The organism is Microbacterium sp. GW821-FHT01D02 (assembly GCF_059422585.1).
This window is the reverse complement of sequence record NZ_JBWKXB010000002.1, coordinates 736,577-848,645: the sequence shown is the minus strand read 5'-3', so window position 1 is coordinate 848,645 and position 112,069 is coordinate 736,577. Positions and strand designations below refer to the sequence as shown.

Here is a 112,069-nt window from a genome sequence, read left to right as displayed (position 1 = left end):
TCTTCGTGCTCATCGCGATCCTCGCACCGTGGATCGCCCCGTACGGACCGACCCAGAAGGACCGCACGGCGCTCCGGCAGCCGCCCTCCTGGGAGCACTGGCTGGGCACGACGCACATGGGCGAAGACGTCCTGAGCCAGATCATCTTCGGCACCCGCGGCGTGATCGTGGTCGGCTTCCTCGCCGCGTTCATCGCCACGATCATCGCGATCACGATCGGCGTGATCGCCGGCTACGTGCGCGGCTGGAAGAGCGAGTCGCTGTCGGCACTGACGAACGTGTTCCTGGTGATCCCCGGGATCCCGCTGATCATCATCATCGCCTCGCAGTTCGAGAACCCGCCGCTCATCGTGATCGCGGCGGTGCTCGGGATCACCGGCTGGGCGTGGGGTGCGCGTGTGCTGCGCGCCCAGACCATGTCGCTGCGCAACCGCGACTTCATCCAGGCCGCGCGCGCCAACGGCGAGCCGCTGCGTCGCATCATCACCGTCGAGATGCTGCCGAACCTCATGGCGCTCATCGCGTCGAGCTTCGTCGGCACCGTGACCGCCGCCATCCTCGGACTCACCACTCTGGCGTTCATCGGCGTGATCCCGGTGAGCAACCTGAACTGGGGCACCATCCTGTTCTGGGCGCAGCAGAACGGCGCCTTCCCGCGTTTGTGGTGGTGGTACGTGCCTGCGGGCCTCTGCATCGCCATCATCGGCGTCGCCCTCTCGCTCATCAACTTCGGCATCGACGAGTACGTCAACCCGCGCCTGCGCTCGGCCGGGGAGCGGGCCAGGGCGATGAAGAAGAAGGGGCTGAACGTGAACGACGCCGTCACGGTCGTCCGCAGCGTGCCGCTGCCGAAGAAGACCCCCGATCCCGTAGCCTCGACGGCTTCCGACTCCTCGACGACCTCGACCCAGAACACGAAGTGATGACCTCTCAGACCCTGACCACGGTTCTTCCCTACCAGGACCCCGCCCTCTCGATCCCCGAGCGCGTGGCCGACCTCCTCGGACGCATGACCCTCGAGGAGAAGGTCGGGCAGATGCTTCAGCTCGACGCCCGCGACGACCTCGATGACCACATCGGACGTCGTCACGCGGGGTCGATCCTGCACACCTCGCCGGAGCGCATCATCCGCGCCAACGAGCTCACCGCCCAGACCCGCCTGCGCATCCCGCTGCTGGTCGGGGAGGACTGCATCCACGGGCACTCGTTCTGGCCGGGTGCGACGATCTACCCGACCCAGCTGGGCATGGCCGCGTCGTGGGATGCGGATCTGCTCGAGCGCGTGGCCCGCGCGACGGCGGAGGAAGTCGCCATCACCGGCATCCACTGGACCTTCTCGCCGGTGCTGTGCATCGCCCGCGACCTGCGCTGGGGCCGCATCAGCGAGACGTTCGGCGAAGACCCGTTCCTGATCGGCGAGCTCGCGTCCGCGATGGTGCGCGGCTACCAGGGCGAAGGGCTGGAAGACCCCACGGCCATCCTCGCGACGGCGAAGCACTTCGCCGGCTACTCCGAGACGCAGGGCGGACGCGACGCCAGCGAGGCCGACATCTCGCGCCGCAAGCTGCGCTCGTGGTTCCTGCCGCCGTTCGAGCGCGTCGCCCGTGAGGGATGCCGCACCTTCATGCTCGGCTACCAGACCACCGACGGTGTGCCGATCACGACGAACGACTGGCTGCTCAGCGATGTGCTGCGCGGCGAGTGGGGCTACACCGGCACGCTCATCACCGACTGGGACAACGTCGGTCGGATGGTGTGGGAGCAGCGGATCCAGCCCGACATCACGCACGCCGCCGCGGCGGCGGTGCGAGCCGGCAACGACATGATCATGACGACGCCGTCGTTCTACGAGGGCGCCCTGGATGCCGTCGCCAAGGGCATGCTCGCGGAGGACGCCTTCGACGAGGCCGCCGCCCGCATCCTGACGCTGAAGTTCGAGCTCGGACTCTTCGAGAACCCGCGCCTGCCGGGAGCGGAGCTGGATGCCGTCGTCGGCAGTGCCGCGCACGCGGAGCTGAACCTGGAGACGGCCCGCCGCTCGATCGTGCTGCTCGAGAACGACGGTGTGCTGCCGCTCGACCCCGCTGCGGCGCTGAAGGTGGCCGTGGTGGGACCGCTCGCCGATGACGCGCAGACGCAGCTCGGCGACTGGGCGGGCGGATCCGGGCAGGCCGGGTGGCTCGACGGTCAGCCGCGCGAGATGATCACGACCGTGCTCGACGGCCTGCAGGGCATCGACGGCTGGAGCGTCACGCACGCCCGCGGCGCCGACATCCTCACGCTGGAGGAAGACCCGCAGGGTCCGTTCTTCCCGGACAAGCAGCCGCGTCCGCCCGTCGTGAAGCCGTGCGCCCCGGACGCCGAGCTGATCGCCGAGGCCGTGGCCGCAGCTTCCGACTCCGACGTCGTGGTGGCCGTCGTCGGCGACCGGATCGAGCTCGTCGGCGAAGGGCGCTCGACCGCGACGCTCGAGCTCATCGGCGGGCAGAACGCTCTGATCGACGCGCTCATCGCGACCGGCAAGCCCGTCGTCGTGGTCCTGCTCGCCTCCAAGCCGCTCGTGCTCCCGGCATCCGCCTCGCAGGCCGCCGCCGTGATCTGGGCGGCGAACCCGGGCATGCAGGGTGGGCGCGCGATCGCCGAGATCGTCGCCGGTGCGGTCGAGCCCTCCGGTCGCCTGCCCATCTCGTTCGCGCGCCACGTGGGCCAGCAGCCGACGTACTACAACCAGATCCGCGGACAGCACGGCGACCGGTACGCCGACCTCACGCAGTCGCCCGCCTGGGCGTTCGGCGAGGGGCTGTCGTACACGACGATCGAGTACTCCGACCTGGAGCTGGAGTCCCTCGAGCTCGGCCGCGACGACACGATCGTCGGACACGTCACGGTCGCGAACACCGGCACGCGCCCGGCCCGCGAGACCGTGCAGGTGTACGTGCGGGACTCCGTGACGAGCGTGAGCTGGACGGACAAGGAGCTCAAGGCCTATCGCCAGGTGGACCTCGCCCCGGGGGAGTCCGCCCGTGTGCGCGTGGAGCTCCCGGTCGCGGACTGCACCATCGTCGACGCGGCGGGCGACCGCATCATCGAGGCGGGCGACTTCGAGCTGCTGGTCGGCCCGAGCTCGCGCGACGAGGTGCTGCTCTCCGCCGACTTCTCCGTCGCCTGACCGCGTCCGCTTCCGCACCGAGACCCACGTCCGTCGCCGATACCCCGCCGCCCATGTGCGGCGCGGGTCCCGGGGTGACGTGGGTCTCGGCGTCGACGGGCGGGGTCAGTCCTGCAAGCGCTGGGGGCCGGAGCCCTGGGTGCCGAGCGCGTCGTCGGGGTTGAGCAGGCCGCACGCCTTCATCGACAGGCAGCCGCAGCCGATGCATCCGGTGAGTTCGCGTTCGAGCCGCTCGATCCCTTCGCGCCGCTTCTCCAGCTCTCGCTTCCACCGGCGCGAGGCCCGCTGCCAGTCGGCATGGCTCGGGGTCTCGGTCAGCGGCACGTCCGCGAAGGCGGTCTGCACGTCGGACAGCGGGATGCCGAGGCGCTTGGCGACGGTGATGAGCGAGACCCGCCGCAGCATGTGCCGCGCGTAGCGGCGCTGATTGCCGGGCGTGCGGGTGGAGGCGATGAGCCCGAGGGTCTCGTAGAAGTGCAGGGCGGAGGCGGCGACACCGGTGCGCCGGGTCATCTCGCCGATCGTCAGAGCTTCGTCGGGTGCGTGCGGACTCATCCGGCTGCCTTTCCCTCGATTTGACTTCAAGTGTACTTGAGGTTTTACGGTGGACGAGTGGCTCAGGAATGGGCCGATCGACCGAACGAGGACAGCGTGACCCGAACGAAGACCCCGCGATGACCTATGTGATCGCCCTGCCGTGCGTCGATGTGAAGGACAAGGCCTGCATCGACGAGTGCCCCGTCGACTGCATCTACGAGGGTGAACGGTCGTTGTACATCCACCCGGACGAGTGCGTCGACTGCGGCGCCTGCGAGCCGGTGTGCCCGGTCGAGGCCATCTACTACGAGGACGACCTGCCCGACGAGTGGCAGGACTACTACAAGGCGAACGTCGAGTTCTTCGACGAGCTCGGATCCCCGGGAGGCGCAGCCAAGACGGGGATGCTCACGTTCGACCACCCGATCATCGCGGCGCTCGCACCGCAGGGGGAGCACGCATGACCGTCCACGAACCGCGCATCGCCATCGTCGGGGCGGGACCCGCCGGCATCTACGCCGCCGACATCCTCCTCGGGCTCGCGCCGACCGCATCGATCGACCTGTTCGAGAAGCTGCCGGCTCCCTACGGGCTCGTGCGCTACGGCGTCGCTCCCGACCATCCGCGCATCCGCAAGATCACGGATGCGCTGCACGACGTGCTCGTGAACCCGCGCATCCGGCTGCGCTGCAACGTCGAGATCGGCGTCGACATCGCGATCGACGAGCTCCGTGCAGCGTATGACGGCGTGATCGTCGCGACCGGTGCCGACCTCGACGTCAGCCTCGACATCCCCGGCATCGACCTGCCCGGCTCCTTCGGCGCGGCCGACTTCGTCGCCTGGTACGACGGGCATCCCGATGTGTCGCGCACCTGGCCGCTCGCGGCCGAGTCGGTCGCCGTGCTCGGGGCGGGGAACGTCGCGCTCGACGTCACGAGGATCCTCGCCAAGCACGCCTCGCAGCTGACCCACACCGACACCCCGGACGCGGTGCTCGACCAACTCGCCGCCAGCCCGCTGCGCGACGTGCACCTGTTCGCACGCCGGGGACCCGCCGATGTGCGCTTCTCCGCGCTGGAGCTGCGGGAGCTCGCCGAGCAGGACGACGTCGACGTGATCGTCGACCCGGACGAACTCGCCCTGGACGAGCACGCCGAGCGGATGATCGCGCAGTTCTCGCAGCGCCGCATCATCGTGCGCACCCTGACCGAATGGGCGGCCCTCGATCCCGCGAGCCGCACGGCCTCACGCCGCATCCACCTGCACCTGCGGCAGCGCCCGGTGCGCCTGCTGGGCACGGACCGGGTGACCGGCATCGAGATGGAGTGCACGGCCTCCGACGAGCTGGGCCGCATGGTCGGCACCGGCGAGCTGCTGCGCTACGACGTCGGAGCGGTCTACCGGGCTGTCGGATACCGTTCCACCCCGGTTCCGGGGATGCCGTTCGACGCCGATCTCGGCGTCGTCCCGCACGCGGAGGGCCGGGTCCTCGATGCTGCGGGCGCACCCATCCCGCGGCTGTACGCGACGGGCTGGATCAAGCGCGGACCGGTCGGCCTGATCGGCTCGACGAAGTCGGATGCGGCGCAGACCGTCCACCACCTCGTCGACGACCTCGAGGCCGTCGACGGCGCGGGGAGCGATGCCGATCCGTCCGCACGCCTCGCGCACGAGATCGACCTCGACGGCTGGCTGCGCATCGACGCGGCCGAGCGCGGGGCGGGGGCCGCGCGCGGGCGCGAGCGCACCAAGATCGTCGAGCGCGGAGAGATGCTCGAACACGCGAAGCAGGAGCAGATGACGGAGGCCGGCCGATGACCGCGACACCAGTACCCACCACCGTCGGCGAGGGGCTCAAGGACGCGTTCCGCACGCACCCCGCCGGCGTCGCCATCATCACGGCATCGACACCCGACGGTCCGGTCGGACTCACCGCGTCGAGCGTCGCGTCGGTGGCGGTCGACCCCGCCGCGATCGTGTTCTCGGTCACGAGGGCGACCGGTTCCGCCGGCGCGATCCTCGGGGCGGCCACGTTCGTCGTGCACCTCATCGACGACGAGCACTCCGCCCTCGCGCAGAGCTTCGCGGTCAGCGGCTCGGAGCGCTTCACGCCCGATCAGGGCTGGTCGACGCTGCCGACCGGCGAGCCGCATCTCCCGGAGGCCCGGGTCGCGCTGCGCTGCCGCACCCTCCAGACGGTGCCGGTCGGCTCGTCGACCGTGGTGATCGCCGAGGTGCTCGAGGTGCTGCCCGGTGAGCCGGGCCGTCCGCTCGTCTACCTCGACCGTCGCTTCCACGCCCTTCCGCACGACACCCACCACTGAAAGGAAGACGTCATGTCCACTCTCTACACGCTCCCCGAGCTCCCCTACGACTACTCGGCGCTGGAGCCGCACATCTCCGGCAAGATCATGGAGCTGCACCACTCCAAGCACCACCAGGCCTACGTGACGGGCGCGAACACGGCCCTCGAGCAGCTCGCGACGGCCCGCAGCGCCGGTGACCTCGCGAACGTCAACAAGCTCGAGAAGGACCTCGCGTTCAACCTCGGCGGCCACATCAACCACTCGGTGTTCTGGCAGAACCTCTCGCCCGAGGGCGGCGGGGCTCCCGAGGGCGAGCTCGAGGCCGCGCTCGTCGACGCGTTCGGTTCGATCGATGCCTTCCGCGCGCACTTCACCGCCACCGCGCTGGGCGTGCAGGGATCGGGCTGGGCCGTCCTCGCCTGGGACAGCGTGGGCGCCCGCCCCGTGATCTTCCAGCTGTTCGACCAGCAGGGCAACGCGCCCCTGGGCGTCACCCCGCTGCTGCAGCTCGACGTCTGGGAGCACGCGTACTACCTCGACTACCTCAACGTGCGCGCCGACTACGTCAAGGCGTTCTGGAACCTCGTGAACTGGCCCGACGTGCAGCGCCGCTTCGAGGCCGCCCGCACCGCGACCCAGGGCCTCATCGTCGCGAGCTGACGCTCCGGGCGATCGCCCGTCTCCGCGCTACAGGAAGCGGGCGGTCGTCCCTCGTACGTTCAGCTCGTAGGGCAGGGCCGAGGGGATGTGCACGGCATCCGGGGCGGTGAGCTTCGCCAGCACCGCATCCGCCGCGCGTTCCCCCTGCCCGAGCGGGAACTGGTCGACAGTCGTGAGGCGGAAGAACTCGCCGAGCTCGTGGCCGTCGATGCCCACGATCGACAGCTCCTCCGGCACGCTGAAGCCGAGGTCGCGTGCGGCGAGGAGAGCCCCGATCGCCATCTCGTCCGACGCGGCGAACACCGCGGTCGGCCGGGGGCCCGGTCGTCCGAGCAGCTGCTTGGCTGCCCGATAGCCGCCCTCGACCGTGAAGTCCGCCGGCTCCAGGAAGGCGTGATCGAGCGGGATGCCGGCCTTCGCCAGGGCCCTCTCGAAGCCCAGGCGGCGGTTGGTCGGGATGTGGAAGTCGATGTCGAACTCGGGGTTGGCGCCGATGTGCGCGATGTCGGTGTGGCCGAGGCTGATCAGGTGCTCGGTCGCCAGCTGCGCCACCGCCACGTCGTCGACCGTGAGGGTGTCGAGCTTCGGGTTCGGGCCGCCGATCGCGATCACGGGGAGCCCGAGGTCGAGCAGGTGCTGCGTCTCGTCCTCGTCGAGCTCGATCGACACGGCGATCACGGCGTCCACGCGCTGTCGGCGCAGGAAGGTGTCGAACACATGCCGGCGCACGTCCTTGTCGGCGGTGATGTTGTAGAGCGTGATGTCGTAGCCCGCCCGCATGAGCGCGGCCGAGACGCCGGACAGCACCGTGCTGAAGAACCACCGGTCGAGGAACGGGACGACGACCCCGATGTTGCGGGTGCGTCCGGACGCGAGGCTCGATGCGCGCGAGGAGACCACGTAGCCGAGGGACTGGGCCGCGGCCTGCACCCGCTCCCTCGCGGACTCGGACACGTGGCCGCGGCCGCTGAGCGCGCGCGAGACGGTCGCGGTGGAGACCCCGGCGAGCCGGGCGACCTCATCGATGCTGGCCATGTGTTCCTCTGAGAAGTCGTTCCGGTCGCGGTTCCCGTCGTCTCACGATGGGCGAGGGACGGGATCCGCGACCGGAACGCGGTGTTCGGCGGGTCAGACCGTGGTGTACCAGACGGCGGTGTCGACCGGGATCGACGAGCCGTCGAACGGCTGGCTCTTCAGCATCACGCTCGCGTCGGCCGGCAGCTCGATCGGCTCGGTGCCGAGGTTCGCGACCACGTGCACGTCGCCGCGGCGGAAGGCCACTGCGTCGGCTCCGGCATCCTCCCAGATGAGCGAGCCCAAGCCGAAGCCGTGCTCGCGACGGGCGGCGAGCAGGCGCTTGTACAGCGCGAGCGTCGAGCCCGGGTCGACCTCCTCGACGTCGCGGGCGTAGGTCGCCCACTCCGCCGGCTGGGGCAGCCACGACAGACCGGTCTCGTTGAAGCCGAAGGCCGGAGCCTCCGCCTCCCAGGGGAGCGGCACGCGGCATCCGTCGCGCCCGTAGCGCTCGCCGTTCGTGCGGAACCAGGTCGGGTCCTGACGGAACTCGTCCGGGATCTCCATGGCCTCGGGAAGTCCGAGCTCCTCGCCCTGGTACAGGTACGACGAGCCGGGGAGGGCCAGCATCAGCGTGGTCGCGGCGCGGGCGCGGGCCAGGCCGATCGCCGTGTCGGGCTTGTCCGGGGTGTTCGGGCCGATGCCCTCGCCCTGCGGGTTGTCGGCCGTGAGCGCCAGGCGCGAGGCGTGGCGCACCACGTCGTGGTTCGACAGCACCCACGTGCTCGGGGCGCCGACCGCGCCGAAGTCGTCGAGGGACTCGCGGATGACGTCGCCGAGTGCCTTCGCGTTCCACGGCGTGAGCAGGTACGGGAAGTTGAAGGTCTGGTGCATCTCGTCCGGACGCACCCAGAGGGCGGTCTGCTTCAGCGTCGGCATCCAGGCCTCGCCGCACAGCGCGCGGTCGCCGTCGTACTCCGCGAGGATCTTGTGCCAGTCACGGTAGATGTCGTGCACGCCATCCTGACCCCAGTACGGCACGTTCTGCTCGCCGCCGCCCATCGAGTCGGCGTCGGCCGGAGGCGTGTAGTCGGGCAGGCCGTCGGCCTTGATCATGCCGTGGGCGACGTCGACGCGGAAGCCGTCGACACCGCGGTCGAGCCAGAAGCGCAGGATGGAGCGGAACTCCTCGCGCACCTCCTCGTTGGTCCAGTCGAAGTCGGGCTGCGTGGCGTCGAAGATGTGCAGGTACCACTGGCCGGGGGTGCCGTCGGCCTCGGTGATGCGCTCCCACATGCCACCGCCGAACACGGACTGCCAGTTGTTCGGCGGGAGCTCGCCGTTCTCGCCCTTGCCGTCGCGGAAGATGTAGCGCGCACGCTCGGGGCTGCCCGGCGCGGCCTTGAGGGCCTCCTGGAACCAGACGTGCTGGTCGGACGAGTGGTTCGGGACCAGGTCGACGACCACGCGGATGTCGCGCGCGTGCGCGGCCGCGAGCATGTCGTCGAAGTCGGCCAGTGTGCCGAACAGCGGGTCGACGTCGCGGTAGTCCGCGACGTCGTAGCCGGCGTCGCGCTGCGGGCTGGTCATGAAGGGGCTCAGCCAGATCGCGTCGACGCCGAGCTCCTGGAGGGAGTCGAGTCGACTGGTGATCCCCGGCAGGTCGCCGATGCCGTCGCCCGAGGCGTCGGCGAAGGAACGGGGGTAGATCTGGTAGATGACGGCGCTGCGCCACCACTCGGAACCGGGGGCTGCGATCTGCTCAAGCTGTGCCATGCGAACAGGCTACTGCAAACGCTTACATTCTTGCCAGAGCGGCAATCGAATCGGTTCGACACGGAGGCCCGGGAGTATGGTGAGGCATCCGATGAGTGGAGGCTGTCATGGTTCCCGAGATCAACTACTGGGCGGTGCTGCTGGCGACCGCGTCGAGCATGATCGTCGGCTCGGTCTGGTACGCGCCCAAGGTGTTCGGCACGCGGTGGTCGAAGCTCGCGAACGTCGACATGGACCGCCCGGCGGCGACGGCGATGTGGCCCATCATCACCACGGTCATCGTCAGCTTCATCACGGCCTGGGTCCTGGCCGGGGCCTCGTCGATCGCCTGGCACTTCTACGGCGGATCGTACTTCTGGGGCGCGATCGTCACGGCCGTCACGCTCTGGGCCGGATTCACGGCCGCGCGCTTCATCACGCACGACGCGTTCGAGGGGCGCTCCACCCGCCTGACCACGCTGAACATCGCGCACGAGCTGGTCACGGTGGTGGTCATGGCCCTGATCATCGGGGTGTGGCCGCCGGCCCTGGGCTAGGTCGTCGCCGAACGCATCGTCGTCGCCGAACGCTGCATCGTCCTCGCCGAACGCTGCATCGTTTTCGCCGAACGGCAGGGCGATCCTAGACTTTCGCCGCTTCCCCGGGGTGTGCGCACGCGCCAGGCTTCTTCTGTGACCTCTTGGTCGCCCGCGGACCGCCTCGCCGGACCGCGGTTCCGTCCGAGGAGCCCTGATGCCCGTTTCGTCGCGCCGACCCGTGCCGTGGATGGTGGCCGCTGCGCTCGTCGCCGCCGCCGTGCTCGCCGGTGCGGCTCCCGCCGCGCTGGGCGTCGGCGCCGCGGCGGATGATCCGGCCGAGGCGGACTCCCTCGACCCGACGCGGTCGGTCGCCCTGGCCTACGAGTTCCTGGATGCGCGGGTCGACGAGTTCTGCGACGGCGCCGGGCACTGCCTTCCGCGCAGCTACGAGGGCGGGTTCTTCACGACCTCGAGCTGGGACTTCACGCCCTCCTTCGTCTATGACGACGCGCTGGTGGTCATCGCGTACACAGCCCGCGGCCTCCCGGACGACATCCGGCGCGCGCGGGCGATCGGCGACACGCTGCTCTTCGTGCAGGACAACGATCCGATCGGCGACGGCCGCACCCGCGCGTCCTACGAACCGCACGGCATCCGTCAGGGTCGGGTCGAGATCACCGGGCCGGGCACGTTCACGGGGAACCAGGCCTGGGTCGGGTTGGCCCTCGCGCGGCTCGCTCATGCGACCGGCGACTCCCGCTACCTCGACGGTGCGCTGCGCGTCGGGCAGTGGATCCAGGACAACACGGCCGACACCGTCCGGGCCCCGTACGGCTACACCGGCGGCCAGATCGAGGACGGCACCTCGCTGACCTGGAAGTCGACCGAGCACAACAGCGACGTGTCCGGGTTCTTCACGCAGTTGGCGCAGCTCACCGACGATCCGGTGTGGGCGGAGCGGGCGGCCGTCGCCGCTGGATTCGTCGCGGCGATGCAGAGTGCCGACGGGCACGTGAACACCGGTACGGGCCTCGACGGGGCGACGATCAACACCCGCCCCATCCCGCTGGACGCGCAGACGTGGAGTTACCTCGCCACCGGTGATCCGCGCTACGGGGCGGCCCTGGACTGGACCCTCGGGAACCTGATCGCGACCGATGGCCCCTACACGGGACCGTCGATCAGCGAGGTCGACGTGTCGAAGGCCTGGTTCGAGGGCAGCGGGCACCTTGCTCTCGCCCTCCGGCTGCGCGACGGGGCGGGGGGTGCCGACCGGGCCGAGTCGCTGCTCAGCAGCATCCGTCTGGCGCAGCGCGATGCCGCGAACGGTGACGGCAAGGGCATCGTCGCGACCTCGAACGACGGCCTCGACTCCGGCTTCGGAGACCTCTACTACGCGAGTCTGCACACCGGCGCCACGGCCTGGTACCTGCTCGCGGCGGCGGGGGACAACCCCTTCGACCTCCCGGCCGACTGACGCCGCGGGTTACGCGGCGACGCGGGCGACCGCGGCGATGGCGCTCGTGAAGAAATCGAGTCCGTCGACACCGCTGCGCATGGCGGACGCGGTGTCGGGGCCGAAGCCCGGCTCGGTGGCGTGCTCGGGGTGCGGCATCAGGCCGACCACGTTGCCCGCCTCGTTCGTGAGACCCGCGATGTCGCGGAGGGAGCCGTTCGGGTTCACGCCCGCGTACCGGAAGGCCACGAGGCCCTCGCCCTCGATGCGGTCGAGGGTCTGCTCGTCGGCGATGTAGCCGCCGTCGGCGTTCTTGAGCGGGATGACGATCTCCTGGCCGGTGCGGAAGGCGTTGGTCCAGGCGGTGTCGGAGTTCTCGACCGTGAGCTTCTGGTCGCGACGCACGAAGTGCTGATGGTTGTTGCGGATCAGCCCGCCGGGGAGCAGGTGCGCCTCGACCAGCATCTGGAAGCCGTTGCAGATGCCGAGCACGGGCATGCCCTTGGCCGCAGCATCCTTGACCTCGTTCATGATCGGCGAGAGCGCGGCGATCGCGCCGGCGCGCAGGTAGTCGCCGTAGCTGAAGCCACCGGGGAGGACGAGTGCGTCGACGCCCTCGAGGTCGTGCGAGCCGTGCCACAGGGCGACGGGCTCGGCGCCGGCGATGCGGACGGCGCGCTGCGCGTCGCGGTCGTCGAGCGAGCCGGGGAAGGTGATGACGCCGATGCGAGCGGTCACTCCGCGACCTCGATGCCGACGACATCCTCGATCACGGAGTTGGAGAGCACCTCGTCGGCGATGCGCTGGGCCTCGGCGAGAACCTCGTCGGTGACCTCGCCCTCGACGGTGAGCTCGAAGCGCTTGCCGATGCGGACGTCGGTGAAGCCCTCGACACCGAGACGGGCGAAGGCGCCGGAGACGGCCTTCCCCTGCGGGTCGAGCAGTTCGGGCTTGGGCATGACGTCGACGACGATGGTGGGCATGACGGCTCCAAGAGTCGCGGGCGGACGGGCGCCACCAGTCTACTGCCCCCGGCCCCGCGCTCCTCCCCGGCGTCCCGGTGCCGGCCCCGGCCGCCGAGTGCACGGCTTGCTGCCGAGCGCACGGCCGGTACGCGCGCGGATGCCGTGCACTCGTCGAGTACCCGTGCACTCGACGGAGGTGACGAAGGAGGGGGGAGAGGAAGGAGGGGGGTCAGGCGGAGTGGAAGACGGTGTGGAGGTCGCCGACGGCTTCGCGGCCGCCCAGGCCGTCGATCTCGAAGAGCACCGAGATGCCGATGACGTGGCTGCCGAGGCGCTCGACGAGTTCCCGTCCGGCGGCGAGCGTCCCGCCGGTGGCGAGCACGTCGTCGATCAGCAGCACGCGGGAGCCGGCGGGCAGGTCGTCGTGCATCTCGATCGTGGCGGTGCCGTACTCCAGGGCGTAGTCGACGGATGCCGCGGGGCGCGGCAGCTTGCCGGCCTTGCGGATCGGGATGAGCCCCACTCCTGCGGCGATGGCGGCGGCGCTGGCGAGGATGAAACCGCGGGCCTCGATGCCGGCGATCACGTCGAACTGGCCGGCGAAGGGCTCGATGATGGCCTCGGTCGTCACCCGCAGTGCCTCGGCATCGGCGAGGAGCGGCGTGATGTCGCGGAAGATGATGCCCGGCGCCGGGTAGTCCGGCACGTTGCGGATCAGGGCTTCGGCGCGGACGAGGGCAGGGGAGAGCGTGGCTTCGGGCACTGCCCAAGGGTACCTCCCGCCAGCATGGCTTGACACCGTGGGAGCGCTCCCATAGAGTGACTGCTCAGTTCGTGGGAGCGCTCCCACGACGCCCCGACGCATCACACACCGCGCGACCACCACAAAGGAGTGAACTGTGAACACACGTGCCCGCCACCGGATCCTCGTGACCGCCGCCCTGGCATCCGTCTCCGCCCTCGCCCTGGCCGGCTGCTCCGGCAGCACCGACGATTCCGCAGGAGGAAGCGCCGACGAGGATGTCACGCTGACCGTCACCACGTTCGGCACCTTCGGCTACGACGACCTCTACAAGGAGTACGAGAAGGCGCATCCGAACGTGAAGATCGAGGCGACCAACATCGACACGGGTGGCAACGCCCGCACCGATGCGTTCACCAAGATCGCCGCCGGATCCGGCCTCAGCGACGTCGTCGCGATCGAGGAGGGCTGGCTCGGGGCCATCATGGACGTCTCCGACACCTTCGTGGACCTCCGCGACTACGGCATCGAAGACCGCAAGGACGACTGGGTCGACTGGAAGTACGGCCAGGCGACCGATGCCGAGGGCCGCGTGATCGGCTACGGCACCGACATCGGCCCGAGCGGCATCTGCTACAACGGCGCCGCGTTCGAGGCGGCCGGACTCCCGAGCGACCGCGAGTCGGTGGCCGAGCTCCTCAACGGCGACTGGGAGAACTACTTCCAGGTCGGCGCCGACTACACCGCGAAGACCGGCAAGGCCTGGTACGACCACTCCGGCTTCGTCTGGAACGCCATGGTCAACCAGCTCGACGAGGGGTACTACACCGCCGACGGGAAGCTGAACGTCGAGGACAACGCCGAGCTCAAGGAGCGCTTCGAGCTGCTGGGCGCTGCGACCGAGGGCGGCCAGTCCGCCGCCCAGACCGCCTGGGACTGGAACGGCGGCAAGTCGTTCGTCGACGGCACCTTCGCGACCTTCGTGTGCCCGGGCTGGATGCTCGGCGTCGTGCAGGGGCAGGTCGAGGCCGGCGGCGGCGACGCTTCCACCGGCTGGGACTTCGCCGACGTGTTCCCCGGTGGCGCGGCCAACTGGGGCGGCGCGTTCCTGTCGATCCCGGAGTCCTCGCAGCACAAGAAGGCGGCTGCTGAGCTCGCCGACTGGCTGACGCAGCCCGAGCAGCAGGTGAAGCAGTCCGCCGCGGCGGGCAACTTCCCGTCGACGATCAAGGCGCAGGAGACGCTCGCCGCCGACGCGACGCCGAACCCGTTCTTCAACGACGCTCCGACCGGTGCGATCCTCGCCGAGCGCGCCAAGGGCGTCGTGGCGCAGTTCAAGGGCGCCGACGACTCGGTCATCCAGGAGAACGTCTTCGGGCCGGCTCTCAGTAGCCTCGACCGCGGTGAGACCGACACGCAGGGCTCCTGGGATCAGGCGATCAAGCTCCTGAACGAGCTCGTCGACTGACCCCCTGCGGGCGTCTCGTCCCGCTCGGCTCCACCGCGCTCGCCCGACGACCGGTACTCACACCGGTTGCCGGGCGGGCGCAGCGAGATGAAACGCGCACCCGCACTTCCAAAGGACACCCCATGACACTCACCGCCCCGCCCGCGGAACGCCGCGAGACGGCATCCGCGCAGAAGGATGCTCCGCCGAAGCGCTCCTGGCGCCACCGGGTCTCCCGGTTCGACCAGAACGCCTCGCCGTACTTCTACATCTCGCCGTTCTTCCTGCTGTTCGGGCTGGTCGGCCTGTTCCCGCTGCTCTACACCGTCTGGGTGGCGGTTCACGAGTGGGACCTGCTCAAGGGCGAGGGCGAGTTCGTCGGGGTCGGCAACTTCGTGGAGATCCTCGGCGACTCCATGTTCTGGAACTCGATCGGCAACACCCTGAGCATCTTCCTGCTCTCCGCGATCCCGCAGCTGGCCGTGGCCCTCGTGATCGCCTACCTCCTCGACCGCGGGCTGCGCGCACCCACCTTCTGGCGGATGAGCGTGCTGATCCCGTTCGTGGTCACCCCGGTCGCGGTCGCCATCATCTTCTCGAGCATCTTCAACGAGGCCGACGGCCTGGCCAACAACCTGCTCAACCTCATCGGCATCGCCGACCAGGAGTGGAAGCACAACACCGCACTGTCGCACATCGCGATCGCCGTCATGGTGAACTTCCGGTGGACGGGCTACAACGCCCTGATCCTGCTGGCCGCGATGCAGGCCGTGCCGCGCGACCTCTACGAATCGGCCGCGCTCGACGGGGCCGGCGCCGCACGCCGCTTCTTCTCGATCACCATCCCCACGATCCGCCCGACGCTGATCTTCGTGATCATCACCGCGACGATCGGCGGCCTGCAGATCTTCGCCGAGCCGCGCCTGTTCGACGTGTCGACCGCGGGCGGCATCGGCGGCAGCGACCGACAGTTCCAGACGACGGTGCTGTTCCTCTGGGAGCTCGCCTTCTTCCGACGGAACCTCGGGGAGGCATCCGCCGTCGCCATCCTGCTCTTCCTGCTGATCGTCGGAATCGGCGTGATCAACTTCCTGATCTCCCGGCGCATCTCCACCGGAGACGCCCCCAAGAACCGCGCGGCCCGTCGCCGCGCGCGCACGGACGCCGCGGCCGCGACGAGCGCCGCCGCCGCCGGAACGACGATCGCCACCACAACCGAGGAGAACGCGCGATGACCGCCACGCAGGCGCTGAGCGTCCCCGAGAAGATCCGTCGTCGCCGCGGTGCAGCCGGCGGAACCGCCGGCATCGGCAGCCGCCCCGGCTTCCTCACCTACGGGCTGCTCGCCGCCTTCATCATCGGCAGCGTGTATCCGCTGTGGTGGTCGGTCGTGGTCGCCAGCGGCACGAACGCGACCCGCGGCGAGACGCTGCCGCTGATCCCCGGCGGCAACTTCCTCGCCAACGCGGCCAAGGTGTTCGATGCGATCCCCTTCTGGCTCGCCCTCGGCAACTCGTTCCTGATCTCGGGCATCATCACCCTCTCGGTCGTCACGTTCTCGACGCTCGCGGGCTACGCGTTCGCGAAGCTCCGCTTCAAGGGCCGCGACGGGCTGATGATCTTCGTGATCGCGACCATGGCGATCCCGACGCAGCTGGGCATCATCCCGCTGTTCATGCTGATGCGCGAGCTCGGCTGGACCGGTTCGATCGGGGCGGTCATCGTGCCGACGCTCGTCACCGCGTTCGGCGTCTTCTTCATGCGGCAGTATCTGGTGGACGTCATCCCGGACGAGCTGATCGAGGCCGCCCGCATGGACGGTGCCAATCAGTTCCGCACGTTCCTGACCGTCGGACTCCCCGCGGCGCGGCCGGCCATGGCGATCCTCGGACTCTTCACCTTCATGACGGCGTGGACCGACTACCTGTGGCCGCTGATCGTGCTCTCCCCGCAGAACCCGACCCTGCAGACGGCGCTCAGCCAGCTGCAGTCGGGGTACTACATCGACTACTCGATCGTGCTCGCCGGTGCGGTGCTCGCGACCCTTCCGCTGCTCGTGCTCTTCGTGGTCGCGGGTCGCCAGCTGGTCAGTGGCATCATGGCGGGCGCGGTGAAAGGATGACCCCTATGACCCGCTCCTTCCCCGAGAACTTCCTCTTCGGCGCCGCGACCGCGGCGTACCAGATCGAGGGGGCGGCCTTCGAGGACGGGCGCACCGCATCCATCTGGGACGCGTTCGCCCGCGTGCCCGGCGCGGTGATCAACGGCGACAACGGCGATGTGGCGTGTGATCACTATCACCGTCACAGCGAGGACGTCGCGCTGATGACCGAGCTCGGCCTGCAGACGTACCGCTTCTCGACCTCGTGGTCGCGCGTGCGTCCCGACGGCGGAGCCGTGAACCCCGCCGGGGTCGACTTCTACGAGCGACTGGTCGACGAGCTGCTCGCCGCCGACATCCTGCCCTGGCTGACGCTGTACCACTGGGACATGCCGCAGGCGCTGCAGGAAGTCGGGGGCTGGACGAACCGCGACACGGTGGACCGCTTCCTGGAGTACGCGGGCACCATGCACGACGCCCTGGGCGACCGGGTGAACGTGTGGACCACGCTGAACGAGCCGTGGTGCTCGTCGTTCCTCTCCTACACGGCCGGGGAGCACGCACCCGGTCACACCAGCATCGCGGAGGGGCTGCTCGCCTCGCACCACCTGCTGCTCGCGCACGGGAAGACGGTGCAGGAGCTGCGCGGGCGTGACGCCTCGCTCAACCTCGGCATCACCCTGAACCACACCGTCGCCGACCCGGCCGACCCGCAGAACGCGGCCGACGTCGACGCCGCCCGTCGGGTGGACGGACAGTTCAACCGCTGGTTCCTCGACCCGATCTACCGCGGCAGCTACCCCGCCGACATCGTGGAGGACATCCGCGCGGTCGATGCGGACGCGGTGGCGCAGTTCGAGGCCGCGGTCCGCGACGGCGACCTCGACACGATCGCGCAGCGCATCGACACGCAGGGCGTGAACTACTACCACGGCGACTTCGTCTCGGGCACGGCACCGGCCGAGCCCCCGGTCTCCGGCGGCCCCGCGACTCAGCGTCAGGGTCGCAGCCCGTACCCGTCGAGCGACGGCATCCATTCGGTCGAGCGCGGCCTGCCCCGCACCGCGCAGAACTGGGAGGTGCAGCCCGAGGGTCTCACCCGGGTGCTGCAGCGGGTCTGGACCGAGTACGCCGAGCCGGCGGGCACCGTCCTCTCCATGACCGAGAACGGTGCCGCGTATGACGACGTGGCGGTGGTCGAAGACGGCGAGACCCGCGTGCACGACGCCGACCGCACCGAGTTCCTCCGACGGCACCTGGATGCGGTGCTCGACGCCGCGGAGTCGGGGGTGGACGTCCGCGGCTACTTCTACTGGTCGATGTTCGACAACTACGAGTGGGCCTGGGGCTACGACAAGCGCTTCGGCATCGTCCGTGTCGATTACGACACCCAGGAGCGCACGCTGAAGGACTCGGGCCGGGAGTACGCCCGCATCATCGCCGCCCGCGAGCTCTGATCGGGCCCTCGCAGGTCGGGGTTAGTCTGGCCGGATGACGCGTGTGTGGCTCACCCCGTGGGAGTGGGCATGCTGCGGGGATCCGTTCGAGATCGGCGATCGGGTCGACTTCGGCATCCGGTCGCGTGATCCGGAGGTCCTGGTCGACGAGCTGGGGGCGGAGCTGACCGGCACCGTCGATGCGCTGGAGTCGCACCACGACGAGGAGTACGTGGATCGGGTGCGCGGCAGGGTCGTGGCCGTGCACGAGATCACGCACGAGGTGGTCGAGCGCAGGTTCGAATACTTCGTCGATCCGTTCGCCCGGGCCCGGCCGTCCGACGACCGGCGGCGTCCGGACGGGGTGCCTGCGGGAGCACGGGTCCCGCGACAGGGAGTCCGCATCGAACGGGTACCCGATTCGACCCGACGGGCATCTGTCCGGGGAGTGCCGCTCCCGGTCGTCGAGGACCACGGACCATCTGTGCCGTCCGACGGTGTCGAGGAGCGGCACCGTCGACGGACCGGATGGCTCGTCGACGTCGAGGAGACCCCACCCGGCACCGGAATCGCGTGACGGGTCGCAGGGAAGGCCGGATGCGATCATTTGCGCGACTCGGAGCGAGACGGTCGGTGCTGACCGCCGCGACCAGTGAGAATAGGGCGATGGAAGAGTGCGAACGATGATGTCGCCCCGAGCGACCATCGAAGAGGTGGCGTCCGCTGCGGGCGTCTCCCGATCGACGGTGTCGCGGGTCGTGAACGGGTCGACGGCCGTGAGCCCGGAGGCGCTCGCCGCCGTCCGCACCGCGATCGACGAGCTGAACTACGTGCCCAACCGGGCGGCCCGATCGCTGGCTTCACGGCAGACGCACGCCATCGCCCTCATCATCCCCGAGGACACCACGCGCTTCTTCGGCGATCCGTTCTTCGCGGCCATCGTCGCCGGCATCACGGGCGCGCTCGGCGGCTCGGACTACCTCCTCAACCTGCTCATCGCCAGCGACGACCCCGGCGACAAGATGACCAGCTTCGTGCGCAACGGCGGCGTCGACGGTGCGCTGATCGTGTCGCACCACACCAGCGACGCGTTCATCGACCGCATCGCGGATGCCGTGCCCGTCGTCTACGGCGGACGTCCGGTGCGCCGCCGCGAAGGGGACTACGTGGTCGACGTCGACAACGTCGCGGGAGCGAAGACCGCGACACGTCGGCTGGTCGACATCGGTCGGACGCGCATCGCGACGATCTCCGGTCCCCTGACCATGGTCGCCTCGGACGACCGCGTGTGGGGGTTCCGGGCTGCGTTGGCGGATGCCGGCCTCACCCCGTACGCGGAGGAGGAGGGCGACTACAGCGAGGCGAGCGGAGCGGACGCCGCACGACGACTCCTCGACGGCGGGCGTCCGGATGCGATCTTCGTGGCCAGCGACCTGATGGCGCGCGGCGCCCTGACGGCGCTGCGCGCGGCGGGCGTCCGGGTGCCGGAGGACATCGCCCTGGTCGGCTTCGACGACTCCTCCGTGGCCCTGACCACCGACCCGCCGCTGACCACGATGCGGCAGCCGATGTACGCGCAGGGCGAGGCGATGGCCGGTGTCCTGCTCGCGCGTCTGGCGGGCGAGGACCCTGCGCGCACGACCATCCTTCCGACCGAGCTCGTGGTGCGCGCCTCCGCGTGAGCGATACCTCCGCGTGAGCGGGGGAGGAACACGGATGCGGCCCTGGCGCCCCCTCCGGGCCAGGGACGCACCCGTGCGTCTGGATCGCACGGCAACCGAGTCCGATGGACCCGGGCTGTGCGCGGCTGAGCGGGTCAGCCGAAGATCGATGCGAGCAGATCACCGCCGAACAGGGAGAACGCGGTGAGCCCCGCCGACAGCAGCAGCACTGCGGCCGTCCCGGCGACGGCGAAGACCGAGATCCCGCGACCGCCGAGGCGCTGGCCGCGCAGCCCCACGGCCACGCCCGCGCGGCCGGCGAGCTCGCCGGCGTCGTCGTCGCGGTACAGCTCCGTGCGCGCGGCGAAGCGGCGGTGGAACTCCTCGGCGAGGGTGAGGGCTGCCGCCATGGTGTCCGCACGGTCGAAACGGGTGCCGGACGGCAGGTACACGTAGAGGCGGTCGGAGACGAGTTCGATCTCCGCCCCGGAGCCGAGGTCGAGCACGCGGGCCGTCAGGTCGGGCGTGAAGATGTAGAGCGCGTCCTGCTGATACCCCTCGGGGACGAGGAGCCGGAAGGTCTTCGCGAAGTCCCCCTCCAGTTCCAGGCGTGCGGCTCCGCGACCGAGGCCGAGCGTGGGGATGATGCTGTGCTTCCGGTTCGCGAGAACGATGTGCGGCACGGCCGACGGCAGCGGCAGCTCGATGAAGGCGAAGGGGCGCTGGATGGTGGCGCGCTGCTCCCCGCGCGACACCGAGTGGTGCACGCCGAGCTCGAACGGCATCCGCTCGTCGTCGCAGGCGACGACCGCCCGCTCGCGCCCGCGCACGACCCGGGCGAACGCGGCTCCGGGGCGACGGGTCTGCTCGAGCGTGTCGGCGTACGCCCATCCGTTCTGCCAGGCGAAGGCCGCGACCTTGACCCGTCTGCTCAACCCGACCGCCCACCAGACGAAACCCACGGCGGCGAGCAGTGTGTATCCGATCACGAACGCCCCGAGGATCGGCGCGACCGTCAGGATGTCGCCGCGTCCGAGGAACCACAGTCCGGCCAGCATCGCCGCCGCGAACAGCAGGACCGCCACCAGGACCACGAGGAACCGGCGATGCGGCGGCATCCCGCAGATGCGCTCGTAGGTGAGGATGTCGCGCAGTCCCGCGCTGCGCCGCAGCGGTTCCAGGTCGACGGTTACAGGCTCCACGGCAGCGATGCCCACGGGCCGTTGCGCTTCTCGGTCGCCGCGGCCTTGAAGTCGGACCACCCGTCGCCGAACTTCTCGAAGGACTTCTCGTCGACGTTCCCGTCGGACCAGTGCATGACCCGACCCACGATGTAGCTCAGCCCGAAGTCGGCCCACGAGGTGAAGGCCGGGCGGGCTTCGACGTTGATCCGATGGATGATCTCGCGTGCCTCGGCGACGTCGGCGTGTCCGAGTGCGACGCCCCAGGTCGTCATGGCCACGGCCTGCCCGAGCGCATAGCCGTCGAGTGTGCGCACGAAGAGGCCGGGGGTGACGATGTCCTTGCCGACGCGCTTGCGCACCTCCGACTCGGAGTACTCGATCGAGGTGACGAAGGTGCGTGCGTCGCGCTTGTCGCCGCCCTCCTGCACGATCGCGGCGAGCCACTCCTTCGCCTTGGGGGTGCGTCCGAGGCGGTCGGCGAGGTCGGCGCGCACGGCGAGGTAGAGCACCCACACCTCGCGACGACGGCGAACGGTCGTCAGACGCTCGATGTTGTCGAGCCACTCCTGCCGGGTGTGCACGCCCCACTGGTCGACGAGCACCTTCTTCTCGCGGTCGCCGAGGAGCGAGGCGGTCGGGTCGTTCCAGTGGCCGGAGGGGAGGTTCACGATCTGCAGGAAGCCGAGGGCGATCTCATCGGCCTCGACGCCGGTCGTGGCGTGCTCCGGGGAGGCCTTGACCTTGGCGGCCGGGAGGATCCAGATCACGAGGAAGAACAGCACCACGGCACCGACGATCGCCCACGCCCACCACTGGCTGATGAGCCACTCGAGGATCGAGGTGATGCTGTTGAAGTCGACGCTCGCGAAAGAGTGCATGGGTGCTCCAGGGAGGGGGTGAATCCGTGTCCGTTCATAGATTGAACGACTATTCAGTGAGTAATCTATACGGCAGGGGGGCGATTCGAAAAGCACGCGGGGTGAACTCAGGAGGTGGATGCCGCATGGCTCGCTCCGACGAGCAGAACCGTCTCGCCCGTGAACGCGCGCGAGAGAATCTCCTGCAGGCGGCGATCGCGACCTTCGCCGAGCGCGGGGTCGCCGGAGCCAGCATCGCCGAGATCACGAAGCGCGCCGGGGTCGCCCAGGGGCTCGTGAACTATCACTTCGGCGGCAAGGATCAGCTCGTCGCCGCCGTCATCGATCGCTGGTTCGAGACCGTGCTGGGCTTCGCCCGCGTGGAGGGGACCCCGGACGAGATGCTCGCGGCGGTGATCGACGGGGCCCTCACGGCGACCGCCTACGCGATCCCGCTGCAGCGGGCCGTGCTGGCCATGCAGCAGCAGCCCGCCACGCATCGACTGTTCGCCGAGTCCGAAGCGCGGCACGAAGCAGGAGCGACCGCCGCGGAGGATGCCGTGCGCGACCTGTTCCGCGCGCGGGGCGCCGACGATCCCGCCCTCGAAGAGGTCATGCTCCGCAGCACGCTCGAGGGCGTCTTCGTGAAGTTCGCCGTGTTCGGCGACACGTACCCGCTCGAGGAGGCGCGGCGCTGGATGCACCGCCGCTACGGGCTGCCCGAACCCGCGTCCCCGATCGCCCCGCCGGCTCCGCTCCGCGAGGGAGAGCCGCGCCCGCGGGCGACGGCCGCGCTGAACCCGGAGCAGTAGTCCCCGGCGTCGGCTCCGTCAGGCGTGGCCCATGCGCGCGAACGCGCCCAGCACGCTGCGCTCGGATGCCGTGAGGTAGCGCTCGAGCTCCTCGGCGGCCGCCTCCGGTCCCCGTTCGAGCAGAGCGGTGAGCACCGCCCGGTTCCGGCGGACGAAGGGCTCGTGCAGCGATCGCGGCTCGTCGATCTCGAGGAACACCAGCCGCAGCTCGGCCGCGACGTCGCGGTAGGTGCGGGCGAGGCGTGCGCTGTCGGCGAGAGCGACGATCGCATCGTGGAAGGCCATGTTCGCGCTGCCGATCCGTCGCCAGTCCTCGTGCGGCAGCTGCTCCTCCGCCTCGGCGAGGGCATCGCGCATCAGCTGCACGGCGGGGTGCTCGGGTTCCGACTGGCGCAGCGCCGCGCACTCGATCACGCGGCGCGCGCGGTAGATGTCGATCACGTCGGCGATGGTCGGCGAGGCGACCGAGACTCCGCGGTGCGGGATGTGCTCGACGAGACCCTGCTCGGCGAGCACGCGGAAGGCTTCGCGGAGGGTGTTGCGCGACACGTCGAACTGCTCGGCGAGTGCCGACTCCGACAGGCGCGACCCGGGCGCGAAGTCGCCGTCGATGATGCGCTGACGGAGCACATCGGCGAGCGGGCCCTGCTGGTTCATGCCTTCATCGTAGGGCGCGGCATGCGTGGATCGTGGGCAGTCGGGCCGCAGGAATCACACGAAGGCAACGTCGCTGTAGCACGACGGAAACATGATTGTTGAACAATCGAGCGCAATCCGTTCTACACTGGGCGTCTATCGACACCCACCAACGACGATGGGAATCCCCCCGCATGTCAGAGCAGACCACCGCCTCCCTCTCTCCGGAAGACGAAGCCCGCCTCGCGAGCGTCAAGAAGCGCGCCGGGCGCAGTGCCGTCATCGGTGCGATCTTCCTCATGGCCACCAGCGCCATCGGCCCCGGCTTCATCACCCAGACCGCGACCTTCACCGCGGCGATGGGGGCGGCCTTCGCGTTCGCGATCCTCATCTCGATCCTCGTCGACATCGCGGTGCAGCTGAACATCTGGCGCATGATCACGTCGTCCGGCAAGCGTGCCGGCGAACTCGCCAACAGCGCCATCCCCTTCTCGGGGCACCTGATCGCCGTGCTCGTCGTCATCGGCGGCCTGGCCTTCAACATCGGCAACATCGCCGGTGGCGGTCTGGGCCTCAACGCCCTGCTCGGCATCGACGCGAAGCTCGGCGGCATCGTCACCGCGGTCCTCGCGATCATCATCTTCCTGGTGAAGAAGGCCGGCCCCGTGATGGACATCGTGCTCGTCGTGCTCGGCATCGGCATGATCGTGATGACCGTGGTCGTGGCCGTCATCGCGCAGCCGCCGATCGGCGAAGCCCTGCGGCAGACCTTCGTGCCCGACGAGCTGAACTTCGCCACCATCACCACGATCGTCGGCGGAACGGTCGGCGGATACATCACCTACTCCGGCGCCCACCGCTACCTCGATTCCGGCCACGTCGGTCCGGAGCACGCCGGTCCCGTGATGCGCGCGGCCACCAACGGCATCCTCGTCACCGGGGTCATGCGCTACGTGCTGTTCCTCGCGATCCTCGGCGTCGTGGCCTCGGGCGTCACGCTCGACCTGTCGGGCCAGGGTGCGAACCCGGCCGGTCAGGCGTTCGGCGCGGTGCTCGGCGACGCCGGACTCCGCATCTTCGGCGCGATCTTCTGGGCCGCCGCGATCAGCTCGGTCATCGGTGCGGCGTACACCTCGGCCACGTTCCTCTCCACCTTCACCAAGAAGCTCAAGGGCGGATGGCCGCTGCAGCTCGCAACCGTCGCCTTCATCGTCGTGTCGCTGATCGTGTACCTGTCGATCGGCACGGCTCCGGCCGCGATCCTCGTCTTCGTCGGCGGCTTCAACGGCCTGATCCTGCCGATCGGCCTCACGGTGTTCATGTACATCGGCTGGTTCCGCCGCGACCTGCTCGGCTCGAAGAAGTACCCGATGTGGCTGCTCGTCGCCGGTACGCTCGTGACGCTGCTCACCTGGTACATGGGGATCGTCTCGGTCGGTCCCATCTTCGCCTTCCTCGGAATCGGAGCGTGATCGCATGACATCGATCGACCTGAACTCGGACCTCGGCGAGAACGTCGCCGACCGGATCGTCAGCGACGACGAGAGCATGCTCCGCCTCGTCACCAGTGCGAACGTGTCGTGCGGCTTCCACGCCGGCAGCCCGGAGGGCATCCGCGAGACCCTCGCGGCCGCCGTCCAGGGCGGTGTCGTGATCGGCGCGCACCCCGGCTACCGCGACTACGAGAACTTCGGACGCACGAAGGTCGACATCGACTCGGCCACGCTGCAGGCGCACGTCGAGTACCAGCTCGGTGCGCTGATGGGCCTCGCGGCCGCGGTCGGCGGACGGGTCGCGTACGTCAAGCCGCACGGGGCGCTGTACAACACGATCGCGCGGGATGAACGGCAGTCGAAGGACGTGGTGGCGGCGATCCGCGCGATCGACCCGAGCCTGGTGCTGCTGGGACTGTCCGGCGGTGTCGTGCTCGACGTCGCCGAGCGTGCCGGTCTCACGGTCGCCGCGGAGGCCTTCGCCGACCGGGCGTACCAGCCCGACGGACAGCTCGTGTCGCGCACCGAGGAGGGGGCCGTGCTGCACGACCCGGCCGCGGTGGCCGAGCGCATGGTGCGCCTCGCCTCCGACGGTGTGATCCGTGCCATCGACGGCACCGACGTGCCCGTGGTCGCGCAGTCGATCTGCGTGCACGGCGACAGCCCGGGGTCGGTGGCCATGGCCGCGGAGACCAAGCGGATGCTGCAGGACGCGGGCATCACGATCGCTCCGTTCGCGGGTTCGCGATGACGGATCCGGAGCGCCTGGTCTGATGCGCATCCTCACGGCATCCGATCGTGCTCTCCTCGTGGAGGCATCCGACCTCGATGAGGCGATGCGTTTGAACCTCGCGTGGGAGGGCGTGCCCGGCATCGTCGAGCGCATCCCGGGTGCCCGCACCGTGCTGGTGCGTTTCGATCCGCTCCGCGTCTCGGCCGTCGATCTCGCCGCCGTGCTGGCCTCGACCGAGATCGACGCCGCGCACCTGCCCGGCAGCGGTGAGGTCACCGTGCCCGTGCGGTACGACGGCGAAGACCTCGACGAGGCGGCATCCTTGCTCGGCGTCTCGGCGGAGGAGCTGGTGAATCGGCACCTCGCCGCGGACTGGCGGGTCGCGTTCTCCGGATTCGCCCCGGGCTTCGGGTACGTCGTGAGCAGCGACCCCCTCTTCGATGTGCCGCGCCGCTCATCGCCGCGCACCCGCGTGCCCGCCGGATCGGTCGCGCTCGCCGGGCAGTTCACCGGGGTGTACCCGCGCGAGAGCCCCGGCGGGTGGCAGCTCATCGGGAGGACGGATGCGGTGATGTGGGACATCGACCGCGATCCGCCCGCGCTGTTGTCTCCGGGGACCGCGGTGCGGTTCGAGCGCGTGCGCGAGGCGGCTCGGCTCGATGCGGGAGGCTTCGTCCGAAACGGAGACGATCCGCCGCACGCCCGGCCTGTCGAGGAGCAACCCGCCGCAGCCGGCACGGATGGTCTAGGTTCCGGCACGGATGCCGCCGTCGAGGTCGTCCGTTCGTCGCTGCAGCTGCTGGTGCAGGATGCCGGGCGGCCGGGCTATGCGGCGCTCGGGGTCTCCGCGTCCGGAGTGGCCGACCGTCGGGCGATGCGTGATGCGAACCGCGCGGTCGGCAACGCGGCCACCGCCGCGGTGCTGGAGAGCGTCGGGGGAGCCGTGCTCCGATTCCGGGGCGCTGGAGTGGCCGCGGTCACGGGCGCATCCGGCTCGCTCGCCCTGACCGAGGTCGACGGCAGCGTCCGCCCCGTCCCGCACGGCGAGCCCTTCGCGACGGTCGACGGCGACGAGCTGACACTGGGTCACCCGGAGCGGGGACTGCGATACGTCGTCGCCGTGCGCGGGGGGCTGGACGCGGTGCCCGCGCTGGGCAGCCGTGCGGCGGACACCCTCGCCGGACTCGGCCCCGAGAAGCTCGTGGCAGGTGCCGTCATCCCGGTCGGCGGGATGGCTGTGCGTTCTGTCGAGCCGGATGCCGTGCCGCGTGAGCTGCCGGCCCCCGGAGATGTCGTGGACCTCGAGATCACCCTCGGTCCGCGTGACGACTGGTTCACGGCGGCCGCGCTCGACACCCTGACCGCTCAGGAGTGGACGGTCACACCGCGGTCCGATCGCGTCGGCATCCGTCTGCAGGGCGATGTCCCGCTGGAGCGCGCCCTCCGGGGCGAACTGCCGAGCGAGGGTGCGGTCACCGGGGCGATCCAGGTGCCGCCGGACGGGCAGCCGGTCCTGTTCCTGCCCGACCATCCGCTCACCGGGGGATACCCCATCATCGGTGCGCTCACGGATCGCAGCCTCGACCTCGCAGGTCAGCTGGCGCCGGGTGTGCGTCTTCGTCTCATCGTCAAGGAGTCCTCATGACCACCGTGCTGATCGCGAATCGCGGGGAGATCGCGGTGCGCGTCATCCGCGCCTGCACCGAAGCCGGGTATACGTCGGTCGCGGTCTACGCGGACCAGGATGCGGATGCCCTGCACGTGCGTCTGGCCGACGAAGCCGTGGGGCTCGGGGGATCGACCGCGGCGGAGACGTACCTCTCCGTCGAGGCGCTGCTGGATGCCGCGCGCCGGTCGGGCGCGGATGCGGTGCACCCCGGCTACGGTTTCCTGTCGGAGAGCGCCGCCTTCGCGCGGGCCGTGGAGGGGGCGGGACTGGTCTGGATCGGTCCGACGCCCGAGAGCATCGACGCCCTCGGCGACAAGATGACCGCACGCCGGATCGCCCAGCGCGTGGGCGCACCGCTCGCCGCCGGCACCGATGAGCCGTTGGCCGGGCCGGAGGAGGCGGTGGCGTTCGCGGAGCAGCACGGACTGCCGATCGCGATCAAGGCGGCTTTCGGCGGTGGCGGACGCGGGCTCAAGGTCGTGCGGGAGCTGTCCGACGTGGCCGAGGCCTTCGACGCGGCCACCCGGGAGGCGATCGCCGCCTTCGGTCGGGGCGAGTGCTTCGTGGAGCGCTTCCTGGAGAGCCCGCGGCACATCGAGGTGCAGGTGCTCGGCGACGGTCGTGGCGGTGTCGTGGTGGTCGGCGACCGCGACTGCTCGATGCAGCGGCGCAATCAGAAGCTCATCGAGGAGGCTCCGGCGCCGGGGCTCTCCGCCGAGCAGCGGACGCGGTTCCACGAGGCGGCGCGGTCTATCTGCGCCGAGGTGGACTACCGCGGGGCCGGAACGGTCGAGTTCCTCCTCGCGGCCGACGGCACCATCTCCTTCCTCGAGGTGAACACGCGGCTCCAGGTGGAGCACCCCGTCACGGAGGAGGTCACCGGGACCGACCTGGTGCGCGAGCAGTTCCGGATCGCGTTCGGCGAGGGGCCGTCGATCGCGGAGACGCCGACGCCGGTGGGGCACGCCTTCGAGTTCCGGATCAATGCCGAGGACCCCGGTCGCGGCTTCCTGCCCAGCCCCGGACGCGTCGAGCGGTTGCGGATCCCCGGCGGCCCGGGCGTGCGGTGGGACAGCGGCATCGACGAGGGGGACGTCGTGCAGCCGGCCTTCGACTCGATGATCGCCAAGCTGATCGTGCATGCCGATTCCCGGGATGCGGCTCTCGTCCGCGCTCGCCGGGCGCTGCGGGAGCTCGCGGTCGAGGGGCCGGCGACGGTCATCCCGTTCGATCTGCTCGCGCTCGACGACGAGGCGTTCGCGACGGAGACCTTCGCGGTGCACACGCAGTGGATCGAGAGCGCGCTGCTGCCGAAGCTCGAATCGCAGTCGCGGCCCGCGGCGGTGCCGGATGCCGCGCTGCAGCGCTTCCCCGTGGAGATCGACGGACGTCGCGTCGTGCTCGGCCTGCCGGCCGGTCTGCTGGCGGGACTCGGACGGCCGGTGGATGCTGCGCCGACCTCGCCCGCGTCCGATCCGACCGCGCTGCGCTCGCCGGTGCCGGGCACGCTCGTGCGCTGGCTGGTCGACGACGGCGCCGAGGTCGCGGAGGGAGACCCGGTCGCGGTCCTCGATGCGATGAAGATGGAGACCACCGTGACGGCGCATCGCCCCGGCGCCCTTTCGCAGCGGGCCGAGCTCTCCGCGACGGTCGCGGCCGACGGGGTGCTCGCGGTCATCGACTGAGCGCTGCGGTGCGGAGACGCACCGCGGGAGACGGAGAGACCCCGGACGCCTCGAGTGAGGCATCCGGGGTCTTCGTCGTCGTGCGGCGCGACTTACTCGGGGTCGCCGCCGAGCGGGCCGACCGCCTCGAGCGGCCGCGGGTCGTCGGCGCCCGTCTTGCGGGCGCGGGCGATGAGGTTGCCCAGGTGGTAGATGAGCAGGGCCGCGACCGTGCCGAGCACGATGCCGCCGAAGGCGAAGTCGCCGAGCTGCATCGAGAAGCCGGCGATGCCGATCACGAGCGAGACGGCGGCCGTGTACTGGTTGACCGGACGCGAGAAGTCGACGCGGCTGTCGACCCAGATCTTGATGCCGATGATGCCGATGAGGCCGTACAGCGCGGTGGTGGCGCCACCGAGGACGCCGGCGGGGATCGAGTTGAACACCTCGCCGACCTTCGGGGAGAACGCCAGGAGGATCGCGAACAGGCCGGCGACCCAGTAGACGGCGGTCGAGTAGACGCGGGTGGCGGCCATGACGCCGATGTTCTCGCCGTACGTCGTGGTTCCCGATCCGCCGAAGCCACCGGCGATGGTCGTCGCAACGCCGTCCGCGATCAGGGCGCGGCCGGTGTGCTTGTTGATCGAGGGGTCCTCGGTCATGGTCGCGACACCGCGCACGTGGCCGACGTTCTCGGCGATCAGCACGAGCACGACGGGGAGGAACATCGCGATGGTCGACCAGGTGCCCGGTTCGATGAAGTCCGGGAGCTGGAAGTGCGGCAGGCCGATCCACGGCGCCTCGGAGATCAGCTCGGCCGGGGTCTTGCCGCCGCGCAGCGCGTTGGGGACATCGAACGACCCGGTGAAGGCGGCGTAGATGAAGCCGACCGCGACGCCGAGGAAGATCGAGATGCGCCCCAGGAAGCCGCGGAACAGCACGGCGAACAGGATGATCGCGACCAGCGTGATGGTAGCGGTGACCGGGTCGAGGGAGAAGTTGCTCCATGCCGTCGGCGCGAGGTTGAAGCCGATGAGGGCGACGATCGCGCCGGCGACCACCGGGGGCATCAGGGCGTCGACCCAGCGGAGGCCGGCGAATTGCACCACGAGGCCCACGACCACCAGGAGGAGGCCGACTGCGACGACGCCGGCGAGTGCCGATCCGGTGCCGCCCGCCGCGACCGCGGCCGTGATCGGGGCGATGAAGGCGAACGACGAGCCGAGGTAGCTGGGCAGCTGGTTCTTCGTGATGAGCAGGAAGATCAGCGTGCCCAGGCCGCTGAAGAGCAGCGTGGTCGAGACGGGGAAGCCCGTCAGGGTCGGCACGAGGAACGTGGCACCGAACATCGCGACGACGTGCTGTGCACCGATCGCGATCGTGGCGGGCCAGCTCAGTCGCTCTTCGGGGGTGACGACGGCGCCGGGCTCGACCGTGCGGCCGTTTCCGTGCAGCTTCCACAGGGCCATGCGGGCTCCTCAGGGTTCGGGGGGGGATGTCGGGAGTGCTGGAGCAACACTACCGATTCCTGTATGTTCCCTGAGCGCCTGATCGGCGCGAGAGGAGGTGTCAGGCGCCGAGGCGGTCGATCAGCTCGCGGTAGCGGTCGGCGGTGCGCGCGACGATGTCGTCGGGAAGCAGTGGCGGCTCGCCCTGCTTGTCCCAGTTCGCGGCCATCCAGTCGCGCACGATCTGCTTGTCGAAGCTCGCCATCCGCTCGCTCGGGGTGGTGCCGGTGCGCCAGGCCTCGGCGTCCCAGTAGCGCGAGGAGTCGCTCGTGAGCACTTCGTCGGCCAGGCGCAGGGTGCCCTCGGCATCCGTCCCGAACTCGAACTTGGTGTCGGCGAGGATCAGGCCCTTCTCCTCGGCGATCGCTGCCGCACGCGCATAGATCGCGAGCGAGGTGTCGCGCAGCTCGGCCGCACGATCGGCACCGACCAGCTCGACGGCGCGCTCGAACGTGATGTTCTCGTCGTGCTCGCCCATCGGCGCCTTGTAGGCGGGGGTGAACAGCGGTTCCGGGAGGCGGTCGCCGTTCTGGAGGCCTTCGGGGAGCGGGATGCCGCATACCGTGCCGCTCTCCTGGTACTCGACCCAGCCGGAGCCCGTGATGTAGCCGCGCACGACGCACTCGATCGGCAGCATCTCCAGAGACTGCGCCAGCATGGCGCGGTCGGCGACCGCATCCGGCAGCTCGCCCTCGGCGATGTGGTTGGGGAAGTCGGAGAGCTGCGCGAACCACCAGCGGCTCAGGCGCGTGAGCAGGGCCCCCTTGTCGGTGATGCCGGGGGAGAGCACGAAGTCGAAGGCGCTCACGCGGTCGGATGCCACGACGAGGATGCGCGTGTCCACCGGATCCTCCGAGGCGTACAGGTCGCGGACCTTGCCCGAGTAGATGTGTCGCCAGCCGGGGATGCTCAGTGCCGTGCCTTCAGAAGGTGTGCTCACCCGCCCATTATCCCGGTTCCCTCGGCCCCAGATGTCTACGGCCGTGGGTCGCGCCACCGGTGTCGGGGCGGGTGTCTAGCGTGGAGGCGTGACTGCTGACATCTTCACCGACCGGCTCCGGCTTTCGCGGGCGACCCCGTCCGACCTCGACGCGGTCTTCGCTATCCAGAACGATCCGCGGGTGTGGACGCACTTCCCGAGTCTTCGACACACCGACCCTGCGACGACTCTCGACATGATGGAGCGCTGGGAGCGCAGCTGGGAGCAGGCGGGGCTCGGATCCTGGGTCGCGCGTCTGCGTGACACGGGGGAGATCATCGGCAACGGCGGATGCACGCTGCTGCGCGGTGAGGTGTGGAACGTCGGATACCGGATCGCGTCCGACCATCACGGACACGGGTATGCGACCGAGCTGGCGCGCGCCGGAATCGAGCAGGCACGGATCGTCGCCCCCGATCGACCGGTCATCGCGTACCTCGTGGAGCACAACCGGGCGTCGGCGCACGTCGCGGAGAAGGTGGGCCTCGAACTCGTGCATCGGGCGCCGGACGTCGGCAACCCCGATCCCGCGGTGATGAGGCTCGTGTACGCGGATCGACCGCTCACCACGACGCAACTCGCGGCCGCTCTCGGTTGACGCCTGAGCGACCGCTCGGGGTCGGTCTTGTCGCTGTCCGCCGTCAGGCGTATAGTCCACATGGACTATTTGAGGTGGGACATGAAGAAAGACGCCGTCGACCGGCTCACTCCGATGGGGGTGATGGTGCTCGCGCTGCTGCGCGAGGGGGACATGCACCCCTATGAGATGGTCCGTCTCATGCGCGCCCGACACGACGATCGGCTGCTCACGATCACCAACGGCACGCTCTACCACACGGTCTCCCGGCTGCATCGGGCGGGCCTGATCGACGAGCTCGGCATCGATCGTGAGGGCAACCGTCCGGAGCGGACGACCTACGCCCTGACCGAAGCCGGCCGGGATGCGGTCGTGACCTGGGTGCAGCGCGAGCTGCCTCGCATCGATCGCCCGGCCGACTTCCGCATCGCGCTCGCCGAGGCGCACAACCTCGAGCGCGAGGAGGCCATCGACCTCCTGCGCGCGCGGCGCGGTGCCCTCGTCGATGACCACGCACGACATCGGGACGGCCTGCTCGGAGCCAGGAAGAAGGGCGTCCCCGAGCAGGTGCTCGTCGAGATCGAACGCCAGGAGGCCCTGTTGGAGGCCGAGCTGCTCTGGCTCGACTCCCTGCTCGACCGCCTCGACACCGAATCCCTGCCGTGGGGTCCCACGGCATTCCAGAACTCAGATCGCTACCGCGCTCAGCGAAAGGCCGCACAGCAATGACAGATTCCACCCGCGACGGAGACCGCCCGCCGGTGTCCGCGCCCGCCACGTCCGGTCCGTCGACCGGCACCTACTCCGTCGGCCACAAGCCGAAGAGCCCCTGGCCCGCTCTCTGGGCACTCGTCATCGGCTTCTTCATGATCCTCGTCGACACCACGATCGTCTCGGTCGCGAACCCGGCCATCAAGGCCGCGCTCGACCCGAACACGAACAACCTCGACAACGTCGTGTGGGTCACGAGCGCCTATCTGCTCGCCTACGCCGTGCCGCTGCTGATCACCGGGCGCCTCGGTGACCGCTTCGGGCCGAAGAACATCTACCTCATCGGTCTCGCCATCTTCACGCTCGCCTCGCTCTGGTGCGGACTGTCGAACTCGCTCGAGGGCCTGATCGTCGCGCGAGCCGTGCAGGGTCTCGGTGCGGCATTCATGACCCCGCAGACCATGGCCGTGATCACCCGCACCTTCCCGCCCGAGCGCCGTGGCGCCGCGATGGGACTCTGGGGTGCGACCGCCGGTGTCGCGACCCTCGTCGGTCCGCTCGTCGGCGGACTGCTCGTGGACGGCTTCGGCTGGGAGTGGATCTTCTTCGTGAACATCCCGGTCGGCATCGTCGCCTTCGTGCTCGCGTGGCGCCTGGTCCCCCGGCTCGCCACGCACCCGCACCGGTTCGACATCGTGGGCGTGGTGCTGAGCGCCGTGGCCCTGTTCCTCATCGTGTTCGGGCTCCAGGAGGGCGAGAAGTACGACTGGGGTGTGATCTGGGGCCCCATCTCCGTGTGGAGCCTGATCATCGTCGGCCTCGTGGTCCTCGGGCTGTTCATCCTGCAGCAGGCGAAGACGCGCAGCGAGCCGCTGGTGCCGCTCGAGCTGTTCCGCGACCGCAACTTCTCGGGAGCGAACGTGGCGATCGCCGCGGTCGGCTTCACCGTGACGAGCATGTCGCTGCCGATGATGTTCTTCCTGCAGACCGCGCGTGGCCTCACACCCACCGAGGCGGCGCTGCTGCTGATCCCGATGGCGGTGCTCTCGGGCGTGCTCGCTCCGGCCGCCGGGAAGCTGCTCGACCGGGTGGACCCCCGCATCATCCTCATCCCGGGTCTCCTCTGCGTGGCCGGCGCGCTCGTCTGGTACTCGGCGCTGATCAACATGGACACCCCGATCTGGATGTTCCTGCTGCCGTCCGCGCTGATGGGCATCGGCAACGCCGGCATGTGGGGGCCGCTCGCCACCACCGCCACGCGCAAGCTCCCGCCGCGTCAGGCAGGCGCCGGCGCCGGCATCTACAACACCACTCGCACCATCGGCTCCGTCATCGGCTCGGCATCCATCGCCGCGTTCATGCAGTCGCGCCTCGAGGCGAACCTGCCCGGGCTCGCGGATGCGCCGGCGGGGATCTCGACCGGTGGATCGCTGCCGCCGCAGGTGGCCGACGGCTTCGCCGCCGGCATGGCGCAGTCGATCCTGCTGCCCGCGTGCGTCATGGTGATCGCGCTGATCGCGTCGCTGTTCCTCGGGCGTTACGACAAGACGGAGGCGCCGGCGGCCCCGGTGGCCGCGACCACGGAGTAGCAGCGACTCATCCTCCACGACGGGTCCGGGAGGTGCGCATTCCGCACCTCCCGGACCCGTCGGCTTTTCCCGCGCCGAGGTGGGCGCATCGGCTGCCAGCGTCGCCCCGTGCCGACGGTCATGCGGATTCGTGGATACCGCTACTTCTTCTACAGCGACGAAGGATCGGAGCCCCCGCATGTGCACGTCGAACGCGCGTATTTGCCTCTGAGCATGGGTCGTGATCTCATCGAGCGATGACGATCGCACTCGCTCGACCGACCATCGACCTCTTCGACTCCTGGGCCGCCGCCGTGGCCGAGTTCGAGGGCGGACACATCGACGGCGGCGGCTACGAGCAGGGATTCGTCCCCGACCGTGCGGCGGGCGAGGCCTTCGTCGAGAAGGCGGAGCTGTACGCGACGCCCGGCGCGGTGCTGCCGGACGGGCACGTCGCCTGCGACCACTACTGGATCACCGAGGGTGACCAGGTCGTCGGCTTCCTCTCCTTCCGCCGCGAGCTCAACGACTACCTGCGCCGCTTCGGCGGCCACATCGGCTACTCCGTGATCCCGTCGCGACGCCGGGAGGGCATCGTGCGTGAGGCGCTCCGCCTCATGCTGCGCTCCGCGCGGGCCGAGGGCTATGAGCGCGTCATGCTCACCTGCGACGACGACAACTTCGGATCGATCCGCACGATCGAGGGCGCCGGCGGTGAGCTGGAAGACGTGATCGATGCCCCGGAGGCAGGGCAGCCGCGCGTCCGCCAGTACTGGATCGAGCTCTCGCCGGCCTGACGCCCCGACCTCGACGCGGGGGGCCTCCGATCGCCCGCGCGCACCCCCTTCCTGCGGCCGCTGAGCCCGGCCCCGGGCGTGGGGGCGCGCGGCGTGGCGACTAGGGTGGATGCTCGGCGATCGTCCGGTCGCTGCTGTCGACCCGAGGAGCACACGTCGTGATCCGATATCCATCCGCCGCGGCGGGCCGCCTGCGCCGATCGGTGCGCACCGCCGGCGCCGCCGCGCTCGTCGCCTTCGTCGCCGTCGGCGCACTGCTCGCCGGAGCCGCTCCCGCGACCGCCGCGAACGACGGTGAGAAGTACGTCATCGGCACCGACACCACGTTCGCGCCGTTCGAGTTCACCGACGCGAAGGGCGACCTCGTCGGCATCGACATGGATCTGCTCCGTGCGATCGCGAAGGACCAGGGGTTCGAGGTCGAGATCCGCCAGCTCGGATTCGACGCCGCCGTGCAGGCGCTGCAGTCGAACCAGGTCGACGCGGTCATGGCGGGCATGTCCATCACCGAGGAGCGCGAGAAGACCTTCGACTTCAGCGAGCCCTACTTCACCAGCGGCATCCAGCTGGGCGTGCTCGAGTCGAGCGACATCCAGTCTCTCGACGACCTCGACGGCAAGGCCGTCGCCGTCAAGACCGGCACGCAGGGCCAGACCTTCGCTGACGAGAACAAGGACGAGTACGGCTTCAAGGTCACTCCGTACCAGGACACGACCGATATGGTCGACGCCGTGAAGGCCGGCCAGGCGGTCGGCTACTTCGAGGACTTCCCGGTGCTGGCCTACGGCATCCAGCAGGGCTCCGGTTTCCGCCTCATCGGCGAGCCCGAGCTGGGCGGCGAGTACGGCTTCGCGGTCAACAAGGGGAAGAACCCCGAGCTGATCGAGATGTTCAACGCGGGACTCGAGAACCTGAAGGCCTCGGGCGAGTACGACAAGATCGTCGACACCTATCTCTCCGGCGGCGAGAAGTCCGCGCAGCCGACCGACATCTTCTCGGTCGCGGTGCAGTACTGGCCGGCGCTGATGGAGGGTCTGTGGCTCACGATCCTCGCGACGATCGTCGCGATCGTGGCCGCGTTCATCCTGGGCCTCGTCTTCGGGTTCGGTCGGGTGTCGAAGTTCGCACCGTTCCGCTGGATCGCCACCGCGTACGTCTACGTCTTCCGCGGCACCCCGATCCTCATCCAGGCGTTCTTCGTGTTCTTCGCGATCCCGCAGCTGTTCCCCGGCCTGACGTTCAACCCGTTCGTCGCCGGCGCGATCACGCTCTCGCTCAACACGGGCGCGTACATGACCGAGATCATCCGCGGAGGCATCCAGGCGGTCGATCCCGGCCAGGCCGAGGCCTCGCGCTCGCTGGGTCTCGGGCACTGGAAGACGATGCAGAAGGTCGTGCTCCCGCAGGCGTTCCGCATCATGATCCCGTCGTTCGTGAACCAGGGCATCATCACCCTCAAGGACACGTCGCTCATCAGCGTCATCGGCCTGGCGGAGCTGACGTTCGTCTCGCGCCAGATCATCGCCTCGACGTACCTGTCGGCGCAGGTGCTGACGATCGTCGCCATCATCTACTTCGTCGTGATCACGCTGCTGACGCTGCTCGCGAACCGCCTGGAGAGGACGTTCAACGCATGAGCAAGATCGTGGTGCAGGACCTGCACAAGTCGTTCGGCGACAACGAGGTGCTCAAGGGCATCAACCTGGCCGTGGAGGACGGCGAGGTCGTCGCGGTCATCGGTCCCTCAGGGTCGGGCAAGTCGACCCTGCTGCGCTGCCTCAACAAGCTCGAGGAGCCGACGTCGGGGCACGTCATCATCGACGGCGTCGACCTCACCGACAAGAGCGTCAAGCTCGACGAGGTGCGTCAGCGCATCGGCATGGTGTTCCAGCACTTCAACCTGTTCCCGCACATGACCGTGCTCGAGAACATCACCCTCGCTCCGGTCGAGCTCGGCAAGCTGTCGAAGGCCGAGGCCCGCGAGCGAGCGCTGGCGCTGCTGGAGCGCGTCGGTCTCTCGGAGAAGGCGGATGCGAAGCCGGCATCCCTCTCCGGTGGTCAGAAGCAGCGCGTGGCGATCGCCCGTGCGCTCGCGATGGACCCCGAGATCATGCTGTTCGACGAGGCGACCAGTGCGCTCGACCCCGAGATGGTCGGCGAGGTGCTGCAGGTCATCCGTGACCTGGCCTCGGGCGGTATGACGATGGTGCTGGTGACGCACGAGATGGGCTTCGCCCGCGAGGTCTCCGGTCGCACGGTGTTCATGGACGGCGGCGTCGTGGTCGAGGAGGCCCCGCCCGCCGAGCTCTTCGGCAACCCCAAGAACGAGCGCCTGAAGGACTTCCTCTCCAAGGTGCTCTGAGGTCGCGCTTCGCGCTGCTTGCCTCCGCGTCGACTTCCCGTGTACTCGCCGAGTGCACGGGAAGTTTGCGTTGAGAGGCCGTGCATTCGACAGCTTCCGGTTCACTCGGCGCCGACGCGGCTACTCGCGGACGGGGACGGGGGCGGGGGCGAGGTGGCGACGGATGGTCGCGCTCACCAGGGCCGCCACGGCGCACAGCCCGGCGGCGGCGAACCACGCGAACGTGTACTGGCCGGTGTGGTCGCGGACGATCCCGGCCAGGACCGAGGCGATGCCGGCGCCGATCTGGTGCGCGGCGAACACCCAGCCGAACACGAGCGGACCCTTGTCGCCGAAGACCTCGCGGCACAGCGCGATCGTCGGCGGCACGGTCGCGACCCAATCGAGCCCGTAGATCACGATGAAGACGATGATGCTCGGCTGCACCTCGGCCGAGAGCAGGCTCGGCAGGAACAGCAGACTCACCCCGCGCAGCGCGTAGTAGGCGGCGAGCAGGATGCGCGGGTTCACGCGGTCGGTCAGCCATCCCGAGAACACGGTCCCGACGATGTCGAAGATGCCGACGACGGCGAGGAGCCCGGCGGCGGTCGTGGTCGCCATCCCGTGGTCGTGCGCGCTCGGGATGAAATGCGTGCCGATGAGTCCGTTGGTGGTCGCCCCGCAGATCGCGAATCCGATCGCCAGCGCCCAGAAGGTCTTGGTGCGCGCGGCCTCGCGCAGTGTGGTCAGCGCGAGCTTCGCAGCTCCCCAGGCGGTGCCCCTCGGAGCGGGGGCCGCGGCCACGACGGGAGCGGTCTCGCCGTAGCGGGCGACGCCGAGGTCGCTCGGCCGGTTGCGCAGGAAGATCCAGACGAGTGGCGCGACAGCGAGCGCGCCGCCAGCGATGATGAGCGAGGCCCCGCGCCATCCGATGTCCTCCGCGGCGGCCGCGATCACCGGGAGGAAGATCAGCTGGCCGGTCGCGCTGCCCGCGGTGAGCACGCCCGAGACCAGACCACGCCGGGTGGCGAACCAGGTGTCGGTGATGGTCGCGGCGAACACCAGCGCCATCGATCCGGTGCCGAGTCCGATCAGGACTCCCCAGGTCAGGATGAGCTGGCCGGGAGTCGCCACGAACACGCTCAGCGCCGCGCCCGCCCCGATCACGAAGAGCGCGACCACCGTGACCGCGCGGATGCCGAAGCGCTGCATGAGGGCGGCGGCGAACGGGGCGATGAGGCCGTAGAGCAGGAGGTTGATCGAGACCGCGAGCGAGAGCTCTGCCGTGCTCCAGCCGAACTCCTGCTCGAGCGGGACCATGAGCACGCCGGGTGCTGCACGGAAACCCGCGGCGCCGATGAGCGCGATGAGGGCCACGAGGGCCACCGTCCAGGCGGGGTGGAAGCGGCGCTGCCGCGTGGCCACGGGTTCCTCGAGCGGTCCGTCGAGTGATTCGGCGGTCATGCCGCGCCCCCGGTGAGAAGGGCGAAGGGCTCCCCGCCCATGCTGCGTCGCGCCCAGCGGGTGCTGTCGGCGTCGAGCGGTGCCGCGCAGGTCGTGCACCAGTCGACCGAGCCCGAGACCTTGCCGCACCGGCCGCAGCTCACCGTCAGCCCCCAGGGCCCATCGGGGTCGGTGAGGCGGGCGAACTGCGCGTAGGCGTGCAGGATCGGGAGAGTCTGGCGTCCGGCATCCGTCAGTCGGTATCCGCTGCGCGCATCGTCGGGGTCTTCGCGGGCGATGAGGTCGGCCTCTCCCATCGCGGTCAGGCGCCGGGAGAGCACCGAGTCGGCCGCGCCGGTGGCGTCGCGCAACTGATCGAAGTGCGAGCGACCGGAGAAGAGCTCACGCAGGATGAGCAGCACCCACGGGTCGGCGAGCACGTCGGCGGTGCGGGCGATCGGGCAGGTCGTAGAGGACCAGTCGGAGCGAAGCGGCATCCGCCAACTTTCTTGAAGAAAGTCGCCCGTGTCAATCGCGGATCCGCACGTTGGCAGGATTCCTGTCCGCATTCGGCCGAATTCGCGCGTTCGTGTTCTTGCCCCGGGCGCCGCTGTCGAGTGCACGTGATGTCGCCGGGTGCACGGGGTATCCGCGTCGAGAAGCCGTGCACTCGTCGAGAAGCCGTGCTCTCGGCGCGGTGGCGCGCGTGCACTCGGCGAGGACGCGCGGCGGCGCGGGCGGGGCGGGCGGGGTTACTCGGCGACGCGGGCGGCGATGTCGGTGCGGTAGTGGGAGCCGTCGAGGCGGATGCGGCCGATCGCCTCATACGCACGGTCGCGGGCGGTGCGGAAGTCGGAGGCGACGGCGACCACGTTCAGCACCCGGCCGCCCGTGGCGATGGGCGATCCGCCGGGAGCATCGGGACTCGCGGTCGCGGCGTGCACGAGGCGGACGCCCTCGACGGCGGCGGCATCCGCGAGGCCCTCGATCGGGCGACCGGTCTGCGGCGCCTCGGGGTAGCCCTCGCTGGCCAGGACGACCGTGATGGCCACGTCGTCGCTGAACACGGGCTCGGGCTGGTCCTCGAGCGTGCCGGATGCCGCGGCGAACAACAGCTCGGACAGCGGGGTGACCAGTCGCGGCAGCACGATCTGCGTCTCGGGGTCTCCGAAGCGTGCGTTGAACTCGATCACGCGCACGCCGGCCGGGGTGAGGATCAGGCCGGCGTAGAGGAGTCCGATGAACGGGGTGCCCTCGGTGTCGAGCTGGCGCACCACGGGAAGTGCCACGTCACGGGTGACCTCTTCGACGAAGGCCTGCTCGCTGCCGAACTGCTCGGCGAGCCACGGCAGCGGCGAGTACGCGCCCATGCCACCCGTGTTGGGTCCGGCGTCGCCGTCGAGCGCGCGCTTGAAGTCCTGTGCGGGGCTGAGCGCGCGCACGGTGTCGCCGTCGCTCAGGAAGAACAGTGAGACCTCGGGGCCGGAGAGGAACTCCTCGATCAGCACGGCGCCGACCGGCAGGTACTGCTCGGCGTGGGCGAGAGCCTCGGAGCGGTCGGACGTGACGATGACGCCCTTGCCCGCCGCGAGGCCGTCGGCCTTGACCACGTACGGGGCGCCGAGGTCGTCGAACGCGGCCTCGACCTCCGCGGTGCTCGCGGCGCGGACGGCGCGACCGGTCGGCACGCCGGCGGCGTCCATGACCCGCTTCGCGAACGACTTCGAGCCCTCCAGCTGTGCCGCAGCCTTGCCCGGTCCGAACACCGGGATGCCGCGGACGCGGAGCGCGTCGGCGACCCCGGCGACGAGCGGGGCCTCGGGCCCGATGACGACCAGGTCGATCGCGTGCTCGTGGGCGAACGTCGTCACGGCGCCGCCGTCGAGCGGGTCGACCGAGACGGGGGTCGCATCCTGTGCGATGCCGGCGTTGCCGGGAGCGACGAAGATCTCGTGCTCCGTCTGCTCGGCCCGCAGGGCGAGGATGATCGCGTGCTCACGGGCACCGGAACCGAGGACGAGAATCTTCACCCGTCCAGACTACCGAGGACCGCGGCTCGGGTTTCGGCGGGATGACATGCGGGCACACGCGGGTGTCAGAGGGTGACCGGGCGCTCCACGGTCGCATCCCACGGCACGGTCCACCCGGCGGCGTCGAAGAGGGCGTCGAGGACCATCGCGGTGAAGCCCCAGACGATGGTGCCGTCGACGTCGAACGCCGGCCCGCGGAAGGTGTGGCCCATCCGGGTGATCGTCGAGGTGAACCGGGTGTCCGGGTCGAGCAGCTGCGCGACGGGTACGCGGAAGACCTCGACCGTCTCGGCGTGGTCGACCGCGACGACCCGCGAGGGCGACCGCCACCAGGCGAGCACCGGGGTGACCAGGTGGTTGCTCGCGGCCAGGGGGATCACGGGCAGTGTGGCCAGCACCTCGACGCCGCTCGGGTCGAGACCCGTCTCCTCCTCGGCTTCGCGCAGGGCCGTGTCGACGACGTCGACGTCCTCCGGCTCGACCCGGCCTCCGGGGAACGACACCTGTCCCGGATGCGAGGAGAGTGTGGGAGCGCGTCGCTGCAGCAGCACGTCGAGATCGCGCGCGACGGCGGCGTCCGCCGTCGGGGCGGGGGTGTGATCCAGCACCCCGAACAGGATGAGCACGGCGGCATCGTGGGCGTTCTGCGGATCCGCGAGGGGAGGGATCCGGACGCCCCAGGAGTGGTCGGCCACGGCGGCGAGCAGATCGGCGCGGGCGCCCTGGGGATGCATGCTCATGGGTCTGAGCATAGGACTCGTCCCCGGTGGACGGGCCGGAGGCCGGACCCGTCCCGGAGGTAGGCTCGCGGCATGAGGAGATGGCGAGGCCTGGTGCTCGGCGCGGTGCTGCTGACGGTGCTGAGCGGATGCAGCGCGACGCCCGAGGTCGACCCCGACGCCGTGCAGGAGTGGATGGCGACGCAGGATTCCACCGCGGTTCCCGGTTCTCTCGCGGGGATGACGGGACTCGCCTCCGCCCTCTCGGACTCCGTCGGCGAGGGTGGCGTCGCCGTGTCGTTCGCCGAGCCACACCCCGTCTCGACCGTGCTGTTCGCGTGCTTCGGCCCGGAGACGATGAGCGCCGACGTCACGCTGGCTCGCGTCGATGCCGACGATGCGACGACGACCCAGACGATCCGCACCGATGACCTGATCTGCGACGGCGAGCCGCAGGGGATCGAGATGACGAGCGACGCGGCGACCACGGTCACCACGAAAGGTCTGAGCACGGATGCGGTGGGTGCCTGGTCGGCTGTCGTCATGGGTGAGGGCTGAGCTGTGGCCAGGAAGATCGACATCGTCGACGGGCGGTCGGCCCTCGACGCCGTGCGCGCGGCGAACGGCGCGGGGGACAAGCCGGCGCGCACCGATCTCGCCACCGCGGTGCGCTACCTGCTGCAGCTCCTCGACGAGAAGGCTCCGGGCAACAGCGTCGAGGTGCGGGTGCCGCCGTTCGGTGCCGTGCAGGTGATCCAGGGGCCGCGGCACACCCGCGGCACTCCGCCGAACGTCGTCGAGATGGATGCCGCGACCTGGATCGCCGTCGCCACCGGGGTCGAGCCGTGGGCGGAGGCGGCCGCGTCGGGACGCATCCACGCGTCGGGCACCCGCGCCGACCTCGCCGACGTCCTGCCCCTGCGTCCGTAACCCCGCCCGCCGGAGGTCCGCCGCCGGGCGTCCGTCGTCAGACGCGGTCGTGGAGGGTGACGTGGTAGCCGTCGGGGTCGGCGAACGTGAAGGTCCGGCCGAAGGGTCCGTCGATCGGGTCTGTGATGATCGGGTGCCCGTCCGCGAGCAGGGCATCGTGAATGTTCTGCGGATCCGTGGCGTGCAGCCAGATGGCGGCACCGATCCCGGGCTGGGCGACCGAGCTGAGATCGGTGCCGGGGGCGATGTCGCGGATCGCGAAGGCGATCGGCGTGGTCTCGAAGACGACGGCGTGCGGCGGTCCGGCCGGCGAACGCACGAGGCCGAGGTATCGCTCGTAGAATGCCTGGGAGACCGAGAGATCGCGGACCTGGAGGGACAGGAAGTCGGGGCCGGTGACGGGCATGATGCGCTCCTTCGTTGTGTGTCAGTTTTCTGACACGCTCGACCTTATGTCAGAATGCTGACATGAGTCAAGACGGAGGCGGCATCCACCTGGAAACTTCGCTGGGCTACCTGCTGAAGGAGGCGTCGAGCGCTCTCCGCACGGCGATGGAGGAGGTGCTGCGCCCGCTCGGGATGACGGTGACGCACTATTCGTGCCTCGAGCTGCTCGCGCAGCGGCCCGGGCTGTCGAACTCGGAACTCGCACGCGGAGCGTTCGTCACTCGGCAGTCGATGAATGTGCTGCTCCAGACGCTGGAGCGGGACGGGTTCGTGACCAGGCCGGCGGAGGCGCCGGTCGGGAAGGCCCTTCCCGCGCGCCTCACCCCCCGCGGACGGCAGAGTCTGGCGACCGCCAGTGCGGCCGTGCGCGCTGTCGAGGTCCGGATGCTCTCGGGCATGACCGAGAGCGAGCAGGCGGGCGCGCTGCGGAGCCTGAGGAGCATGATCCACTCCCTGCGCGACGGCGGCCGCGAGGACTAGCCCGGATCGCGGCCGCGTCAGCGCCGAGCGACCACCAGCGGGACCCCGGTCGTCGGGTGCGGGAACACGTCGACGGCCTGCCCGTAGACCTGCTCGATCCGCTCGGCCGTGAGCACCTCCGCCGCCGTGCCCGTCGCCGACACCCGGCCGTCGGCGAGCAGCGTGACCCGGTCGGCGTGCGCGAGCGCGGCGTTGAGGTCGTGCAGCACGATCGCCACCGCGATCCCGGCATCCGCACGACCGCGGATCAGTCGCATGACGTCTTCGTGATGCTTGAGGTCGAGCGCCGCAGTGGGTTCGTCGAGGAGCAGGATGCCGGTGCTCTGGGCGATCACCCGGGCGAGGGCGACGCGTGCGCGCTCGCCGCCGGAGAGGGACGGGACCGCGCGAGCTCCGAGTGCGGTGACCTCGGTCTGCGCCATCGCGGACGCCACCAGGTCGTCGTCCTCCTCGGCGGCGGGGGTCCGGGCCCACGGCGTGCGCCCCATGCGCACGACCTGCTCGGCGCTGAAGGGGAACGTGACGGTGTTCTCCTGCAGGAGCACGGCGCGCTGCTGGGCGAGGGTGCGCGGCTTGACCCGGTCGATCGATCCGCCGTCGATCTCGACGGCTCCCGCCTGCGCGGTCACGTCGCCGGCGAGCACGCCGAACAGGGTGGACTTGCCGGCGCCGTTGGGGCCGACGAGCGCGTGGATCTCTCCGGCGTGGATCTCGATGGACGCGTCGTCGAGGATCGTCCGTCCTTCGCCGACGCGCACGGTGAGCCCCGCCCCGCGGAGCCGGACGCTCATGCCCATCCTCCCGAGCGGCGACGTGTGCGCACGAGCAGCCAGAGGAAGAAGGGCCCGCCCACGAGAGAGGTGATCATGCCGATCGGCAGGTCGGCGAGCGGGACGGCCGTGCGCGCCACGAGGTCGGCGACGGCGATGAGCAGCGCGCCGCCCAGGGCCGAGGCGATCACGAGCGGCAGATGCGCCGGGCCGATCATCATGCGCATGAGGTGCGGCACGACGAGCCCCGCGAATCCGATGATCCCGGCGAAGGCGACGGCCGCGCACACCAGGAGGGCGACCGTCACGATGACGACGATCCGCAGCAGCTCGACGTTGACGCCCAGGTGTCGGGCGGTGCGCTCGCCGAGGGCGAAGAGATCGAGACCGGGAGCCACGATCAGCGCGACGACGACGCCGATGAGGACCAGGGGCGCGACGAGCTGGATGTTCGACCACAGGGCGCCGTTCAGCGAGCCCAACTGCCAGAACACGATCTGCTCGCGGGTCGACGTGGTGCCGAGGAACGTGAAGAAGGCCATGCCGGCGCCGGCGATCGCATTGATCGCGATGCCCGTGAGCAGCAGGGTCACGACCTCGGTGCGTCCGCCGGATCGGCTGATGAAGTACACCGAGAACACCGCGACGAGTCCGCCGAGGAAGGCGAAGGCGGGCGTGGTCCACATCCCGAAGGTCGCGAGTCCGAACGTGATGCTCGCCGCGGCGCCGAGAGCGGCACCCGAGGAGACGCCGACGACACCGGCATCCGCCAGCGGGTTGCCGAAGATCGCCTGCATGAGGACGCCCGAGACGGCCAGGGCGGCGCCGACGAGCAGCCCGAGCACGATGCGCGGCATCCGCAGGTTGAAGATCACGCCGTAGTCGGTGGCGGCCGTCGGCGCCCATGCGGTGTCGACGCCGATGCCTCGCAGCAGCACGCCGACGAGCGCCGTGGGGGAGAGGTCGTACTGCCCGCTCGTGATGGAGATGACGCAGGTGACCATCAGGGCGATGACCAGGCCGACCGTCACGAGCGCGAACCGCAGCCCCCGGTGCCTCGTCGGTGTCGGGGTGACGACCTCGCCGGTCACTTCGCCGGCTCGGGGGCGTACAGGGCGCGGGCGAGAGCGCCGATGACGTCGGCCGTGCGCGGGCCGAAGCTCAGGATCTCGGCGTCGGCCATGTCGATCACACGACGGTTGGCCCCGGCCGGGGTCTCGGCGACGGCCGGGATCCGTTCGATGAGCCCGTCGATGCCGCCGACCGACTCGAGTCCGTCGGTCATCATCACGAGCACGTCCGGGCGCGCGGCGACGAGGGCCTCCGCGGTCATCGGCTTCATGCCCTCCCAGCCGATCTCGGCCGCGACGTCCACGCCGCCGACCGCGTCGATGAGCGAGTCCGCCCCCGAGTCCTCGCCGAAGATGTAGTACACGTTGGCGCTGCCTCGCACGTAGAGGAAGAGCATCCGTGCCCGGTCGGCCTCATCCGCGGGCACGACCTCGGCGATCTCCGCGAGCGTCTCGTCGACCGAGGCGTCGAGACGCTCGATGAGCGCCTTCCCGCGGCTGGGCACGCCGAGCGCGGTCGCGATCTCGGTCACCAGCTCGTCCGTGGTGTCGAGCCGGCGGTCGCCGGAGATCACGACGACCGCGATGCCGGCGTCGCGGAGCTGCTGCCGCACCTCCTTCGGGCCGATGGTCGTGTCCGTCAGGACCACGGTCGGGGCGAGCTCGAGGATGGCTTCGGCGTTGAGCGTGTGGCCGGTCTTCGTGACGACGGGAAGATCCTCGGTCCCGGCGAACACGGTGGAGGAGTCGCGGCCGACGACCTGGTCGCCCAGGCCGAGCGCGAAGACCGTCGAGGCGATCGTGCCGGAGATGTCGATGGGGAGGATGCGGTCGACATCGGTGATCTCGATCTCGCGGCCCTCGCTGTCGGTCACGTCCACCGGCAGCTGCGGAGCGGTGTCGTCGTCGACGGGCACGATCGCGTGGCTCGACAGGCAGGCGGTGGAGGGGCCCTGGTATCCGCGCACGTCGTCGATGAGGTCCAGCGACGCGAGCGGGGTGGTGGCCTGCGGGCAGGTGTCCTCCGCGGCGGCGGGAGGTGCGGCGGTGGCTCCCGGCTCTGCGCAGGCGGTGAGGCCGACGGCGAGAGCGGCGACGAAGACGAGGGCGAGAACGCGACGCATTAGGCAAGGCTATCCTAAAACTTGACGTGCGCCGATCCGCACCTCTACGCTCTGGATTGGTGGCTTGCTTAGCTAAGCCTAACCAAAACCCTACCTTCGCCCGACTGCATTGCGGCACCGCCGGCACGCGTGCTCTTCAGCGTGCCCGGAGCCGTGGAGAATCGTGAACGCCACAGCCACAGCATCCACAGGGGGCGCACGCATACGCGTGCTGCTCGCCGCCTTCGTCTCCTTCCTCCTCATCGCCGCCGGTGCGGTGATCGTCCCGCCCGCGCACGCCGCGGGCGCCTCGATCGCGACCACCGTCGCCTCCGCCGGGGCATCCGGCGTGAGCGTGCAGGTGCAGGCGAACGGGCTGCCCGATGTCGAGGGCGCGTACGCGGCTCTCATCGTGAAGGGCACCGAGTCCGGACTCAGCGGCAACGGCGGCTACGCGGCATTCGTGATGCCGACGGTCGCCGGAGGGGCGAGCACGTTCACCCTCGACGCGCAGGCCGGCTCGCTGGACAGGACGAAGGCGTACGAGGTTCTGGTCTGGCAGAAGCACTCGAACCCGAGCGAGACCACGATCTACGGCCGCGGCGACGTCGCCGTGTCGGCCGGTCAGTGGGATGCCGTGTTCGGACCGCTCCCGACCGAACCGGGCGAGACGGACCCCGGCACCGACCCCGGCGAGACCGACCCCGGCACGGACCCGGGCGAGACCGATCCCGGAACCGACCCGGGTGAGACCGATCCCGGAACCGACCCGGGTGAGACCGATCCCGGCACGGACCCGGGTGAGACCACCCCGACCACCCCGTCGATCGCGGTGTTCCTGGCCGACGGCACCACGCCCGCGGCTGGCTCCGCTCTCAAGGCCGGCGACAAGGTCGTCGTGAAGGGCTCGGGTTACGACCCGGCGGCGAACCTCGGGACCGAGGGCCGCGGCGTGCCGATCCCGAAGCATCTGCCGCAGGGCACGTATGTCGTGTTCGGCAACTTCGCCTCGGCGTGGCAGCCGTCCACCGGTGCCGCATCGGCGACCCGCTCCGTCGGATCGCAGGTCTGGGCGCTCTCCGAGGGCGTGCTGAACCAGGTTCCCGCGCAGTACCAGGGCGCGATCCGCTCGCAGTGGGTCGACATCGCCGCGGACGGCACGTTCCAGGCGACCCTCACCCTGAAGGATGCCGCCGCGGCCCCGGGCGCGTACGGCGTCTACACGTACGCGGCCGGCGGTGTGGTCAACGCCGCCCAGGAGCGCAGCGTCGCCCTGAACTACACCGAGACCGCTGTCGCCTCCGCGGCCGTGAAGTCCGCGACCGCGAAGGACGGGCTCACCGTCACCGCTTCCGGTTCGAAGCTGGGTGCCATCACGGGCGCGTACGTCGCGGTGATCGAGAAGGGCACCGAGGCGGACGTGACCGGCAGCGGCGGGTTCCTCGCGATGCAGTACGTGCGACCGATCTCCGGGGGCGCGTTCAGCGTCGACCTGACGGCTGCGGCCGACAAGCTCGACCGCACGAAGGCCTACGAGGTCATCGTGTGGAAGCAGCACACGAACCCCGACGCGAGCACGATCTACGCCCGTTCGACGATCACCATCACCGACGCGCAGTGGGAGACCCTGCAGCCCGCGCCGCTCACCCCGTCGATCGACGTGTTCCTGGCCGACGGCACGACCCCGGCCGGAGCGACGGCTCTCAAGGCCGGCGACAAGGTCGTCGTGAAGGGCTCGGGCTACGACCCCACGGCCAATGTCGGCGGACGCGGGGTTCCGATCCCGAAGGACCTCCCGCAGGGCACGTATGTCGTCTTCGGCAACTTCGCCTCGGCATGGCAGCCGTCCACCGGTGCCGCGTCGTCGACCCGGTCGGTGGCGGCGCAGGTGTGGGCGCTCTCCGAGGGCGTGCTGAACCAGGTTCCCGCGCAGTATCAGGGTGCGATCCGCTCGCAGTGGGTCGACATCGCCGCGGACGGCACGTTCCAGGCGACTCTCACCCTGAAGGACGCGGCCGCGGCCCCGGGTGCCTACGGCGTCTACACCTACGCGGCCGGCGGTGTGGTCAACGCCGCGCAGGAGCGCAGCGTCACCCTGAACTACGGCAACGCCGCGGGCCTCACGGCCACGGTGAAGGCGGCGACGGCGAAGGACGGTCTGACCGTCACGGCGGAGGCGTCGAAGCTCGGCGCGATCACCGGTGCGTACGCCGCCCTGATCGAGAAGGGCACCGAGGCGGACGTGACCGCCGGCGGCGGCTTCCTCGCGATGCAGTACGTGCAGAAGATCACCGACGGCGCGTTCAGCGTCGACCTGACGGCTGCGGCCGACAAGCTCGACCGCACGAAGTCGTACGAGGTGATCGTGTGGAAGCAGCACACGATGCCCGCCGCGGACACCATCTACGCCCGTTCGACCGTGCCGGTCAGCGAAGAGCAGTGGAACGCGATCCTCCCGGAGGGTCCGGCGCTCGGGGCGACCGTGAAGACGGCGACGGCGAAGGACGGTCTGACCGTCACGGCGGCGGCCTCGAAGCTCGGTGACATCCCCGGCGCGTACGTCGCGCTGATCGAGAAGGGCACCGAGGGGGAGGTGACCGCCGGTGGCGGGTTCCTCGCGATGCAGTACGTGCAGAAGGTCACCTTCGGCGCCTTCGCGGTCGACCTCACGGCGGCGGCGAAGAACCTCGACCGCACGAAGTCGTACGAGGTGATCGTGTGGAAGCAGCACACGACGCCGGACGCCGACACCATCTACGCCCGTGGCGACGTGACGATCACGGACGCCCAGTGGCGCGCGCTGTTCGGCGAGAAGCCCACGGACCCGAAGCCGCCGACGAAGCCGACGACCCCGCCGGCGAGCGTTCCCGGTGGCTCCCTCCGCTGGGCGATCTCCTCCTCGTTCGTGAACTACGTCACGGGCGGCATCGCGCAGGGATCGATCGCGGTCTCCGACGGGGCGACCCGATCGGGCGGACAGTTCCAGTTCGGACAGACGGTCGGCGGCGACTACGACCGGGCGACCGGCCTGGGCAGCGTCGTGTACCGCGGGTCGGTGCGGTTCACCGGACACCACGGTGTGCTCGACGTCACGGTCTCGAACCCGCAGATCCGCATCAACTCGACGGGCGCCGCGACCCTGTACGTGACGAGCGGCGGCGCCCAGGTGCCGTTCGCGACGCTCGACCTCTCGCGGTCCGCGCGCATCACGGCCAACGGCGCGGTGACGTACACCGCCGCTCCCGCGTCGCTGACGGCCGCCGGACGCGACAGGGTCCTGGCGGGCTACTCGACCGATCTCAACCCGGTCACGTTCACGATCGGCTCCGTCGCGGCGGCACCGGCCGGGACGACGGGCACGGTGGCTGCGGCCGTCGTGAAGCCCAAGACGACCCTGCCGGCCACCCCGCCGGCATCCGAGGGCATCGACATCGACGCGGACAACCTCGCGGCGCTCGAGTCCGGGCAGTCGGCGACGATCTCCGCCCCGGGCTTCCAGGCCGGCGAGGAGGGCATCAAGGTCGTCGTGTACTCGACGCCCGTGCTGCTCGGAACCGTGACCGCGGACTCCGCGGGTGTCGCGACCTGGTCGGGAACGCTCCCCGCGGGCCTCGAGGACGGCGCGCACACGCTGACCCTGCAGGGATCGGTCGACCGCGGTCTGACGTTCACGCTGAACCGCGCGCAGACTCTGATCGGGGCCTGCACGGTGGAGGGCGCCACGCTCAAGTGGGGCTATAAGGAGTCGTTCCGCACCTACATCGAGGGCATCGCGAAGGGCGGCTGGACGCTGACCGACGTGGCCTACGAGTACCCGGACTACGTGTGGGAGAACGGCACCGGATCGTTCGACGACAAGGCCCTCACCGGCCTCGTCTCCTTCGGCGGGAGCATCACGTTCACGGGCCATGACGGTGCGCTGAACACGACCCTCGCGAATGCCGGCGTCGAGCTCGCCGGCGACAAGGGCTACCTCGTGTTCGACGTGACCGGCACCACGCAGGGCGGCGAGAGCATCGACCAGAAGGGTGTCCGCCTCGCGGAGTTCGCCCTCGGAGACGCCGCGGTCGTCGACGGGAAGCTCACGCTCGACGCGATCCCGGCCACGTTGACCGACGCGGGAGCGGCCGCGTTCGGCACCTACGCCGCCGGCGAGGCGCTCGACCCGGTCACGGCGGTCATCCCGGTGAACGCCGACTGCGGCGTCGCCGAGGAGAAGCCGGATGCCGAGCCGGAGGTCGCCGCGGCGGTCACCGCCGAGACCGAGCCGGCGGAGTCCGAGGGTGCGCCGGTGTGGCCGTGGATCGTGGGCGGGCTGGTGGTCGTGGCGCTCGTGGCGACCGGCGGCGTGCTGATCGCGCGTCGCAACCGGAAGGACGAGACGGCCGAGACGACGACCGAGGTCTGAGTCGAGGCACATGACGAACGGCCCTTCCCGCGGCGGACGCGGGAAGGGCCGTTCCTCGTCCGCCGTCCGGACCCCGGTGCACGGCACCGCCCGGCGGTGGGACAATGGAGGCATGGCCCCCACCGATTCCCACCAGACCGTCGAAGCGACCGTGCGCCGTGTGCCGCGGTACGGCGTGCTCATGGGCATCGGCGTCGTGGTCGGCGTCATCGCGGCCGGCATCCTCACCTGGATCGGCAGCTACGAGGAGTCCCAGGCGCTCGACGTCGTCTACCCTCCCGGACAGGTCTTCGGCTTCCTGCTGCTGTGGACCGTGCCGATCGGCCTCGCCCTCGGCGGCGTCGTCGGGCTCATCCTCGAGCGGATCGCGCGCCGGCACGACCGCGTCGTGCGGGTCGACCGCGAGACCGTCGTCGACGACGAGGACTGACCGCTACGCCAGCTCGGCGATCACCGGACGGATCGCGGCGTCGAACGCCACGACATCGCGGCGGAGGCCGTCGGTCACCGCGACCGTGAGCGCCCCGATCCACCAGATGCCGCGCTGCGAGAACGGCAGCACCTGCACGTTCAGCTCGAACGAATGCGCGCGGCGGCCGACCTCCCGCTCGAACTCGGCGATCGCGCTGGCGTAGGCGCGATACGCGTCGCCGCCGGTGTGACTCTTCATCGAGCTCACGTAGCGGTCGTGCGCGGCGTGGGCGTAGAGCAGGGCGGATGTCGCCTGCGGGGCGATGGCCGCGGCGAGCTCTTCCGCCCCGGTCGCCGGCAGGGCCACGAGCGTGTCGAACCCGTCGATGAGCTCCAGCGGGACGTCGGAGGGATGCGCCCGCGGCTCGACCGTCATGTCCCAGTACTCGCGCCACTGCGCCTCGACAGCGGGGGAGGCGTCCGTCGCATCCGGCGCTCGCACGGCCAGCTCCCGCAGCGAGGGGAGATCCTCCGGAGCGCGGATCCCGAGACGCTGCCGCAGCGCGAGCGCGACGAGCACCGGAACGCTCGCGTCTTCGCGGATGAGCCACTGGGGCTTGTCGGCCATGGCCCCATCGTAGGCGGCTCGGGGCCCCGGATCCGAGGACCGTCTTCGCGGAGAGTCGGGGCGACTCTGGGCGGTAGGCTGGAGGCGTGGCTGCCTCCCCCACCAATCCCTATTCCGAAGCCGGCGTCGACACCGCTGCAGGTGATCTCGCCGTCGAGCTGATGAAGTCTTCCGTGCGCGCGACGCACGGACCCGAAGTGCTCGGAGGTGTCGGCGGCTTCGCCGGCCTCTTCGACGCCAGCGCGCTGCGCGACTTCCGTCGTCCGCTGCTCGCGACCAGCACCGACGGCGTCGGCACCAAGGTCGCGATCGCGCAGGCGATCGACAAGCACGACACGATCGGCCAGGATCTGGTCGGCATGGTCGTCGACGACATCGTCGTGGTGGGCGCGAAGCCGCTCTTCATGACCGACTACATCGCGTGCGGCAAGGTCGTCCCCGAGCGCATCGCCGACATCGTGCGCGGCATCGCCCAGGCGTGCTCGGCCACCGGCACCGCGCTGGTCGGGGGCGAGACCGCGGAGCACCCGGGTCTGCTCGGCCCGCGCGACTACGACGTGGCCGGTGCCGCGACCGGTGTGGTCGAGGCCGACGCCATCCTCGGTGCAGAGCTCGTGCAGGACGGTGACGCGGTGATCGCGGTCTCCTCCAGCGGGCTGCACTCCAACGGCTACTCCCTCGTGCGTCACATCGTGACCCGCGCCGGCATCGGGTACGGCGACAACGCCGCCGACTTCGGCACGACCTGGGGCGAGGCCCTCCTCGAGCCGACGCGCCTCTACACGCTTCCGCTGCTGCGTCTGATCGACCAGCTCGGCGGCGGTGTGCACTCGCTCAGCCACGTCACCGGCGGAGGCATCGCGGCGAACCTCGCCCGCGTGCTCCCGCAGGGCAGCTGGGTCGACGTCGACCGCAGCACCTGGTCGCCCAGTCCGGTCTTCCGCGTGCTCAGCGACATCGCCGGTTCCACGCTGGAGTCCGCCGAGGGCACCTGGAACCTCGGCATCGGCTTCCTCGCCGTGGTCGCCGCGGAGAAGAAGGATGCCGCGATCGCGGCACTGAACGCCGAGGGCATGCCCTCGTGGCAGGTCGGGACCGTCGGCTTCGGGCCGCGTCCGGCCGGCGAATTCGAGCAGGGCGCCAAGGGCGTCGACGGTGGAGCGGTGCGCCTGGTCGGCGCCTACGCGGACGGAGCGAAGTAAGAGCCCATGTGCGGCATCGTCGGAATGGTGGGCTCTGCCCCGGTCAATCAGGACATCTACGACGCACTCCTGCTGCTGCAGCATCGCGGCCAGGATGCGACGGGCATCGCCACCGCTGAGGCGAACGGCGTCATGCACAACGCCAAGGCGCAGGGCATGGTGCGCGAGGCGTTCCGGACTCGCGACATGCGGGCGCTGCTCGGCAACGTGGGTCTCGGTCACGTGCGGTACGCCACGAAGGGCACCGCTTCGAACGAGGAGGAGATGCAGCCGTTCTACGTGAACGCGCCCTACGGCATCATCCTCATCCACAACGGCAACCTCACCAACACGCGTGAGCTCACGGCCGACATGGCCAAGCGCGACCGTCGCCATCTCAACTCCTCGAGCGACACCGAGCTGCTGCTCAACGTGCTCGCCGGCGAGCTGCAGAACACGACCTCGACCGTCGACCTCGACCCCGAGCGGGTCTTCGAGGCCGTGGCCCGCACGCATGAGCGCATCGAGGGCGCCTACGCCGTGATCGCGGTCATCGCCGGCTACGGACTGCTCGCCTTCCGCGACCCGTTCGGCATCCGCCCGCTGATCCTCGGTCGTCGCCCGTCCACGGTGCCCGGAGCCGAGGGTCGCGACGAGTGGGTCGTCGCGAGCGAGTCGCTCGTGCTCGAGAACGGCGACTACGAGGTCGTGCGCGAGGTCGAGCCCGGCGAGGCCATCTTCATCACCAACGACGGAGAGCTGCACTCCAAGCAGTGCGCCACGGCGGCGACGCTCGCGCCCTGCGCGTTCGAGTACGTCTACCTCGCCCGCCCCGACTCGGTCATGAACGGCATCTCGGTGTACGAGTCGCGCCTGCGCATGGGCGACCGTCTCGCCGACACGATCGCCAAGCACGTGCCGATGGACAAGATCGACGTGGTCATGCCGATCCCGGACTCGTCGCGCCCCGCCGCGATGGAGGTCGCCCGCAAGCTCGGCATCGAGTACCGCGAGGGCTTCTACAAGAACCGCTACGTCGGCCGCACCTTCATCATGCCGGGGCAGGCCGTGCGCAAGAAGAGCGTTCGTCAGAAGCTCAACGCCATGTCGACCGAGTTCCAGGGCAAGAACGTGCTCCTGATCGACGACTCGATCGTGCGCGGCACGACCTCCAAGGAGATCATCCAGATGGCGCGGGATGCCGGCGCCGCCTCGGTGACCTTCGCCTCCGCGGCCCCGCCCGTGCGGCACCCGCACGTCTACGGCATCAACATGCCGTCGCGCCACGAGCTGATCGCCCACGGCCGGACGATCCCCGAGATCGCCGAGGAGCTCGGCTGCGACCACCTGGTCTACCAGGAGGTCGAAGACCTCAAGGCCGCGATCATCGAGGGATCGGTGCTCACCGATCTCGACATGAGCTGCTTCGACGGCCGGTACGTGACCGGCACCGTCTCGGATGAGTACCTCGCCTGGGTGGAGGGGTCGCAGACCTCATGACGATGCCGAGCGCACGACCGCTGTGGCACGGTCGGGCTCTCGCACTCGTCGGGATCGTCCTGGTGGCGTTCTCGCTGCGGTCGGCGGTCGCCTCCCTGTCGCCGGTCATCGACCACGTCGCCGAGGACTTCCCGGTGTCGCCGGTCGTGGTCGGTCTGATCGGTGCCGCACCGCCCATCTGCTTCGCGCTGTTCGGCCTGCTCACCCCGCTGTTCGAGCGCCGCTTCGGGCTGGAGCGGATGGCGGTCGCCGCGATCACATTGATGGCCCTCGGCCTGCTGCTGCGCGGCTTCGCGGTGGATTCGACCAGTCTGCTGGCCGCGACCGTGGTCGTGTTCGCGGGCGTCGGATCGGGCAACGTGCTGCTCCCGCCGCTCGTGAAGAAGTACTTCCCCGATCGGCTCGGGGTCATGATGACCATCTACTCGACGACGATGGCGGTCTCGACCTTCCTCCCGCCGCTCGTCGCCGTGCCGGTGGCCGACTCGCTCGGCTGGCGCGTGTCGCTCGGGATGTGGGGCATCGTCGCGGGCATCGCGCTGGTCCCGTGGGTGGCGATGCTGCTGAAGAACGGCTCGCGAGCGGGCGAGCCGATGAAGACCGAGCTCCTCGTCCCCGATCCGACCGACGGCGTCAACGACATGCAGGACGCGGTGGCCGTCGCGACCGGCCCCATCTCGACCACGCCGGCGAACCGCCGGTACTTCGCCCGGCTGTGGCGGCTGCCTCTCGCCTGGGCGCTCGCCGTCGTCTTCGGGGCGTCGTCGACCATGGCCTACGTCTCCTTCGCCTGGATGCCGACCATGCTCGTCGACATCGGCGGCGTGACCCCGGCGACGGCGGGCTTCCTGCTCTCGCTGTTCGCGCTGATCGGTCTGCCGTGCTCGCTGCTCGTGCCGATCCTCGTCGTGCGCTTCCAGGCGACCCGTCCGCTCTTCTTCGTGGCGGTCGGTGGCGGACTGGTCGGTCTCGCCGGGCTGCTGCTCGCGCCGACCGTCGCGCTGCCCCTGTGGGTGAGCATCTTCGGTCTCACGGCCATCATGTTCCCGCTGAGCCTGGTGCTGCTCAGCATCCGGGCCCGCACACCCGAGAGCGCCGTCGCGCTGAGCGGATTCGTGCAGAGCATCGGCTATGCCATCGCCGCGACCTTCCCCCTGCTGATCGGACTCCTGCACGAGACGACCGCGGGGTGGCAGGTGCCGCTCCTCGTCATCGCGGGTGTGCTGATTGTCGCGATCCCCGCCGGCATCGTCGCTGGTCGGCGCCGCACGGTCGAGGACGAGTGGGAGCACCGGCACGGTCGCTGGTGAGTCCGCGAGGCGAGCCCGCGATCGCATGACCCCGCCGGTGCCCCGTCGTCTCAGTCGGCCATGCGTTCCCCGGCAGGGGAGAGCACCCACCAGATGCCGCCGACACCCTGCCCGTTGACGTCGCCGGCCGCGGCGTCGCCCGCGAAGTAGTAGAGCGGCCAGCCGTTGAGGGTGACCTGCTGGGAGCCGTCCGCCGTGGTGATGGTGCCGACCTCGCCGGTCACGCCCTGCGCCGCGGGCGCGTCGCCCTCGGTGGTCAGCGGCGGCCAGTTGGTGAGGCACTCGCCGGTGCAGGAGCTCTCGCCCGAGCCCTGCGTGTCGGTGTCGAACATGTAGAGCGTCTTCCCGTCGGCGTCGACGACGATCTTGCCGAGCGTCGAGTCGGCGACCATCAGCGTGGTGGCGCCGGATGCCGCGCTCTCACTGGGCGCGCTGGACTCGGACGACTGTCCGTAGGCCCCGCCCGAGCCGCCGGAGCCTCCGCCGGGCGATGAGCATCCGGCGACGGCGAACGTCAGGAGCAGGGCGGCGACCGCCGCGGTCTTCGAGACTCTCGAGAGCATGGTGAAACCTCCTGTGCAGGACCGCGGGTGCGGTCAGGGGGTACACGACAGGCGGCGGTGAAAGGTTCAGGGCGCGTCGACGGATGACCGCATGAGCACCTCGCCGGAGTCGACCGAGCGGATCTCGACCGTGGAGATGTCCGACGCCGGGAGCTCGGTACCGGCGCTCAGGCGCGCGGTGGTGCCCGGATGCGCCCGCCACGTCGACAGCACGCTCTCGGTGCCGTCCTGCGCCACCACGACCAGCGCGTACGCCCAGCCGTCCGCCGGAGCATGACCTCCGGCGCCGTATGCGCACGTCATGTCGATCCGGGTGCCCCAGGCGACGTCGGTGAGGCCGACGGTGGCGGTGAGCGGGGCGTCGATCAGCTGTTCCAGGGCGACCGTCGTCGTCGGCGGACGGAGCTGGGCCGACACGAGCGGCACGGCCACGACGGCGACGACGATCGCCGCAGCGGCCGCGGTACCGGCGACCCACGCCCGACGGCGGCGGCGGGCGCGCTCGGCGGCGAGGGAGAGCACGTGCGCGCGGTGCTCGGGTGCCGGAGCCTCGGCATCCGTCGCCCGCAGGAGCGATTCCGCCCGCTCGGGTGCCACCCGGGAGAGGAGGCCCGGCATCGGCGCCACCTCCGCGATGGCGGCACGGCACTCGGCGCACTGCGAGAGGTGCGCTTCGAACTCGGCGCGGTCGGCGGCGCTGAGGGCTCCGAGGACGTACGCGGCATCCCACTCGGCGTATCGCGTGTGGTCGGCGTTCATCGCGTCACTCCCTTCTCCTGCAGTCCGAGTCGCAGCGCGCGGAGGCCGTAGTGCAGCCTCGACTTGACGGTCCCCTCGGGGACCGTCAGCTCCGCGGAGATCTCGGCGACCGTGAGGCCCCGGTAGTACGCGCGGATGACGACGTCTCGGTGGGCTTCGGAGAGCGCCGCGAGCGCCTCCTCGATCAGGATCGCGTCGAAGATCGCGTCGGTGGCGTCGCGCACGGCGGACTCCGGCGGCTCGTCCATCGCGACCTCCCGGCGATGGTGGGCGCTCCGCGCCTCGTCGACGACCAGATGCCGGGCGACCGTGTACATCCAGGAACGCGTGGACTCCGGATCGTCGGCGAGGATGCGCGGGGTCCGCCAGGCACGCAGCAGGGTCTCCTGGACGACGTCATCCGCTCCCGCCCGATCTCCGGTGAGGTGCACGACGTAGCGCCAGATCGGCGCCGCATGCGCGTCGTAGAGCGCGCCGAGACGTGCCGCGTCATCCCTCGGCATCCGCCACCTCCTTCGGTTCCTCTCCGGAGACACGAGACAGGCGGGCGGAAGGTTCATCTGAACCCTCGACGCGTCGATCCCGTGTCCTGAGTATGGACCTCTTCGAGATCGCCGGGCTCCCCCTGCATCCGCTCATCGTGCACGCGGTGGTCATCCTCGTGCCGCTCACGGCGCTGGCGTTGATCCTGGGCGCGTTCCTCCCCGCGGCGCGGAAGAGGCTCGGCATCGTGACGCCGCTCGCCGCCCTCGTGGTGCTCGTGCTCGTGCCCATCACCATGCTCGCGGGTGAGGCCCTGGCGGAGCGGGTCGGTCCGGTGCCGGCGGTGGTCCATCACGCCGACCTCGGTCGACTGCTGTGGCCGTGGACGCTCGCGATGTTCCTGGTCGCGGCGGCGCAGTGGTGCTGGTACCGATTCGGCGAGGGGCCGCGCCGGGCGGCGCGGTGGATCGTCGCCGTGCTCGCGGTCGTCAGCGGCGTGGGCAGCACGGTGATGGTCGTGCTGATCGGCGAGGCCGGTGCCCGGGCGGTCTGGGGCGGATGAGGGCTAGCGCGCCGAGCGCGGCGGTGCGGTGGACGAGCGCACGATGAGCTGCGGATCGGTCGACGGCACCTCCCCGACGGCCTCCTGTCCCTCGATCTGGGCGATGAGACGGAGTGCGGCCGCACGGCCCATGGCCTCGAACGGCTGCCGGACGGTCGTGAGTGCGGGGGAGGCGTAGGCGGCGAGAGCGATGTCGTCGACGCTCACCACGGAGACGTCCTCGGGAACACTGCGCCCGGCCTCGTGCAGCGCGCGGATCAGTCCGAACGCCATCTCGTCGCTGCTGACGAACACGGCCGTCGCCTCGGGGATCGCCGCGATGGTGCGACCGGCGCGGTAGCCGGACTCGGGGGTCCAGTCGGCGGGGATCACCGGCGGGGGGACGATGCCCCGGTCGCGGAGCGTCTGCTCCCACGCCTCGCTGCGCTGCTGCGTCTCGGTCCAGTACTCGTCGCCCGAGACGTGCCACACGGTCGGGTGCCCGAGGTCGAGGAGGTGCTCGACGGCGAGACGGGCGATCGCGCGCTGATCCACGGCGAGCGGCGCGTCCTCGTCGAGGGAGGTGCGCTCGCTGCGGGTCGCAGGCGTGCGCTCGGTGCGCGCGCGCATCGCCGGGCTCTCGAGCTCGACCGGGACGCCGAGGATGATGCCCTCCGCCCCCTGACGTTCGAGTCGGTCGAAGGCCTCCAGGAAGGCCTCGACGGACGCGTGGTCGGCGACCGCGGCCGTCGACACGGTGTAGCCGTTCGCAGCGGCCGCCTGCTGGATGCCGACGCCGAGGGCCGCCGACGAGTACCGGTCGGTGGAGACGACGATCACGCCCAGCACCCGGGTGCGCCCGGAGGCGAGCGACGCGGCGGCGGCGTGCACGCGGTAGCCGAGCTCCTCCACGGCCGCGAGGACGCGCCGGGCGGTGTCGGGGCGCACGTTGTCCTGCCCGGACATGACGCGGGAGACGGTCTGCGTGGAGACACCGGCTAGCTGGGCGACGTCGACCTGGCTGGGGGCGCGGTCGTCTCTCGGGCGGCGAGGTGACATGTGGTCAATGGTAGCGATCAATCGGCGGAAAACCAGGAGGCGGCGAGAAGTGTGATGCGATAATGTGAACGCAAACACTCGTGCTTGGAGCGCTATGCCTGACCTTCTCGCCTCGGCTCTCGACGGCTCTTCCGCCGCTACCGGAGCCCCGGCCGCCGCGTCGTCGATCGGCGCGCCCACCCTGATCTGGCGCGACGGAGAGATCCTTCGCGACGGCGTCTCCCACCGCATCCTCGCGGGGTCGATCCACTACTTCCGGGTGCATCCCGACCAGTGGGAGGATCGCCTCCGTCGACTCGCCGCGATGGGCGCGAACACGGTCGACACATATGTCGCGTGGAACTTCCACGAGCGCGTCGAGGGCGACGTGCGCTTCGACGGATGGCGCGACATCGAGCGCTTCGTCCGTCTCGCCGGCGACATCGGTCTGGACGTGTTCCTCCGACCCAGCCCCTACATCTGCGCCGAGTGGTCCAACGGCGGCCTCCCGTCCTGGCTCTCCGGCCGGGTCGCGGCGCTGCGCACCAGCGACCCCGACTTCCTCGCGGCGGTCGACGCCTGGTACGACGAGCTGATCCCCCGACTCGTCCCGCTGCAGGCCTCCCACGGCGGACCGATCGTCGCGATCCAGATCGAGAACGAGTACGGCTCCTTCGGGAGTGACGCCGCCTACCTCGCGCACCTGCGGGAGGGTCTCCGTCGCCGCGGGATGGTCGAGATGCTCACGACCGCCGACGGCATCACCGGCGACATGATCGAGCACGGCAGCGTTCCCGGCGCGATGGCCACCTTCACCTTCGGGACCGGGGTCGCGAGGGCCGTGGAGCTGCGCCGCGAGGGCGACGCGCTGATGTGCAGCGAACTCTGGGGCGGCTGGTTCGACCACTGGGGTGAGCGCCACCACGTGCGCTCCGCCGCGAGCACCGGGGGCACGATCGCGGAACTGCTGGCGGCGGGCGGGTCGGTGAGCCTCTACATGGCGCACGGAGGGACGAACTTCGGTCTCTGGAACGGCGCGAACCACGACCAGGTGCTGCAGCCGACGGTCACCAGCTACGACTCGGATGCACCGATCGGCGAGGACGGAACGCTCAACGAGAAGTTCCACGCGCTCCGCGCCCTGTTCGCGCCCTTCCATGCCGCCGAGCTTCCGGCTGTTCCCGCTGCTCCGCGGCGGCAGGGTGCGGCGACCGCGCCTCTCGAGCCTCGGGCCGCTCTGCTGGAGCTGATCGCGACCCTTCCCGTGACCGGCGACGTCTCGCCGAGGCCGCGCACGTTCGAGGCGCTCGGCGCCGAAGACGGCCTGGTCGCCTACGAGGCGGACGTGTCGTTCCCCGCCGACGCGATGCTCACGATCGACGGACTGCACGACCGCGCCGTCGTGTTCCTCGACCGGCAGAAGCTCGGGGTCCTGGAGCGGGACGGCGAGACGTCGCTGGCGCTGCCGGTCGACGGTGGAGCGGGTCGACTCACGATCGTCGTCGAGAGCCTCGGGCGCATCAACTACGGCCCGTACACCGGCGAGGGCAAGGGCATCATGCGCGGCGTGATGATCGGACGTCGACTGGTCAACGGATGGACGCATCGCCTCGTGCCGCAGGATGCTCCCGTGCCGGTTCCGGGTGGGTCCGCGGATGCCTCCGACGGCGTCGCCGTCGCCTCCTTCGGCATCGCGGAACCGCTCGACGCCTGGCTCGCCTTCCCCGGCGGGTCGAAGGGGATGGTCTGGCTGAACGGCTTCCTCCTCGGCCGGTACTGGAAGGTCGGGCCGCAGGAGACGCTCTACGCGCCGGCGCCGCTGTGGAGGGTCGGCCGCAACGAGATCGTGGTCCTCGACACCGATCGCCTCGGGTCGACCGTCGAGATCCGCGAGGAGCCGTCCTTCGGCGACACCGAGGAGTTCATCGGCTCCTGATCCGGAGCGTACAGAGAGCCGTCCCGCATGTGTGTGCGGGGCGGCTCTCGTCGTCTGTGCGTGGGCGACTTTCGGCCAATGTTTGCGCTCGCGCGCCGATAGTGCTTGATATATCGTCCTCGTTCCTCATATTGTGATAGCGCAAACATCGCCGGAGATCGTCGATGATCACCTGCGACGCATCGGGGCGTCAGTGCTCCCGGGCGTCGCTCCGACCGAGAGGCAAGACGTGTCGAAACCCTCCCGACCGCCCCGCGCTGCCGTCGCCCTCAGCTCCGTGCTGGCGACGGCGCTCGCATTCGGCGGCATGCTCGCCCAGGTGCCATCCGCCCAGGCCGCGGATCTGATCCCGGTGCCCAAGACCGACTACCGCCTGCACGCGGTGTCGAGCGAGTCGGACCCCTATCCGGCTCCTCCGTCTCTCGACGGCACGGCCCTCGGGGCGTTCGACGGCGACTTCGCGACCCAGTGGACGTCGCGGTACGCGGCCAGCGCCCCGTTCCCGCACTGGATCGTCGTGGATCTGCAGCGGTCGCTTTCGGTGAAGGCCCTCGACTACTCGGTGAAGAGAGGGCAGGGAGTCGCCGCCAAGACCGTCGAGGTGTATGTGACGGACGACGCCGATGTCGCGCGGAACTCTCCCGCTGACGGCGGGTGGGGTGCGGCCGCGGGAACGGCGACGTTGCACGCGCCGACCGCGAACGACGAGAAGCAGCGCATCACGCTCGACACCGCGAAGGATGGTCGCTACGTGGCCCTGCTCGTGATCGACGCGCAGGGGACCACCGGCGGCGGGGCCGGCGAGATCGAGGTCCTCTCCGACGAGCAGCTGCCTCCCATCGTCACCGAGCCCGAGGTTCCCGACACCGACGAGACCGTCGAGATCGCCGACGGCGGCACGACCGCCGTCGTCTCGACGGAGTTCCCCCGCATCGCGGCGTATCGCCTCGGGAGCGAGAGCATCGGCGGTCAGCGCACCTCGGCGAAGACCTGGTCGGTGAACGGGGCCACCTACGCGTCGGAGACCACGTCGACGGCTTCGGCCACCGGCGTGGACTACGTGTCGAAGCTGACCGGGATCGACGTCACCGTGCGCAGCAGCATCCGCGTCGCGAAAGACGGAACCATCGGGTTCGAGGTCACGGCCGTCGACGGAACCGCGACCGTGACCACGCTCGGTCTCCCGGACAACGCCTTCCTCTCGGCGAGCGCCGCGGATGCCGGGTCGGCACTCGACCGCACCGTGATCAGCCCCGACAGCACGAAGAACGCCGACGAGCACATCGCCGTGAACGCGTCGACGGCGACCGGACAGAAGGGGGCGGCCTTCGCCTTCCTCGGCAACGGCGCGCTCGTCGGCAGCGTGATCACCAACGCGACGACCCAGGCATCCGGGGGCACCGCCTCCTGGAACACGCGCCTGACCACGCGGGTGACCGAGGCGGCGGGACGCACGGCGGAGATCGGTTCCAGCGCGTGGCTGATCCATCCGACCACCGCCGTGGACAGCCGGGTGACCACGTACGCCCTGCCGAAGGTCACGGTTCTCCTCGCCGCCGATCGGAACGGCGACGACTCGGTCGACTGGCAGGACGCGGCGATCCGGTACCGCGAAGTCGACACCCCGCGTCTCGGCGCCGATCGGGTGGCCGAGCGCGTGGTCAGCCGTATCCCCTTCAACTTCGCCTCCAGCGCCACGAACTACTTCGACCTGGTGCTCGACAACACCAAGCGGATCGCGAACCAGACCGACGGTCTCGGACAGTGGGTGCTCAACAAGGGCTACGGCAGCGAGGGCCACGACTCGGCGAACACCGACTACGGCGGGAACTACAACGAGCGCGCCGGCGGCCTCTCCGACCTCAACAACCTCGTCGACGAGGGCGCGAAGCTCAACGCCGACATGAGCGTGCACGTCAACGCCACGGAGATGTACCCGCAGGCGAACGCGTTCGACTCCGCGATCATCGACGGTGCCGCCCCCTACAAGCCGGGGTGGAACTGGCTCGACCAGTCGTACTACATCAACCAGCAGGCCGACCTCGGCACCGGGCGGGTGCTCGATCGCTTCCAGCAGCTGCGCGACGAGGTGCCCGGCCTCAGCGGCGTCTACATCGACGTGTACTACTCCAACGGCTGGGTCGCCGAGGAGCTCGCGGACGAGCTGAACGGCATGGACCTCGAGGTCGCGACCGAGTGGGGCGACAAGTTCGTCGACAGCACGGTCTGGTCGCACTGGCCGAACGACCTGGCGTACGGCGGCAAGGACAACAAGGGCATCAACTCCACCATGGTGCGCTTCATCCAGAACGGGCAGGCCGATGTCTGGAACGACGACGCCCTGCTCGGACAGCAGCGGCTGATCGACGCCGAGGGCTGGGTCGGCAACCGCAACTGGGACGGCTTCGTCGACAACATCTGGAAGCAGAGCCTGCCCACCAAGTTCCTCCAGCACTTCGACCTGCTCACGTACCGGGCAGGCGCCGAAGCGACGCTGACGGATGACGTGGCGGTGCGCATGGACGGGAGCACCAGAGTCGTCACGATGGACGGGGCGACGGTGCTGCGCGGCGACTCGTACCTGCTGCCGTGGCAGTCGCTGGAATCGAATGAGGACTCCGGCTCGCCGGTCGACGCCGACAAGATGTACTTCTACTCCGCAACGGGAGGCGAGAAGACGTTCGGTCTCACCGACGCCTTCCGCGGCAACACCGCCTTCGACGTCTTCGAGCTCGGTGACCAGGGGCGCGTCAAGGTCGGCACGGCCGACGCGACCGGCGGCGACCTCACGCTCAGCGGCGACAAGGGCACGGCCTATGTCGTGGTGCCGCAGGGCGGCGCCCAGCGCGCAGCCGTCGAGTACCACGACGCCGGCCTCGACGACCCGGGGTTCAACTCCGGTTCGCTCGATGTGTGGAACCCCCGGGGCGATGTGACGATCGAGCGCACCGACCTCGGCAGCGCGAAGAACGAATCGCGCGGCGACAACATCGCCGTGTTCGGTGCAGCCGCGTCGTCGATCTCCCAGCGGGTGACCGGGCTGGAGCCGGGCGAGCGATACGCCTTCTCCGCACAGGTGCAGATCGATCCGACCGCGACCCGCGACGTGAGCGTCTCGGTCGACACCGGCTCAGGTGCCGCCACCCGCACGTGGAACCTCTCCCCGACGTACAACTACATGCGCGCCGATTCCAAGGCGGGCCAGTACTACCAGCGCGGTTCGACCTCGTTCCTGGCTCCGGCATCGGGCGAGGTCACCGTGTCGATCGGTGCGGTCGCGGGGGAGGCGAAGGTCCGCATCGACAACGCCCGTGTCATGGCCGACACCACGACGCCGTCCGCGGCCGGCACGGTGTACTCGAACGACTTCGAGGGCGACGAGGCGGGCTGGGGGCCGTTCGTGAAGGGTGACGCCAACGGCATCGACGACCCGCGCACGAGCATCTCCCGTCGTCACGACCCGTACGCGAGCAGTAACTGGCGCAACACCGCCAAGCCGTTCGATGCGGGGCCGCTGGCCGGGCTCGCGGTGGACACGACGCTGACCGGCGACCACTCGCTCATGTCGCACTCCGAGAACAACGGGGTCGTCTACCGCACCGATCCGACGCTCGTCCCGCTGCAGGCCGGGCACTCCTACCGCATCGGCTTCGACTACCAGGTCGGCGCGAGCGGGGCGTACCGCTGGCTCACCGGGACGGATGCCGTTGCGGGTGGCAAGGTCACCTCGACCACGCTCAGCCGCACCGGGATCACGCAGGCGCTGGAGACGGCCGAGTTCTCGCAGGACGTGATCGTCGGTTGCGGCGACTACACCTGGGTCGGACTCGAGCGGGTCGGCGGACCGGACGTGGACTTCGTGTTGGACGACTTCACCGTCACCGACCTCGGCCCCACGACCGGCGGCACGCCCTGCGCGACCGTCTCCGGCGAAGCAGGCGTCCTGAGCCCGGGTGCGCAGACCGCGTTCACGACCACCTTCACCAACAGCGAGTCCCTCGCCGTCGAGAACATCGGCGTGCAGCTCGAGGTGCCGGAGGGGTATGTGGTCGAGGTCGCCGACGGCTCGTCGAACCTGTTCGCTGAGGTCGCGGCCGGTGACAGCGTGAAGACCACCTGGCTGGTCACCGCGCCCGCGGCGGCCGCCGGCTCGACCGTCGGGATCGGGATCGCCGCGACGTACCTCGCGGACTGCGATGTGCGCACGGTCACCACGACGCAGGAGGTGTCGGTGTCGAAGCGAGCCCGCATCCCCAACGCGCAGATCTCCGCAGCGGCGAGCTCCGAGGAGACGTCGGGCGAAGACGGCGCGGCCGCGAACATGCTCGACGGCAACGCCGGCACGTTCTGGCACAGCCGGTGGAGTTCGGCCGCCACGTCGTATCCGCACGTGCTGACGTTCGACCTCGGTGCGGCCGAGCAGGTCGACGGCATCTCGTACCTGCGCCGCGGCGCCAACCAGAACGGGCCGATCAAGGGATACGAGGTCGCGGTGTCGACCGACGGACAGGCGTACACACCCGTCGCCTCGGGCGAGTGGAAGAACGTCGCCGAGTGGCAGGACGTGGACTTCGCGGAGACCACGGCTCGCTACATCCGGGTCACCGCCACGTCGTCGATCTCGGGCACGCAGTTCGCCGCCGTCGCCGAGATGGCCGTGTACGGCTCGTCGGCAGCGCGGGGCGGGCATGCCGCCGAGAAGCGTCCGGCCGATGACCTGAGCGCATGCAACCCGGAGATCGACCCGAAGCTCGGGCTCGATGCCGACTCGGTGCGCGCCGGGGAGACGGTGGGCATGGCGCTCACCGGCTTCGCGCCGCGATCGACCGTCTCGGTGTGGCTCGACGACGTCAAGCTGACGGATGCCGCGGTCGACGCGAAGGGTGCCTTGACCACACGTCTGCTGATCCCGGCGAACGCCTCGGTGGGGAAGCATCGCGTGATCGTGCAGGATGCGTCGAACGCCGAACTCGCCAGCGCACCGTTGAAGGTCAAGAAGGCGAAGCCGGGGAAGAAGGCGACCGTCACGGCATCCATCGGCTCGGTCGCCGCCGGGTCGAGCGTGACCGTGCAGCTGAGCGGATTCGAGCCTGACGCGCTGGTGCAGCTGTGGCTGCACTCCGAGCCGGTGCGCCTCGGTGAGGTGACCGTCTCGGCCGACGGCGATGCCGTGGCGACCGTCACGATCCCGGCGGCGACGCCGGCGGGTGCGCATGCGCTCGTCGCGACGGACGCCCTGGGCGTCGAGCTGGCGAGGGGCGACCTCGCGGTCACGGCGGCGCCCGGGACCGGGAGCGGGGGAGACCTCGCGACGACCGGCGTCGACGGAGCCGTCTGGGCAGGGGCGGCGCTCGCGGCCCTGGCCGCGATGGGCCTCGGCCTGACCCTGTGGATGCGGAGACGCCGCCACAGCTGACCCGCTGACGCAGAACGGCCCGGAGGATCCTCCTCCGGGCCGTTCCGCGTCCCCCGCCCCACCCGCGTCCCCCGCGCTGCTGTCGAGTGCACGGGACCTCGCCGAGTGCACGGGTTGTCTCCGTGTGCGTGCCGTGCACTCGTCGACACCCCGTGCACTCGCGGAGCTTCGTGCCCGGAGCTTCGTGCGCCCGGGCTCCGGTGGCGCGGGGTATGCCCGTGAGGCTGCCGGGCGTCTTCACTGTCGTCGAGAGCACGACACCTCGGCGAACGCACGGCTGGTCCCCGTGATTGTCCCGTGCACTCGCGGACACCCCGTGCACTCGCGGAGCCTCGGGCCCAGAGCCCCGTGCGCTCATGCCCAGAGCCCCGTGCGCTCGCGGACACCCCGTGCACTCGCGGACGCCCCGCACGCAGACGTCCGCCCTCGGCGGAGTGCCGAGGGCGGACGCGGGGCCGGCGGGGGCCGGCGGGTGTGGGGTGGGAGGAGGAGCGGGTCAGCCCTTCACGGCGCCGGCGGCGAGGCCGGAGCGCCAGTACTTCTGCAGGGCGAAGAACAGCAGAACGAGCGGGATAACCCCGAGCAGGGCACCGAGCATCACCGCGCCCTTGTCCGGGGCGAAGTAGCTCACCATGCCGTAGAGCCCGAGGGTCACGGGCTTCAGATCCTGACTCGAGATCATCATGAGCGGGAGCAGGAAGTTGTTCCACGTCGCCACGAAGATGAACAGGAAGATGGTCACCATCGCGGGACCCAGCAGGCGCATCACGATCGTGAAGAAGATGCGGGCCTCGCCGGCTCCGTCGATGCGGGCGGCCTCGAGCAGCTCGGTCGGGACGGATGACTGCGCGTAGACCATGCCGAGGAAGACGCCGAACGGCGATACCGCCGAGGGGATGATGATCGCCCAGACGGTGTTCGTCAGTCCGAGGGCCTGGAACTCGATGTACAGCGGGACGGTCAGCAGTGCCACGGGGAGCAGGAGGCCGGCCATGATGACGCCCACCGCGATGCGCTTGCCGGGGAAGGCGAATTTCGCGATCGCGTAGCCCGCCATCACGGCGAACAGGGTGCCGATGACGCCGGCGCTCACGGAGTACAGCATCGAGTTGCCGACCCACCGCCAGAACAGCCCCTGGGTCCAGTTCATCAGGCTGTCGTAGTTGGTGTCGAGGTTCCAGCCGGCGAACCAGAAGCCGAAGGTCGAGGTGAGATCGGTGTTGTTCTTCGTCGAGGCGACGATGAGCCAGTACACCGGCACCAGGAAGTACAGCGTCGCGACGACGAGCGCGATGATGCCGAACGCACGCGTGACCGGGGTCGGGGCGATCGAGGGCGGCGGAGCATCCGCGTCGGGCGTCCGGCGGGGGCGTCGACGTGTCGATGCCTCGGTGGTGATGAGGCGCGTGGTGGTCATGCGTCGCCCTTCCGGCGCTGCAGCAGCGCGTACACGATCGCGAGCACACCCGCGATCAGAGCCATGAGCAGGGAGTAGGCGGATGCCGGGCCGCTGCCGGACGGCGAGATCTCGCCCATCATCGTGTTGTAGGTGAGCATCATGGGCGTGAAGTCCTTGCCCATCCACGAGTTCGCTGCCTGCAGCACCACCGGCTCGTTGAAGAGCTGGATCGTGCCGATGATCGACAGCAGCACCGCGAGGAGAGCGGCGCCCCGCACCAGCGGCACCTTGATCCGCATCGAGATCTGGAAGCCGGATGCTCCGTCGAGGCGCGCCGCCTCGTAGAGGTCGCGCGGAACCGCCTGCAGCGCCGACAGGAAGATGAGCATGTTGTAGCCCGTGTAGGTCCACGTGGTCATGTTCGCCATCGAGAAGAGGATCGTGCCCGGTGCCATGAAGTCGGTGCCCTCGGGGAGGAACGGGAGGAAGGGCGAGACCTCCGGCGTGTAGAGGTAGAGCCACATCATCGCCGCGATGATGCCGGGGACGGCATACGGCAGGAAGAAGGAGAGTCGGAACAGCGTGGGGCGGCGCACGATGAACGAGTCGAGAAGCAGGGCGAGTCCGAGGGCGACGAGGATCATCACGGGGATCTGCAGGGCGGCATAGAGGACGACGCGTCCCATGCCGGTCCAGAAGGCGCCGTTCGTCGCGGCGGTGACGAAGTTCTCAAGCCCGACGAACGTGTCGACGAGTTCTCCGCCGCCGTACAGTCCGTCGCCGGAGGGGACCTGAGCGAAGAACGACGATCGGATCGACACGATGATCGGCACCAGGAAGACCAGGACGAAGAGCACGGCGAACGGCGTCATGAACAGCCAGCCGGTGAGGCCCTCGCGTCGGGTGCCGAACCGGCGTCTGCGGGTCGGATCCGCGGGGATGCGCGGGGCCGGCGCCGGTGCCGTGCCTCGCGTCTCGGTCACTGTGACCATGGTGTCGCCTCTCGCTGTCAAGACGACGGCGGAGTGCACGATTGCGCGTGCACTCCGCCGTCGATCATCTGATGATGTCCGCTCGTCGACTCACTTCGCGACCGGCAGGCCGAGGTCCTTCAGGGAGGCGACGGCCGTGTCCTGGGCGGTGGTGAAGATGTCGGCGACCTTCGCGGTGCCGGCGACCGCCGCGGCGGCGGTCTCGTTCATCTTCGACAGCGTCGAGAAGCCGGGAGCGTACGGGAAGTCCGGGTTGAGGTTCTCCGTCGCCGTCCCGAGCTCCGCGAGCACGTCCTGGCCGCCGAACTGGCGGAGCATCTTCTCGGGGGTCTTCACGTCGCCCTTGGCGGCGACGACGAGGCCCTGCGACGCGAGGTCGTCGACCTGGGTGTTGAACCAGTCGTTGAACTCCATGGCTTCGGCGGGGTGCTCGCAGCCCTTCATCACCGAGACACCCGAGCCGCCGTCGGGACCGCTCATGGCGCCGGCGCCGAAGTCGGCGAGCTGGGCGACGCGCCACTGGCCCTCGGCCGGAGTGCCGTCGAGCGAGTCGAGGAGGAATCCGGCCTCCCATGCCGCGCCGACATGGCCGATGAGGCTGCCGTCGTTGAGCGCGGCCGTGAAGCCCTCGCCCCAGCGCTCGGTCGCGAGGGTCTGCTTGCCGTCGAGGAGGCCCTGCCAGAATGCGGCGACGCGCTCGGAGCCTGCGCCCTCCGCGTCGACCTTCCACTCGTCGCCCGCCGTGCTGAACCAGGTGTCGCCGGCCGCAGCGGACTGAGCGGAGAGCCAGTTCTGCGCCTCGTCGGGCGTGAAGGCCGTCACGTACTTGCCGGCGGCGGCCGCCGTGGCGGAGTCGGCGGTCAGGTCGTCGAGGGTCTTCGGGGCGTCGAGGCCCAGCGCCGTGAACTCGGCCTCGTTGTAGAAGTAGACGAGGGGGCCGGTATCCTGCGGGAGGCCCACGATCGCGTCGCCCACCTTCATGCCGCTGAACGCTCCGGCCGAGAAGTCGTCCTCGTACTTCTTGGCCTCGTCCGCGACGTCCTGCAGCAGTCCCTTGACGAACAGCTGCGGCACCTCCGAGTAGCCGGTCTGTGCGAGGCAGGGTCCGTTGCCGGCCTTCACGTCGGTCTCGAGCTTGAGGATCATGTCGCTCGACTTGCCGTCGAACTTCGTCGCCTTCACCTGGATGTCGGGGTGGTCGGCGTTCCAGCGGTCGACGATCTCGGACGCGGGCGTCATCCCCTCGCCGTCGGGGAGACGGTGCAGGTACTCGATCGTGATGGGTTCGCCGTCGGTTCCGCTGGCACCGCTGCCACCGGAATCGTCGGATGAGCAGGCCGCGAGGCCGAAGGCCGACACCGCTCCCACCGCGACGATCGCGGCGGTGCGGGTGAAGCGAGGGGTGATTGCCATGCTGTTCTCCTCTTTGAGGTCATGTTCTGCGGATCGTCCAGCGGGGTCTGGTGCCGAGGCGCCGTCGATCACATGCACATCAAATCACAGAATGTTTGCGCTCACAACTGGGAAATGAGGTTCAAAACACTTCAATTCAACACCATTGAGGGAGCGCTGACATAGTCTGTTCCCCACGCGTCGACCACGGATCCGTGGCCGTGCCGCGATCGCCCGGAGAGGACCACCCGCCGATGCCGCTCCGTCCGCTCGTCCTGATGAACGACTGGGTCTCCCCGATGCTGCCGGGGGCGCTGATCGATGCCGCGCTCCGCGACGGATACGACGGTGTCGAGCTCTGGTGGCCGTCGGATGAGCCTGCCCGGCGTGAGCTCGGGGCGGCCGTCCGGGAGACGGGTGCGGCCGTCTCCGTGCTCGTCGGGAGTGCCGCAGTCGATCCGACCGGGCATCGCCGGGAGCTCGAGCTGCAGCTGGAGGGAGTCCGGGCCGCGGGCATCGACCCCCTGCACGTCACCCTGCATGCCGGACGGGATCACTGGAGCGGGCGAGAGCTCGACGCGCTCGCGGAATGGGTGGTGGGCGAGCGCGAGCGGACGAGGCTGGACATCCTCGTCGAGACGCATCGCGCGCGGATGCTGCCCACGGCGCATTCCTCGGCTCGACTGCTCGCGCGGCATCCGGGACTCCGTCTGACGCTCGATGCCTCGCACTGGGTCGTCTCCGCCGAGTCGCTGCTGCAGGATCAGACCGAGGCGGTCGCGCTGGCGATCAGCCGCACCGACCACATCCACGCGCGCTTCGGCCATCCGCAGTCTCCGCAGATCGACGAGCCGCGCGATCCTCGGTGGGCGCCGGCGGTCGAGGCGCACCTCGCGTGGTGGGACCGAGTCGTGGACCGGCAGCGGGAGGAGGGGCGACGACCCACGTTCCTCGCCGAGTTCGGACCGGCCGATTACGCGACGATCGATCCCCGGACAGGACGGTCCCTCGTCGATCCCGCCGAGCTCAACCGGTGGATCAAAGACCTGATCCGAGAGCGGTACGCCGACCGAGGATGACCACCCGACGCACCCGAACGGCTCTTCTCGACCTCCGTCCGGGCGCGACGAAACACCCGCACGTCGTGCGGGTGTGACGAACCGATCAGGCGGTCAGGCCTTTTCTAGTTCGTCCTCGTCTTCGTCGGCATAGTCATCGGCCCACTTGTCGACGTATGCGTCTTCGTCGGTCGGGTGACCTAGCTCGCGCTCGAGAGCGGAGTAGTTCACCGACGGACTGTACGCCTTGAGTTCGCGGGCGATCTTGGTGTGTTTCGCCTTCTGACGGCCACGGCCCATGCGCGAGACCCCCTCACGAGTTAAGCTGCGGGCGGTGAGGCCCGAGGCATTTCACGACACCGGCCTGAAGCCGGTAAGAGTAGCATTCAGAATAGCACGCGGGTAAGACCCTCTGGCTGAGGCCAGGCTGGTGAAGGGAACGATCTTCATGACCGACAGCACCTCCACTCCGTCCGATGAAGCCGCACAGAACGCGGCGCTGCAGAAGGCCGTCATCGTCGGCATGCAGTTGGACCAGGATCGACACGTGATCGACGAGGCCGTCCGCTACGCGCGACTGCTCGGCGCGCCGCTCGTGGTCGCCCATGTCGACGTCACGCGATTCGTGACCTACGAGGATCCGGACGGCTACGTGCACTCCGCTCCGATCGACATCAACTTCGATGCCGGCGCGGCGGAGTTCGAGGCCGTCGAGGCGGCGGCCGCAAAGCTGCTCGAGGGGACCGACGTCACGTGGACCGCTCGCCAGCTCGTCGGCGACCCCGCCCTGGCGATCAAGCAGCTCGCCACCAAGCTCGACGCGCAGCTGATCGTCGTCGGCACGCGCAAGCGCGGTATCGGCGAATCGATCAGGGAGTTCTTCACCGGCTCGGTGGCGGCGCGGTTGGCGCACCGTCAGCATCGCTCGGTCCTCGTGGTCCCGCTCGGCGAGTCCGTGCCGGACGAGCAGAAGGAGATCTGGCCGGAGTAGCGGCAACCGCTCTCAGGCACGAGAAGAGGCCCCGTCGACTGTTCGCCGACGGGGCCTCTTCTCGTGCGCTCACCGCATCTGGATGATGATGCCGTGTCTCCGCGCGGCGGGTGCGGGGAGCGGAGTGGCCGGTCCCGCGCCCCTGTCCTGTGCCGCCGATGGGCTGACGTGCGCGGAACCGGATGGGGCTTCGCCCTCCCGCCGCGGAGGTGCCGCGGCGGGAGTCGGGGTGGTCATGACCCGGCGTTGCTCAGGGCGACCGTCACTCCGCGAGCCGCGGTGTCGAGCGCCGTCTCGAGTTCGGTGACCACGGACGGCGACAGCGTGCCGCCCTTCGCGAGGTGGGTGCGCAGGTCGGTGCGCACGCGGGCACGGAATGCGTTGATGACGGCATCCGCCCGGTGCATCTCCTCGCGGCTGACGAGGCGCGAGTCGTCGGTCGCCGAGCGCGGCCGGTTCTTCGCCGCCGTGCGCTCGCCCTTCTCGGCCGCGGCGAGATCGGCCCGCAGACTCTTCATCGCGTCCTGGACGCTCTGTCGGACCTCGCTCGCGATCAGTCGCACGGAATCCGTGAGCCCCGCCTCGATGCCGGCGAGGTCGCCCTCACGCGATGCGAGTTCGGCGCGTCCGGCCTCGGTGATCGCGTAGATCGTGGTGCGGCCGTCGACGGTCTTGCTGACCAGGCCCTCCTCCTCGAGCTTCGCGAGCCGCGGGTAGATGGTGCCGGCGCTCGGGGTGTAGGTGCCGCCCGTGCGATCGGTCAGGGACTGGATGATCCCGTAGCCGTGCTGCGGCGCCTCGGCGAGCAGGGACAGCAGGTAGAGGCGGAGGTCGCCGTGGGAGAAGACTGCCGGGCTCATGCTTCCCACTCCGCGTCTTCGGTGATCGATGCCGGCGTGCGGCGGAGAACCGTGACCCCACCCGAGACGGAGTTGGCGCGCAGGTCGACGAACCGACCCGCGAGCTCGCCGGTCGTGCCGGTGTAGTTGCTGGGACCAGACGTGCTGCGCTCGACACCGTCGATGAGCAGACGTCCGCTCAGCGACCGGATGACGTAGTTCGCCGCGAGGGACTCGTCGAGGCGCACCGTGGTGCCGCCCGAGACCGAGTTGATGTTGATCGTGTTCACGTCGCCCGCGGCGTCCACCAGGGTGGAGCCGGAGACGATGTCGACGGTCGCTCGGCGCACCGCGCCCGTGACGGCCACGTCGCCCGAGACGCTGTTCGCGCTGATCGAGCCGGTGAGGCCGCGCACCTGCACGTCGCCCGAGACGGAGTTGACCGTGAGGTCGCCGATCAGCGTGTCGACGATGATGTCGCCGGACACGGTGTTGAGGCGGGCGTCGTTGCGGAGGCCCGAGACCAGCGCGCCGGCGCTGACGACGCCGAGGTTCAGAGCGATCGAGCGGGGGACCGCGACGCTCACCTCGGCACGGGGGCCGCCGGAGCCGAAGTTGCGGAACACCTCGAGGAAGTTGTCCCAGCCCAGCTGCGGGTGGTCGATCTCGACCTCGCCGTCGCGGGACTCGATGCGGAGGTCCTTGGTGGTGACGCCGTGCACCTCGATGCGGATGCCCGGTTCGTCGTGGGCGATGATGTCCACCTGTCCGCCGACCAGGCCCACCTTGAGGCGGCTGACGGACTCGATGTCGATGACGCGTTCCTCGCCCGGGGCGATGAGCCACTTCTCGGTCATGTGTGCTTCTCCTGTGTCGATGGTCACGATATATCGTGTGTCGCAAGCGTAACACGATATATCTCGATGTTGTCAAGAGGTGCGGTCGAGATACGCGAAGAGGCGCCCCGGCTGTAGGCGGGACGCCTCTTCTCGTATCTCGGACTCCGATTCAGATCGGGACCACCGGCGAGTACTCCGCGGCCACGGTGACCGTGTTGTTCCCGGTGTCCGGGTCGGGCGAACCCGCCGGTGCCACGAGCGTGACCGTGTAGGGCTGTGCGTCTGTGACCCACACGCCGTTGTTGATCGTGGCGAACGTGATGAGAAGGGGTTCCGTCGTGCCGTTCGCGGGGATCCCGAGCGGGAGGGTGAACGTCGCCGTCGCCACGTTTCCGTCGATGGTCACCGGGGTGCGGGGAGCGTTGATTCCGTCCATGGTCGCGCTCGGGTCGCCGAGCAGGCGGGAGTCGAACGTCACGATCAGGGTCGCCCCCGCGGGTGTGCGCTCGGTGCCGATGGTGGTCACGTCGAATCCCGGCGGGATCGTCAGGACGTAGGCCTCCGTCGCGCCGGGGTCATTGGCGCCGATGGTGGTCCCGCCGGTCCGGGCGGTGAGCAGCAGGTCGCCCGTCGTGCTGGCGGCCGCGAGTGGCGTGGCGGCGGCGACCGCGACGACCGGCAGGGACCACGCGGTGGCCTTCAGCACGGTGCGGCGGCTCGGCCCGTTCGAGGATGGGCGGACTGTGTCGGACATGTTTTCGCTCCTCCGGTGGGGGTGCCCCGATTCCCCCCGGGGCGTGTGTCTACAGGCTAGACGAGCGATGACGGATGCGCAGGAAAATCCGCGCGCTTGACCTTGACGCGACGTCAACTTCTAGAGTCGACAACACGACAGCACGACAACAGAGAGGAGGACGCGGTGGCGAATCGTGACTGGTCCATCCAGGAGATCGCGCGCCTCGCGGGCACGACGAGCCGGACGCTGCGTCACTACGACGACATCGGACTGCTGCCGCCCTCGCGCATCGCGCACAACGGGTACCGCCACTACGACGAGGCCGCACTCGTACGGCTGCAGCGGATCCTCCTCCTGCGGGAGCTCGGACTCGGACTGCCGCAGATCGCGGAGGTCCTCGACCGGGAGCGCGGTGAGGCATCCGCCCTCGAGACCCACCTCGCGCTGCTGCGCGAGGAGCAGACCAGGCTGGCGCGGCAGATCGCGTCGGTCGAATCGACCATCACCGCATTGAGAGGAGGTGAGAATCTCATGGCAGAGAACATGTTCGACGGCTTCGACCACACCCGGTACAGGGAGGAGGTCGAGGACCGTTGGGGCAAGAAGGCCTACGCCGACAGCGACCGCTGGTGGCGGGGGATGACGGATGCGGAGCGCGCCGATTGGCAGCAGCGCGTGTCCGACCTCGGACGCGACTGGATCGCTGCGGCGGAGAGCGGCATCGACCCGGCATCCGCCGCGGCTCAGGATGTCGCGCGACGCCACGTCGAGTGGCTGACCGGCATCCCGGGCACACCGGCGGCCGTCCCCGGTGGCGACGTCAAGGCGTACGTGATCGGGCTCGGTGAGATGTACGTCGCGGATCCGCGCTTCGGCGCGAACTACGCGACGTCGTCCGGCGGCACCCACGGCGCGGAGTTCGTCCGCGACGCGCTCCGCGTGTATGCGGAGGGGAACCTGTAGTCGCGGGGGCGTTTCGTCTCGTCGCTGCGCTCCTCGCTCAACGACCGGGCAGCTCTCGGTCGTTGAGCGAGCGGAGCGAGACGAAACGCGCCTCCGGTCGCACGCGCGGGCGTAGTGTCGTGCCATGGCCCACCGTCGGGAGCGCAGGAACGCCGCGCCGCTGTTCGCCGCCGCGGCCACGGCCTACGCCGTGAACTGTGGGCTCGGCACCGCCGTCGCCGCGCGCCTGATCGACACGAGCTCCTTCCGGTGGTTGCATCACGCGCTGTACATCGCGACGTGTGCGACCACCGCCGCCGCTGTCATCGGGGGCTGGACGCGCGGCGCAGGAACCTCCGGCCGCCGTGCCGCGCTCGCCCTGCTGCCGGCCGCCGCGCCCCTCGCCGCGATTCCGTACCTCGGCAGCCACGGCCGCCGGCATCCGCTCACGGCGCTCGCCGCCGCCCCCTTCATCGTCGCGGGGGCCATCCTCGCACGCCGTCCCGCCGACCGGAAGTGACCGCATGGAACTGCTCGATGCCATCCGCCGCCGCAAGACCACGAACGGGCCGTTCCTGCCCGACCCGGTGTCGGAGGAGCACCAGCGCATCCTCCTCGAGGCCGCGGGCCGCGCACCCTCGCAGCTGAACAGTCAGCCCTGGCGGTTCGTCGTGATCGAGAGTCGCGACACCATCGAGACGATCGCGCGCATCTCCGGCGAGAGCATGACCGAGGCGATGTCGAACGGCACGTTCTTCGAGCGGTACAAGCCCTACTTCCGTTTCAGTCAGGCCGAGATGGACGAGAAGCGCAGCGGGATGCTGTTCGACAAGCTGCCCGCAGCCCTCCGGCCGTTCACGAGCCAGGTGTTCACCAAGCGCGGCCAGACGCTGATGAACACGTTCGGGGTGCCGAAGACCCTCGGTGCCGAGAACCGGAAGCTCGTCGCCGGGTCACCGCTGCTGCTCGGCGTCATGCTCGACCGCAGCGAGTACCGACCCGGGCAGCTCTCGTCGTTCTACTCGGTGTTCAGTATGGGTGCGGCGATGGAGAACGTCTGGCTGACGACCGTCGAGCTCGGCATGGGCATCCAGTTCATCTCGTTCCCGATGGAGGTGCCGGGGCGCTGGGACGAGATCGTGCAGCTCCTGCGGGTGCCGGACGACCTCGAGCTCATGGCCGTGTACCGCCTGGGCTACCTGCCGCCCGAGCAGCGCCGCCCGGCGATCGACTGGTCGAGCAGTCAGCGCCGTCTCGCCTCGCAGTACGTCTTCCGCGAGAACGGCGACACCCCTCAGCAGGGGTGGGACGCCCCGCTCGGCGGCTAGTCCGGGCGCCCGTCGCGGGGCAGCGGGCGGAGATCGCGCAGTGCCGGGCCCTCCAGGCGCGTGCCGTCGGGGGCGAAGCGCGACGCGTGCAGCGGGCAGTCCCACGTGCACTCGGCGTCGTTCCAATCCAGCACGCCGCCGAGGTGCGTGCACACCGCGCTGACCGCACGGGTGACACCGTCGACGGTCGAGACGCCGACCGGGCGGCCGGCACGGTTGGCCACCACGCCGGCGCCCTCCTCGGGACGGGGAACCGGGACCGCCCGGGACTCCGCCTCGGTCCACCCCGAAGCGAGCGCCGCGGCGACCTTGCCCCCTTCCACGGCGCCGCGGCCGAGGTCGGCGGGCACGGTCAGGCGCGTGCCGATCGTCGTCATCCATCTGGGGCGTTCACGTCGCGGCGTGCTGAGGATCTCGGCGGTCAGGCGCAGGGCGGCCGCCGGGGCGTTGGAGAGCCCCCACTTGGCGTAGCCGGTGGCGAAGCGGATGCGGCCGAGACCCCGCGGCATCGCCCCGACGAACGGGATGAGGTTGTGCGACTCATAGTCCTGCGCCGACCAGCGGTGCGTCTCCTCGGCGTCGGGGAACCAGCGTCTGGTCCAGGAGACGAGGTCGTCGACCGCGGCCGCCTCGCTCTCCGAGCGTCCGACCGGATGGCCGTTGCCCCCGACGATGAGCTGCGCGGTGCCGCCGGGGCCATCCGCCTCCGACACCGGACGGATCGACCTCGTCGGTCCGTCGACGGAGAGGAAGGTGCCTTCGATCGCGTCGCCGGGCACCCGGAACGAGACGCAGTACGAGCGCTGCCCGTGGGTCTTCGTGAAGTAGAGGCCGCGGTCGGTGATCGGCGTTCCGGTGGCCAGCACGATGTGCGGGGCGAACAGCGGGCCGTCCGCGGTCTCCACACGCGCCTCGGGGAGCGCGTGCACCCCCGTGACGCGGATTCCGGTGTGCAGCGTTCCGCCCGACGTCAGCAGCTCGCCGGCCAGGGCCCGCGTGACGCGCACCGGGTCGATCGCGACCTGGTCGTCGAGCACCACCGCGCCGGCGTTCGGGAACGGCGACTCCTCGACCTCTCTCGATGAGAGGATGCGCGTCGGCAGCCCCGCCTCCCGTGCCGCGTCGTGCTGCGCCCGCACGGCGTCGAGTCCGTCGGCGGTCTGCGCGTAGGAGTGGTCGGCATGCCGCGTGTAGGGCACGCCCGCCGTGTCGGCGAACCCCGTCAGCCAGTCCATGCCCTCGCGGTTCGCGTCGACGTACGCCCGCACGAGCGAGGCGGGGTGGTGTCGGCGGATCACGGCGAGACGCTGCCCCTGCAGGAGTGACAGCTTGCCGGTGTTGCCGCCCGTCGCGAGCTCGGCGACCTCCCCCGCATCGATCACCGCGACGTCGAGGCCCGCGCGGGTGAGCATGACCGCCGTGCTCAGGCCGGTGATGCCGGCCCCGACGACGATGACGTCATGCCGGGCACCGGGCTCGAAGGGCGCGCCGACCGGCTCGTCCTGGGGGATCTTCCACAGGGGTCTCATGACGGCAGTCAACGCCCCGCTCGATCGCGCGCCCACCGCCTTGACATTCGCGTGCCGCGCTGGCACGGACGGATACAGTGGCAGGCGTGAAGCTGCGCCGCGTCCTCCTCGTCGCCCTCGGCGGCACGATCGGCACGGCGGCACGGCTCGGACTGGGGCTCCTGCTGCCCGACGCGGGCGGCATCCCGGTCGCGGTGCTCGTCGCGAACATCGTCGGCGCTCTGCTGATCGGCATCCTCGCCGCGCGTCTGCCCGCATCGACCGACCTCCGACTGCTGCTCGGCACCGGCGTGCTCGGAGGTTTCACCACCTACAGCGCCTTCATGACCGGGACCGTCGCGCTCTGGACGGACGCCCCGCTGCTCGCCGTCGCCTATGCGGTGGGCAGCCTGGTGCTCGGTCTCGCCGCCGCGGCGCTGGGTCTTCGTCTCGGTCGGCCGCGCGCCGGAGCGGCCGCGTGAACCCGCTCCTGTTCCTCGGCGCGGCGCTCGCCGGGGGAGTGGGCGCCGTCCTGCGGTACCTCGTGGACCTCGGAGTGGCGCGCCTGGCCGGACGCCGCTTCCCCTGGGGCATCCTGCTCGTGAACCTCACCGGCTCGTTCGCCCTCGGCGTCGTCACCACCGCGCTGCCGGATGAGGCGTTCCTCCTGGGCGCGGGACTCCTCGGCGGGTACACGACGTTCAGCACCGCCATGCTCGACACGGTCGCCCTGTGGCGTGACGGCGAGCGTCCCGCGGCAGCGTTCAACGCGATCGGGATGCTGCTGCTCGGGCTGCTGGCGGCGGTCCTCGGGCTCGCGCTGGGCGCCGCGCTCTGAGCCGCTCCCAGCGTCCTCACAATCCGGAAATGTACAAACGTACATGTACAGATGTCCCGGGGGTGCTCGATGGTGGATGGATCGCGTCGACGACGTGACCCTGAGGCGCGCCGTCGGGAGATCGTGACCGCCGCCGCCGAGCTCATCGTCGAAGTGGGCGCCGAGGCCGTCACCCACCGCATGGTCGCCGCTCGCGCGGGAGTCCCTCTCGGCGCGACCACCCAGTACTTCGACACGCTCGACGACCTCCGCACCGCGGCTTTCCGAGCGCTCGCGGAGGAGGTCGACACGCGCCTCGACGGCGTCCGTCAGATCATCACCGAACGCGGTGACACCCCCGACGTGATCGCCGCCCTCGTGTTCGAGAGCCTGCACGACGCGCATGCGGTCCAGGCCGACCGCGCCGTGGTCACCGCAGCCGTGCACGACCCGCGTCTGCGCGAGCTCGCCCGCCACCTGTCGGATCGTCTCGTCGAACTGCTCGAGCCGACCTATGGCGAAGACCGTGCCCGAGCGGCGATGATCTTCATCGACGGCGTCATGTGGAACGTGCACATCCGCGACGACCGTCTTGCACGGTCCTTCATCGAGTCCGCACTGGCGCGGATCCTCGGAGACTCCGTCTCCACTCCCTCCGCAGCGACAGCCACACCCTGACACCGAGGAAACCGCCTTGTCGAAACTCGCCATCCTGAGCCTGAAGAACCGTGCGCTCATCGCCCTGATCACCATCGTCGCGGCGGTGTTCGGCGGGCTCGCGCTCACGAACCTCAAGCAGGAGCTCATCCCCTCGCTCGAGCTGCCCGCCCTCGTCGTCATGACGACCTACCCCGGCGCATCGCCCGAGGTGGTCGAGAACGACGTGTCGACACCCGTCGAGGCGGCGATCCAGGGCGTGCCCGGGCTCGAGTCGACCACCGCGACCAGCACCACCAACGCGTCGATCGTGCAGGCGATGTTCGCCTACGGCACCAACCTCGCCACCGCCGAGCAGAAGATCCAGCAGGCGATCAACCGCATCTCCTCCCAGCTGCCCGAGGATGTGAGTCCGCAGGTGCTCTCGGTGTCGATCGACGACTTCCCGGTGATCCAGGTCGCGGTGACCGGATTCGAGGACGCCGACAACGCGCAGGCCGAGCTGGAGTCCGTCGCGATTCCCGAGCTCGAAGACGTCGACGGCGTCAACGCCGCAGAGATCGTCGGCGGCGTGGGCCAGCGCATCAGCATCACGCCCGACACCGCGAAGCTCGCGGCGGCAGGGCAGAGCTCGCAGGCGATCAGCACGGCCCTGCAGCAGAACGGCACCCTGTTCCCCGGTGGCGACATCACCGCGGACGGCCAGACGCTCACGGTGCAGACCGGTGCGAAGATCACCTCGGTCAAGGAGATCGCGGCGCTCCCGCTGGTCGGAACCGACGTCACCATCGGCGATGTCGCCACGGTCGTGCAGGAGTCCGATCCCGTCACGTCGATCTCCCGGGTCGACGGCAAGGACGCGCTCTCGATCTCGATCACGAAGCTCCCTGCCGCGAACACGGTCGAGGTGTCGAACGGCGTCATCGCCGCGCTCGACGAGATCGGCAAGGCGTTCCCCGACGCCGAGTTCACGGTGATCTTCGACCAGGCGCCGTTCATCGTGCAGTCGATCGAGACGCTCGCGACCGAGGGCCTGCTCGGCCTGGTGTTCGCGGTGATCATCATCCTGATCTTCCTGATGTCGATCCGATCGACCCTCGTCACGGCGATCTCGATCCCGACCAGCGTGCTCATCACGTTCATCGGGTTGCAGGCGTTCGGATACTCCCTCAACGTGCTCACACTCGGCGCGCTCACGATCGCGATCGGTCGAGTCGTCGACGACTCGATCGTCGTGATCGAGAACATCAAGCGTCACTACGTCGGCGATGCCGACAAGGGCGATGCGATCCGCCTCGCCGTGCGCGAGGTCGCCATGGCCATCACGGCATCCACGATCACGACGGTCGCGGTGTTCCTGCCGATCGTCTTCGTCGGCGACATGGTCGGTGAACTGTTCCGGCCGTTCGCCATGACCGTGACCATCGCGATGGTCGCCTCGCTCCTGGTCGCCCTCACCATCGTCCCGGTGCTCGCCTACTGGTTCCTCAAGCCGGGCAAGGAGCTCGTCGACGAGCACGGCAACGTCATCGACCCGGAGCACCCGGATGCGCCGCCGACGCAGCTGCAGCGCGTCTACCGGCCGATCCTCGGATGGACGCTGAAGCACTCCGGCCTCACCGTGATCCTCGCCGTCGTCGTGCTCGGCGCCACGCTGGCCGCTGCCCCGCTCATGAAGATCAACTTCCTCAGCGACTCCGGTCAGAACACCATGACCGTCACGCAGGACCTCGGTCCCACCGCGAGCCTCCAGGCGAAGTCGGATGCCGCGGTCTCCGTGGAGGACGCGCTGCTGGACATCGACGGCATCGAGCACGTGCAGGCCTCGATCGGATCGAGCGGCTCCGCGCTGCGCGATGCGTTCTCGGGCGGTGCCGGTATCACCTACTCCGTTCTCACGGACGGCGACGCCGACCAGGAGAAGCTCCGTGCCGACGTGCAGGACGCGATCGACGGCCTCGGCGACGACGTGGGCGAGGTGTCGGTCGCGGCCTCCGCGGGCTTCGGCTCCAGCGACATCGAGATCACGGTCACGGCCTCGAACGCCGACGACCTGCAGACCGCGACGAGCAGCCTCGTCAAGGAGCTGGACGGTCGTGCGGGCGTCGGTCAGGTCACGGACAACCTCGCCGCCGCGCTGCCGTACATCGCCGTCGTGGTCGACCGTGAGGCGGCCGCGCAGCGCGGTCTCTCCGAGGTCGCGGTCGGCTCGATCGTCTCGAACACCATGCGCCCGCAGCAGGCCGGATCCGTCGAGATCGACGACACCGCGCTGACCGTCTACATCGTGTCGCCGAACCCGCCGACCACGGTCGACGCGCTGAAGCAGCTCGCGATCCCGACGCCGACCGGCATCGTGCAGCTGCAGGACATCGCGACCGTCGAGCAGCAGAACGGCCCGACCTCGATCACCACCGAGCAGGGTCGCCGCACCTCGACGATCACGGTGCCCCCGGCATCCGACAACCTTGCCACCGCCACGCAGTCGGTGAACGAGGCGCTCGCCGCGGTGGATCTGCCCGACGGTGCGTCCGCCGAGGTCGGCGGCGTCGCGTCGCAGCAGGCGGACTCGTTCTCCCAGCTCGGCCTCGCGATGCTCGCGGCGATCCTGATCGTCTACGTGGTGATGGTGGCGACGTTCAAGTCGCTGCGTCAGCCGCTGCTGCTGCTCGTGTCGGTGCCGTTCGCGGCGACCGGGGCGATCCTCCTGCAGATCGTCACGGGTGTGCCGCTGGGCGTCGCCTCGCTGATCGGTGTGCTGATGCTCATCGGCATCGTGGTGACGAACGCGATCGTGCTCGTCGACCTCGTGAACCAGTATCGGGAGAAGGGTCTGTCGACCATCGAGGCGGTGAAGGCCGGTGGGGAGAAGCGTCTGCGACCGATCCTCATGACCGCGCTGGCGACGATCTTCGCGCTGACCCCGATGGCGCTCGGCATCACCGGGCACGGCGGGTTCATCTCGCAGCCGCTCGCGATCGTCGTGATCGGCGGTCTGATCTCCTCGACCGTGCTGACGCTCATCGTGCTGCCGACGCTCTACAACCTCGTCGAGGGTGCCAAGGAGCGGCGACGTGCCCGCAAGGCGGGTGGCTCGGACGCCGAGGGGGCTCCGAAGCCGGATGCGCCGGTCGGACCGGACGTCTCCGGTGCTGCCGTCGCCTCCGCTCAGCCCGTGCTGGTGGACGCGTCGGGCCTGCCGCACGCCCCGCAGCTGACGCGGCGCGAGATGCGCGAGCGCGGGGAGTAGCCGCACAGGCGGACAGCTCCTGCGCTCGGTCGTCGAGCGAGCGGAGCGAGACGAAACGTGGTGCCCGTGTTCGCGGGGGCGCCACGTTTCGTCTCGTCGCTGCGGTCCTCGCTCAACGAGCGGGGATGAACGTGATGCCCCAGTGCAGGGTCCAGGTCTCGTCGGGGGCGAGGCGGCGGATGCCGAGGCCGCTGTTGAAGGCATCGGCGGGCGCGGTCATCGGCTCGATCGCGACCGCGAGGGGCTGCCCGGGGTACGCGGGCGTGGTGTACACCTGCACGTAGTCGAAGCCCTCGCCCTGCCACAGGGTCACGCGCCGACCGTCGGGCGCGGTGAGCGAGTGGCGCACGCGCCCGTCGGTGTCGCGGGCGAGGTCCGTGAAGCCGGTGTCGAGGGTCACGTCTCCGAGGCGGACCCCGTCGCGCAGCGCCGCCTCGACCGGGCGGGTGCCGGTCGGCAGCATCCGCTCATCTGTGACGAACGCCGTCTCGGCGGGAACCCGCAGCACGAGGTCGTGCGGATCGACGTCGCCGATCGTCACGAACGGGTGGGTGCCGAGGGCGACGGGGGCCGGAGCGGTCGAACGGTTGGTGAGCTCGTGCGTCACCTCGATGCCGTCGGCGGTGAGCGCGTAGGTCACGCTCGTCTCGATCAGGTACGGGTAGCCGGTCTGCGGCACGATCGTCGCGCGCAGCACCGCCTCCGTGTCGGTGTGCGACACCTCGTATGCCGTGAACCGCAGCAGGCCGTGGCTGGCGTTGTTCAGCTTCGGCTCGGTGATCGCGAGCGTGCGCGAGGTGCCGTCGTCGTCCCAGCGCCCGTCCCGCACCCGGTTCGGCCACGGGGCGAGGATCACGCCGGAGCAGGCCGGAGTCGGCTGGTCGAGGGGGTAGGGCGGCACGAGGTCGACACCGCCGACGCGCAGCGACCGCAGGGATGCGCCGACCTGGGCGATCTGCGCGGTGGCATCGCCGAGCTGGAGGTGGATCTGGGCGCCGGTGGGGGAAGCGGTACTCACCTCGTCATCGTACGGCCACCCCTGCGTCGGCACTCTCTCAGGTGTCTCGGGTAGTATCGGACGGTCGGCTTCGGACACCCGCGCATTGGCGTGGACGTTTTCTGTGTATGAAGTGTGAGTCCAGGGGCCGATGGTGAGCGTCGCTCGACGCTAATCAACCATCACATGAATGGCCCCGGCCGCTGACAGTCCGGAACCCCGCTGGTCGAGTCCGACCACGCGCAGGGTGCTCGCGCGTGCGCGCGGCGCTGTTCTCGTGCGAGAACACAGGAAGAAAACGCAATGCCGAAGAACAAGAAGCCCCGCGGCGGACGCCCCTCCGCGAATTTCGAGCCGCGCTACGGCGCGAAGAAGACCTCCTTCCACGACCGTCACAACGGTGCTCCGGCCCGTGACGGCGCGCGCGACGAGCGCGGTGGACGCGCGGATGCCGGCGACCGCCGCACCGCGTCCGCCGGCGGCTACGACCGTCGTCCCGGTAGCCGCAGCGCCGGCCACCGCGGCTACCGCCCGGCCGAGGCCGAGTCCGGTGCGCCCAAGCAGCGCTGGGGTGCGTCGGAGCGCGCCGGCCGCGACGAGGCCCGGGGCATCCGCAACCGCGCGGAGTCCGGACGTCGCGAGGCCCCGCACCACCGCAACGACGAGCGCTCCGAGCGTCCCCGGTACAACGACCGGCCCAGCGGCGGCGGCCGCTTCGACGACCGTCCCCGCCGGGATGACCGTGGCGGACAGCGCCCGACCGGTCCCGGCACCTACCGCGACGAGCGCGGCGGCGACCGCCCCCGGTACAACAACGATCGCGGCGCCGGCACCCAGCGCCAGGGCTTCCGCGACAACGACCACCGCGACGGTGGACGTCCGGTTCGTGACGATCGGCGTGGTGCCGAGCGTCCCCGGTACAACAGCGACCGTGGCGCCGAGCGCCCTCGGTACAACAGCGACCGTGGCGCCGAGCGTCCCCGGTTCGACCGCGACGAGCGTCCGCGTCGTGACGACCGCGGCGGCGACCGCACCCGGTCGAACGATCGCGGGACCGAGCGCCCCGAGCGCTCCTACGACGCCGACCGCGCACGCCGGGCTTTCGACCGCGACCGCACGCAGCGTTCGTATGAGGGCGGCCGCGACGAGCGTTCGCGTCCGTCGACCGGTGGCGCGTACCGCACCGAGCGTCCGCGCCCGCTGACCTCCGACACCCGCGGGCGTCCGGCGCGCAACGAGCGCCCGAGCCGCAATGACTGGAACGCCACCAGCCGTCCTGAGTCGACCGGTGCGAAGTTCACCCCGGGCGACGACGTCGTGCACGAGCGCCTCGAGGCGAAGTCCGTCGCGGCTGTCGAGGTCGACGGTGTGACCTTCGGCGACCTGGGCCTCGGCTCGAACATCGTCGAGACCCTCGTCGGCATGGGCGCGGCCACGCCGTTCCCGATCCAGGCCGCCAGCATCCCCGCCGTCCTCGCCGGACGTGACGTCCTCGCCCGCGGCCGCACCGGCTCGGGCAAGACCATCGCCTTCGGCGCTCCGCTCGTCGAGCGCGTGCTGCAGTCGCAGGCCGGCAAGCGCCGTGAGTTCGGACGGTCGCCGCGCGCGATCATCCTCGCTCCGACGCGTGAGCTCGCGCTGCAGATCGACCGCACGATCCAGCCGATCGCCCGCAGCGTCGGCCTGTTCACCACGCAGATCTACGGTGGTGTGCCGCAGGGCCGCCAGGTGGGCGCGCTCAAGAAGGGCGTCGACATCGTGATCGGTACGCCCGGTCGCGTCGAGGACCTCATCAACCAGGGCAAGCTCGACCTCTCCGACTGCCGCATCGCGGTGCTCGACGAGGCCGACCACATGTGCGAGCTCGGGTTCGTCGAGCCGGTGCAGCGCATCCTGCGTCACACCGCCGACGGCAGCCAGAAGCTGCTGTTCTCGGCCACGCTCGACCGTGAGGTCGCGGCTCTCGTCGACGAGTTCCTCGTCGACCCGGCCGTCTACGAGGTCGCCGGTGAGGACCAGGAGTCCAGCACGATCGAGCACCGCGTGCTCGTGATCGAGCACCGTGACAAGGCCGACATCCTCACGTCGCTCGTCGACCGTGCCGGCAAGACGCTGGTCTTCGCCCGCACCCGTGCCTACGCCGACATGCTGGCCGAGCAGTTCGACGACGCGGGCATCCCCGCCGTCTCGCTGCACGGTGACCTGAACCAGGCCAAGCGAACGCGCAACCTGGAGCGTCTGACCTCTGGTCGCGTGAACGTGCTCGTCGCCACGGATGTCGCCGCCCGCGGCATCCACGTCGACGACATCGACCTGGTCGTCCAGGCCGACGCTCCCGACGAGTACAAGACGTACCTGCACCGTTCGGGCCGTACCGGCCGCGCCGGTCGCTCGGGTCGTGTCGTCACGCTGATCACGCGTCAGCGTCAGCGTCGCATGACCGAGCTGCTCGACCGCGCCGAGATCGACGCGCCGTTCGAGAACGCGCGCCTCGACGACGACATCATCGAGGAGATCGCCGGTCGCGTGCCGACCGCCGCCGACCTCACGGCCTGATCCTCTCCGACGCAAAGGCCCCGTCCCGCATCCGCGGGGCGGGGCCTTTGCGTCCCCGCCCCGCGCCTCCCCACCTTGCCGGCCTCCACCTTCCGCTCCGGCGTCGCCGAGTGCACGGGATGCTCGCGAGTGCACGGCTTATGCGCGCGAAGAAGTCGTGCGTTCGGCGAGACCCCGTGCACTCGACGACACGGGAGTGAGGGGTCGCGTGACGGGGGCGCGGCCGTGGGCCGAGTGCACGGGACGCCCGCGAGCGGAGCTCCTCCTGCTTCGCCGAGTGCACCGGATGCTCGCGAGTGCACGGGTCATGCGCGCGAAGAAGTCGCGCGTTCGGCGAGAACCCGTGCACTCGACGGGCCGGGAGGGGAAGGAGGGCGCGGAGGGGGACGCGGACGCGAGTGCGAGTGGGGGTCAGGCCAGCTCGTGTGTGTGCACGGCGGAGGTGAGGTTCGTGCCGTTGAGGTCGAGGTAGATCACGCTCTCGGTCACGGTGAGGGTCATGGTGTTGCGGCGTTCGATCAGGGCCGCCGCGGAGTCGATGAACCCGGGGTCGAAGCTGTACACGCGGATGTCCTCGCGGCGATGGATGCGCTTGTCCGTCCACGGCGCCATCACCTTGGCGGGATCGCGGTGGGTGTACACGACCGTGCGCTCGGCGAGCCTGCTGCCGTAGTGGAGCCGCTCGGCGTCGGGCGCTCCGATCTCGACCCACGCGGTGATCAGTCCGGTGAGGTCGCGCACGAGCACCGCCGGCTCCTCGGTCGACGAGATGCTGCCGCCGAATGCGATGCCCTCGGCGAACTCGAGCCCGTACGCCAGCACGCGGGTGAGCATGTAGGCGTCGGTCTCGGACGGATGCCGGGCGACGCGCAGCGAGTAGTCCTCGTAAACGCCGCGATCGGTGTCAGCGAGCTGCACCTCGAAAGTGTGGATGGTGGAACCGATCGCCATGCTCCCGAGCCTACGCGGCCGGGGGAGTCGGTCCGACCGGAGGCTGCCTCGCGGGTTCAGAACAGCATCGGCTGCGGCGCGGGCGTGGCGGTCGCCGTCACGGGCGACGGGGTGAACGCCGGTCGGTCGCGCCGCGGGTAGTCGTCTTCGTGGCGGCCGTCGAGTCCGTGCATGCGGATGAGTGGGCGCGCGCGCTTCGCCAGCCACTGCCGGTACGCCTTCGGCGCTTCGGCGGAGACGCCGGGGTAGAGCCCGCGGTACGAGGAGACGAGGTCGGGCCGGTGCGCTTCGAGCCATTGGAAGAACCACGGTTTGACGCCGGCGCGGAGGTGCAGCGCTCCGTAGATGACACTGCGGGCCCCGGCCTCCTTGATGCGCAGGAGGGCGCTGTCGATCGCCTCGAGCGAGTCGGTCATGTGCGGCATGATCGGCATGAGGAAGACCGTGACGCGGAATCCCGCATCGGACAGCGCGCGCACGGTGTCGAGGCGGGCCTGCGTCGTCGGGGCTCCCGGTTCGATGGTCTTCTGCAGGTCGTCGTCGTACATCGCGATCGACATCTGCACGTCGACGGGGACCCGCTGCGCGGCCTTCACGAGCAGCGGGATGTCGCGGCGGATCAGCGTGCCCTTGGTGAGGATCGACATCGGCGTGCCGGATGCGGCGAGTGTCTGGATGATGCCGGGCATGAGCTTGTACCGACCCTCGGCCCGCTGGTACGGGTCGGTGTTGGTGCCGAGTGCGACGGTCTCGTGCTGCCAGCTCCCCTTCCGCAGCTCCCGCTCCAGCACCTCGACCACGTTCACCTTGACGACGATCTGCGAGTCGAAGTCGGCGCCTCCGTCGAGGTCGAGGTACTCGTGCGTCCCACGGGCGAAGCAGTACACGCACGCATGGCTGCATCCGCGATAGGGGTTGATCGTCCAGGCGAACGGCATCCGCGAGGCGCCGGGCACGTGGTTCAGGGCCGACCGCGACAGCACCTCGTGGAAAGTCATGCCGGCGAACTCGGGCGTGGTGACCGAGCGCAGCACGCTCGACCGGTCTTCGAGTCCGGGCAGCGCGGCGGCATCCGTCTCGCCGAGTTTCTGTCCTTGCCACCGCATGCATCCATTCGAACAGAAGGACGAGCTTAACGCAAGCGACTGTGCGACCTATCTTCGAATGAGAAGATGGACCAATGCCCTTCACGCCGCACGCTCAGCATGCGGCTCCGCGGTCCCCGATCCGCGGGCCCGCACTGCCGATCGGCGTCGCCGTGACCGCGCTCGGGATGCTGCTCTCGATCGCATCCGTCCCGGCGACGTCGCCGGATGTCCCCGCCATGCCGGAGCCGGTCGCGGTCATGCAGGTGCCGACCGTGCAGGTGGGGGCCACGACCGCCGCCGACCCGTGTGCGGAGCCGACCGTGCAGCAGTCCCTCGCGAGCGGCGACGACGCGGCGACGATCGCGGGCTTCGGGGGCGGCGCGCGCTTCCGCGAGGCCGTGGTCGCCGGCAATGCGCCGTGCATCTCGCTCCGGGATCCGGCGCGTCTCTGGGTCGTCGTGAACAAGTCCCTGCCGCTCCGGCCGCCGGAGTTCGAGCCGTCCGATCTCGACTCGGTGCCGCTGCAGATGACGACCCCGTCCGGCCGGGTGCGGGTCGACGTGGCGGCGGCGGTGGGGGCGATGGCCGACGCGGCGGCGGACGCGGGTGTCGGGCGCATCGGTGCGAACAACGGCTACCGGTCCTACGGCTTGCAGGTGACGACGTACGACTCCCATGTGAGATCGCAGGGCCAGGAGGATGCGGATGCCGGGTCGGCGCGCCCCGGTCACAGCGAGCATCAGACCGGTCTCGCTCTCGACGTGGTCGCGTGCGGCGCGGGCTGCGGCGGGCTCGACGGGTTCGGCGGGACCTCGCAGAGCGACTGGGTCGCGGCGCACGCATGGGAGTACGGATTCATCGTGCGGTACGAGCAGGTCGGCACACCGGTCACCGGCTACGCGCCGGAGCCGTGGCATCTCCGCTACGTCGGCGTCGACCTCGCCGCGGCGTATCACGACGGCGGGTTCCACACCCTCGAGGAGTTCTTCGGTCTGCCGGCGGCACCCGACTACGTCCACTGACAGCGGTCGGTCGTCGCGTCCGTCAGTCGGCGGGTCGTCTCTCGGCGGCTCGTTCCGCGGTGGGTCGTTCCGCGGTGGCGGCGCGCTGCGGGACGGGCGACATGACCACGAGGAAGAACGCGGCGATCGGCCCGAAGGCCAGCGTCAGCACGAACCAGGCCAGAGCCGAGCGATTGCGCGTGCGGGCATATCCGCCCGCGAGGAGGGCGACGGTCGTCCACATCGCCGAGATGTACGGCCACACTTCCTGCATACGCGGAGCCTACCTGCGGCCGGTCGCGCACGCATCGGAGGAAACGTGGAACGGCTGTTCTGCGGCATCCGACAACCGCGGTACCCAGTGTCAAGACTTATGGGATGCATTCTCACAACGTCCTGTCCGGGCCGCGTTCTGCGCCGTAGAATCACCGGAGCAACGATGCACGACACGTTCAGGAGGACGGCATGGAACGCGACATCTACGACGAGGACCACGAGGCATTCCGGGACCTGGTCAAGGACTTCGTCAAGCGCCACGTGACGAACGAGGCGATCGAGAGGTGGGACGCCGACGGAGAGGTCGACCGCGCCACGATGCTCGCCGCGGGCGAGGCGGGGATCATCGGACTCTCGGTCCCCGAGGAGTTCGGCGGCGCCGGGATGCTCCAGGACTACCGCTTCCGCGCGATCGTGAACGAAGAGGTCATCGCGGCCGGTGCCGGGTCGCTTGCGGGCGCCTTCGGCATCCAGGACGATCTCGCCGTGCCGTACCTCGTGCACATGGGTACGCAGGAGCAGAAGGAGAAGTGGCTGCCCCGCATGGCCACCGGCGAGGTGGTCGGCGCTCTCGCGATGACCGAGCCCGGGGCCGGCAGCGACCTGCGCGGCATCAAGACCACCGGCAAGAAGGCCGACGGCGGCTACATCGTCAACGGCGCCAAGACGTTCATCTCATCGGGCAAGACCGCCGACCTGGTCGTCACCTTCGTCAAGACCGGTGAGGGCAACCGACCCGACGCGTTCAGCCTGGTGCTGATCGAGAACGGCATGGAGGGCTTCGATCACGGCAAGAAGCTCAACAAGATGGGCTTCCACGGGCACGACACCGCCGAGCTCTCGTTCAGCGACGTCTTCGTGCCCGAGGAGAACCTCATCGGCGGCAAGGAGGGCATGGGCTTCATCCAGCTCATGATGAACCTGCCGCTCGAGCGCCTGTCGATCGGCGTCGCCGGCGCCGCGGCTGCACAGGCCGCCCTCGACTGGACCGTGTCGTACACCAAGGACCGCGAGGCGTTCGGCGAGCGGATCATCGACTTCCAGAACACCCGCTTCAAGATCGCCGACATGGCCACCACGGTCGACGCGCTCTGGGCGTACATCGATCGCGCGCTGCTCGCCTACTCGCAGGGCAAGCTGTCGGCCGAGGAGGCCGCGAAGGTCAAGTTCTGGGCGACGGAGCGCGAGTGGGAGGTGCTCGACACCGGTGTGCAGCTGCACGGCGGCTACGGGTACATCACCGAGTACCCGATCGCCCGCGCCTTCCTCGACGCCCGCGTGCACCGCATCTACGGCGGCACGAACGAGATCATGCGCGAGATCGTCGGACGGCAGATCGCCGGCAAGCGCTGACCTCTCGTCGCGCGAAGAGGCCCCGGATGCCGCATCCGGGGCCTCTTCGCGTTTCCGGGCGAATCGTGTCGGGGCATGGACAGGGGTGCTGCCGCCGGGTTGAATCGGGGCATGACGCACTCGCTGGAGCGGATCCTGGATGACCACGTCGCTCGGGGCACCGCGCCGGGGATCGTCGGTGTGCTCGGCGCCCCGGGCGGGCGGGTCGAGATCGTCACGGCCGGTGACCTGCGGGCGGACGCGATCGTGCGCATCCAGTCGATGACGAAGCCGATCCTCGCGGTCGCCGCACTGCGCCTCGTGCGGGACGGGCGCCTCGGTCTGGACGATGCGATCGAGCGATGGCTGCCCGAGCTCGCGGACCGTCGGGTGCTGCGCTCGCCGGATGCGGCGCTAGATGACGTCGAGGTGGCGAAGACGCCGATCACGCTGCGGCATCTGCTCACCAACACCTCGGGGTACGGCGTACAGGTGGCACCGTCGCCGCTCGCGGAGGCGATGATCGCGAACCGGACGGCTGCGGGACAGGAGCCGGTGGCGATGGGAGCCCAGGAGTGGCTGGCCGCGCTCGCCGCGTTGCCGCTCGCCTTCGAACCCGGCACCGGATGGCGGTACCACCACTCCTTCGGCATCCTCGGCATCCTGCTCTCGCGGGTGGTCGACGGTTCGCTGGAGGAGCATCTCCAGCGGGACCTCTTCAGGCCTCTCGGCATGGTCGACACCGGATACACGGTGCCGGTGGCGAAGGCGCATCGCCTCCCTGCGGCGTATCGCCACGAGGAGGGGGCGCTGGTCGAGGTGGAGCCTGCGGCGGGAGGATTCTCGGTCGCCCCGGCGCCGTTCGATCTCAGCCACTCGGAGCTCGTGTCGACCGCTGCCGACTATGCGGCCTTCGCCGGGATGCTCGCCGCGGGCGGTCGGCATGACGGGCAGGTGTTCCTCGAGCCGGAGCTGCTCGAGCTGATGCGCACCGACCAGGTCCCGTCGAGCGCGAAGACCGAGGACAGCTTCTTCCCGGGGTTCTGGGAGGGGACGGGCTGGGGCTTCGGCGTCGCGATGGAGACCGAGGGTGAGAGCGCCGGGCGCTACGGGTGGTCCGGCGGGCAGGGGACGGACTTCTGGATCGATCGGGATGGCTCGTTCGGGATCGTGCTGAGTCAGGTGGAGATGGGGCCCGAGGTCATGGGGTTGTTCGCGGATACGCGGTGAGACGGGCGCCGGGGTGCCTCTCGGTGGGGGAAGTGCGCTTCGTGGATAAGTGCGAATGTTGTGTGTTTGTGCAGGAGGAGTGACGTGTTGATTTCGTGCAGAATTCCGGGATGGAATCGCGCAAAGCTTCGAAGGTAACGTGTTACTCCGGTTAGAATGAAGCATGTCCACTTTGACCGGGTTGAACGAGGCGATGAGTCGCCTCACGACCGCGTGGTCGGGTGCGGAAGATGCCGCCGATCTGTCTCGTGCGCAGTTGATCGCGGTCACGGATGCGATCGGGGTGGTGCAGCGCCGTCTCGGTGCCGTGCAGGTCGCGGTCGCCGGGAGGATCGCAGAGGAGTCCCGTCCTGCGTTGGGGGCGGAGAGTCTCGCGAAGCAGCAGGGGTTTCGCAGCCCGGCGAAGCTGATCGCCGCGACCACCGGGGTGTCGACAGGTGATGCGTCGCGATTGGTGCGCGTGGGAGAGGCCACCGCGCCCCGGGCGGATCTGCTCGGCGTGGTGTTGCCGGCGAAGTATCCCGTGGTGCGCGAGGCGTTGGACTCGGGGAGGTTGAGCGCCCAGGCGGCGGCGGTGATCATCGCGCTGTTGGAACGATGCCGGGTGGCCGCGGGAGCGGAGCGCATCGCCGAGGGGGAGCGGACGCTGGTCGAGAAGGCAGCGGGGCTGGCGCTCGATGACGTGCGCAAGCTCGTGGTGCGGGCGGAGGCCTGGCTGGACCCGGACGGGGTCGAATCGCGTGAGGAGGAGCGGCGGGGGAAGCGTGCGCTGTCACTGTTCGAGCGGGATGGGATGGTGCATCTGAATGCGGTGCTCGATGTCGAGTCCGCGGCGCCGGTGGTGACCGCGATCCGGGGGTTCGTGACCGCGGCGTTCGCGGCGCGGAAGGACGGTCCTGACGCGGATGCTCCGGATGCGGATCGGCGGACGGTGCCGATGATCCAGGCTGATGCGTTGGCGGTGTTCTGTGCGCACGTGCTGGGGTGTGAGCGGCGGGTTCCGGTTGCGGGGGCGACGGTCGTGGTGCGGGTGCGGGTGGAAGATCTGGAGGCCGGTACCGGGTCGGCGACGATCGACGGGGTCGATCAGCCGGTCAGCGTCGGGGCGGTGCGGCGGATGGCGGCCGGGGGTGGGGTCATCCCGTGTGTCCTCGGCGGGGACAGTGAGGTTCTCGATTGGGGCCGGGAGAAGCGGTTGTTCACTCGGGCGCAGCGGTTGGCGTTGGTGGAGCGTGATGGGGGGGTGCGCGATGTGCGGGTTGCCGCCGGAGATGACGAAGGCGCATCACCTCCGGTGGTGGAGACGCGACCGTGGTCCGACGGATCTGTCCAACGGGGTGCTGCTGTGCGAGACGTGCCACCATCGCATCCACGACAACGGGTGGGAGATCCGCATCGATGCCGGGGCGCCCGGTGGTCGCGGTGTTCCCGGTGTTCCCGGTGGTGCCGGCGGTCCCGCGCGGGTCTGGTTCCTCCCTCCGTCGTATGTCGACCCCGCTCGCACCCCGCGACTCGGCGGCCGCGCGCGCTTCGACATCGCCGCCTGACGGTGTGATCTGGTGGCGTGGTGCGAGCGCGTGATCTGACAATGCGGCCTGACAACGCGGCCTGGCGGTGTGGTCTGAGGGCGCGGCGTGGCGGCGTGGTCTGAGAGCGCGTCGTCTGGTGGCGTGGACTGACGGCGCGGCCGTGGTCGGCCGCGGAGCGCAGAGCGCGCAACACAGAACACAGAACACAGAGCACAGTGCACAGAGCGCCGAGCGCGGAGCGAGGGGCCTCTGCTCAGACGTCAGATCGCGGAGATCGGGGATCGGTCGCAGAACTCGGAGTTCTCGCTCATTGACGCCGAAGGGTTCGGGGCCGTGGCGCGCGTCCGCCGACACCGGCCTTCCGGAGGCGATCGGCGATGAGGATGCCGAGGGCCGTGGCACCGACACAGCTCGCCATGGTGATGACGAAGAACAACACCTGCACGGGGAGGGTGAAATCGCCGAGGTTGAACGACGCCCAGGCGAGCGCGGGATACACGACGCCGGCGACCACGGCGCCGAGGTAATGCATCCAAGTGCCCCAGTAGCGCCAGAGAACGAACAGGAATGCCAGCTCGGTGAAGGCCGCCCACCACAGATTCGTCGCCACGCTCCGGAACCCGTACCCCGAGAACGGCACGATCACCAGCCCGGCGAGCAGCCCGACCAGCAAGCCGACCAGCGGTCGCCTCAACAGACGCAGGGCGATGACCGAAGGCAACAACCAGAGTCCCGCCAGCGCGACGCTCACGAAAGGCAACCCGGGGAACAGGATCGTCGACACCCAGTTCGCCGGCGCGAGGAGCAACCCGCCCGCTACACCGAGCGCCGCGCACGTCAGCAGGATCGCCGTCGGGAAACGGAACCGTCGCCCAGCCGTCGAAGCCGGCGCGGCGGCGTCGGAATGAGGGACGTCGGGGCGAGGGACGTCGGAGCGAGGGACGTCGCCCACTGCATCCGTGCCGCTCATGCCAGCGGCTCCGCAGCAGCCTCGCGGGCGGCCTTCGAGGCGGGCGAGGCAGCGCCGATCTTCCAGTATCCGCAGAAGCTCACGTCGTTCTTGTCCACACCGCGCTCACCGACGAGGTGCTTGCGGACCCCGGAGGCGAGCGCCTGCTCGCCCGCCGCGTAGGCGTGGAACGGCGCATCGGGCAGAGCCGTACGAGCCAGCGTCTCCAGGGCGAGGGTTCCGGGGGCGGAAGCATGGGGCCGCACGATCCACACGACCTCGATGCCGGACGGATGCGGGAACTCGAGCGCATCCTCCTCACTCGGCACCTCGATGATCGCCGTGCCGACCGCACTCGCCGGCAGAGACGCGCAGATCGAGGCGATCGCCGGCAGAGCCGTCTCATCACCCACGAGCACGACACGGTCGATACCGCGCTGCGGGTTGAAGGTGAGTCCCTCATCGATGATCAGCACGTGTTCGCCCGGACGGCAGGTCTCGGCCCAGCGCGATGCCGGGCCGGCCGTGCCGTCGGCGGCAGAGCCGTGCAGCACGAAGTCCACATCGATCTCTGCGCCCGCATCCGCCGTGGCCGGACGGTGAGCCCGCACGCTGTAGTTGCGCATCACCGGGCGCTCGCCGTCGGGGATGCGCAGGAACTTCAGATAGCCGAACATCTTGTTGGCCTTCGCCGGCACCCGATCCAGCCCGGCGTCACCGCCGATCGGCAGGAACAGTCTGAACCACTGGTCGAAGCCCATCGGCCGGAACTTCTCGATCTCGCCGCCGCCCAGCGTCACGCGGATCCAGTGGGCGGACAATCGCACGGTCCGCAGCACCGTGAGCTGAATGAGCTCCGTCGTCTCGGGCTTGACCATCTTGCTGAATGCCATCGGGCGCCTTTCAGGGAAGCTGCCAGGGGAAGAACACGACGAAGATGGCGGCCGAGGCCAGCAACGTCGCCACGGTGAAGACGGTGTCCCGCGTGCGGAACGGGACCAGGTGTCGCTCGGTGCGCGTCGCGTGCGCGCCGAAAGCCCGGGAGTCCATCGCCAGCGCGACGCGTTCGGCATGACGGATGGCGCCCGCGAGCAGCGGCACGATGTAGCCCCAGCCGCGAGCGATGCGTGCGAACGGGCCGCGGCCGCCGTGGTACCCGCGCACCCGATGGGCCGCCCGGATGACCGCGAGCTCGTGACCGAACCGTGGGACGAAGCGGAACGCCGCCAGCGCGGTGTAGCCGATGCGGTAGGGCACCCGCAGCTGCTGCACGGTCGCCCGCACGAGGTCCGGGCCGCTCGTCGTGAGTCCGCCGATGAGCGCCAGGGCGACGATCGAGCCGAGTCGCAGAGCGGTCGCGAACCCGATCAGGAGCGCGCCGCCGTAGAGCGTCCAGTCGCCGATCCGCACGACAGGAGCGGTGTCGGCGACGAGTCCGGCATCCACCCACAGTGAGAAGCCGACACCGATCAGCACCATGCCGGCCGGGAGGGCGAGCAGCAGCAGGGCGAGCAGCCTGCCGGTGAGGCGGGTGCCGACCAGGATCAGGGCGTAGGCGAGCACGAGGAAGGCGGCCGGCGTCGCGAGATCCCGCACGAACACGAGCAGCACCATCGCCGGGGCGAAGCCCGCCACCTTCGCGAGCGGGTTCAGGGCGTAGAGGAACTGTCGGCGAGAGGTCGCCGTCATCCGGGCGTAGGGATCGAAGGCGACGGTGCTCACGGCGACACCCCGAGACCGGCGGAGGCGAGCACCCGCTGCAGTGCCGGCAGGCGGAGCCCCGCATCGGCGAACAGCTGCGCATCCTGGAACAGCTCGGCGGTCGGGCCGACCGCTCGCACGCGGCCGTCCGCGAGGATCACGACGTGGGAGGTGTGCTCCGCGACGAGCTGCAGGTCGTGCGTCACGATCACGATCGTCGTGCCCTCGGCGCGCAGGCCGGCGAGCAGGTCGAGGAGCTCGGCGGCCCGCGCCCTGTCCTGCCCGAACGTGGGCTCGTCGAGCGCCAGCACGCGCGGGCGGGTGATCAGCGCCGTGCCCACGGAAAGCCGCCGCTTCTCGCCACCGGACAGCAAGAACGGGTGCACGTCCTTCTTGTGCTCGAGTCCGAACCGCGCCAGCATCTCGTCGACGCGCGTCGCGATCTCGTCCTCGGGCACGCGCCGCAGCCGGAGCCCGTGCGCCAGCTCGTCGAAGACCGTGTGCGCGATGAACTGATGCTCCGGGTTCTGGAACACGAAGCCGATGCGGGCAGCGAGGTCGCGTGGGGAGGCGGTCCCGGGATCGATGCCGTCCACGACGACCTGGCCCCGCGGCGGCGGCACCACGCCGGCCAGCGCCTGGATCAGCGTCGTCTTGCCCGCACCGTTCGCGCCGACGATGGCGGTGAGGCTGCCGGGCTCGAGGTCGAGATCGATCCCGTGCAGGATCTCGGTGCGCCGCCGTCGGACGGTCAGCCCGCGTGCGCGGATGATCGGCTCGGGGCGTTTCGTCTCGCCGCTGCGCTCCTCGCTCAACGACCGGGCGTCCCTGCTCGCCCCCACCCCGGTCGTCGAGCGCGCAGAGTGGATCGTGGCGTCGGAGCGCGCAGAGTGAGACGAGACGTCGGAGGGCACGGAGGGAGACGAGACGTCCGCACGGGCGAGGGCACCCGCGAGCTCATCCGGCGTCAGCGGCAGCACGTCGAACGCATGACCCTGCTCGCGCAGCCGCAGCGCGGCGAGCGTCGCCCCGGGCAGCCAGACTCCCATCCCGAGCAGCTCGTCCGCATGGTCGCGGATGACCTCGGCGGCGGGCCCGTCGAACGCGACCCGGCCCTCGCGGTCGAGCACGATGGTGCGCGTCACGAAGGCCATGGCTGCATCGAGGTTGTGCTCCACCAGGAGGATGGCACGGTCCCCGGCGTGCACGACATCTGCGAGAGCCGCGTAGACGTCGTCGATGCCCTGCGGGTCGAGGTTCGCGGTCGGCTCGTCGAGCACGATCAGCGGCGAACCCATGGCGAGGGCGCACCCGATAGCGAGGCGCTGTCGTCCGCCGCCGGAGAGATGGTCCGGGTTGTCGTCGCGACGCTCCCAGAGCCCGACCCGGCGCAGCGCCTCCTCGACCCTGCTCTGCACCACGTCGAGGGGGAGCAGCAGGTTCTCGGGGCCGAACGCCACCTCGTCGTACACCGTTCCCGTGACGATCTGCGCATCCGGGTCCTGGAACACCATCGCGACATGGGTGCTCAGCGTCGCCGTCTGCGCGCTCGCCGTGTCGATGCCCCCGGCCTCGACCGTGCCGTCCATGCTCGCCGACAGCGCATGCGGGATCAGCCCGTTGAGGGCGAGGGTGAGCGTCGACTTGCCGGAGCCGGACGGGCCGAGCAGCAGCACGACCTCGCCGGGGTGGATGTCGAACGTGACATCGCGGGGCGAGGGGTGCGCGGCATCGGCGTGGGTGAGGGAGAGCTCACGCACGCGGAGCAGGGGCGCGGATGGGCGCACGGCGGAGTCCCGGGTCGGCGGATCGTACCCGTCTAACTTAGCTGAGCCTTACCTGAATCGCCATCGAGCCGTCATCGACCAACCGTCGCCCGGCAATCGACCCGCCGGTGACGCGCACGAGCGTCAGCGTCGAGCGACTCCGGCCTTGCGCAGAGCCGTGCCGATGGCGAGGCCGACCGCCGTCCAGGCGATGGGGCCGAGCACCGAGATCGCGAGGTAGAGGATCTGCGCCCATAGCGGCATGACGGAGAGATGCGCAGCGAAGAACACGATCACCGCGACGAAGACGCCGATCACCGCGGCGGAGATGAAGAAGCGCCACGGCCCCCAGGCGCGGTAGCGGGTGAGTGCCGCGACGCCCTCCTGGATGAGGCCGAACAGCAGCGCCGTACCGATGAACCGCAGCGCCCAGGCCGGGTTGAAGGCACTCGCGATCAGCGCGGCGAAGACGTGCGTGATCAGCGCGACGAGCGGGAGGCGCAGCACCTCCTGCGCGATGATGCCGGGCAGGACGTGCGAGCCGAGCAGGAGCCCGTAGAGGAACAGCAGTGGACTCGCCAGCAGCACCGGAGTCAGCCATCCGGCGATACCGGCGAGGATGCCGGTCGCGACTCCGATCGCCGCGCAGACGAGCAGTACTCGGGTCGACAGGACGGAGGTACGGGCCACCTCTCCAGCTTACTGTCGACCTATCGGGAGGCAGGCCGTGGATAACCCTGGCCGATCGGCGAAGCGGTACTGACCGATCGACCAGATCTCGGACCGATCGGCGAGGGCAGGACTATGTTGGCCGCGGTGTGGCAACGAGGTCGCACCGTGATCATCGGGAGCACGACATGGGTCGAACACCCCTCCGGATGGCAGCAGCCACCACCCTGGCCACGCTGTTCATCGCATCGACGGCCACCACCGGTTACGCGGCGACGGAGGAGGTGACGCATCCCGTCCCCGTCGCAGGCACCCCCGGGCACTACATCGTGGTCATGAAGGCCGACCCCCTCGCCAGCTACGAGGGCGACGTGAAGGGGCTGAAGGCGACGAAGCCGGCCGAGGGTGAGCAGCTCGAGACGCAGTCGCAGGAGTCGCAGCGGTACGTGGAGCACCTTCAGACCGAGCAGACCGACCTCGCCGGACAGATCGGCGTCACGCCGGACACCACCTACCAGGTCGTGCTGAACGGCTTCAGCGCCGACCTCACCGGCGCCCAGGTCGACACGCTGCGTGCGTCCAAGGAGGTCCTCGGCGTCTATCCCGACGAGATCCGCCACCCCGATGCGCAGACCTCGACCTCCTACCTCGGACTCGGAGACGACCGCAAGGGTCGCGGCGGCGTCTGGCAGCAGACCGGTGGAGTCGACAAGGCCGGAGAGGGCGTCGTGGTGGGCGTGATCGACACCGGCATCGCCCCCGAGCACCCGTCGTTCGAGGGCAAGAAGCTCAAGAAGCAGAAGAAGCAGCACAGCCGACACAAGGGCGGCCAGCCCTACACCGACGGCACGTACGTCTACTTCGACAAGTCCGACGGCGGCCAGTTCCGCTCCACGATGGTCGAGGGCCAGGACTGGGACAAGCGCGCCTACTCGTCCAAGCTGATCGGCGGCCAGTACTTCTTCGCGGGAGCCGCGGCCGCGGGCTTCGACTTCCAGTACGACTACCTCTCGCCGCGTGACGGCGACGGCCACGGCTCGCACACCGCGAGCACGGCGGCCGGCAACTTCAAGGTCAAGGCGGCCGTCGAGGGCGTCGACTTCGGAACGATCTCCGGCGTCGCACCGGCGTCCAAGGTCGCCGCGTACAAGGCCTGCTACGTCGGACCCGACGTGATCATCACGGAGGACGACATCTGCGCGCTGAGCGACCTCGTCGCCGCGATCGACCAGGCCGTCGCCGACGGCGTCGACGTGATCAACTACTCGATCGGCGGGGGTGCGGCGAGCACCGTGATGTCGCCGGAAGACCTGGCGTTCTTCAACGCCGCGGCCGCGGGCGTCTTCGTCGCCACCAGCGCCGGCAACGACGGTCCCGACCCGGTCACGGCCGACCACGCCTCGCCCTGGTACACGACCGTCGCGGCATCCACCATCCCGACCTGGGAAGGCACGGTGCAGTTCCCCGGCTTCGCGCAGGCCGGAGCCTCGGTGAGCGTGCCGTTCGGCAAGAAGGTCACCGGGCCGTCGATCGCGGCGGCGGATGCTGCGGCGGCGGGTGCCGCCGACGCGCAGCTCTGCCTGCCGGGGACACTCGACCCGGCGAAGGTCGCGGGACACATCGTGGTCTGCGATCGCGGCAACAACGCGCGTGCCGAGAAGTCGCAGGTCGTGAAGGACGCCGGCGGCAAGGGCATGGTCCTGGTGAACGTGCCGGGCGGGGCCGACTCGCTCGACAACGACTTCCACGCCGTCCCGACGGTGCACCTGGCCGCCGCGCACCGTGCGGCCGTGCTCGCCTACGTGCAGGGCGGCGTCGACCGTCCGATCACGCTCGTCGGTGCGAACACCACGGGCGTCACCACTCCCACGCCGCAGATCGCGGGCTTCTCGAGCCGCGGACCGATGCTGGCCGACGGCAGCGATGTGCTGAAGCCGGATGTCGCGGCGCCCGGCGTCGCGATCCTCGCGGCGACGAACAACGCCCCGGGGGAGAAGCCGACCTTCGGCATCCTCTCCGGCACGTCGATGGCCTCCCCGCACGTCGCGGGTCTGGGCGCGCTGTACCTCGGCGAGCACCCGAAGGCGACGCCCGCGGAGATCCGATCGGCGATGATGACCACCGCGTACGACACGGTGCTCCCGGACGGGTCGAAGAACACGGATCCGTTCGAGCAGGGCGCGGGGCAGGTCGATCCGAAGCGGTACCTGAACCCGGGCCTCCTCTACCTCAACGGGGTGAAGGACTGGGCGGCGTTCCTCGACGGGAAGGGCCTGTCGGACTTCCCGGGCATCGACCCCATCGACGGCAGCGACCTGAACCAGGCGTCGATCTCGATCGGCTCGCTGGCCAGCGCGCAGACCGTCACCCGTGCGGTCACCTCGACCGAGAAGGGCGTCTTCACCGCGAAGGCCGCCGTGCCCGGCGTGAACGTGAAGGTCACGCCATCGCAGCTGACGTTCGACAAGCCGGGGCAGACGAAGACCTTCACGGTCACGTTCGACAACTCCAGCGCACCCGTCGAGCAGTGGGCCACCGGTTCGCTGACCTGGAAGAGCAAGAAGAACACGGTGCGCTCCCCGATCGCGGTGTTCCCGGTGACGGCGGATGCCCCGGCCGAGGTGTCGGGCAGCGGCGTCGACGGCAGCATCCCGGTGCAGATCACCCCCGGTCTCGACGGCGATCTGGCGCTCGACCTCTCGGGTCTCACGCCGTTCGAGCTGCTCACCGACCCGGACAACCCGGTCGCGGGGCACTCGGGCGACGAGAACTCGGGCGACGCGAACAAGGACGTGGCGTGGATCGTCGACGTACCCGAGGGCACCACGCTCTCGCGGTTCGACCTCGACTCGTCGGATGACGAGGGCAGCGACCTCGACCTCACGGTGTACCGCGTCGTGAGCCCGGACGACCTGCAGTACTACCAGCGGTGGCAGTCGGCGACCGGTTCGGCGGATGAGCAGGTCACGATCCCCGCGCCGACCCCCGGGACGTACCTCGTGGTGGCGAACGTGTACTCGACGACGGGACCGATGACGTGGGACATGACCCACGCCGACGTGCAGCCCGACGGAGCGGGCGCGTTCACCGCGACGCCGAACCCGATCGCCGCGGTCCGCGGTGTGAATACGAGCTACGAGCTCAGCTGGTCCGGACTCACCGCCGGTACTCGCTACCTCGGGCTCGTGCAGTACGGCGACTCGGCGGTCCGCACCGTGGTGACGGTCGACGTCCCCGCGGCGAAGGCTCCCGCGACGAAGGCCCCGGCGACGAAGGCACCGGAGACGAAGGCGCCGGAGACCCCGGCACCGGAGACCCCGGCACCCGAGACGAAGGCACCCGAGACGAAGGCCCCGGAGACGAAGGCACCGGAGACGGGCGCTCCGGAGACGCCGGCGCCGGGAGGGGAGAAGCGGGAGTAGGCCGAACCGTTTCGTCTCGCTTCGCTCGCTCAACGACCGGGTCCTCCCTCCCGGTCGTTGAACGGGTCGGTGTCCTCCCTCCCGGCCGTTGAGCGCGTCGGCGGGTCCTCCCTCCCGGTCGTTGAGTGCGTCGGGGTGTCCTCCCTCCGGCCGTTGAGCGGGTCGGCGGGTCCTCCCTCCCGGTCGTCGAGCGGGTCGGGCTGTTCCCTCCCGGTCGTCGAGCGAGGGAGCGCAGCGAGGGAGACGAGACGTCCGTTCATCGCGCGATCGGCGCCGCTCGTCGCAGCATCCGCTCCGGCGCCGTCGTCCGGGGCACGGTTTTCCTAGCGTGGGGGAACGCAATGTCGCGTATCCCGAGGAGAACCGCCATGACTTCACCTTCGTCGCGCCGCCGCGACGGCGCCGGACTCGCCGACGACGAACCCGTCATCGTCACCGACCCGAAGCTCCCCCCTGTCGCCCTCACCGATGACCACCACGTGAAGGCGAACCGCTGGACCTGGCCGAAGATCCTGATCTGGTCGGCGATCGCCCTGCTGGGTGCCGTCGCCTGGACCATGCTCGCCATCGTCCGCGGCGAGACCGTGAACGCGATCTGGTTCGTGTTCGCCGCGGTCTGCACGTACCTGATCGGCTACCGCTTCTATTCGAAGGTGATCGAGAAGTACATCACCCGCCCCGACGACCGCCGGGCGACCCCCGCCGAGGTGAAGCAGGACGGCAAGGACTACGTCCCCACCGACAGGCGCGTGCTCTACGGCCACCACTTCGCCGCCATCGCCGGTGCCGGTCCGCTCGTCGGCCCCGTGCTCGCCGCGCAGATGGGCTACCTCCCCGGCACGATCTGGATCATCGTGGGCGTCGTGCTCGCCGGTGCCGTGCAGGACTACACGGTGCTCTTCTTCTCCATGCGCCGCGGAGGCCGCACGATCGGCCAGATGGCCCGTCAGGAACTCGGCAAGATCGGTGGCACCGCCGCGATCATCGCCTCGCTGCTGATCATGCTGATCATCGTCGCGATCCTCGCCCTCGTCGTCGTCAACGCGCTCGGCGAGAGCCCCTGGGGCGTGTTCTCGGTCGCGATGACCATCCCGATCGCCCTCTTCATGGGCGTGTACCTGCGCTACCTGCGCCCCGGCAAGGTCACCGAGGTCTCGATCATCGGCTTCGTGCTGCTGATGGCCGCGATCATCGCCGGTGGCTGGGTCGCCGGCACCGACTGGGGCCAGGCGATCTTCCACCTCGACCGCACCACGATCGCGTGGGGCATCATCATCTACGGCTTCATCGCCGCGGTGCTCCCGGTCTGGCTGCTGCTCGCTCCGCGCGACTACCTGTCGACCTTCATGAAGATCGGTGTGATCGTGATGCTCGCCGGCGCCATCGTCCTGGTGCGCCCCGAGATCACCGTTCCCGCGGTCAGCATCTTCGGCGAGAACGGCATGGGACCGGTGTTCGCCGGTCCGCTCTTCCCCTTCCTGTTCGTCACCATCGCGTGCGGGGCGCTGTCCGGGTTCCATGCTCTGATCGCCTCCGGCACGACCCCGAAGCTCATCGAGAAGGAGCGCCAGACGCGCTTCATCGGCTACGGCGGCATGCTCATGGAGTCGTTCGTCGCGATCATGGCGCTGGTCGCCGCGATCTCGATCGACCAGGGCATCTACTTCGCGATGAACGCCCCGACGGCGGCGACGGGAGGCACGGTCGAAGGGGCCGTCGCCTTCGTGAACTCGCTGGGCCTGACGGGGGTGAACCTCACGCCCGAGATGCTCACCGGCACGGCCACGCTGGTCGGTGAGGAGTCGATCGTGTCCCGCACGGGCGGGGCTCCGACCCTCGCGCTCGGCCTCGCGCACATCATGCAGCAGGCGCTCGGCGGCCAGGCGCTCATGGCGTTCTGGTACCACTTCGCGATCATGTTCGAGGCGCTGTTCATCCTCACCGCGGTGGATGCCGGCACGCGTGTCGCCCGCTTCATGCTGCAGGACTCGATCGGTGCCTGGTTCCCGAAGTTCCGCGACGTCTCGTGGCGTCCCGGCGTCTGGATCTGCACCGCGATCATGGTGGCCGGCTGGGGAGCGATCCTCATCCTCGGCGTCACCGACCCGCTCGGCGGCATCAACACCTTCTTCCCGCTGTTCGGCATCGCCAACCAGCTGCTCGCCGCGATCGCGCTCGCCGTGGTGCTGGCGATCGTCGCCAAGCGCGGCCGGAGCTACGTCAAGTGGCTGTGGATCATCGCGCTGCCGCTCGCGTTCACCGCGGTCGTCACGATCACGGCGTCGCTGTACAAGATCGCCTCCCCGGTTCCGGCCATCGGCTACTGGGCGAACCACTTCCGCTACGTCGCCGCCCGCGACAGCGGAGACACCTCGCTCGGCGAACCGGAGGTGCTCGACGCGGTCATCCGCAACACGGCCGTGCAGGGCACGCTGTCGATCATCTTCGTCACCCTCGCGATCATCGTGATGGTGATGGCCGTGATCGTCACGATCAAGGCCATCCGCAACGGCGGTGGGGAGAACACCGAGGACACGCCCGTCGCCTCGCGCCGGTTCGCTCCGGCCGGGTTCCTGCCGAGCGCCGAGGAGCGCGAGCTCGAGAAGCAGTGGGAGCCGATCCTCGCCGACGACCGCAAGGCGTCGACCCACTGAGATGGCCGACACCATGAGTCGGACGGATGCCGCGACCACCCTCCTGCGGACGCTCCTGAGCGCCGCGGGCCGGGCGGGTCGCGGCATCCGCTGGTACATCACGAATCTGATGGGCGACAGCGCCTATGCGACGTACGTCGCCCATCAGCGTCGCCAGCATCCGGAGGAGGAGCCGTTGACCGAGCGGCAGTTCTGGCGGCAGCGGATGGACGATCAGGATCGCAACCCCGGTGCCCGCTGCTGCTGAGAGCGGGTGGGGCAGTGCCTAGGCTGAGGCCATGACCGACGTCGTTCTCGCCGCAGGGCTGGGCGTGCTCGGCGGGATCGTCCTCACGGTGCTCCTGCTGCTCGCACGCCGACTCGCCCGCGGAGCCGCCGACCTCGGCAGCGAGGCGGAGCAGGGAGCGCTCACGGCGCTGCACCAGGCGAGCCTCGCGGCTCCTCACCTGCGCGCGGGGCTCGCCGGGCCGGACGTGGTCAAGGCCGCCCGACACCTGCGGGTGCTGCTCGGCAGTGCGGCGGTCGCGATCGTGAGCGCCGACGACACGGTGGCGTTCGACGGCCCCTCCGACGGGCTGGAGGCCTCCGCGCTCCGCATCGCCACGCAGGTCAGGGCATCGGGGAGACGGCAGGTGTTCCCGGCGCCGGGAAGGGACCACGGGCTGGGAGCCGTCGGGGCTCCGATCCTCGCCGACGGCCGGGTGGTCGGTGTGGTGGTCGCGTTCGCGGCCCCGGTGCGCGCCGCCCTCGTGCGCGCGGCCGAGGAGGTGGCCGACTGGTGCGCCGCCCAGGTCGAGCTCGGCGGGCTCGATGCATCGCGGACCCAGCTGGCCGAGGCCGAGCTGCGGTCGCTGCGGGCGCAGATCTCACCGCACTTCATCTACAACGCCCTCACGGCGATCGCCTCGTTCATCCTCACCGACCCCGCCCGCGCTCGGGAGCTGGTGCTCGAGTTCGCCGACTTCACGCGGTACTCGTTCCGTCGCCAGGGCGAGTTCACGACGCTCGCCGACGAGCTGGGCAGCATCCACTCCTATCTCGAGCTGGAGCGCGCCCGTTTCGGCGACCGGCTGCGCGTCACGCTGCAGATCGCCCCGGAGACCCTGGCGACCGTCATCCCCTTCCTCTCGGTGCAGCCGCTGGTGGAGAACGCGGTCCGTCACGGGCTCGAGCCGGGCGAGGGCGGCGGCGAGATCCGCATCGCCTCGCGCGACGACGGCACCCACACCGAGATCACCGTCGAGGACGACGGCGTCGGCATGGACCCCGACGGTCTGCGGGCCACGCTCACGGCCGGCGACGACGGCGTGCACGTCGGCCTCCGCAACGTCGACACCCGGCTCCGTCAGCTCTACGGCGCCGACGGCGGACTGGTCGTCGAGACGAACACCGGCGCGGGTACCCTGGTGCGCATGCGGGTCCCGAAATCCCAGCCGCAGCACGATCCGGACAACGACTGACGATCATGACGAACAGCGCGCCCCTGATCGACGTCCTCGTCGCGGATGACGAGCGTCCCGCCCTGGATGAGCTCGTGCACCTGCTGCGCACCGACGCCCGCATCGGCGAGATCCTCACCGCATCGTCGGGTGCCGATGCGCTGCGGCTGCTGTCGGAGCGGGCGGTGCGGATCGCGTTCCTCGACATCCACATGCCGGGACTCACCGGGACCGAGCTCGCGAGGGCGCTGCTGACCCTCGCCGATCCGCCGGCCGTCGTGTTCGTGACGGCCGATGAAGCCAAGGCGGTCGAGGCGTTCGAGCTGCGCGCCGTGGACTACCTGCTCAAGCCCGTGCGGACGGAGCGGCTGCGGCAGGCCGTCGACCGGGTGGTCGAGCTCGGCGACACCGCGGCCTCCGGCGACGACGAGATGCTGCCGGTCACGGTCGGATCCACCGTGCGGTTCGTGCGTCGCAGCGACGTGCGGTGGATCCAGGCGCAGGGGGACTACTCGCGGCTGCACACCGGCGACGGCACGGGGCACCTGGTGCGCATCCCGATCTCCGAGCTCGAGGCGCGATGGGCGGATGCCGGATTCCTGCGCATCCATCGCTCCTGGCTCGTGCGCACCACGGCGGTGACCGAGGCCCGGCTCTCCGGCCCCGAGCCCGCCGTCTCGATCGGCGGCGCCCCGCTCCCGGTCAGTCGTCGCCTGGTCCCGGCCGTGCGCGACGCGCTGCTGCGCGGCGAGGGCGCGGGATGACCGAGATCCCGAAGCGCGTGCGCGTGACGGCCGACCTCCCCGATCGGCGGCCGGCGACCTTCACGCGCGGTATCGCGCTGCCCGGAGCCCCCGTGGACGAGGCGGACGCCGTCTACGCGCGGGCGCTCATGCGCAGCCAGCTCCGGCTCGCACTGGGGACGGTCGCGGGGTTCGTGGTCGTGGTCATCGCGCTGACACTGGCGATCGCGCTCATCCCGGAGATCGGCCGGGTGCTGGTGTGGGGACTGCCGCTGTCCTGGCTGCTGCAGGCGTACGCGTTCTATCCGATCATCGTGGTGTTCGCGGTGCTCTACGTGCGCACGGCCGCGCGCAACGAGCGGCGGTACCGGGCGCTCCGGGATCGCGAATGAACGCGGTGCTCGACCTGATCGGGGTCGCGCTCGTCGTCGTCGCGACGCTCCTGATCGGCGTCTACGGGCTGCGCATCTCGCGCACCACGGGAGACTTCTTCGTCGCCTCGCGCACCGTGCGGCCGGTGTGGAACGCCTCCGCGATCAGCGGCGAGTACCTCTCGGCGGGGACCTTCCTCGGCCTGTCCGGGCTCGTGCTGCTCGACGGCGCCCGCGGATTCTGGTTCCCGATCGGCTATGCCGCCGGCTATCTGCTGGTCCTGGCGTTCGTGGCGGCACCGCTCCGCCGCAGCGGCGCGTACACGATCCCCGACTTCATCGAGGCCCGGCTGGAGTCGACGTCTGCCCGGCGCGTGACCAGCCTCGCGGTGCTGGTGATCGGCTGGCTGTACATCGTGCCGCAGCTGCACGGCGCCGGGATCACCCTGCTCGTCGTCGCGGGGCTCCCCGAATGGGTGGGGGCCGTGACCGTCGCGGTGCTGGTGGCTGCCGCCGTCGCCGCCGGCGGCATGCGCGCCATCACCTACGTGCAGGCGTTCCAGTACTGGCTCAAGCTCACCGCGCTCCTGGTGCCGGTGGTGTTCATCGCGTTCGCGCTCAGCGGGGGACCGCACGACTTCGACCCCGCGCTGGTGTTCCCCGCCGAGGCCGGACCCTCGGGGTTCGACGCGTACGAGACGGCATCCCTGCTGCTCGCGCTGCTGCTGGGCACCATGGGACTCCCGCACGTCCTCGTGCGGTTCTACACGAGCCCGACCGGGGTCTCGGCTCGGCGCACCACCGTGATCGTGATCGGCATGGTCAGCGCGTTCTACGCCGTGTCGAGCACCATGGGCCTGCTGGCCCGCATCGCCGCCCCCGACCTCGCCGTCCCCGGCATCGCCGACACGGTGGTCCTGCTGCTGCCCTCGCGGGTCTTCCCCGGGGCGTTCGGCGAGCTGCTGACCGCGCTGATCGTCGCCGGGGCCTTCGCCGCGTTCCTCGCGACCTCGGCCGGACTCGTGGTGTCGCTCGCGGGCGTGATCAGCCAGGACGTGTTCTCCGGCTCGGTGCGGTCGTTCCGTCTGTCGGCCGTGCTCTGCGCGCTGGTGCCCCTCGCGGTGGCGCTGCTCACGGCACCGGCCGGTCTCGGGTCGAGTGTCGGCGTGGTGTTCGTGGTGGCGGCGTCGACGCTGTCGCCGGTCGTACTGCTCGGGGTGTGGTGGCGCGGGCTCACCGCCCGCGGGGCCGTCGCCGGGATGCTGTCGGGCGGGATCGCCGCGGGACTCGCGCTGCTGGTGCATGCGGCGGTCGGGGGCGTCGGGGTCGCGGCGCCGTATCTCGCGCAGCCCGCCGCGTGGACCATCCCCCTCGCCACGGCGGTCACGGTCGTCGTCTCGATCCTCGACCCGCGGGGGCCGTCGCCGCGTACGGAGCGCTTCCTCGCCCGGGTGCACACGCCCGAGCGCGGCTGAGTCGTCTCGCCCCCGTCCCCGGCATCCCCGTTCTCGTCGCACTTTCTGTCGCTCGGAGCGCGCCTCAGCGACAGAAAGTGCGACGGGAGCAGACGCGGGTCAGCGGGTCAGGGCTGGGGGGAGCGCAGCCACCACGCCGGCCACCAGCCGTCGGGGAGACGCCCGAGGACGGCCGCGGCGTCGTCCAGCCCCGTCGCCGGGAGCGACCGGTCGGGTTCTCCGCCGCCCGACCGCCTGCCACCACCCGGAGTGCGCAGCTCGGTGTGCAGCCAGCGCCGCTGTCCGACGGGGAAGACCTCCCTCAGCCCTCCGGCGGCGATCGCGAGCAGGGTCTCCTCGAGGTGGTCGGCCACGGACTCCGCAGTCTCGTCGCACGCGTCGCAGGTGCAGCTGGGAGCGATGTCCCGGAACAGCGCTCCGGCCTCGATGCCGATGGAGTCGGCCGTCGCCGTGAGCGTGATGCTCGCTCCGGTCGCGGGGCGCAGGCGCCAGACGCGCGCGCCCGTTTCGTCGGACCGTCGGTCGACGTCGACGTCGTACCAGGTCTCGAGATGGTCGACCAGGGCAGCGACGACGGACATCACCGGGGCGAAGCGCTCCGGATGCGACACCCGCGAGTAGGCGTCATCCGGAGGCGAACCGCCGGACCAGCGGGACCCGTACTCGATCACCCGGCCGGCCTCGTCGACGAACTCGGGGACCGCGAGCGCCGGGCGCGTGAACGGCACCGGGGCGACGACGAAGTCGATCTCGACCTCCTCGCGCGCGAGGGCGTCGAGCTCTTCGGCGTCGCGGTCCGCCTGCGGCCAGGACGCGAGCGTCTCATCGAACGACTCTCGCCGCTCCGGATGCTCCACGATCGTCCGCAGCAGACCGGCGACCGGGATCGACATCATCGAGGTGCCCACTTCCGGTTCACTCGCCATGTGCCACCGCGCCGCCGGATGCGCCAGAGCGATCGCATTCCCCAGGAACCGTGCCGCGGCCTCCCTCGTCTCGGCAGCATCGAGGAGTTCGGGGTGCGCAGCGACGAAGTCCCACAGTGCGCCGAGGTCGGCGGCGAGGGCGGCGGGGTCCGCGCCGGTCTCGCGCACGAAGGCCACGAAAGGTTCGAAGCCCTCCACGAACCGCGCGGGCGGGACCGGCTCGGGACTCGGCCAGATCATCATGGCGGATGCCCTGGCATCCGGCATCGGCGCGAGCGCGCCGGGGAAGAGGCCTGACGTCGACATCGGGTTCAGAGCTTTCGGCTGCGGGGCATGAGCCGCACGTCGGGGAGCGGAGGGGCGGGGATGCGCACGTCATGCCCGGCCACGATGCCGAAGCGGTCGGACGCCGACTCCCATTCCTCGCGCGCGGCCACGATCTCGTCATGCGTGCGACCGGCGAAGTTCCACCACATCACGATGTCGTCCTCGAAGGGCTCGCCGCCGAGCAGGAACAGCAGTGCGCCCGCGTCGCTCGACACCTCGACCGCATCGCGGGAATCGCCGAGATAGAGCAGCCCGTTGCGATCGAGCGGATGCTGCGCCACCTCGGCATCGCCTTCGACGAGCATCAGCGCGTGCTCCCAGTCGGAGCGCAGCGGCAGACGCACGCGCGAACCCGGCGCGAGCACGATCTCGGCGCCGACGATCGGGGTGTGCACCGTGGCGGGTGAGCGCACGCCCGCGAACTCTCCGAGCACGATCGTGGCCTCGGCATCCGTCCCCTCGTCGGCCGGAAGGGGGAGGGTCGGCAGATCGGTGTGCCGCTCGAACCCGGGAGCACCGTGGCGGGCGGAATCCGGGAGCACGACCCAGAACTGCAGCGCGTCGAGGGGGATCGGCTCGTCGCCGATCGAATACTCCGAGTGCGAGATCCCGTCGCCCGCGGTCATCAGGTTCAGCTGCCCGCGGCGCAGATCGGCGTCGCTGCCGAGCGAGTCGCGGTGGCGGACCCCCCGACCAGCGGCCAGGTCACGGTCTGGAGCCCGATGTGCGGATGCGGCTCCACCCGCATCTTCGTGTCGGCCGGCCCGAACCGGTCGAGGAAGCACCAGGCGCCGATGGTCGGCAGGTTGCGGTGCGGGAGAGCGCGCAGCACGTTCATGCCGCGCACCCCGCCGAGCGGCACCTCGCGCGGCTCCAGGATGAGACGGTGCTGCCCGATCATTCCGCGCGGCCCGTCGGGTCTTCGCCGGCGGAACCTCCGTGGCTCGCGGCCGGCTTCGGCCAGCGGATCTCGACGCCGGGGATCTCGTGCGTCTCGAGGTACGTGGCGATGTACGGGCACAGCGGGACGATCGCCTCACCGCGGCCGACGGCATCCGTCAGCGCGGCGGACGCCAGCTTCCCGGCGAGCCCCTGCCCCTGGAACGCCGGGTCGATCTCGGTGTGGAGAAAGCGGATGGATCCGGGGCGGAGGTCGAAGGCTGCGAAGCCCGCGAGCACGTCTCCCGAGCGGATCTCGTAGCGCGAGTCTTCGTCGTCGCGGGTCACGGTGATTTCGGGCATCGGCTTCTCCTTCGGACGGGATGCCTCCAACCTACGCCCGCGTGCGGACGGCGGGGCGGCTACGGAACCGGCAGTGCGATGTGGCTCACCTGATGTGCGATCGCCGCCCCGATGAGCACGAGCGCGATCCCGCCGGCGGGGAGCCACCAGGTGCTCCGTCCGCGGCGGAGGCGGATGAGCCCGAGCACGAAGA

At 70.1% G+C, this 112,069-nt stretch carries 103 protein-coding genes and 2 pseudogenes (2 of these 105 cut by a window edge); 59 read left to right on the top strand and 46 right to left on the bottom strand.

The genetic code is table 11. The features are described 5' to 3' along the window. Together AC07VM_RS12825 and AC07VM_RS12820 are read left to right on the top strand one after the other, a co-directional pair. Positions 1-923, top strand: partial view of an ABC transporter permease gene (locus AC07VM_RS12825; protein ID WP_494911553.1) — the 3' portion only. 193 nt of this gene lie to the left of the window's left edge; only the last 923 of its 1,116 coding nucleotides appear in the window; its start codon lies beyond the left edge, outside the window; the stop codon is at positions 921-923. Next, positions 923-3,169: an exo-beta-d-1,3/1,6-glucosidase gene (locus AC07VM_RS12820; RefSeq protein ID WP_494911552.1), complete on the top strand. Its 2,247-nt coding sequence runs from the start codon at positions 923-925 to the stop codon at positions 3,167-3,169. Before AC07VM_RS12825 ends, AC07VM_RS12820 begins: the two co-directional genes overlap by 1 nt. A 105-nt stretch (positions 3,170-3,274) precedes the next feature. On the opposite strand, the gene soxR is transcribed toward AC07VM_RS12820, so the two are convergent. Then, a complete protein-coding gene (gene soxR / locus AC07VM_RS12815; RefSeq protein ID WP_267417015.1) occupies positions 3,275-3,724 on the bottom strand; it encodes a redox-sensitive transcriptional activator SoxR in 450 nt (149 codons plus the stop codon). A 119-nt stretch (positions 3,725-3,843) separates the two neighbouring features. Between soxR and fdxA the strand changes: the two genes are divergently transcribed. The 4 genes from fdxA to AC07VM_RS12795 are packed head-to-tail and all read left to right on the top strand — an operon-like array spanning position 3,844 to position 6,673. Beyond that, complete coding sequence (gene fdxA / locus AC07VM_RS12810; protein ID WP_494911550.1) at positions 3,844-4,170, top strand: ferredoxin; 327 nt, start codon at positions 3,844-3,846, stop codon at positions 4,168-4,170. Further along, on the top strand, positions 4,167-5,525 hold the full coding sequence (locus tag AC07VM_RS12805) for an FAD-dependent oxidoreductase (RefSeq protein ID WP_494911548.1): 1,359 nt from the start codon (positions 4,167-4,169) through the stop codon (positions 5,523-5,525). Before fdxA ends, AC07VM_RS12805 begins: the two co-directional genes overlap by 4 nt. Then, complete coding sequence (locus AC07VM_RS12800) at positions 5,522-6,031, top strand: flavin reductase family protein (RefSeq protein ID WP_267417018.1); 510 nt, start codon at positions 5,522-5,524, stop codon at positions 6,029-6,031. Before AC07VM_RS12805 ends, AC07VM_RS12800 begins: the two co-directional genes overlap by 4 nt. A 12-nt stretch (positions 6,032-6,043) precedes the next feature. Next, on the top strand, positions 6,044-6,673 hold the full coding sequence (locus AC07VM_RS12795) for a superoxide dismutase (RefSeq protein ID WP_267417019.1): 630 nt from the start codon (positions 6,044-6,046) through the stop codon (positions 6,671-6,673). Positions 6,674-6,700: 27 nt separating this feature from the next. Here the strand turns inward: AC07VM_RS12795 and AC07VM_RS12790 are convergent, their stop codons facing one another. Together AC07VM_RS12790 and AC07VM_RS12785 are read right to left on the bottom strand one after the other, a co-directional pair. After that, positions 6,701-7,708 (bottom strand): LacI family DNA-binding transcriptional regulator, encoded by a 1,008-nt coding sequence (locus AC07VM_RS12790; protein WP_494911545.1) that lies wholly within the window; start codon positions 7,706-7,708, stop codon positions 6,701-6,703. 93 nt (positions 7,709-7,801) lie between these two features. After that, the gene (locus tag AC07VM_RS12785) at positions 7,802-9,463 is read right to left on the bottom strand and encodes a glycoside hydrolase family 13 protein (RefSeq protein WP_494911544.1); all 1,662 of its coding nucleotides are present in this window, start codon (positions 9,461-9,463) and stop codon (positions 7,802-7,804) included. 107 nt (positions 9,464-9,570) lie between these two features. Here AC07VM_RS12785 and AC07VM_RS12780 point away from each other — a divergent pair, with 107 nt between their 5' ends. Then, a complete protein-coding gene (locus tag AC07VM_RS12780; RefSeq protein WP_267417022.1) occupies positions 9,571-9,999 on the top strand; it encodes a DUF1761 domain-containing protein in 429 nt (142 codons plus the stop codon). Positions 10,000-10,195: 196 nt separating this feature from the next. Beyond that, positions 10,196-11,458, top strand: coding sequence for a hypothetical protein (locus AC07VM_RS12775; RefSeq protein WP_494911542.1), 1,263 nt, complete (start codon positions 10,196-10,198; stop codon positions 11,456-11,458). Between the two features lie 9 nt (positions 11,459-11,467). On the opposite strand, the gene purQ is transcribed toward AC07VM_RS12775, so the two are convergent. The 3 genes from purQ to AC07VM_RS12760 all read right to left on the bottom strand — a co-directional run bounded on the left by purQ (position 11,468) and on the right by AC07VM_RS12760 (position 13,165). Further along, positions 11,468-12,175 (bottom strand): phosphoribosylformylglycinamidine synthase subunit PurQ, encoded by a 708-nt coding sequence (gene purQ / locus AC07VM_RS12770; RefSeq protein WP_267417025.1) that lies wholly within the window; start codon positions 12,173-12,175, stop codon positions 11,468-11,470. After that, positions 12,172-12,420, bottom strand: coding sequence for a phosphoribosylformylglycinamidine synthase subunit PurS (gene purS, locus AC07VM_RS12765; protein ID WP_267417027.1), 249 nt, complete (start codon positions 12,418-12,420; stop codon positions 12,172-12,174). Before purS ends, purQ begins: the two co-directional genes overlap by 4 nt. 211 nt (positions 12,421-12,631) lie before the next feature. After that, the gene (locus AC07VM_RS12760) at positions 12,632-13,165 is read right to left on the bottom strand and encodes an adenine phosphoribosyltransferase (RefSeq protein WP_267417028.1); all 534 of its coding nucleotides are present in this window, start codon (positions 13,163-13,165) and stop codon (positions 12,632-12,634) included. 136 nt (positions 13,166-13,301) lie between these two features. On the opposite strand from AC07VM_RS12760, the gene AC07VM_RS12755 reads away from it, so the two are divergent. The 6 genes from AC07VM_RS12755 (at position 13,302) to AC07VM_RS12730 (ending at position 19,810) form a co-directional block, all read left to right on the top strand. Then, on the top strand, positions 13,302-14,612 hold the full coding sequence (locus tag AC07VM_RS12755) for an ABC transporter substrate-binding protein (RefSeq protein ID WP_267417029.1): 1,311 nt from the start codon (positions 13,302-13,304) through the stop codon (positions 14,610-14,612). A gap of 122 nt (positions 14,613-14,734) precedes the next feature. Next, positions 14,735-15,826 carry a carbohydrate ABC transporter permease gene (locus tag AC07VM_RS12750; protein ID WP_494911539.1) on the top strand — a complete coding sequence of 364 codons (1,092 nt, stop codon included), beginning with the start codon at positions 14,735-14,737 and terminating at the stop codon, positions 15,824-15,826. Then, positions 15,823-16,713 (top strand): carbohydrate ABC transporter permease, encoded by an 891-nt coding sequence (locus AC07VM_RS12745; RefSeq protein WP_494911537.1) that lies wholly within the window; start codon positions 15,823-15,825, stop codon positions 16,711-16,713. Before AC07VM_RS12750 ends, AC07VM_RS12745 begins: the two co-directional genes overlap by 4 nt. A gap of 5 nt (positions 16,714-16,718) precedes the next feature. Next, positions 16,719-18,149, top strand: coding sequence for a GH1 family beta-glucosidase (locus AC07VM_RS12740; protein WP_494911536.1), 1,431 nt, complete (start codon positions 16,719-16,721; stop codon positions 18,147-18,149). A 34-nt stretch (positions 18,150-18,183) separates the two neighbouring features. Beyond that, entirely contained in the window at positions 18,184-18,705 is a 522-nt protein-coding gene (locus AC07VM_RS12735) for a DUF6578 domain-containing protein (protein ID WP_494911534.1), read from the top strand. A 109-nt stretch (positions 18,706-18,814) separates the two neighbouring features. Further along, complete coding sequence (locus AC07VM_RS12730; protein WP_494911718.1) at positions 18,815-19,810, top strand: LacI family DNA-binding transcriptional regulator; 996 nt, start codon at positions 18,815-18,817, stop codon at positions 19,808-19,810. A 134-nt stretch (positions 19,811-19,944) separates the two neighbouring features. Here the strand turns inward: AC07VM_RS12730 and AC07VM_RS12725 are convergent, their stop codons facing one another. Both AC07VM_RS12725 and AC07VM_RS12720 read right to left on the bottom strand, forming a co-directional pair. Next, positions 19,945-21,006, bottom strand: coding sequence for a hypothetical protein (locus AC07VM_RS12725; RefSeq protein ID WP_494911533.1), 1,062 nt, complete (start codon positions 21,004-21,006; stop codon positions 19,945-19,947). Next, a complete protein-coding gene (locus AC07VM_RS12720; protein WP_494911531.1) occupies positions 20,979-21,851 on the bottom strand; it encodes a DUF1266 domain-containing protein in 873 nt (290 codons plus the stop codon). Before AC07VM_RS12720 ends, AC07VM_RS12725 begins: the two co-directional genes overlap by 28 nt. 125 nt (positions 21,852-21,976) lie before the next feature. Here AC07VM_RS12720 and AC07VM_RS12715 point away from each other — a divergent pair, with 125 nt between their 5' ends. Then, on the top strand, positions 21,977-22,642 hold the full coding sequence (locus tag AC07VM_RS12715) for a TetR family transcriptional regulator (RefSeq protein WP_494911530.1): 666 nt from the start codon (positions 21,977-21,979) through the stop codon (positions 22,640-22,642). Between the two features lie 18 nt (positions 22,643-22,660). On the opposite strand, the gene AC07VM_RS12710 is transcribed toward AC07VM_RS12715, so the two are convergent. After that, entirely contained in the window at positions 22,661-23,299 is a 639-nt protein-coding gene (locus AC07VM_RS12710) for a GntR family transcriptional regulator (RefSeq protein ID WP_494911528.1), read from the bottom strand. A 173-nt stretch (positions 23,300-23,472) separates the two neighbouring features. On the opposite strand from AC07VM_RS12710, the gene AC07VM_RS12705 reads away from it, so the two are divergent. From AC07VM_RS12705 to AC07VM_RS12690, 4 genes are read left to right on the top strand one after another with little or no spacing between them, the layout of a single operon-like run. Further along, entirely contained in the window at positions 23,473-24,750 is a 1,278-nt protein-coding gene (locus AC07VM_RS12705) for an NRAMP family divalent metal transporter (RefSeq protein ID WP_494911527.1), read from the top strand. 4 nt (positions 24,751-24,754) lie between these two features. Next, a complete protein-coding gene (locus AC07VM_RS12700) occupies positions 24,755-25,522 on the top strand; it encodes a LamB/YcsF family protein (RefSeq protein WP_494911525.1) in 768 nt (255 codons plus the stop codon). Positions 25,523-25,544: 22 nt separating this feature from the next. Beyond that, positions 25,545-27,149 carry a 5-oxoprolinase subunit B/C family protein gene (locus tag AC07VM_RS12695; protein WP_494911523.1) on the top strand — a complete coding sequence of 535 codons (1,605 nt, stop codon included), beginning with the start codon at positions 25,545-25,547 and terminating at the stop codon, positions 27,147-27,149. Further along, entirely contained in the window at positions 27,146-28,858 is a 1,713-nt protein-coding gene (locus tag AC07VM_RS12690) for an acetyl/propionyl/methylcrotonyl-CoA carboxylase subunit alpha (RefSeq protein WP_494911522.1), read from the top strand. Before AC07VM_RS12695 ends, AC07VM_RS12690 begins: the two co-directional genes overlap by 4 nt. 92 nt (positions 28,859-28,950) lie before the next feature. On the opposite strand, the gene AC07VM_RS12685 is transcribed toward AC07VM_RS12690, so the two are convergent. Continuing rightward, positions 28,951-30,306 (bottom strand): uracil-xanthine permease family protein, encoded by a 1,356-nt coding sequence (locus AC07VM_RS12685; protein ID WP_267417044.1) that lies wholly within the window; start codon positions 30,304-30,306, stop codon positions 28,951-28,953. Between the two features lie 100 nt (positions 30,307-30,406). Beyond that, positions 30,407-31,285 carry a phosphoribosylaminoimidazolesuccinocarboxamide synthase gene (locus tag AC07VM_RS12680; protein ID WP_267417045.1) on the bottom strand — a complete coding sequence of 293 codons (879 nt, stop codon included), beginning with the start codon at positions 31,283-31,285 and terminating at the stop codon, positions 30,407-30,409. Positions 31,286-31,373: 88 nt separating this feature from the next. On the opposite strand from AC07VM_RS12680, the gene AC07VM_RS12675 reads away from it, so the two are divergent. From AC07VM_RS12675 to AC07VM_RS12645, 7 genes are all read left to right on the top strand, one after another. After that, the gene (locus tag AC07VM_RS12675) at positions 31,374-31,922 is read left to right on the top strand and encodes a GNAT family N-acetyltransferase (protein ID WP_494911521.1); all 549 of its coding nucleotides are present in this window, start codon (positions 31,374-31,376) and stop codon (positions 31,920-31,922) included. Between the two features lie 81 nt (positions 31,923-32,003). Beyond that, positions 32,004-32,630 (top strand): PadR family transcriptional regulator, encoded by a 627-nt coding sequence (locus AC07VM_RS12670; protein WP_494911520.1) that lies wholly within the window; start codon positions 32,004-32,006, stop codon positions 32,628-32,630. Then, positions 32,627-34,201, top strand: coding sequence for an MFS transporter (locus tag AC07VM_RS12665; protein WP_494911519.1), 1,575 nt, complete (start codon positions 32,627-32,629; stop codon positions 34,199-34,201). The genes AC07VM_RS12670 and AC07VM_RS12665 overlap by 4 nt, the downstream gene beginning before the upstream one ends. Before the next feature lie 120 nt (positions 34,202-34,321). Next, on the top strand, positions 34,322-34,441 hold the full coding sequence (locus AC07VM_RS12660) for a DUF4160 domain-containing protein (RefSeq protein WP_494911716.1): 120 nt from the start codon (positions 34,322-34,324) through the stop codon (positions 34,439-34,441). Beyond that, positions 34,438-34,977, top strand: coding sequence for a GNAT family N-acetyltransferase (locus AC07VM_RS12655; protein WP_494911518.1), 540 nt, complete (start codon positions 34,438-34,440; stop codon positions 34,975-34,977). The genes AC07VM_RS12660 and AC07VM_RS12655 overlap by 4 nt, the downstream gene beginning before the upstream one ends. A 158-nt stretch (positions 34,978-35,135) precedes the next feature. Continuing rightward, positions 35,136-36,614, top strand: a complete 1,479-nt coding sequence (locus AC07VM_RS12650) for an amino acid ABC transporter substrate-binding protein/permease (protein ID WP_494911516.1) — start codon at positions 35,136-35,138, stop codon at positions 36,612-36,614. Further along, positions 36,611-37,339, top strand: a complete 729-nt coding sequence (locus tag AC07VM_RS12645; protein ID WP_267417051.1) for an amino acid ABC transporter ATP-binding protein — start codon at positions 36,611-36,613, stop codon at positions 37,337-37,339. The genes AC07VM_RS12650 and AC07VM_RS12645 overlap by 4 nt, the downstream gene beginning before the upstream one ends. Before the next feature lie 120 nt (positions 37,340-37,459). Here AC07VM_RS12645 and AC07VM_RS12640 read toward each other — a convergent pair whose 3' ends face one another. From AC07VM_RS12640 to AC07VM_RS12625, 4 genes are all read right to left on the bottom strand, one after another. Further along, entirely contained in the window at positions 37,460-38,782 is a 1,323-nt protein-coding gene (locus AC07VM_RS12640) for an MFS transporter (protein WP_494911514.1), read from the bottom strand. Beyond that, positions 38,779-39,258, bottom strand: a complete 480-nt coding sequence (locus AC07VM_RS12635; protein ID WP_494911513.1) for a winged helix-turn-helix transcriptional regulator — start codon at positions 39,256-39,258, stop codon at positions 38,779-38,781. The genes AC07VM_RS12640 and AC07VM_RS12635 overlap by 4 nt, the downstream gene beginning before the upstream one ends. 255 nt (positions 39,259-39,513) lie before the next feature. Next, positions 39,514-40,791, bottom strand: coding sequence for a phosphoribosylamine--glycine ligase (purD, locus tag AC07VM_RS12630; RefSeq protein ID WP_494911512.1), 1,278 nt, complete (start codon positions 40,789-40,791; stop codon positions 39,514-39,516). Positions 40,792-40,856: 65 nt separating this feature from the next. Beyond that, a complete protein-coding gene (locus AC07VM_RS12625) occupies positions 40,857-41,531 on the bottom strand; it encodes an NUDIX hydrolase (RefSeq protein WP_494911511.1) in 675 nt (224 codons plus the stop codon). 72 nt (positions 41,532-41,603) lie between these two features. Between AC07VM_RS12625 and AC07VM_RS12620 the strand changes: the two genes are divergently transcribed. Both AC07VM_RS12620 and AC07VM_RS12615 read left to right on the top strand, forming a co-directional pair. Beyond that, positions 41,604-42,068: a hypothetical protein gene (locus tag AC07VM_RS12620; protein ID WP_494911510.1), complete on the top strand. Its 465-nt coding sequence runs from the start codon at positions 41,604-41,606 to the stop codon at positions 42,066-42,068. A gap of 3 nt (positions 42,069-42,071) precedes the next feature. Further along, positions 42,072-42,440, top strand: a complete 369-nt coding sequence (locus AC07VM_RS12615) for a sterol carrier family protein (protein WP_267417059.1) — start codon at positions 42,072-42,074, stop codon at positions 42,438-42,440. 37 nt (positions 42,441-42,477) lie between these two features. Here the strand turns inward: AC07VM_RS12615 and AC07VM_RS12610 are convergent, their stop codons facing one another. Further along, positions 42,478-42,846, bottom strand: a complete 369-nt coding sequence (locus AC07VM_RS12610; protein WP_494911509.1) for a VOC family protein — start codon at positions 42,844-42,846, stop codon at positions 42,478-42,480. A gap of 62 nt (positions 42,847-42,908) precedes the next feature. Between AC07VM_RS12610 and AC07VM_RS12605 the strand changes: the two genes are divergently transcribed. Continuing rightward, on the top strand, positions 42,909-43,367 hold the full coding sequence (locus AC07VM_RS12605; RefSeq protein WP_494911508.1) for a MarR family winged helix-turn-helix transcriptional regulator: 459 nt from the start codon (positions 42,909-42,911) through the stop codon (positions 43,365-43,367). A gap of 17 nt (positions 43,368-43,384) precedes the next feature. Here AC07VM_RS12605 and AC07VM_RS12600 read toward each other — a convergent pair whose 3' ends face one another. Genes AC07VM_RS12600 through AC07VM_RS12590 form a run of 3 tightly spaced genes read right to left on the bottom strand, consistent with a single transcriptional unit; the run spans position 43,385 to position 46,331 of the window. After that, complete coding sequence (locus AC07VM_RS12600) at positions 43,385-44,158, bottom strand: heme ABC transporter ATP-binding protein (RefSeq protein ID WP_267417060.1); 774 nt, start codon at positions 44,156-44,158, stop codon at positions 43,385-43,387. Next, complete coding sequence (locus AC07VM_RS12595) at positions 44,155-45,228, bottom strand: FecCD family ABC transporter permease (RefSeq protein ID WP_494911507.1); 1,074 nt, start codon at positions 45,226-45,228, stop codon at positions 44,155-44,157. Before AC07VM_RS12595 ends, AC07VM_RS12600 begins: the two co-directional genes overlap by 4 nt. Further along, the gene (locus tag AC07VM_RS12590; RefSeq protein ID WP_494911506.1) at positions 45,225-46,331 is read right to left on the bottom strand and encodes a heme/hemin ABC transporter substrate-binding protein; all 1,107 of its coding nucleotides are present in this window, start codon (positions 46,329-46,331) and stop codon (positions 45,225-45,227) included. The genes AC07VM_RS12595 and AC07VM_RS12590 overlap by 4 nt, the downstream gene beginning before the upstream one ends. Positions 46,332-46,539: 208 nt before the next feature. On the opposite strand from AC07VM_RS12590, the gene AC07VM_RS12585 reads away from it, so the two are divergent. Then, on the top strand, positions 46,540-50,718 hold the full coding sequence (locus AC07VM_RS12585) for an HtaA domain-containing protein (protein WP_494911504.1): 4,179 nt from the start codon (positions 46,540-46,542) through the stop codon (positions 50,716-50,718). Between the two features lie 112 nt (positions 50,719-50,830). Then, complete coding sequence (locus AC07VM_RS12580) at positions 50,831-51,148, top strand: potassium transporter Trk (RefSeq protein WP_494911503.1); 318 nt, start codon at positions 50,831-50,833, stop codon at positions 51,146-51,148. Positions 51,149-51,151: 3 nt separating this feature from the next. Here the strand turns inward: AC07VM_RS12580 and AC07VM_RS12575 are convergent, their stop codons facing one another. Then, a complete protein-coding gene (locus AC07VM_RS12575) occupies positions 51,152-51,757 on the bottom strand; it encodes a zinc-binding alcohol dehydrogenase (protein WP_267417065.1) in 606 nt (201 codons plus the stop codon). Between the two features lie 86 nt (positions 51,758-51,843). On the opposite strand from AC07VM_RS12575, the gene purM reads away from it, so the two are divergent. From purM to AC07VM_RS12560, 3 genes are read left to right on the top strand one after another with little or no spacing between them, the layout of a single operon-like run. Further along, positions 51,844-52,959, top strand: coding sequence for a phosphoribosylformylglycinamidine cyclo-ligase (gene purM, locus AC07VM_RS12570; RefSeq protein ID WP_267417066.1), 1,116 nt, complete (start codon positions 51,844-51,846; stop codon positions 52,957-52,959). A 6-nt stretch (positions 52,960-52,965) separates the two neighbouring features. Further along, a complete protein-coding gene (gene purF, locus AC07VM_RS12565; RefSeq protein ID WP_494911501.1) occupies positions 52,966-54,438 on the top strand; it encodes an amidophosphoribosyltransferase in 1,473 nt (490 codons plus the stop codon). Next, a complete protein-coding gene (locus AC07VM_RS12560) occupies positions 54,435-55,748 on the top strand; it encodes an MFS transporter (RefSeq protein ID WP_267417070.1) in 1,314 nt (437 codons plus the stop codon). Before purF ends, AC07VM_RS12560 begins: the two co-directional genes overlap by 4 nt. A 50-nt stretch (positions 55,749-55,798) precedes the next feature. Here the strand turns inward: AC07VM_RS12560 and AC07VM_RS12555 are convergent, their stop codons facing one another. The 3 genes from AC07VM_RS12555 to AC07VM_RS12545 form a co-directional block, all read right to left on the bottom strand. Further along, complete coding sequence (locus AC07VM_RS12555) at positions 55,799-56,311, bottom strand: COG4315 family predicted lipoprotein (RefSeq protein WP_494911499.1); 513 nt, start codon at positions 56,309-56,311, stop codon at positions 55,799-55,801. A gap of 66 nt (positions 56,312-56,377) precedes the next feature. After that, positions 56,378-57,070: a zf-HC2 domain-containing protein gene (locus tag AC07VM_RS12550; RefSeq protein WP_494911497.1), complete on the bottom strand. Its 693-nt coding sequence runs from the start codon at positions 57,068-57,070 to the stop codon at positions 56,378-56,380. Beyond that, positions 57,067-57,573, bottom strand: a complete 507-nt coding sequence (locus AC07VM_RS12545; RefSeq protein WP_494911495.1) for a sigma-70 family RNA polymerase sigma factor — start codon at positions 57,571-57,573, stop codon at positions 57,067-57,069. The genes AC07VM_RS12550 and AC07VM_RS12545 overlap by 4 nt, the downstream gene beginning before the upstream one ends. Before the next feature lie 92 nt (positions 57,574-57,665). On the opposite strand from AC07VM_RS12545, the gene AC07VM_RS12540 reads away from it, so the two are divergent. Next, the gene (locus tag AC07VM_RS12540; protein WP_494911494.1) at positions 57,666-58,115 is read left to right on the top strand and encodes a DUF2231 domain-containing protein; all 450 of its coding nucleotides are present in this window, start codon (positions 57,666-57,668) and stop codon (positions 58,113-58,115) included. 3 nt (positions 58,116-58,118) lie between these two features. Here AC07VM_RS12540 and AC07VM_RS12535 read toward each other — a convergent pair whose 3' ends face one another. Further along, positions 58,119-59,153, bottom strand: coding sequence for a LacI family DNA-binding transcriptional regulator (locus AC07VM_RS12535; protein ID WP_494911493.1), 1,035 nt, complete (start codon positions 59,151-59,153; stop codon positions 58,119-58,121). Between the two features lie 94 nt (positions 59,154-59,247). Between AC07VM_RS12535 and AC07VM_RS12530 the strand changes: the two genes are divergently transcribed. Further along, the gene (locus tag AC07VM_RS12530) at positions 59,248-61,068 is read left to right on the top strand and encodes a glycoside hydrolase family 35 protein (protein ID WP_494911492.1); all 1,821 of its coding nucleotides are present in this window, start codon (positions 59,248-59,250) and stop codon (positions 61,066-61,068) included. A gap of 229 nt (positions 61,069-61,297) precedes the next feature. Continuing rightward, complete coding sequence (locus AC07VM_RS12525) at positions 61,298-66,484, top strand: endo-alpha-N-acetylgalactosaminidase family protein (RefSeq protein WP_494911490.1); 5,187 nt, start codon at positions 61,298-61,300, stop codon at positions 66,482-66,484. Positions 66,485-66,980: 496 nt separating this feature from the next. Here the strand turns inward: AC07VM_RS12525 and AC07VM_RS12520 are convergent, their stop codons facing one another. From AC07VM_RS12520 to AC07VM_RS12510, 3 genes are all read right to left on the bottom strand, one after another. Then, positions 66,981-67,901: a carbohydrate ABC transporter permease gene (locus AC07VM_RS12520; RefSeq protein WP_267417080.1), complete on the bottom strand. Its 921-nt coding sequence runs from the start codon at positions 67,899-67,901 to the stop codon at positions 66,981-66,983. Then, positions 67,898-68,875: a carbohydrate ABC transporter permease gene (locus tag AC07VM_RS12515; protein ID WP_494911489.1), complete on the bottom strand. Its 978-nt coding sequence runs from the start codon at positions 68,873-68,875 to the stop codon at positions 67,898-67,900. Before AC07VM_RS12515 ends, AC07VM_RS12520 begins: the two co-directional genes overlap by 4 nt. A 90-nt stretch (positions 68,876-68,965) precedes the next feature. Next, positions 68,966-70,288 (bottom strand): ABC transporter substrate-binding protein, encoded by a 1,323-nt coding sequence (locus tag AC07VM_RS12510; protein WP_494911488.1) that lies wholly within the window; start codon positions 70,286-70,288, stop codon positions 68,966-68,968. A 233-nt stretch (positions 70,289-70,521) separates the two neighbouring features. Between AC07VM_RS12510 and AC07VM_RS12505 the strand changes: the two genes are divergently transcribed. Continuing rightward, positions 70,522-71,346 carry a sugar phosphate isomerase/epimerase family protein gene (locus AC07VM_RS12505; RefSeq protein WP_494911486.1) on the top strand — a complete coding sequence of 275 codons (825 nt, stop codon included), beginning with the start codon at positions 70,522-70,524 and terminating at the stop codon, positions 71,344-71,346. A gap of 93 nt (positions 71,347-71,439) precedes the next feature. Here the strand turns inward: AC07VM_RS12505 and AC07VM_RS12500 are convergent, their stop codons facing one another. Then, positions 71,440-71,625 carry a DUF3073 domain-containing protein gene (locus tag AC07VM_RS12500; protein WP_029259537.1) on the bottom strand — a complete coding sequence of 62 codons (186 nt, stop codon included), beginning with the start codon at positions 71,623-71,625 and terminating at the stop codon, positions 71,440-71,442. Between the two features lie 148 nt (positions 71,626-71,773). Between AC07VM_RS12500 and AC07VM_RS12495 the strand changes: the two genes are divergently transcribed. Further along, entirely contained in the window at positions 71,774-72,316 is a 543-nt protein-coding gene (locus AC07VM_RS12495; protein WP_267417084.1) for a universal stress protein, read from the top strand. 233 nt (positions 72,317-72,549) lie between these two features. Here AC07VM_RS12495 and AC07VM_RS12490 read toward each other — a convergent pair whose 3' ends face one another. The 3 genes from AC07VM_RS12490 to AC07VM_RS12480 all read right to left on the bottom strand — a co-directional run bounded on the left by AC07VM_RS12490 (position 72,550) and on the right by AC07VM_RS12480 (position 74,748). Next, the gene (locus AC07VM_RS12490; protein ID WP_494911484.1) at positions 72,550-73,176 is read right to left on the bottom strand and encodes a PadR family transcriptional regulator; all 627 of its coding nucleotides are present in this window, start codon (positions 73,174-73,176) and stop codon (positions 72,550-72,552) included. After that, a complete protein-coding gene (locus AC07VM_RS12485; protein WP_494911482.1) occupies positions 73,173-74,012 on the bottom strand; it encodes a DUF4097 family beta strand repeat-containing protein in 840 nt (279 codons plus the stop codon). The genes AC07VM_RS12490 and AC07VM_RS12485 overlap by 4 nt, the downstream gene beginning before the upstream one ends. 151 nt (positions 74,013-74,163) lie before the next feature. Continuing rightward, positions 74,164-74,748: a hypothetical protein gene (locus tag AC07VM_RS12480; RefSeq protein WP_494911480.1), complete on the bottom strand. Its 585-nt coding sequence runs from the start codon at positions 74,746-74,748 to the stop codon at positions 74,164-74,166. Positions 74,749-74,913: 165 nt separating this feature from the next. Between AC07VM_RS12480 and AC07VM_RS12475 the strand changes: the two genes are divergently transcribed. From AC07VM_RS12475 to AC07VM_RS12465, 3 genes are all read left to right on the top strand, one after another. Continuing rightward, on the top strand, positions 74,914-75,693 hold the full coding sequence (locus tag AC07VM_RS12475) for a MerR family transcriptional regulator (protein ID WP_494911479.1): 780 nt from the start codon (positions 74,914-74,916) through the stop codon (positions 75,691-75,693). Between the two features lie 124 nt (positions 75,694-75,817). Next, positions 75,818-76,192, top strand: a complete 375-nt coding sequence (locus AC07VM_RS12470; RefSeq protein WP_494911478.1) for a hypothetical protein — start codon at positions 75,818-75,820, stop codon at positions 76,190-76,192. A 4-nt stretch (positions 76,193-76,196) separates the two neighbouring features. After that, entirely contained in the window at positions 76,197-77,000 is an 804-nt protein-coding gene (locus tag AC07VM_RS12465; RefSeq protein WP_494911477.1) for a nitroreductase family protein, read from the top strand. On the opposite strand, the gene AC07VM_RS12460 is transcribed toward AC07VM_RS12465, so the two are convergent. After that, positions 76,997-78,529: an FAD-dependent oxidoreductase gene (locus AC07VM_RS12460; RefSeq protein WP_494911476.1), complete on the bottom strand. Its 1,533-nt coding sequence runs from the start codon at positions 78,527-78,529 to the stop codon at positions 76,997-76,999. The genes AC07VM_RS12465 and AC07VM_RS12460 overlap by 4 nt on opposite strands. 86 nt (positions 78,530-78,615) lie before the next feature. On the opposite strand from AC07VM_RS12460, the gene AC07VM_RS12455 reads away from it, so the two are divergent. The 4 genes from AC07VM_RS12455 (at position 78,616) to AC07VM_RS12440 (ending at position 83,232) form a co-directional block, all read left to right on the top strand. Further along, a complete protein-coding gene (locus AC07VM_RS12455) occupies positions 78,616-78,990 on the top strand; it encodes a fluoride efflux transporter FluC (RefSeq protein WP_494911475.1) in 375 nt (124 codons plus the stop codon). Then, positions 78,987-79,346, top strand: a complete 360-nt coding sequence (locus tag AC07VM_RS12450) for a fluoride efflux transporter FluC (RefSeq protein WP_267417095.1) — start codon at positions 78,987-78,989, stop codon at positions 79,344-79,346. Before AC07VM_RS12455 ends, AC07VM_RS12450 begins: the two co-directional genes overlap by 4 nt. Positions 79,347-79,469: 123 nt before the next feature. Next, positions 79,470-80,003: a TetR/AcrR family transcriptional regulator gene (locus AC07VM_RS12445; RefSeq protein WP_494911474.1), complete on the top strand. Its 534-nt coding sequence runs from the start codon at positions 79,470-79,472 to the stop codon at positions 80,001-80,003. 16 nt (positions 80,004-80,019) lie between these two features. Next, a complete protein-coding gene (locus AC07VM_RS12440) occupies positions 80,020-83,232 on the top strand; it encodes an efflux RND transporter permease subunit (RefSeq protein ID WP_494911473.1) in 3,213 nt (1,070 codons plus the stop codon). Positions 83,233-83,344: 112 nt separating this feature from the next. Here the strand turns inward: AC07VM_RS12440 and AC07VM_RS12435 are convergent, their stop codons facing one another. Further along, entirely contained in the window at positions 83,345-84,250 is a 906-nt protein-coding gene (locus tag AC07VM_RS12435) for an aldose 1-epimerase family protein (RefSeq protein ID WP_494911472.1), read from the bottom strand. A gap of 282 nt (positions 84,251-84,532) precedes the next feature. Between AC07VM_RS12435 and AC07VM_RS12430 the strand changes: the two genes are divergently transcribed. Next, positions 84,533-86,785 carry a DEAD/DEAH box helicase gene (locus AC07VM_RS12430; RefSeq protein WP_494911471.1) on the top strand — a complete coding sequence of 751 codons (2,253 nt, stop codon included), beginning with the start codon at positions 84,533-84,535 and terminating at the stop codon, positions 86,783-86,785. 411 nt (positions 86,786-87,196) lie between these two features. Here the strand turns inward: AC07VM_RS12430 and AC07VM_RS12425 are convergent, their stop codons facing one another. Both AC07VM_RS12425 and AC07VM_RS12420 read right to left on the bottom strand, forming a co-directional pair. Further along, complete coding sequence (locus tag AC07VM_RS12425; protein WP_494911469.1) at positions 87,197-87,736, bottom strand: YaeQ family protein; 540 nt, start codon at positions 87,734-87,736, stop codon at positions 87,197-87,199. 56 nt (positions 87,737-87,792) lie between these two features. Continuing rightward, positions 87,793-88,842, bottom strand: coding sequence for an Rv2578c family radical SAM protein (locus AC07VM_RS12420; RefSeq protein ID WP_494911468.1), 1,050 nt, complete (start codon positions 88,840-88,842; stop codon positions 87,793-87,795). 74 nt (positions 88,843-88,916) lie between these two features. On the opposite strand from AC07VM_RS12420, the gene AC07VM_RS12415 reads away from it, so the two are divergent. Beyond that, a complete protein-coding gene (locus AC07VM_RS12415; RefSeq protein ID WP_494911466.1) occupies positions 88,917-89,846 on the top strand; it encodes a M15 family metallopeptidase in 930 nt (309 codons plus the stop codon). A gap of 22 nt (positions 89,847-89,868) precedes the next feature. Here AC07VM_RS12415 and AC07VM_RS12410 read toward each other — a convergent pair whose 3' ends face one another. Further along, positions 89,869-90,099 carry a hypothetical protein gene (locus AC07VM_RS12410; RefSeq protein ID WP_494911465.1) on the bottom strand — a complete coding sequence of 77 codons (231 nt, stop codon included), beginning with the start codon at positions 90,097-90,099 and terminating at the stop codon, positions 89,869-89,871. A 191-nt stretch (positions 90,100-90,290) separates the two neighbouring features. Between AC07VM_RS12410 and AC07VM_RS12405 the strand changes: the two genes are divergently transcribed. The 4 genes and pseudogenes from AC07VM_RS12405 to AC07VM_RS12390 all read left to right on the top strand — a co-directional run bounded on the left by AC07VM_RS12405 (position 90,291) and on the right by AC07VM_RS12390 (position 94,210). Next, entirely contained in the window at positions 90,291-91,454 is a 1,164-nt protein-coding gene (locus AC07VM_RS12405; protein ID WP_494911463.1) for an acyl-CoA dehydrogenase family protein, read from the top strand. Positions 91,455-91,565: 111 nt separating this feature from the next. Then, positions 91,566-92,663 (top strand): serine hydrolase domain-containing protein, encoded by a 1,098-nt coding sequence (locus AC07VM_RS12400; protein WP_494911461.1) that lies wholly within the window; start codon positions 91,566-91,568, stop codon positions 92,661-92,663. A 163-nt stretch (positions 92,664-92,826) separates the two neighbouring features. Beyond that, positions 92,827-93,840: pseudogene (locus tag AC07VM_RS12395) on the top strand (DUF222 domain-containing protein); the annotation flags it as partial. Positions 93,841-93,898: 58 nt separating this feature from the next. Beyond that, positions 93,899-94,210 (top strand): HNH endonuclease, encoded by a 312-nt coding sequence (locus AC07VM_RS12390; protein ID WP_494911715.1) that lies wholly within the window; start codon positions 93,899-93,901, stop codon positions 94,208-94,210. Positions 94,211-94,499: 289 nt separating this feature from the next. Here the strand turns inward: AC07VM_RS12390 and AC07VM_RS12385 are convergent, their stop codons facing one another. From AC07VM_RS12385 to AC07VM_RS12365, 5 genes are all read right to left on the bottom strand, one after another. Next, the gene (locus AC07VM_RS12385) at positions 94,500-95,033 is read right to left on the bottom strand and encodes an ECF transporter S component (RefSeq protein WP_494911714.1); all 534 of its coding nucleotides are present in this window, start codon (positions 95,031-95,033) and stop codon (positions 94,500-94,502) included. Positions 95,034-95,158: 125 nt separating this feature from the next. Further along, a complete protein-coding gene (locus AC07VM_RS12380) occupies positions 95,159-96,034 on the bottom strand; it encodes a siderophore-interacting protein (protein WP_494911459.1) in 876 nt (291 codons plus the stop codon). 10 nt (positions 96,035-96,044) lie between these two features. Further along, positions 96,045-96,863, bottom strand: a complete 819-nt coding sequence (locus AC07VM_RS12375) for an energy-coupling factor transporter transmembrane component T (RefSeq protein ID WP_494911458.1) — start codon at positions 96,861-96,863, stop codon at positions 96,045-96,047. Continuing rightward, positions 96,860-98,629: an ABC transporter ATP-binding protein gene (locus tag AC07VM_RS12370; protein ID WP_494911456.1), complete on the bottom strand. Its 1,770-nt coding sequence runs from the start codon at positions 98,627-98,629 to the stop codon at positions 96,860-96,862. Before AC07VM_RS12370 ends, AC07VM_RS12375 begins: the two co-directional genes overlap by 4 nt. Before the next feature lie 123 nt (positions 98,630-98,752). Beyond that, on the bottom strand, positions 98,753-99,298 hold the full coding sequence (locus tag AC07VM_RS12365) for an ECF transporter S component (RefSeq protein ID WP_267417111.1): 546 nt from the start codon (positions 99,296-99,298) through the stop codon (positions 98,753-98,755). A gap of 188 nt (positions 99,299-99,486) precedes the next feature. Here AC07VM_RS12365 and AC07VM_RS12360 point away from each other — a divergent pair, with 188 nt between their 5' ends. After that, on the top strand, positions 99,487-102,699 hold the full coding sequence (locus AC07VM_RS12360; protein WP_494911454.1) for a S8 family serine peptidase: 3,213 nt from the start codon (positions 99,487-99,489) through the stop codon (positions 102,697-102,699). A 29-nt stretch (positions 102,700-102,728) separates the two neighbouring features. On the opposite strand, the gene AC07VM_RS12355 is transcribed toward AC07VM_RS12360, so the two are convergent. Further along, the gene (locus AC07VM_RS12355; protein WP_494911453.1) at positions 102,729-102,959 is read right to left on the bottom strand and encodes a hypothetical protein; all 231 of its coding nucleotides are present in this window, start codon (positions 102,957-102,959) and stop codon (positions 102,729-102,731) included. Positions 102,960-103,067: 108 nt separating this feature from the next. Between AC07VM_RS12355 and AC07VM_RS12350 the strand changes: the two genes are divergently transcribed. Genes AC07VM_RS12350 through AC07VM_RS12325 form a run of 6 tightly spaced genes read left to right on the top strand, consistent with a single transcriptional unit; the run spans position 103,068 to position 109,381 of the window. Further along, positions 103,068-105,353 (top strand): carbon starvation CstA family protein, encoded by a 2,286-nt coding sequence (locus AC07VM_RS12350; protein WP_494911452.1) that lies wholly within the window; start codon positions 103,068-103,070, stop codon positions 105,351-105,353. A 1-nt stretch (position 105,354) separates the two neighbouring features. Then, positions 105,355-105,600: a YbdD/YjiX family protein gene (locus tag AC07VM_RS12345; protein WP_267417114.1), complete on the top strand. Its 246-nt coding sequence runs from the start codon at positions 105,355-105,357 to the stop codon at positions 105,598-105,600. 31 nt (positions 105,601-105,631) lie between these two features. Then, complete coding sequence (locus AC07VM_RS12340; RefSeq protein ID WP_494911451.1) at positions 105,632-106,813, top strand: sensor histidine kinase; 1,182 nt, start codon at positions 105,632-105,634, stop codon at positions 106,811-106,813. Positions 106,814-106,818: 5 nt separating this feature from the next. After that, positions 106,819-107,556 (top strand): LytR/AlgR family response regulator transcription factor, encoded by a 738-nt coding sequence (locus AC07VM_RS12335; protein WP_494911449.1) that lies wholly within the window; start codon positions 106,819-106,821, stop codon positions 107,554-107,556. Further along, positions 107,553-107,927 carry a heavy metal transporter gene (locus AC07VM_RS12330; RefSeq protein WP_267417118.1) on the top strand — a complete coding sequence of 125 codons (375 nt, stop codon included), beginning with the start codon at positions 107,553-107,555 and terminating at the stop codon, positions 107,925-107,927. The genes AC07VM_RS12335 and AC07VM_RS12330 overlap by 4 nt, the downstream gene beginning before the upstream one ends. Then, positions 107,924-109,381 carry a sodium/solute symporter gene (locus tag AC07VM_RS12325; protein ID WP_494911447.1) on the top strand — a complete coding sequence of 486 codons (1,458 nt, stop codon included), beginning with the start codon at positions 107,924-107,926 and terminating at the stop codon, positions 109,379-109,381. Before AC07VM_RS12330 ends, AC07VM_RS12325 begins: the two co-directional genes overlap by 4 nt. Before the next feature lie 107 nt (positions 109,382-109,488). Here AC07VM_RS12325 and AC07VM_RS12320 read toward each other — a convergent pair whose 3' ends face one another. The 4 genes and pseudogenes from AC07VM_RS12320 to AC07VM_RS12305 all read right to left on the bottom strand — a co-directional run. Then, a complete protein-coding gene (locus AC07VM_RS12320) occupies positions 109,489-110,613 on the bottom strand; it encodes a DUF6226 family protein (RefSeq protein WP_494911446.1) in 1,125 nt (374 codons plus the stop codon). Positions 110,614-110,618: 5 nt separating this feature from the next. Then, a pseudogene (locus AC07VM_RS12315) lies at positions 110,619-111,535 on the bottom strand (pirin family protein). Beyond that, entirely contained in the window at positions 111,532-111,876 is a 345-nt protein-coding gene (locus AC07VM_RS12310; RefSeq protein WP_494911445.1) for a GNAT family N-acetyltransferase, read from the bottom strand. The pseudogene AC07VM_RS12315 and the gene AC07VM_RS12310 overlap by 4 nt, the downstream one beginning before the upstream one ends. 59 nt (positions 111,877-111,935) lie before the next feature. After that, positions 111,936-112,069 carry the final stretch of a hypothetical protein gene (locus tag AC07VM_RS12305; protein ID WP_494911443.1) on the bottom strand. It continues 208 nt past the right edge of the window, so only the last 134 of its 342 coding nucleotides appear in the window; its start codon lies off the right edge, out of view; its stop codon occupies positions 111,936-111,938.

What these genes read in the sequence shown, in the direction of transcription:
- AC07VM_RS12820 (WP_494911552.1), top strand. Translation starts at nt 923, where the DNA reads ATGACCTCTCAGACCCTGACCACGGTTCTTCCCTACCAGGACCCCGCC.
- soxR (WP_267417015.1), bottom strand. Translation starts at nt 3,724, where the DNA reads ATGAGTCCGCACGCACCCGACGAAGCTCTGACGATCGGCGAGATGACC.
- fdxA (WP_494911550.1), top strand. Translation starts at nt 3,844, where the DNA reads ATGACCTATGTGATCGCCCTGCCGTGCGTCGATGTGAAGGACAAGGCC.
- AC07VM_RS12805 (WP_494911548.1), top strand. Translation starts at nt 4,167, where the DNA reads ATGACCGTCCACGAACCGCGCATCGCCATCGTCGGGGCGGGACCCGCC.
- AC07VM_RS12800 (WP_267417018.1), top strand. Translation starts at nt 5,522, where the DNA reads ATGACCGCGACACCAGTACCCACCACCGTCGGCGAGGGGCTCAAGGAC.
- AC07VM_RS12795 (WP_267417019.1), top strand. Translation starts at nt 6,044, where the DNA reads ATGTCCACTCTCTACACGCTCCCCGAGCTCCCCTACGACTACTCGGCG.
- AC07VM_RS12790 (WP_494911545.1), bottom strand. Translation starts at nt 7,708, where the DNA reads ATGGCCAGCATCGATGAGGTCGCCCGGCTCGCCGGGGTCTCCACCGCG.
- AC07VM_RS12785 (WP_494911544.1), bottom strand. Translation starts at nt 9,463, where the DNA reads ATGGCACAGCTTGAGCAGATCGCAGCCCCCGGTTCCGAGTGGTGGCGC.
- AC07VM_RS12780 (WP_267417022.1), top strand. Translation starts at nt 9,571, where the DNA reads ATGGTTCCCGAGATCAACTACTGGGCGGTGCTGCTGGCGACCGCGTCG.
- AC07VM_RS12775 (WP_494911542.1), top strand. Translation starts at nt 10,196, where the DNA reads ATGCCCGTTTCGTCGCGCCGACCCGTGCCGTGGATGGTGGCCGCTGCG.
- purS (WP_267417027.1), bottom strand. Translation starts at nt 12,420, where the DNA reads ATGCCCACCATCGTCGTCGACGTCATGCCCAAGCCCGAACTGCTCGAC.
- AC07VM_RS12750 (WP_494911539.1), top strand. Translation starts at nt 14,735, where the DNA reads ATGACACTCACCGCCCCGCCCGCGGAACGCCGCGAGACGGCATCCGCG.
- AC07VM_RS12745 (WP_494911537.1), top strand. Translation starts at nt 15,823, where the DNA reads ATGACCGCCACGCAGGCGCTGAGCGTCCCCGAGAAGATCCGTCGTCGC.
- AC07VM_RS12740 (WP_494911536.1), top strand. Translation starts at nt 16,719, where the DNA reads ATGACCCGCTCCTTCCCCGAGAACTTCCTCTTCGGCGCCGCGACCGCG.
- AC07VM_RS12735 (WP_494911534.1), top strand. Translation starts at nt 18,184, where the DNA reads ATGACGCGTGTGTGGCTCACCCCGTGGGAGTGGGCATGCTGCGGGGAT.
- AC07VM_RS12730 (WP_494911718.1), top strand. Translation starts at nt 18,815, where the DNA reads ATGTCGCCCCGAGCGACCATCGAAGAGGTGGCGTCCGCTGCGGGCGTC.
- AC07VM_RS12720 (WP_494911531.1), bottom strand. Translation starts at nt 21,851, where the DNA reads ATGCACTCTTTCGCGAGCGTCGACTTCAACAGCATCACCTCGATCCTC.
- AC07VM_RS12715 (WP_494911530.1), top strand. Translation starts at nt 21,977, where the DNA reads ATGGCTCGCTCCGACGAGCAGAACCGTCTCGCCCGTGAACGCGCGCGA.
- AC07VM_RS12710 (WP_494911528.1), bottom strand. Translation starts at nt 23,299, where the DNA reads ATGAACCAGCAGGGCCCGCTCGCCGATGTGCTCCGTCAGCGCATCATC.
- AC07VM_RS12705 (WP_494911527.1), top strand. Translation starts at nt 23,473, where the DNA reads ATGTCAGAGCAGACCACCGCCTCCCTCTCTCCGGAAGACGAAGCCCGC.
- AC07VM_RS12700 (WP_494911525.1), top strand. Translation starts at nt 24,755, where the DNA reads ATGACATCGATCGACCTGAACTCGGACCTCGGCGAGAACGTCGCCGAC.
- AC07VM_RS12695 (WP_494911523.1), top strand. Translation starts at nt 25,545, where the DNA reads ATGCGCATCCTCACGGCATCCGATCGTGCTCTCCTCGTGGAGGCATCC.
- AC07VM_RS12690 (WP_494911522.1), top strand. Translation starts at nt 27,146, where the DNA reads ATGACCACCGTGCTGATCGCGAATCGCGGGGAGATCGCGGTGCGCGTC.
- AC07VM_RS12685 (WP_267417044.1), bottom strand. Translation starts at nt 30,306, where the DNA reads ATGGCCCTGTGGAAGCTGCACGGAAACGGCCGCACGGTCGAGCCCGGC.
- AC07VM_RS12670 (WP_494911520.1), top strand. Translation starts at nt 32,004, where the DNA reads ATGAAGAAAGACGCCGTCGACCGGCTCACTCCGATGGGGGTGATGGTG.
- AC07VM_RS12665 (WP_494911519.1), top strand. Translation starts at nt 32,627, where the DNA reads ATGACAGATTCCACCCGCGACGGAGACCGCCCGCCGGTGTCCGCGCCC.
- AC07VM_RS12660 (WP_494911716.1), top strand. Translation starts at nt 34,322, where the DNA reads ATGCGGATTCGTGGATACCGCTACTTCTTCTACAGCGACGAAGGATCG.
- AC07VM_RS12655 (WP_494911518.1), top strand. Translation starts at nt 34,438, where the DNA reads ATGACGATCGCACTCGCTCGACCGACCATCGACCTCTTCGACTCCTGG.
- AC07VM_RS12645 (WP_267417051.1), top strand. Translation starts at nt 36,611, where the DNA reads ATGAGCAAGATCGTGGTGCAGGACCTGCACAAGTCGTTCGGCGACAAC.
- AC07VM_RS12640 (WP_494911514.1), bottom strand. Translation starts at nt 38,782, where the DNA reads ATGACCGCCGAATCACTCGACGGACCGCTCGAGGAACCCGTGGCCACG.
- AC07VM_RS12635 (WP_494911513.1), bottom strand. Translation starts at nt 39,258, where the DNA reads ATGCCGCTTCGCTCCGACTGGTCCTCTACGACCTGCCCGATCGCCCGC.
- AC07VM_RS12625 (WP_494911511.1), bottom strand. Translation starts at nt 41,531, where the DNA reads ATGAGCATGCATCCCCAGGGCGCCCGCGCCGATCTGCTCGCCGCCGTG.
- AC07VM_RS12620 (WP_494911510.1), top strand. Translation starts at nt 41,604, where the DNA reads ATGAGGAGATGGCGAGGCCTGGTGCTCGGCGCGGTGCTGCTGACGGTG.
- AC07VM_RS12610 (WP_494911509.1), bottom strand. Translation starts at nt 42,846, where the DNA reads ATGCCCGTCACCGGCCCCGACTTCCTGTCCCTCCAGGTCCGCGATCTC.
- AC07VM_RS12605 (WP_494911508.1), top strand. Translation starts at nt 42,909, where the DNA reads ATGAGTCAAGACGGAGGCGGCATCCACCTGGAAACTTCGCTGGGCTAC.
- AC07VM_RS12600 (WP_267417060.1), bottom strand. Translation starts at nt 44,158, where the DNA reads ATGAGCGTCCGGCTCCGCGGGGCGGGGCTCACCGTGCGCGTCGGCGAA.
- AC07VM_RS12590 (WP_494911506.1), bottom strand. Translation starts at nt 46,331, where the DNA reads ATGCGTCGCGTTCTCGCCCTCGTCTTCGTCGCCGCTCTCGCCGTCGGC.
- AC07VM_RS12580 (WP_494911503.1), top strand. Translation starts at nt 50,831, where the DNA reads ATGGCCCCCACCGATTCCCACCAGACCGTCGAAGCGACCGTGCGCCGT.
- AC07VM_RS12575 (WP_267417065.1), bottom strand. Translation starts at nt 51,757, where the DNA reads ATGGCCGACAAGCCCCAGTGGCTCATCCGCGAAGACGCGAGCGTTCCG.
- purF (WP_494911501.1), top strand. Translation starts at nt 52,966, where the DNA reads ATGTGCGGCATCGTCGGAATGGTGGGCTCTGCCCCGGTCAATCAGGAC.
- AC07VM_RS12560 (WP_267417070.1), top strand. Translation starts at nt 54,435, where the DNA reads ATGACGATGCCGAGCGCACGACCGCTGTGGCACGGTCGGGCTCTCGCA.
- AC07VM_RS12555 (WP_494911499.1), bottom strand. Translation starts at nt 56,311, where the DNA reads ATGCTCTCGAGAGTCTCGAAGACCGCGGCGGTCGCCGCCCTGCTCCTG.
- AC07VM_RS12550 (WP_494911497.1), bottom strand. Translation starts at nt 57,070, where the DNA reads ATGAACGCCGACCACACGCGATACGCCGAGTGGGATGCCGCGTACGTC.
- AC07VM_RS12545 (WP_494911495.1), bottom strand. Translation starts at nt 57,573, where the DNA reads ATGCCGAGGGATGACGCGGCACGTCTCGGCGCGCTCTACGACGCGCAT.
- AC07VM_RS12540 (WP_494911494.1), top strand. Translation starts at nt 57,666, where the DNA reads ATGGACCTCTTCGAGATCGCCGGGCTCCCCCTGCATCCGCTCATCGTG.
- AC07VM_RS12535 (WP_494911493.1), bottom strand. Translation starts at nt 59,153, where the DNA reads ATGTCACCTCGCCGCCCGAGAGACGACCGCGCCCCCAGCCAGGTCGAC.
- AC07VM_RS12530 (WP_494911492.1), top strand. Translation starts at nt 59,248, where the DNA reads ATGCCTGACCTTCTCGCCTCGGCTCTCGACGGCTCTTCCGCCGCTACC.
- AC07VM_RS12520 (WP_267417080.1), bottom strand. Translation starts at nt 67,901, where the DNA reads ATGACCACCACGCGCCTCATCACCACCGAGGCATCGACACGTCGACGC.
- AC07VM_RS12515 (WP_494911489.1), bottom strand. Translation starts at nt 68,875, where the DNA reads ATGGTCACAGTGACCGAGACGCGAGGCACGGCACCGGCGCCGGCCCCG.
- AC07VM_RS12510 (WP_494911488.1), bottom strand. Translation starts at nt 70,288, where the DNA reads ATGGCAATCACCCCTCGCTTCACCCGCACCGCCGCGATCGTCGCGGTG.
- AC07VM_RS12505 (WP_494911486.1), top strand. Translation starts at nt 70,522, where the DNA reads ATGCCGCTCCGTCCGCTCGTCCTGATGAACGACTGGGTCTCCCCGATG.
- AC07VM_RS12500 (WP_029259537.1), bottom strand. Translation starts at nt 71,625, where the DNA reads ATGGGCCGTGGCCGTCAGAAGGCGAAACACACCAAGATCGCCCGCGAA.
- AC07VM_RS12495 (WP_267417084.1), top strand. Translation starts at nt 71,774, where the DNA reads ATGACCGACAGCACCTCCACTCCGTCCGATGAAGCCGCACAGAACGCG.
- AC07VM_RS12490 (WP_494911484.1), bottom strand. Translation starts at nt 73,176, where the DNA reads ATGAGCCCGGCAGTCTTCTCCCACGGCGACCTCCGCCTCTACCTGCTG.
- AC07VM_RS12485 (WP_494911482.1), bottom strand. Translation starts at nt 74,012, where the DNA reads ATGACCGAGAAGTGGCTCATCGCCCCGGGCGAGGAACGCGTCATCGAC.
- AC07VM_RS12480 (WP_494911480.1), bottom strand. Translation starts at nt 74,748, where the DNA reads ATGTCCGACACAGTCCGCCCATCCTCGAACGGGCCGAGCCGCCGCACC.
- AC07VM_RS12470 (WP_494911478.1), top strand. Translation starts at nt 75,818, where the DNA reads ATGGCCCACCGTCGGGAGCGCAGGAACGCCGCGCCGCTGTTCGCCGCC.
- AC07VM_RS12465 (WP_494911477.1), top strand. Translation starts at nt 76,197, where the DNA reads ATGGAACTGCTCGATGCCATCCGCCGCCGCAAGACCACGAACGGGCCG.
- AC07VM_RS12460 (WP_494911476.1), bottom strand. Translation starts at nt 78,529, where the DNA reads ATGAGACCCCTGTGGAAGATCCCCCAGGACGAGCCGGTCGGCGCGCCC.
- AC07VM_RS12430 (WP_494911471.1), top strand. Translation starts at nt 84,533, where the DNA reads ATGCCGAAGAACAAGAAGCCCCGCGGCGGACGCCCCTCCGCGAATTTC.
- AC07VM_RS12425 (WP_494911469.1), bottom strand. Translation starts at nt 87,736, where the DNA reads ATGGCGATCGGTTCCACCATCCACACTTTCGAGGTGCAGCTCGCTGAC.
- AC07VM_RS12420 (WP_494911468.1), bottom strand. Translation starts at nt 88,842, where the DNA reads ATGCGGTGGCAAGGACAGAAACTCGGCGAGACGGATGCCGCCGCGCTG.
- AC07VM_RS12415 (WP_494911466.1), top strand. Translation starts at nt 88,917, where the DNA reads ATGCCCTTCACGCCGCACGCTCAGCATGCGGCTCCGCGGTCCCCGATC.
- AC07VM_RS12410 (WP_494911465.1), bottom strand. Translation starts at nt 90,099, where the DNA reads ATGCAGGAAGTGTGGCCGTACATCTCGGCGATGTGGACGACCGTCGCC.
- AC07VM_RS12405 (WP_494911463.1), top strand. Translation starts at nt 90,291, where the DNA reads ATGGAACGCGACATCTACGACGAGGACCACGAGGCATTCCGGGACCTG.
- AC07VM_RS12400 (WP_494911461.1), top strand. Translation starts at nt 91,566, where the DNA reads ATGACGCACTCGCTGGAGCGGATCCTGGATGACCACGTCGCTCGGGGC.
- AC07VM_RS12390 (WP_494911715.1), top strand. Translation starts at nt 93,899, where the DNA reads ATGGGGGGGTGCGCGATGTGCGGGTTGCCGCCGGAGATGACGAAGGCG.
- AC07VM_RS12380 (WP_494911459.1), bottom strand. Translation starts at nt 96,034, where the DNA reads ATGGCATTCAGCAAGATGGTCAAGCCCGAGACGACGGAGCTCATTCAG.
- AC07VM_RS12360 (WP_494911454.1), top strand. Translation starts at nt 99,487, where the DNA reads ATGGCAGCAGCCACCACCCTGGCCACGCTGTTCATCGCATCGACGGCC.
- AC07VM_RS12355 (WP_494911453.1), bottom strand. Translation starts at nt 102,959, where the DNA reads ATGAACGGACGTCTCGTCTCCCTCGCTGCGCTCCCTCGCTCGACGACC.
- AC07VM_RS12350 (WP_494911452.1), top strand. Translation starts at nt 103,068, where the DNA reads ATGACTTCACCTTCGTCGCGCCGCCGCGACGGCGCCGGACTCGCCGAC.
- AC07VM_RS12345 (WP_267417114.1), top strand. Translation starts at nt 105,355, where the DNA reads ATGGCCGACACCATGAGTCGGACGGATGCCGCGACCACCCTCCTGCGG.
- AC07VM_RS12340 (WP_494911451.1), top strand. Translation starts at nt 105,632, where the DNA reads ATGACCGACGTCGTTCTCGCCGCAGGGCTGGGCGTGCTCGGCGGGATC.
- AC07VM_RS12335 (WP_494911449.1), top strand. Translation starts at nt 106,819, where the DNA reads ATGACGAACAGCGCGCCCCTGATCGACGTCCTCGTCGCGGATGACGAG.
- AC07VM_RS12330 (WP_267417118.1), top strand. Translation starts at nt 107,553, where the DNA reads ATGACCGAGATCCCGAAGCGCGTGCGCGTGACGGCCGACCTCCCCGAT.
- AC07VM_RS12325 (WP_494911447.1), top strand. Translation starts at nt 107,924, where the DNA reads ATGAACGCGGTGCTCGACCTGATCGGGGTCGCGCTCGTCGTCGTCGCG.
- AC07VM_RS12320 (WP_494911446.1), bottom strand. Translation starts at nt 110,613, where the DNA reads ATGTCGACGTCAGGCCTCTTCCCCGGCGCGCTCGCGCCGATGCCGGAT.
- AC07VM_RS12310 (WP_494911445.1), bottom strand. Translation starts at nt 111,876, where the DNA reads ATGCCCGAAATCACCGTGACCCGCGACGACGAAGACTCGCGCTACGAG.